Raw genomic sequence first — 113092 nt, forward strand, 5'->3', positions numbered from 1 at the left:
TCGGAGAAATCGCGCGCCCCTTAAAACAGCAAAAAGCCCGCTCCCTTTCGGGAGCGGGCCATGTTTCCTGCGAGAGGTCCGAAGCTTACTTCGGCAGATCGCGATGGAAGAGCAGCTCGGCGCGGAACAGGAAGCCCGCGACCGCCGCGCCGACCAGCGGAGCGGCGATGAAGAGCCAAAGCTGGCTCAGAGCCGCGCCATTGCCGCGGATGGCGTCGATCAGCGCCGGGCCGAGGCTGCGCGCCGGGTTGACCGAGGTGCCGGTGATCCCGATGCCCACCAGATGGATCGCCACCAGCACGACGCCGATGGCCAGACCCGCGATCGCGCCATGCGAAGCGCGATGGGTCGAGCCGAGGATCACCACGAGGAAGATGAAGGTCGCGACGGCTTCGAAGATGAAGGCCGAAACCATGTTGTAGCCGCCCGGGCCGCCCCAGCCGTTGGTGGCGAAGCCGCCCGTATAGCCGCCGTCCTTACCCTGCACGATGAGGTAGAGCACGAAGGCCGCCGCGATGGCGCCCAAGCATTGCGCGATCACATATTGAATGAACTCGGCCACGGAGAGGCGGCCGGCGATCAGGGCGCCGAAGCTCACGGCCGGGTTGATGTGGCAGCCCGAGATGGCGCCGATGCCGTAAGCCGCGCCGATCAGGGCGAAGCCGAAGGCGAGGGCGACGCCCGGCAGACCGATGCCCGCCTGACCCAGCCCGGAGAAGCCCGTGCCGATGATCGCCGCGCCGCAGGCGAGGAAGACGAGCGTGAAGGTGCCGATGAACTCGGCGAGAGATTTTTGCATATCCGCAAACCTTAAAGATGGCGCCCTCATCAAGGTTCTGTGAAGGCTTGGTCTTCAGCGGCGCGGAGTATCGCCGAATCGGCCCGGCGCAGGAAGCTTGAAAATGCCGCCTCGCCCGCCGCCTCCGAGGCGCGGGACAAGCGGAGTTCGCGCATGCTTATGAAAATACGTTTTAAATCAGGAGGTTATTTTTAAAAGGCCGGAAACGGCTCCTCCGGCGGCTGCGCGCCTGCTTCGGAAGAGCGTCTCCGCCTGAGGAGAGGCGGCTAAGGGCGCGTCGCGCCGGGCGCGAGTCTCCGGGGCGGGCGGATGAGGAAAAGCCCCGAAGTCGAAGACTCCGGGGCGAATCACGTCTCGTTTCGGGGCGGCCCGAATCGGGCCTCAGCCGCGACGGCGGCCGAAGGCGCGTTTGGGCGTCGCGTCTTGATCGTTCTCGCCGCTGAGGGCGGGGTCTCCTCCGGCCTCTTCGAATTCGGGGCCGCCGAGCCCGCCCCAGAGCTGTTCGGTGGAGAGCAGCGTGACGGGCGGCGCGCCCGCGGGGCGATAGGCGAGATCCTCTTCAAGGGCCTCTTCGATCTGAGGAGCCCAGCGCAGAGCCGCCGCCATGGCCTCCAGCCCGACCATCGCCGCGGCGGTCAAAGGCATGCTGGCGCGGGCGCGCAGAATGCCCGCCACCAAAGCGCCGTTCAGGGCGAACATGGCCTCATGCCGCTTGAGCCCGTGGCTCGCCATGACGGCGTGCGCGTTGCGGCGCAGGCGCGGTCCGGCGTTGAGCGGCCAGAAGCGCGGCCAATGGGCGGGATCGGGCGGCAGAGGCGGAAAAGGCTTCGCCCCGACCGAAGCCACCACCCGCCGCAAAGCATGCACCGGATCCGGCGCCGCCGCGGGCGGCATGCCCATGCCCTGAATCATCGCCTGACGCAGATAACCCGAGAGGGTGGCCGGCGATTCGGTCTCGTCGTAAAACAGCGCGTTCGCCTTCTGGCTCAGCACCGGCCCCTGAACGGGCAATTCGCGCTCGCAGGCGATGAGGGCGGCCTCGCCCGTTAAGACGCCGAGCGCCGCCACGACCGAGGGCCAATGCGTGTCCCCCGCGTCGTCTCGGCAGGCCTTGACCGCCATATCCGCCACGGCGGCGCTCGCCGCTCGCCAGGCCTCCGCCCTTTCGCTCATGAATTCTGCTCCGTCCCGCTCGCGTTTTTCTGCGAATCCTCGGACGGAGTTTGGGGCGAGAAAGGCGGATAAATGTCTAACGCGGGCGCCGGACGTCGTATTTTTAATTTCGGCCGTCTCGCCGCCCCGCGCCCGGATTCCCGCGCTTGCGGTCAGAAGGGGATTTCGTCGTCGAGGCCGCCGCCGCCCGAACGTCCGCCGCCCGAACCGCTCCCCGAGCCGCCGCGTCCGCCTTCGCGGACTCCGCCGCCGCCCGAGCCTCCGCCGTAGCCGCCGAAGTCGTCGCCGCCCGAACCGCCGCCATAGCCGCCGAAATCGTCGCCGCCCGAGCCGCCGCCCGAAGCGCCGCGTCCGCCGCCGCCGCCGGGGGCTCCGTCGAGCATGGTCAGAGTGGAGTTGAAGCCGTCCAGAACGACCTCGGTGCTATAGCGCTCGGCGCCGGATTGATCCTGCCATTTGCGGGTGCGCAGCTGGCCCTCGACGTAGACCTTGCTGCCCTTGCGCAGATATTGCGCGGCCACCCGCGCCAGCCCCTCCGAGAAGATCACCACGCGATGCCATTCGGTGCGTTCGCGTTTTTCGCCGGTGGCCCGGTCGTTCCAGCTTTCGGAGGTGGCGAGGCGCAGATTGGCGATCTGCTTGCCGTTTTGAGTCTGGCGCACCTCCGGATCGGCGCCGAGATTGCCGATGAGGATGACTTTATTGACGCTGCCGGCCATGGTGCCTGTTCTTTCGTGCTGGAAATGTTCTTGAAGAAAACATAGCCGCCCCCGCGCGCGGAAGCCAGAAGAAAGGCGTCCGGACGCGCAGCCGGAGCCCCGGAGCTTGCGGCGGCAAGCCGCGCCCGGCGCGACCATTTCATTCCCGCGCCCCCTAGACCCGCCCTCCGCTTCTGGTTATGAACGCGAAAGGAAGCGGGCCGCCGTCTCCGCGCGCGAGCGCATGCGCAAGCCGTGGAGCTACGGGGGAGGGACCCGAGGCCGATTGGATGGGCCAAGGAAGGGAGCCGGCTGAATATGGCGAACGTTCATGGGGCGAAAGCGCATGAGGGGGCGGAGCCCACCCGGCGCGACGTCATCTATGTGGCTACGGTGGCGACGGGCGTCGTCGGCGCCGCGGCCGTGGCTTGGCCGGTCGTAGATCAGATGAATCCCGCCGCCTCGGTGCTGGCGCTCGCCTCGATCGAGGTGGACGTGGGCTCCGTCGAGCCGGGTCAGCAGATCACCGTGAAATGGCGCGGCAAGCCGGTGTTCATCCGCCGCCGCACCGAAGAGGAGATCGCCGCCGCGCGCGAAACGCCGGTGGCCGATCTGCCCGACGGTCTGGCGCGCAATGAGAATCTGCCGCCCGATTCTCCCGCCAACGACGTGAACCGCTCTCTGGGCGGCCGCGAGGAATGGCTGGTGATGCTCGGCGTCTGCACCCATCTGGGCTGCGTGCCGCTGGGCGAGGCGGGCGATTTCGGCGGGTGGTTCTGCCCCTGCCACGGCTCGCATTACGACACCGCCGGACGCATCCGCAAAGGTCCCGCTCCCCGCAATCTCGACGTGCCGCCCGCGATTTTCGTGAGCGACACCGTGATCAAGCTCGGCTGAGGGGGACGGCGAGATGGGAACGATTCCGCAAGAGCATTATAAAGCCGCGCCCGGTTCGGCCGCCGGCTGGTTCGAGCAGCGCCTGCCGATCATCGGCTTCGCGCGCGACTTCATGGCCTTTCCGACGCCCAAGAATCTGAACTGGGCTTGGATCTTCGGCGTGGCGCTGGTGGTGATGCTGGTCAACCAGATCGTCACGGGCGTGGTCCTCGCCATGCATTACACGCCGCATGTCGACAAGGCCTTCGCCTCCATCGAGCACATCATGCGCGACGTGAACGGCGGATGGCTGCTCCGTTACGCCCATGCGAACGGCGCCTCCTTCTTCTTCATCGCGGTCTACGCCCATATCTTCCGCGGGCTTTACTACGGGTCTTATAAGGCCCCCCGCGAATTGGTGTGGATCATCGGCGTGGTGATCTACCTCATCATGATGGCCACGGCCTTCATGGGCTACGTGCTGCCTTGGGGCCAGATGAGCTTCTGGGGCGCCACCGTGATCACCAACATCGTCGGCGCGATTCCGGTGGTGGGCGATTACGCGCGCACGCTGCTCTGGGGCGGCTTCTCGGTCGACAACCCGACCCTCAACCGCTTCTTCGCGCTGCATTACCTGCTGCCCTTCGTGCTGGCCGGCCTGATCGTGCTGCATATCTGGGCCTTCCACCATGTCGGCAACGGCAACCCGACCGGCGTCGAGGTCCGCAAGGACAGCCTTGAGAACGTCAAGAAGGACACCGTTCCCTTCCACCCCTATTACACGGTGAAGGATCTCTTCGCGGTCATGGTCTTCCTGACCGTCTTCGCGGCCTTCGTCTTCTTCGCGCCGAACTACCTCGGCCACCCCGACAACTACATCGAAGCCAATCCGCTGGTCACGCCCGCGCATATCGTGCCGGAATGGTACTTCCTGCCCTTCTACGCTATCCTGCGCGCGATCCCCTCTCAGGTCGGCGGCGTGCTGGCCATGTTCGGCGCCATCGCGGTTCTGGCCTTCATTCCTTGGCTCGACACCTCGCGGGTGCGCTCCACGCGCTATCGTCCGATCTACCGCTGGTTCTTCTGGATCCTCGCGCTGGACTTCTTCCTGCTGATGTGGGTCGGCGGCAAACCGGCCGAACCGCCCTATATCCTGATCGGCCAATTCGCGACCGCCTATTGGTTCATCCACTTCCTCATCGTCATGCCGGTCGTCGGGATGATCGAGAAGGCGAAGCCCTTGCCCGAGTCCATCGAGGCGGATTTCGCGGCCAAGCATCCGCCGACCCATCAGCCGGAAGCTCCGGCCGCGGCCGCCGTCGGCGGCTCCAGCCACAGCCACTAAGCGCCAGAGGGACAGGACCATGACGAAATCGTCGATCTCCATGGCGGCTCTGGGCCTCGCGCTCGGTCTGGGCGCCGCCTCCTCCGCCTTCGCCGCCGGCGGCGGCGGAGAGATGAAAGACCATAGCTTCTCCTTCGAGGGGGCTCTGGGCCATTATGATCAGGCCGAACTCCAGCGCGGCTTCCAAGTCTACGATACGGTCTGCAAGGCCTGCCACGGCCTGCAATATCTGCCGATCCGCGACATCATGGCCTATGAGCGCCAGACCGGCCTCGGCAACGCCGAGGGCCCGCGCTTCTCGCGCGGTCAGGCTCAGGCCATGGCGGCGCATTACGAAGTGCCGGATCCTGAAGGCGAGCCGGGCGATCTGCGCACGGCGCTGCTCTCGGACAACTTCCCGGCGGTGACCTCGGCGGGAGCGCCCGATCTGACGCTCATGGCCAAGGCCCGCGTGGGCGGCCCGCTCTACATCTACTCGCTCCTCACCAGCTACACCGGCGAGGAGATCGAGCAGGCGGGCTCCATCCTTTATGAGAACCACGCCTTCGAGAGCGGCGCCCTGAGCATGGCCCCGCCGCTGTCGGACGATCTGGTCGAATACGCCGACGAGAGCGTGCCGCGCACGGTCGAGCAATACGCCAACGACGTGGCGGTCTTCCTCGCCTGGGCGGCCGAGCCCGACATGGTCGCCCGCAAGAGCGCGGGCCTGCGGAACGTGATCTTCCTCGCCTTCTTCAGCCTCCTGCTCTGGCTGACCAATAAGAAGCTCTGGAAGAAGATCAAACACCCGGAGGCGTGACGTCCGCCTTCGGGCGGAGCGCACGCCGCGCTTTCGGTTCGCCGGGAGCGGTCGGAATTCTGGAACAGGGGGGCGCGGGAGGCTGAAAAGCCGTCCCGGGCCTCTTTGGTTTGATGGGGAGGCGGAATGTCCGTCAACAGCTTCGGCCGCTTTCTGCGCGTGACGACTTGGGGCGAAAGCCATGGCCCGGCCCTCGGCGCGGTGGTGGACGGCTGTCCGCCCGGCCTGCCGCTGAGCGAGGCCGATCTTCAGCCTTGGCTCGACAAGCGCAAGCCCGGCACCAGCAAATACGTGACTCAGCGCCGCGAGGAGGATCAGGTCGACATCCTCTCCGGCGTCTTCGAGGGAAGAACCACCGGAACGCCGATCAGCCTGATGATCCGCAACGGGGATCAGCGCTCGAAGGATTACGGCGAGATCGCCGCGAGCTTCCGGCCCGGCCATGCCGATTACGCTTATTTCGCCAAATACGGAATCCGCGATTATCGCGGCGGCGGGCGCAGCTCGGCCCGCGAGACGGCGGCCCGCGTGGCGGCGGGCGGGGTGGCGCGCGTCATCCTCGCGGCTCTGGCGCCTCAGGTGCGGATTCGCGGGGCCATGGTCGCCATGGGCGCCGACGAAGTGGACCGCGCCGCTTGGGATTGGGCTGAGACCGAGCGCAATCCCTTCTGGTCTCCGGACGCCGCCGCCGCCGCGCGTTGGGCGACCAAGCTGGAGGCTCTGCGCAAATCCGGCGATTCCATCGGCGCCGTGCTGGAGGTCGTCGCGGAGGGCGTTCCGGCGGGCTGGGGCGCCCCGATCTACGGCAAGCTGGATCAGGATCTCGCTTCGGCGCTGATGTCGATCAATGCGGTGAAGGGCGTCGAGATCGGCGCGGGCTTCGCCGCCGCCGCGCTGACGGGCTCCGAAAACGCCGATGAAATGCGCATGGGGAACGAAGGCCCCGTCTTCCTCTCGAACAAAGCCGGGGGAATCCTCGGCGGAATCAGCACCGGACAAGAGGTGGTCGCGCGCTTCGCGGTCAAGCCGACCTCCTCGATCCTCACGCCCCGGCGCACCATCGACAAGGCCGGAAACGAGGTGGAGCTGATCACCAAAGGCCGTCATGATCCCTGCGTGGGAATCCGGGCCGTGCCGGTGGGCGAGGCCATGATGGCCCTGACTCTGGCCGATCATCTTCTGCTCCATCGCGGACAGGTCGGCGAAAACGGCGGAGGGCGGATCGGATGAGTAGGCGGACGGGGGCGGCTGCGGCTTTGGCGGCGGTTTTGGCGGGGGGGCCTCTGGCGGCCCATCCGCATGTCTTCGCGGACGCCCAGACGGAGCTTCTCCTCGACGATCAGCGCCGTCTGACGGGCGTGCGGCTGCATCTGGTCTTCGATGAGATCTACACCGCCTATATGGCCGAGGCTCTGGAGCTGGACGCCGACAAAGACGGCGTCTGGACCGACGAGGAGCAGATCTTCGCCGCCGAGCAGAATCTCAACGGCCTCGACATGTGGAATTGGTATGTGCATGTCCGTCCGGCGGGGGGCGGCGGGAAGCTGGCTCTGAAGCCCGCCGAAGAGGCCCACGCCATGCAGATCGGCGACCGCTTCGCGCTCTCCTACGTCGCGCCTCTGGCCGAGCCCGCCGCTCTGGAGGGCGAGGGCGTCGAGCTGCGGATCTACGATCCTTATTTCTACGCCTCCATCAAGCTGCTCGACGCCGAGGACGGCGCGACTCTCGAACCCGAAGCGGTCGAGGGCTGCTTGCTGACCCGCGCCCCCGCCCATGTCGACCGCGCTTTGCAAAAGCGCCTGCTGGAGTTCGCCGCCGAGGAGACTCCCGAGATCGAGGGCGTGGAGGAGCCGGGCTTCGTCTTCGCCGACCGGATCGGCCTCTCATGCGGATGAGGGCGCTCTGCGCTCTGGGCGCGTCGGGCGCGCTGATTCTCGCGCCTGCGGCGGCATCGGCCTTCGGCTGGAGCGACGCCGCCTTTTGGCTTCAGCAGCGCCAGCAGGAGGCCCATCGGAGCCTCACGGCGGGGCTGCGGCTGATGCGCGAGGATCCTTGGGGCGGCCGCGCGGCGCTGGTCGGCGCGAGTTTTCTCTATGGCGTGCTGCATGCGCTCGGGCCGGGACATGGCAAAGCCTTGGTCGCGGCCTACGCCGTCGCCGCCCGCGCCCCGGCCCGACGCGCGGCGGGGCTGGCGCTGACGGCGGCTTTGGCTCAGGCGGTCTTCGCGGTGGTTCTGGTCTATGGGCTGCTGCTGATCCTCGACCGGGGCGGGCGAAGGGCCGTCGGGCTGGCGGAGGGAGTCTTCACGCCGCTCTCCGCCGCCCTGATGATCGGCCTCGGGCTTTGGCTGGCTTGGCGGGGCCTCGGAATCTGGCGGAGCCGCCCCCTCGCCGCGCCTCTCTCCGTTCCCGCCTCCGCGCCGGTTTTTCAGCTGGCCTCGCCGGGCGGCGGCGCGGCTTCGGGACGGGCGCTCGCTCTGGCTTTCGCGCCGGAGGCTCCCCATATGGCGGCTCAGGCCCTTCCCGCCCCCTCCGCCGCTCATGAGCATGGCCCGCAGTGCGGTTGCGCCCATGGGCCGGATCCCGCCGCTCTGGCCGCCGCCGATTCCTGGCGGGCGCGTCTGGCGGTGGTCGCGGCGACGGCCGTCCGGCCCTGCACGGGGGCGCTGATGCTCCTGACCGCCGCCTGGGCCATGGGCTGGCCCTGGACGGGCGTCCTCGCGGCTTTGGCCATGGGCCTCGGCGTCGGGGCCGCGACGGGCGGCGTGGCGCTCGGCTTCGCGGGGGCGCTCGGACTGGCCGAGAGGCTCGGCGCCGGACGCGCCGCCGGAGCCCGCCGCTGGGCGGGCGGACTCGCGGTCGCCTTCGGGCTGGCTCTGGCGCTGATGGGCGGGCTTTCGCTCGCCGCCGCCCTGACGGCGCCGCCTTCGGGGCCCGCCCTGCTGGGCGCGGCCCGCCAAACGACTTGATCGTCCGCCGGATCTGGCTCAAACTTCCGGAGATGAGGGAGAATGCGAAAACCGATGAAGACTGAAGCCGCTCGTTCGCCGGATGGCGTCCGCATCTACGCGCCCGAGGATTTCGAGGGCATGCGCCGCGCCGGACGCGTCGTCGCCGAGGTTCTCGACATGATCGAGGATCATGTGCGCCCCGGCGCGACCACCGCCGCTCTCGACAAGCTCTGTCAGGATTTCGTCGAAGCCTCCGGCGCGACCTCGGCCACCATCGGCTATCGCGGCTATCAGCATGCGAGCTGCATTTCGATCAATCATGTGGTCTGCCACGGCATCCCCGGCGAGCGGGCGCTCAAGGACGGCGACATCCTCAACATCGACGTGACGGTGATCGTCGACGGCTGGTATGGCGATTCCTCGCGCATGTACGTCGCGGGCGAGCCGAGCGTGAAGGCGAAGCGCCTGATCGAAACCACCTATCACGGGCTCATGCTCGGCATCGAGGCCGTGAAGCCCGGCGGGCATTTCGGCGACATCGGCGCGGCCATCCAGCATTACGCCGAGGGACGGCGCTGCTCGGTGGTGCGCGAATTCTGCGGCCATGGGCTGGGGCGGGTCTTCCATGATTCCCCCAACGTGCTCCATTACGGCCGACAGGGCGGACGCGAGGCGATCCATTCCGGGATGTTCTTCACCATCGAGCCCATGCTCAACCTCGGCCGCCCCGAGACCAAGATCCTCGCCGACGGCTGGACCGCCGTCACGCGCGACATGTCGCTCTCGGCGCAATACGAGCATAGCGTCGGGGTGACGGATCAGGGCGTGGAGATCTTCACCCTCTCCCCCGCCGGGCGATTCGCGCCCCCATGGCTGCGCTGAACGCATGACGGGAGCGGGGGGGCGAAGGGGCGCGCCGAAAAGCTCAGGGAAAGGGGCGGGGCAAGAGCCTGACGAACCTTCCCTTTTCGGCTTCGCCGACGCCGCGCCCGCCCGATCCGTCGCGCCCGCCTCCGCTTCCGCCCCCGCCCGCAGAAAAAAGGCCGGGGCCGCCGAAGCCTCCCCCGAGGAATCGGCGGAGGAGCCTCTTGAAGACGAAGCTCCGCAACGCTCGACGAAATCCTCGGAGATCCCGCTCCACGCCGGACATCGCGACCGGCTGCGCGCCCGCTTTCTGAAAGGCGGGCTGGATGCGGTGCATGATTATGAATTGCTTGAGCTTTTGCTCTTTCGCGCCATTCCCCGCCGCGACGTGAAGCCTCTGGCCAAGGCTCTGCTCGGGCGCTTCCACGACGTGGAGGGCGTCCTCTCGGCGGAGCCCGCCCGTCTGCGCGAGGTGGCGGGCTTAGGTGATTCGGCCATCGTCGAATTCAAGATCGTGGAGGCCGCCGCGCATCGTCTGGCGCAGGCGAAAGTCCTCAATCGCCCCGCTTTCAAGCAATGGTCGGAGATCGTGGCCTATTGCCGCACCCGCATGGCGCATCTGCCTGTCGAGGAGGTGCGGCTCCTGTTTCTCGATAAGAAAAACACCCTTATGGCCGACGAAGCCCGCAACCGGGGAACGGTGGATCATGCGCCGGTCTATCCCCGGGAGGTGGCCAAACGCGCGGTGGAGTTGCGGGCTTCGGGCGTGGTCATGGCCCATAATCACCCGACAGGCGATCCCACCCCCTCCGCCGCAGACGTCCGGACGACGAAAGACGTAAAAAAAGCGCTTGAAGCGGTCGGAGTTCAACTGATCGATCATCTTATTGTGGGAAAAAAGGCGGAGGTCAGCCTGAGGGCGCGGGATTTGCTTTAAAAGCCGGAAATCTTCGGCTTGGTACGGAGTAAAGCGCGCCCTTTGGATGGGCTTGACGGGTCGGAAAGACTTCGCCACAAGGGCGGAGGGACGGGAGCCAAACGAAGTCAAGGACTTCGGATTAAAATAGGCACAGTGATGCAGAAAAGAGTCATCTTCTCTATGACCTGCGGCTCTCTTGGGATGGCCGGCGGCGCGACGGCGGCTTTGACGCTGGCGTGCCTCCTGACCGCTCCGGCGCAGGCGGACCCGCTGCTTTGGTCCAAGACGGTTTCGCTGACCGCCGCCGAAGCCGCGAGCTTCGCGCCTCCGCCGCGCGATGCGGCGAATTTCGAGGCCCGCATGGTCGAGGAGGTGATGGCCGCCGCCAATCAGGCGCGCGCTCAGCAGGGCCTCGGACCGCTCAGCCGCGACGCGGCGCTCGATTCCATCGCGGCGGGCTATAGCCGCAAAATGCTGGCGGAAAGCTTTTTCGGCCATGTCTCCCCGGACGGCTCGACCCTGAAAAGCCGTCTTGGCGGACATATGCAGCGCCTCGGCCGCGCCGCTGAAAATCTCTGGACCGCCCGCGGCAAGATCGACTGGCGTCCCTCGGGCGTCTCGCAGCAGACCGTCGACAACTGGCTCGACAGCCCCGGCCATCGGCGCAATCTGCTGGAGGGCGAATTCACCACCGCAGGCGTGGGCGTGGCCCAGCGCGGCGAAACGATCTACGTCACCATGCTTTACGGCGCCTCCGGCGGCGGCGTGGCGGGCGAGACGCTCATGGCGGCGGCTCCGGCGCCCGCGCCGGTCGCTCCGGCGGGCTTCGGCTCCTCCATGGAGGCCTCGGCCCTCAGCGCGATCAACGCCGTGCGGGCCCGCAACGGCCTCGCGGCGCTTCGGGTGGATCAGCGCCTCGCCGGCTTCGCCCGCGACCGCAGCCGCGAAATGGGCCGCGCCGGGCATATGAACGCCGACGGCGGCCTTCTGGGCCGCGCCAGCGCCGCCACCGGCGCGCGCCGCGTGGCCGCCACGGTCTGGAAGGGCGACAACGTCGCCTGGTCCGCCGAGAACCTCGCGCAGACCATGCTCGACACCTGGGCCCGCGAGCCCAGCAACATGCAGGCTCTGCTGGACGGCTCTTACGCCAGCGTCGGGCTGGGGGTCGAGGTGGTCGAGGGCGGCGTGCGCCTCGCCGCGATCTTCACCGACGCCGTGGGCGACTTCTCCGGCGCGCCCGCCACGGGCTTCGCCGCGGCCGCTCCGGCCTACGCCCCGGTTCAGGTCGCTCAGGCGCCGGTCGCGCCGGTTTACGAGGCGGCCTTCAACGGCTTCTCCGAATTGCAGACCGGCTCCATCGGCGGCTTGGCCGTTCCGACGCAGCAGACGGCTTCTCTGCCGGTCTACGAGCGGGGAGACGCGGGCGTCGGCGGAAGCCGCGGCTTCGTCGCGGCGCCGGTCTACGACCCGGCTCCGGTCCTGCTGGCCCGGGCCCCGACCTATGATCCCGCGCCCACGCATCTCGCTCAGGCGCCTTTGAGCTCTCCGGCTCCGCGTCCGGCGCCGCTCTACGACCCGGCTCCGGTCCTGCTGGCTCAGGCGACGCCCTCCGTCACGACCACGACGACCCGCGTCGTCACGCCGGTCTACGACGGCTCGGCGGTGCAGATCGCCGTCGAGCGGCGGCTTGAGGCTCCGGTGGCGGGCGGACGCAGCGGCTGGGTGACGCGCAGCGTCACCACCGTCGTGGCCGGCGAGCAAGTCGGCGGACGGCTGCTCAGCTTCCTGAACTGACCAAAAGAGCGAGGGCGCTTCAGGGCGCTTCTCCCTCCGCGCGAGCCTGATCCGGGCGCAGGGCCGAATTGCGGTCTTGCGCCCGACGCGCGTTCAATGCCATGACGCGGCCCATTCTTCATAGAACAAGGGTCGCAGCGCCATGACCGAGCCTTCGCCTCAGGGGACGCCTTTCGAACGCAGGCGCGCCCTCGCCATCCACATCTTCACGGCCACGGGAACGGTCTGGGGCTTCATGGCGCTTCTGGCGGCCTCGGAGCGGGATTGGCGGGCGATGTTCCTCTGGCTGGCCCTCGCGCTCTTCGTGGACGGCGTGGACGGGTCGCTCGCCCGGCGCTACGACGTGAAGCGCTTCGCGCCCCGCTTCTCGGGCGAGGCCATCGACTGCCTCGTGGATTACTTCACCTACGCCATCATTCCGGTCTTCGCGCTGATGCAGACCGATTATCTCGCGCCGGGCTGGAACGCCGTCGCCGCCGCCATGATCCTGCTCACCAGCGCCTTTTATATGGCCGATCAGGAGATGAAGACCGAAGACGGATGGTTTCAGGGCTTTCCGATGGTCTGGAATCTGGTGGTCTTCTACATCTTCCTTCTGGATCCGCCCGCATGGGCGAATTTCATCGTCATCGCCTTCCTGAGCGTCTTCACCTTCTCGCGCTATATGTTCGTGCATCTGTTCCGGGTGAAGATGCTGCGCTCGGCGACGCTGAGCCTCATGGCGGTCTGGTCGGTTCTGGCGCTTTACGCCATCTGGGAGAACATGGATCCGGCGCCTTGGGCGATTTGGGTTCTCTGCCTGATCGGGGTTTATTTTCTGGGGCTCGGCTATTTCCGCGTGAAGCCTAAAGGCGCGGCGCGCTGAGCCATGGAGACTCGGCGCGAGGCTTGGGGCGGTCCATGGCGCGAGGAGGGCGGCTTCAGGCTGCGTCTCGCCATAGGCGCGCTGACGGCTCTGGCGGGCGCCGCCCTCGGAGCTTTGACGGGCGTGGCGGCGGAATCCGGGCCCGAGGACTTGCGGAGATTGGCGCTGGTCTGCGGTTTGGCGGGCTTCGCCTCTGGAATCGCGCTCTCCGGCGGCTTTGGGCGCGAGGGGCAGCGGGGCTGGCTGCGCGCGCTTTTGAGCTTTCCGCTGGCGATTCTTTTCGGCGCTCAATTCGTCGGCGTGGGATTCGCGGGCCTGCTCGGCCTCGGATTTTACGGGGGCCTGCCGGGTCTGAGCGGAGGCTTGCCGTTGGCGCTTGGGATGTTCTCCGTGGCGCTGATCTTCGGTCCGGCCTCCGCATGGCCTTTGCTCAAAGGCTTGGGCGCGGAGGGCGCGGCCATCGCTTTGGGGATCTGGCTGATCCTTCAGATTCTGGCGATCCGCGCGCGGAGAAGCCTCGGGCCTCCCGCGCGCGGCTCAGGATTCAGTGTCGGAAATGCCGCATTCCCGAAAAGGCCATGGCGAGACCGGCCTCGTCCGCCGCCGCGATCACCTCGGCGTCCTTGATCGAGCCGCCGGGCTGAATCGCCGCCGTGGCGCCCGCCGCCGCCGCCGTCAACAACCCGTCGGGGAAGGGGAAGAAGGCGTCCGAAGCCACCACCGAGCCCCGGGTCGGCGATTCGCTCAGGCCCAGAACCTCGGCCATGTCCTCGGCCTTGCGGGCGGCGATGCGGGTGGAGTCCACGCGGCTCATCTGGCCCGCGCCCACGCCCACCGTGGCCTCGTTCCTGGCGTAGACGATGGCGTTGGACTTCACATGCTTCGCCACGCGCCAGGCGAAGAGCATGTCGCGCAATTCGGCTTCGGTCGGGGCGCGCTTGGTGACGATCTTCAGATCCGAGAGCAGCAAGCGGCCTGAATCGCGATTCTGACGCAGGAAGCCCCCCGCGATGGGCTTATAGACCCAGCCCGGCGCGGTCGGGTCGGGCAGGCTCCCGGCGATGAGCAGGCGCAGGTTCTTCTTGGCCGCGAAGACGGCGCGGGCCTCCGCATCGGCCTCGGGGGCGATGACGACCTCGGTGAAGATCCGCGTGATGGCCTCGGCGGCGGCGCGGTCGAGGGGGCGGTTCACCGCCACCACCCCGCCGAAAGCCGAAGTCCGGTCGCAGTCATGGGCGCGTTCATAGGCCTCGACGAGGCTGCCGCCCAAGGCCACGCCGCAGGGATTGGCGTGTTTGACGATCACGCAGGCCGGAGCGCCTCCGGCGAATTCCGCGACCAGCTCATAAGCGGCGTCGGCGTCGTTGAGGTTGTTATAGGAGAGTTCCTTCCCCTGAATCAGCTTGGCCCGCGCCGCGCCGGGGCGCGCGTCGGCGGTGAGGTAAAGCGCCGCCCGCTGATGCGGATTCTCGCCATAGCGCAGGCTCTGCGCCAGACGCCCGCCCAAGGCCGCGAAGCGCGGGGCCGGATCTTCGGGCCGAGCCGTCTCGGCTTCGAGCCAACCGGCGATGGCCGCGTCATAGCTCGCGGTGCGGGCGAAGGCTTTGGCGGCCAGACGTCGCCGCAGAACCGTCGAGGTGCCGCCCAAAGCCTCCAGATCGGCGAGGATGGCGGCGTAGTCTTCGGGCTCCACGGCCACGGCGACATGCGCATGGTTCTTGGCCGCGCCGCGGATCATCGCGGGGCCGCCCACGTCGATGTTCTCGACGCAATCCTCGAAGTCCGCGCCGCGCTCAAGGGTGGCCTCGAAGGGGTAGAGGTTCACCGCCAGCAGGTCGATGGGGCCGATCTCATGAGCCGCCATGCTGGCCTCGTGATCGGCGTTCCCGCGCAGAGCCAGCAGGCCGCCATGGACCTTGGGATGCAGCGTCTTGACGCGGCCGTCCATCATTTCGGGGAAGCCCGTGACCTCCGAGACGTCCCGCACGGAGAGTCCGGCGGCGGCGAGCGCCTTGGCCGTGCCGCCCGTCGAGAGGATTTCGACGCCTTGGGCGACGAGGGCGCGGGCGAAGTCCTCCAGCCCGGTCTTGTCGGAAACGGAGATCAGCGCGCGACGCAAAGGCGCGACGGAATCGGTCATGGAAGGCCCCCCGGCGAGAATGAATCCGGGGGCTTGAACCATGGCGAGGCGCTTTTGGCTAGGGGGCGCGGCGCCGCGCCCGGGCTTTTTCGCGCGGTTTCAGCCGCCGAACTCACCCTCTGAAGGGCGGCGGCGGCAAAGCCAGAGCCTCCTCCGAGGGATCCGTCGCCCAGCGCATGTCCACCGGAGCGAAGTCGCGCGGCGAGGCGCCGCCCTCCAGAGCGCGCCGGAAGCTCCATTTCACCTGAGAGGAGGGCCCGCGCGCTTCGGCGTAGACCGCGAGCTGGCGCGTCGGACGGGGCGCGGCGGCGCGTCCGATATAAACGCTGTCCTCGATCTCCAGCCGCCCGCCGAGCTGGCGCATCACCCAAGCGTCGCCGCCCGGCAGAGCCAGCAGCGCGAAGCGCCGCTCCGGATCGAGCTCCGTCTCCACATCGGGATGCAGATGGAAGCGGATCACGAAGGGGATCTTCTCGCGGCGAGAGACGTGGCGGGAATCGTCGGGACGCAAAAGCGTGTCCTCGCCGCGCAGATCGTCGCCGTTCGCCCCGAGGAAAAGCCGCCGATAATAGAGATAGCCGAAGCGGTCCAGATAGCCGTCATGGCCCCCCAGCGCCCATGAACCCTCGGATTCGTCGCGGCGCTCGTTCTCCATGCGGTTGGGGCCGGAGAGGATCAGCCGATGCGGCTCGTTCTCGCCGGGCGAGAAGGTCACGGGAGAAGCCTCGTCGAGGCAGAGCGTGGAATGGGCCGCCGCGCCGCGACAGGCGATCTCCCATTGGGGGTCCATATGGGAGCCGGCGCCGCAATTCACCACCATCCGCCGACGCCCCACGCCGATCTCGACGGAGAGCGTCCCGCCATGGGCCTCGCCGGAGGAGGGGCCGCGCGGCGGCGCGCCGGTGTCGAAGAGGATGACCGTGCGTCCGCGCGAGAGCCTCTGAAAGCCGCTTTCGATGGCGCGGGGCGGGGCGGGAGAGTTCACGCCCGAAGCCGCCAGCACCCGCTCGACGCGGCCGTCGGTCTCCTCGCGGGCGCCGTTGAACAGCCCGAGGCCGCCGTCCGCCTGACGATAGAGCCGCAGAATGGGCGTCATGCGCTGGATGGCGTCCACGAGGGCGGGGGGAATCTCGCGGCGGGCGGTCAGCAGATTGGCGCGCAGCTGAACCAGCTTCTCCAGCAGATCCAGCGCCTCGCCGGGATTGCGCGAGACCGGGCCGCCGTCCGGGAGCAGGGCGTGATCCAGCGCCTCCTCCAGATGGGCGAGCCCGTCGGCGTAAAGCTCGCCGTGGCTCTCCAGCCCGAGCCCCGCCGTGGCCAGACCTATGGCCGCCCGCGCCCGGCGCGCGGGAATCCTTTCGTCGCGGAGGGCCCGCCGCAGAAAACGCGCCTGAGCCGCCAGACTCCGGAAGACCGCGCTGCGATAGACCATTTCCGCGTTTTCGGTGAGGAGCGCGCCATGCAGAATCCAGGCGGCCACCCGGTCGCCCAAGACGGCGGGCCGCCAGCCCACCGCGTCCCAGGATCCCGCCTCCCGCAGCCAGCTCTCGACGAGCCGCCGCGCCGCCGCGCGGGCCGGTCCGCCGTCCACGGCGCGGAAGTTGTTGAGCCAGCCGAAGCCGTGCATGGCCTCGGCCCAAAGCTCGCTCGGCGGGGATTGCGCCCAAGGATCGGCGTCGAGGGCCTTCACGGAATGGCCTTCGGCGTGGAAGATTCCCTCAGCCATGCGCTCGGCGCGTTCGGGCCATCCGGCGAGGATCGGCTCGAAGCGATGGAGGAAATGATCCGGCAGAGGGCCGCTGTCGGCCAGACGCCGCGCGGAGACTCCGCGCCACCAGCCGCGCGCGTCGTCGAAGCTGCGGGTGAGGCGGCGCGTCACGGCTCCGGGAGTCCGCGCGCCCTTGTTCTTCGGGCTGTTCATGCGCCTGCGCTCCCCCCCATGCCGCCCCTCGCCTGATGGTTAAAGCCTTGGAAGATTTAGGCCAGAGCGCCGGGATTGTCACGCGGGGAATGGCTCTCCTCAGGCGGGCGCCTTGCGCAGCAGGCTCGCGTGGAAGCCGTCCATCCCCCCGGTCTCCGGCCAGAGGTCGGGCCGCGTGGAGAGCGCGCCGGAGGCGTCGAGAAGCTCCGGCGGGACCGCTCCGGCGGGCGGCGCCTCGCGGCGCAGCTCCGGGCGGGCCTTGAGCAGAGCCGTGACGCGCTGCGCCCCCTCCTCGGGCCAGAGCGAGCAGACCGCGTAGACCATCGCGCCCCCCGGCTTGAGCCAATCGGCGGCGCGGCGGAGCAGGCGATCCTGAATCAGCGAGAGGCCCTTCTCCGGCCCGCCCGACTTCGCGCCCCGCAGGTGCGGGAGATCCGGATGGCGGCGGATGGTGCCGCTGGCCGAGCAAGGCGCGTCGAGCAGGATGGCGTCGTAGCGCGATTCGGGGCGCCATTCGAGGGCGTCCGCCGCGACGATCTCCGCCTTGAGCCCGGTGCGGGCGAGGTTCTCGCTCAGGCGCTCTAAGCGGGAGTCCGAGACGTCCAGAGCCGTGACCTCGGCGCCCGCCGCCGCGAGCTGAAGCGTCTTGCCGCCCGGCGCCGCGCAGAGATCCAGAACCCGCAGGCCCTTCACGTCGCCGAGCATCCGCGCAGGAAAGGCGGCGGCGGCGTCCTGAGCCCACCAAGCGCCCTCGGCGAAGCCCGGCAGAGCCGTCACGGCGCCCTGAGGCTGAAGCCGCAGAGAAGCTCCGCCCGGCGTCAGGCGCGCGCCGAGCTTCTCGGCCCAAAGCGCCGCTTCGGCGGGATCGCGCGGCGTGAGATCCAGAGGCGCCCCGGCCCGATGGGCCGCGAGGATCGCCAGAGTCCCGGCCTCGCCGAAATTCCCCTTCAGCCGCTTGAGCAGCCAGTCCGGGGCGTTGAGTTCGGGATCCAGCTCGCCGAAGGCCTCCGGCCCGACCTCGGAGATCCGCCGCAGGACCGCGTTGACCAAAGGCGCGAGCCGCCGCGCCGAGCCGCCTTTGGCCAGACGCACCGCGCAATCCACGGCGGCGTGGGGCGCGCCCTTCAGAACCAGAAGCTCCGCCGCGCCGCAGAGCAGAATCGCGCCCGCGCGGCCTTCGGGCGGCTTGGGCAGGAAGCTCGCGAGGGCGAATTGCAGCCGTCCGAATTCGCGCAGGGCGGCGTAGGTCAGGGCGCGGGCGAATCCGGCGTCGCGCGGCGGCAGGCCCTCGGCGCGGGCCCAAAGCTCGTCGAGGCGGCGGCCGTCGGCCAGCACGCCCTCAAGGATCTCCACGGCGGCGGCGCGGGCCGCCAGACCCGCCTGAAATTCGACGTCGGTTTTCGTCATAGGAAGGCGTCCAGACCTGTGAAGCTGGCGATGAAGGGCCAGCCCGCCAGACCATGCGCGCCCAGCGTCGCGAAATAGGCCACGGCGCCGAGGCGGCGCTCCTGAGGCGTCAGCAGACGCACGGCGGCTTCGTCGGCTTCGGATTCGAAGCGGATCAGCGCCATGATCTGCAGGCTCGCGAAGATGCTGATGACGAAAAGCCCCTTGATCGCCGCCAGAATCACCAGAAGTCCGCCGCTGGCGATCAGGATGCTCCGCGCCAGACCCGGCGGCGCCCATCCGGCCAGCATGGCCCGCAGCACATGCGAGCCGTCCAGAGGCCAGAGCGGCAGCAGGTTCACCGCGTTGAGCATGCCGATGGTCAAAACGGCGTAGCTGAGGAGCCAGCTTTCCTGACTCCCGACCGGGACCATCTCCCGCGCGAGCAGGCAGAGGACGAGAAGGACCAGACTAAAGCCCGGCCCCATCAGCGCGATGTACAGCCGCTCGACCTGACTGCGCGTCGGGGCGCCGGACCAGGCCACCGCGCCGAGAAAGGGGATGAAGCGCCAGCGCACGCGCTTATGCCCCGCCTGCCGGAAGGCCAGCACATGCCCATATTCATGCCAGCCGAGGGCGAACATGAACAGAAGGGCCAGAATCCAGCTTCCCGTCAACATCGTGACGACGGCGAAGAACAGGACGGCGAGGATGAGGTCGTTGCGGGTTTCTTGGCGCATAAGGGCCGCTCATAGCGCCTTTTCACGCAAGGCGCCATGGGGAGCATGGGGGGGAGCATGGGGGAGCGCGCGACGCGGCGGCGGAAGCTCCAGCGGCGCGTCGAGCCGCGGAGGCGCGGCCGCCGTCGGGCGAGGGGCTTGCGGCGGAGCGGCGGAGCGCGGCCGAGGCCGGATTCCGGCGCGGAAGGCCTTGAAGAAGCTTTTCAGCGTCCACCAGCCCAGCCGCAGACTCCCCCGGAGCAGATCCCGCGCCACGAGCAGGATCTGGAAGATCCCCGCGATCACCGCGAAAATGGCGCTGGCGACCTTCCATGCGCCCCGCACGACGATCTTCGTCCCCCGCAAGGCGCCTTTGCCCAGCACCCGCATCACCGGCGCCGAATCGGCCTTGAGCGCCCGCGCCGCGCGGGCGGCGTCGGCGACGTCGTCGGCGCTGTCGCTGATCTTGAGGACTTGCCGCGTCGCGCGCCAGCCCCCGGCGTCGTAGACGGTCTTCAGGTCGCCCATCGGGCGGGTCAGGCGGGTCAGCCCCTGCGCGCGGACCAATTCGCCCGCCTCCTCGGCGCGGCCCGTCCGGCGCAGACGGTTGAGGTCCACCGCCTCGCCCACCGCGCCCCGCAGCTCGCGCGCCAGAGGCCCCGAGAGCAGGCCCGAGCGCGCCGCCGACTTCGCCACCGAGACCCCGGTCTTGGCGGGCGCCGTGGCCCCGAGGCTGACGAGCATCCCCGCCTCCAGAGCCAGACCCACCGCCGCCAGACCCACGATCAGATCATTGGGGTTTTCTTTCGGGAGTTCGCGCGCCAGATCCCGCAGGTCGCCGACCACCGAGAAATCCGAGACCACCGCGCAGCCGATCCCCGCCGCGCCGTCTCCCGAACCGAGGATGAAGCCGCGTCCGCAATCATAGGCCGTGCGGCGGGCCTGAGCGAAGCCGGTGGTTTCGGCGGCGAGGCGGTCGAGCTGGCGCTGAGGCAGCGCGATCCCGGCCAGATCCGCCGCCTCCTTGAGCAGAACCGCGTCGTCGATCTCTCCGGCGGCGAGGGCCGCGTCCATGTCGAGCGTCAGCTTTTCGGGCGTGGCCTCGGCCTGAAAGGCCTCCATCAGCCCCTGACGCAGCAGATGCTCAGGCGAGCGCTCCGAGAGCAGGATGGGCGCCCCCCAGTTCACCAGACTCAGGGCGACGAGGAATTGTCCGCTCCGCCAGAGGAGGGCGGGGAGCAGGCGCGAGGTCCGCGCGGCGGCTGAGGGGGTCGTCTGACGCGTCATCAGGCTCACATGGCGCCCGCCTCGACGGGGCGCAAGATCGCGCCGCAGACGGAGGGCGTCGAAAAAAAGCCGCAGCGAAAGCTGCGGCTTGTAAGTCTTTCGGCCTTTCCGGAGATGATGGGACGAATCCCGAAGCGGCGGCGGGCCGCTTGTCTGCGTCTCCTGAGGGGCGCAGACCTCCGGATGGTGAAGAATCGGAAAGGATTCGTCAAGGCATTCCTGCCTTTCCTTACGCGGAAGAGAGGTATTTCACGGCTTCGTCACGTCTCATCAGATGCAGAAGAATGCGCAGAGCCCGGCCCCGTTCCGAGGCGAGATCCGGCGTACGCGTCATGATCAGCCGGGCGTCGTCGCGGGCGATGGCGAGCAGCTCGTCATGGGCCTCCGAATCGGCGTAGCGGAAGGCCGGAAGCCCCGCCTGCTTCACCCCGAGCAGATCCCCCGCGCCGCGCAGCTTCAGGTCGGTTTCGGCGATGAGGAAGCCGTCCTCGCTTTCGCGCATGGTCTCCAGCCGCTTGCGCGCCGTCTCGCCGAGCGCCCCCGGCGCATGGAGCAGCAGACAGGCCGAGCTCTCCGCGCCGCGTCCGACGCGCCCCCGCAATTGGTGCAGCTGCGCGAGGCCGAAGCGCTCCGCCTGCTCGATCACCATGACGCTGGCTTCGGGCACGTCCACCCCGACCTCGACCACGGTGGTGGCGACGAGGATCTGCGTCTCGCCGCGCTGAAAGCGGGACATGGCCTCGTCCTTCTCGGCGCCCGACATGCGCCCATGGACCAGCCCCACGCGCTCCGCCCCGAAGAGCCCCGCCAAAGCCCGATGACGCGCCTCGGCGGCGGGCAGATCGGAGGCGGCGGATTCCTCCACCAGAGGGCAGATCCAATAGGCCCGCCGCCCCGAAGCCAAAGCCCGCCCGAGGCCGTCGGTCACTTCGTCGTAGCGCGCCATGGAGATCAGCCGCGTGACGATGGGCTTGCGGCCCGGCGGCTTCTCGTCGAGCACGGAGAAATCCATGTCGCCATGGGACATCAGCGCGAGGCTGCGCGGAATGGGCGTGGCGGTCATGGTGAGGATGTCGACGCCATGGCCTTTGGCGGCCAGCTCCATGCGCTGGTTCACGCCGAAACGATGTTGTTCGTCCACCACCGCGAGGCGCAGATCCTTGAAGCCCACCTCGCCCTGAAACAGCGCATGGGTGCCCACGAGCAGATGAATCTCGCCCGCCGCCAGCTCTTCGAGCAATTTCGCGCGGGCCTTGCCCTTGTCGCGCCCGGTGAGGACCTCCAGCCGCAGGCCCGCCTTGGCCGCCAAGGGCGCGAGCCTCTCGGCGTGCTGGCGCGCGAGGATCTCGGTGGGGGCCATGAGCGCGGCTTGTCCGCCGGATTCCACCGCGATGAGCATCGCCATCAGCGCCACGAGGGTCTTGCCCGCGCCGACGTCGCCTTGCAGCAGCCGCAGCATGCGGTTCTCTGAAGCCATATCGGCCTCGATCTCGGCGATGGCGCGGGTCTGGGCTCCGGTCGGGCCGAAGGGCAGAGCCGCCCAGACTTTCGCCCTCAGGCTGCCGTCGCCCGGATTGGAATAGCCCCGCCGCTTCTGTCGCATCTGCGCCCGCATCAGCGCGAGGGCCAGTTGATGCGAGAGCATTTCATCATAGGCGAGGCGTCGCCGGGCGGGGGAGAGCGGATCGAGATCGGCGCGGCTTTTGGGCTGATGCAGGCTTGTGACCGCCTCCAGCCAGCCGGGCCAGTTCTCGCGGGCTTTGAGCGGGCCGTCGAGCCATTCCGGCAGGTCGGGCGCTTGGGCGAGGGCCTTGGCCACGGCGTTGGCGATGGTGCGCGGCGCGAGGCCCCCCGCCGTGGGATAAGTCGGTTCGAAGGCCGGAAGCTTCTCCGCCTCTTCGGGCGGGAGCATATGCTCCGGGTGGATGATTTGAATCGTTCCGTCGAAATCCTCGCGCTTGCCGGAGATGATCCGCGTCGCGGCGACGGGAAGCTGCTTCTGGATATGCTGCGGATTGGGATGGAAGAAGACGAGGCTCACCGGAGTCCCCGCCATATCCTCCGTCTCGACGCGCCAGGGCATGTTTTGCCGGACGGGATTGCGGTGACGCAGGATCTTCAGCTCCAGCGTCATGACCGCGCCGGGAAGGGAGGCGCCCGCGTCGGGCGCAAGGCGGCGATCCACGCCGCCGGTCGGCAGAATCCCCAGCATGTCGCCGACGCTGCGCGCGCCGAGCTTTTCGAGTCCGGCGGCGGTCTTGGGGCCGACGCCCTCAAGGCTTTGAGGTTCGGCGAAGAGCGGATAGAGGATTTCAGGGCGCATGATCTTGAGAATCTAAGGAATTCGGCGGGCTTGCAAGATCTTCCGGCGGCGTGAGCCCGAGGCGCTTCGCCGCCGCCCGTCCCGCCGCCGCTCCGGTGGCGAAGCAGGCTTGCAGCAGATAGCCGCCCGTCGGCGCCTCCCAATCGAGCATTTCGCCCGCGAAGAAGACTCCCGGCAGACGGCGCGTTTCGAAATCCGGCGTCAGCTCCGACCAGCGCAGGCCCCCCGCGCTGGAGATGGCGCGCTCCAGAGGAAAAGCCGCGCCAAGGGTCAAAGGGACGTCTTTGATCCGCGCCGCCAAAGCTTTTGGATTGTTGGCGGGGTCTTCGCCCTCGAAAGGCCCCGCCAGACGCGCCAGAGCGCGCGCCACGGGCGCGAGCCCTCCGGCTTTCTCCAGATGGGTCGAGAGCGAGCGTTTGCCGCGCGGCGCCGCGAGGCGCTCCGCCAAAGCCCCCAGACTCAGATCCGGGCGCAAGTCGAGGCGGATCTCCGCCGTCTCGCGCAGAGCCAGCTCCGCGCGGATGGCCGGGCCGAGCGCGTAGATCGCGCCGCCTTCGATCCCGCGACGGTCGATCATGGCCTCGCCCATGACCCGCGCCGCGCCGCAGGCTATGGCGACGCGCTTCAGAGGCGTCCCGGCGAAGCGGGCGGCGAAATCCTCCGGCCAAGCGACGTGGAAGCCGCTGTTGGCGGCGCTGAAAGGCGTGATCGCCGCGCCTTTGGCGGCCAGAAGCTCGGTCCATGCGCCGTCCGGGCCGAGATGGGGCCAGCTCGCGCCGCCAAGCGCCAGAACCGCCGCCTCCGCCGCGATCTCCTCCGGTCCCTCGGGAGTCTCGAAGAGCCATGCGCCTTCGGGCGTCCAGCCGGTCCAGCGGCGGCGGAGACGCAGCTCCACGCCGAGATCTCCGAGCCGCTTCAGCCAGGCCCGCAGCAAAGGCGAAGCCTTCATTTCTTCGGGGAAGACCCGCCCGCTGCTGCCGACGAACAGCTTTTGTCCCAGACCTTCGGCCCATTCGGTCAGAGCCTCGGGCGGGAAGGCCCGCACCGCCGGGGCCAGAGCCTTCGCCGCCGCGCCGTAGCGGCTGAGGAAGCGCTCCTCAGGATCGGTGTGGGTGAGGTTCAGACCGCCGCGCCCCGCGATGAGCAGCTTGCGTCCCGGACTCGCCATGCGCTCGGCGACGAGGACGCGGGCTCCGGCGCGGGCGAGGATCTCGGCGGCCATGAGTCCGGCGGGTCCGGCGCCGATCACGAGGGCGAGGGGAGCGGAGGAGGTCATGCGCGGGCGGGGCCTTCACAAAGATCGGGAGGCCTTGGGGATAAGCCGCGCCGGACGGAAAAGCCAGAGCGCAAAGAGCCTCCCCCGATCCGGCGGATCAGGGGAGGCTCCAAAGAAAAGCGGCGGAGTTTCAGAGGCGGATCAATCCGCGATCTGCCAGGTTCCGGTCACGGTGACGCTGATGCTCTGCTCGCCGCCCGCGATGGGGGTCGGCGGCGCGGCCATCGGCGCGGCGGCGGCGCGGGCGAAGGCCACCACCGGGAAGCTCGGGCCGGAGACCTGTTCGCTCAGGCCGTTGAGCTTGCCGAGCGTCACGCCGAGGGTCTCGGCGTATTCCTGCGCCTTGGCGCGGGCGTTGAGCGCGGCCTCGCGGCGGGCGGCCTTGAGCAGCTCGTCGCGGTTCTCGATGTCGAAATTCACGCCCGCCGACTGATTGGCGCCCGCGCCGACCAGAGCGTCGAGGGTGGGGCCGACCTTGGAGAGATCCGTCAGACGGACGTTGACCGTGTTGGTCGCCTCATAGCCGCGCAGCACCTGACGTCCGCCGCCGCCCTGACCCTCCTGCACCCATTCATAGCGGGGGCCGAGGCTGAAATTGGAGGTCTGGACGTTCTTATCCTCGATTCCGGCGGCTTTGAGCGCCTCGAAGACGGCGGTCATGCGGGTCGCGTTCTGCGCGACGGCCTCCTGAGCGCTCTCGGCCTGCACCTGAACGCCGACCGAGACGGTCGCGAGATCGGGGGCCGCCGTGGCCGAGCCCTCGCCCGAAACCGAGATCAGGCGGTCGTCGGCGAAAGCCGCGGGGGCGGCCAGAAGGCCCGAGAAGGCCAGAGCGGCGGCCAGAGCGGCGGGGCGGAAAACGAAACGCGACATGAAAAGCTCCCTTGGAAGGATGGACGTCCTGCGGCGCATATAGGCCGTCCATCATGGCGGAAAAAGAGCCTTCCGGGCGCGGATTGGGGCGAAAACGTGGAATTTCGCCCCGCGTTCGGAACCGCGTTCAAAAAAGCGGCGGATCACGCGACGGGCGGGGCGCCTTCTCCGGTCATGCGCGCGAGGGTCGCGTCCCTCCAGAAGACCTGATGCAGGACCACCATGAGGATATGGCCGAAGATCAGCGCGAAGAGCGTCCAGCCGAGCGGGCCGTGGAGCAGGTCGCCGATCGACCGCAGGGCCTCGTTGGGGGCCGGGCCTTGCGGCAGGATCTCGAAGCCGAAGGCGTTCAGCGGCGCGCGGGCCATGGCGTGAAAGCGCAGGACGGCGATGCTCGGGACGAGGATCATCAGGGCGTAAAGCGCCAGATGTCCGAGCCAGGCCGCCCGCCCGAGAACGGAGTCCTCATGCGGCGGACGGCGGCGGGCGTTGAGCAGGCCCCAGGAGCCTCGCAGAAGCGCGCAGCCGAGGATCAGGACGCCCACCTGATGATGAGTCCGCCACATGGCGCGGGCGGCGGCCTGAGCCTCGCCGCCGCTCTCCCAGAAGAAGACGCGCAGCAGCACGCTGGTCAATTGCCAGACGAAAAGCCCGACCATCCCCCAATGCAGGAATTTGCTGATCAGGCCGTAGGCGGCGGGCGAATCCGTCAGGCGAAGAGCGGAGGATTTGGCGGCGGGCATGGGCGGGCGGACTCCGGAAGCGAGGCGGGGGAGCGAGGCGGGACAGGCGGACTCAGGCTTGGCTGGCCTTCTGCGGGAGAGAGGCGGGTCTGGCTGGGCTGGGATCCGGCGCGGCGAGATTGGCCCGCTCCGCCCGCCGAGGCAAGGGAGCCCGCGCGCCGATCCGCTCGCTTTCGCGTGAGGGCGCCTTCATGCGCGGCCTTCATGCGCGGAGGGCGCGCCCGTTCCGGACGCGCCCTCTGCGGAGCTTCTTGGAGGAGGGCGCGGCGCCTCACATCAGATCGCGCACCTGCAGGATGGCCGGGCCGATGATCACGATGAACAGCACCGGCAGGAAGAAGACGATCATCGGAACGGTCAGCTTGGCGGGCAGGGCCGCCGCTTTGCGCTCGGCGAAGGACATGCGCTCGGCGCGGCTTTCCTCCGAGAGCACGCGCAGGGCCTGTCCGACGGGCGTGCCGTATTTCTCGGCCTGCACCAGAGCGCCCATCAGCGCCTTGACCGGCTGAAGGCCCGTGCGGTTGGCGAAATTCTCATAGGCGAGGCCGCGGTCCCCGAGGAAGGAGAGCTCGGCGGTCAGCAGGCCGATCTCCTCGCTCAGCGCCTTGGATTGCGGCGAGATCTCATGCATGACCTTGTGGAAGGCCTTTTCGATGGACATGCCGGACTCCACGCAGATGACCATGAGGTCCAGCGCGTCCGGATAGGCGCGGAGCATCTCCTTCTGACGCTTCTGCGTCAGATTGCTGAGAAAGACCGTCGGCGCGTAATAGCCCGCCGCCGCCGCCACCAGCATCGCCGCCGAGGTCCGGAACAGGTCGAAGTCGCCCGCCCGGAACATCCACATGTAGACCAGCGCCATGGAGGCCGCCACGATGGGCAGCATGGCGCAGAAGAACACGTAGACGATGGCCGCGTTGCGGTTGCGGAAGCCCGCCCGCGCCAGTTTCTGACGCAGGCCGGTGTCGTTGATCATCTCCTGAAGGCGGAATTTCTCCACCGTGTTCCGCATGGCGCGGATCTTCTTATCCGCGGTCGGACCCTGCTGCCGGCCGGCGACCGAGTCCATGCGATGGAGGCCGCGCAGGCTCTCGCGGCGCCTGCGGACCGCTTCGAGCCGTTCGGTCAGGGAGCTCGCTTCGGAGCTCTTCATGCCGATCAGCGCGTAGAGGGCTCCGCCCACCGCGAAGCCGGCGAGCAGCGGCGCGATGAAAGGCGTGAGCGTAAGGATCAGATCGGGGTTCATGAGGAATCTCCCAGACGGGCCTTCAGATCGGAGGGGCCTTAGATGTCGATGGCGATCATCTGCTGCATGACGAAGACGCCCAGCCCCATCCAGAAGAGGCCGATGCCGAGCAGGATGTTGCCGAGCTCCTCGGTGAAGAGCAGTCCGATGTAGTCCGGCGACATGAAGTAAAGCACCAGACCCAGCAGGAAGGGCAGAGAGCCGATGATGCTCGCCGAGGCCTTGGCCTCGGAGGAGAGGGCCTTGATCTTGTTCTTCAGCTTCTTGCGGTCGCGCAGAACCGTGCTGAGGTTGGTCAGGGCCTCGGCGAGGTTGCCGCCCGTCTGCTTCTGGATGATCAGCACGATGGAGAAGAAGTTGACCTCGGCCAGCGGCAGACGGTCGTACATGCGCTTGAGCCCGTCCTCCATCGAGACGCCCACCGTGAAGCTGTCGACGAGGCGCTGGAATTCGCCGGCGACCGGCTCCTGCATCTCGCGGCCGATGAGCTTGAGCCCGTCGTTCACCGGCAGGCCGGTGCGCACGCCGCGCACCAGAACGTCGATGGCGTTGGGGAACTCCTCGATGAATTTCTTCTCGCGCTTGCCGATCTTGCGCTTGAGCCACCAGCGCGGCAGGAAATAGAGCGTCACCGGCAGCGAGAGCAGGGCCACCATCGGCGAGACCTTCACCGCCAGAATCAGCGCCGCCACCACGAAGAGCGCGATCCCGAGGAAGACGCTCATATAGCTGAAGACGGTCTGATGGACGCCCGCGCGCTCCAGCAGGAGGCCGAGATTATTCGGGCTGGTCTGGGTCAGGCGGCGGCGTTCGCTTTTCTTGACCTGATCCTGAATGCTTTTTTTGCGGTCGGCGGCGGTGGAGGCCGCCATCGAGGTCGCGGCGCCTTTGCGCGCCATGGCGCCGGTCAGGCGCCGGCGGGAGAACTTGCCGCCGCCGTCGGCGGGCAGGCCCACCAGAGCCGTCAGAAGCCCGGCCACCGCGATGAAGGTGGTCGCGCCCGTCAGATAGACCACATGCTGCGACGGCAGATGCGCGACGATAGTGCTGAAGACGTCCATGGGAGGCCCTTTCCTGAAGCCGGCCCGATCCGATCCTGTGGGGGATCATAGGGCGACGAAGCCTCATAAATCCTTGCGCGACGCCGCCCCCGGCTCTGGAATCCGCGAAGGAATCCGCAGCGAGGGGGCGGCGCGCCGTTCGTCAGCTCAAATCCTCGTCCATGCTGGTCAGGGCGCCCTGAAGCTCCACCTCGCGGTTATAGCTCTGAGCGCGCTCCCAGAAGGCGGGCTGACCCACGCCGGTCGAGAGATGCTTGCCCACCAGCTTGCCCTGAGCGTTCTCGCCCGTGACCTTGAAGCGCACGAGATCCTGCGTGATGATCGTCTCGCCCTCCATGCCGAGCACCTCGGTGATGTGGGTGATGCGGCGCGAGCCGTCGCGCAGGCGCTGGGCCTGCACGATGACGTTCACCGCCGAACAGACCATCTCGCGGATCGTCTTCGAGGGCAGCGAGAAGCCGCCCATGGTGATCATCGATTCGAGGCGGCTCAGACATTCGCGCGGGCTGTTCGCGTGGAGCGTGCCCATCGAGCCGTCATGGCCGGTGTTCATGGCCTGGAGGAGATCGAAGGCCTCCGGGCCGCGCACCTCGCCGACGATGATGCGTTCGGGGCGCATACGCAGACAGTTCTTCACAAGGTCGCGCATGGTGACCTCGCCCTTGCCTTCGAGGTTCGAGGGCCTCGTCTCCAGACGCACCACATGGGGCTGCTGGAGCTGAAGCTCCGCCGAGTCTTCGCAGGTGATGATGCGCTCGTCGTCGGCCGAGAAGCCCGAAAGACAGTTCAGCAGAGTCGTTTTACCGGAGCCCGTGCCGCCCGAGATCAGGATGTTGCAGCGCGAGGCCGAAGCGATCTCCAAAACCTTCGCGCCTTCCGGCGTGATGGCGCCGAAGCGGACCAGATCGGCCATCTTCAGCTTGTCTTTCTTGAACTTACGAATCGTCAGCGTGGGGCCGTCGATGGCGAGCGGCGGCGCGATCACGTTGACGCGCGAGCCGTCCAGAAGGCGCGCGTCGCAGATGGGGCTCGATTCGTCGACGCGGCGGCCGACCTTCGACACGATCCGCTGACAAATCTCCAGAAGCTGGCGATTGTCGCGGAAGCGGATGTTGGTCAGCTCGATCTTGCCCTTGGTTTCGATATAGACCTGATCGGCGCCGTTCACCATGATGTCGGCGATGTCGTCGCGTTCGAGCAGAGGCTCCAGAGGGCCGTAGCCGAGCACGTCGTCGCAGATGTCGTCCACGAGGCGGCGCTGCTCGGCCACGCTGAGGACGAAGCCCTTCACCGCCACGATCTCGTTGATGATCGTCGAGATCTCGTTTTCGGCGTCCTCGCGCGAGAGCGCGACCACGCGCGACAGATCCATCGCGTCGATCAGGGCCGAGAAGATGTCGGTCTTGAGCGAGTAATATTCCTGCGTATGGATCGGATCGCCGCGCGAGCGCTCGGTGGAGGCGGCTTTCGCCTCCTCGTCGGCGGGCGTGGCGGCCTTGGCCTTATTGGCGCGCGCCTTGGCGCGCAGCGCGCCGAAGCCGCCGGGACTGGGAGTCGTGTCCGAGGCGAGCGAGACGCCGGTCGCCTTGCCGACGGGCACGACCTCGCCGCTCTCCTCCGCCGCATGGGCGGAGGGATCGGGCCGGGGATCGGACGCGCCGGGACGCGGAGCCCCGGGGCCCCCGGGCCCTCCCGGGCCCCCAAGGCCGCCCGGACGCGGCGGAGGGCCGGAAGGGCCCCCGAAGCCCGGAGGCGGGCGCGAGCGCGAGAGATCGACGTTGAGCGCGTCGGTGGGCTTGGGCTTGATCCTCGGGCCGAGGCCGCCCAAACCGCCCGCGCCCGCCGGACCCGGCGGCGGCGGCGCCTTCATGCCGGGACGCGGAGGCGGAGGAGGCGGAGAACGGCGCGGAGGGGGCGGGGGGGCGCCCGTAGGAAGCCCAAGGCCGCCGAAGCCGGCGGGCGCCTCGCCCTGAGGGCGGCGTCCGAAGATTTTGGGGGGCGTCGGGTTGCTCATGTCTCGTCACTCTCGGGGCTGACGGAAGCGGGCTGAGCCCGTCCTGATCGCGGCTCCGCGCCGGGCGCGGAGCCGTCTCGAGCGGTCACTTGCGGTCGTCGTCTTCGTCGTCTTCGTCGTCTTCGGGCTCTTCGTCCTTGCGGCGGGCGCGGAGCTTGTCCATGAAGCCCTTGACCGCGCTTAAAGGATTCAAGCCGCCTTTCTTGGCGCCGCCGACCGGGCCCCCGCCGGAGGAGCTGCCGGAGCGCAGAATCCGCCGCCCGTTGCGGGTGGTGGAGAAGAAGCTGTCCGAGAAGGCGTCCAGATCGGTGGTGACCTTGTGGCGCGGGGCGCTGTCGAAGAGCATCTGCCCGCCGTTGGAGGCCGCGCCGAAGATCGCCGCGTCATAGGGCAGCACGAGGTCGGGATGGGCGCCGAGCACGCTGACGTAGTCCTTCAGCGGAATCTCGGGGCGCTTCTCCACGCCGACCTGATTGAGCACGATGCGCGGCGGCGGATCGTTCGGGCGCCGCGCCTTGAGCGAATCGTAAAGGCCCTTGACGTTGCGCAGCGAAGCGAGGTCCGGCGCGCCGACCAGCACGATGTCGTCGGCCAGCAGCAGCGCCTGACGCACCCAGGGCGTCCAGCCGTGCGGGGCGTCGATCACCACATAGTCGCCGCTCTTGCGCAGAACGTCGAGCAGGGAGGTGATCGAGGCCTCGTCGATCTCGACCTTCACGTCCAGAGAGCTGGGCGCCGCGAGGATGCGCAGATGCTGGTTCTCCTCGATCAGCAGGCGCTTGAGCTTCACGTCGTCGAGCTTGTCGCCGTCGGCGAGGGCGTCGAGGATGCTGCGCGTGGGATCCTGATTGAAGTCGAGCCCGGCGGTGCCGAATTCGATGTCCAGATCGAGGATGATCGTCTCCTTCTGACGCCGCCGCGCGATGGCCGCGGCCACGTTATGCGCCAGAGTGCTGGAGCCCACGCCGCCTTTGGAGCCCACGAAGGCGAGGATCTTGCCCATGGGCGCGGTGGCGGGTCCGGCGTAGATCGCCGAAATCGCGTCGATCACCTGCATCGGCGAGGAGGGGGTGACGATGTATTCGTCCACGCCCTGACGCTTCAGCTCGCGATAGAGCGTCACGTCGTTGGAGGGCGCGGCCACCACCACCTTGGTCGAGGCGTCGCAGACCTCGGCGAGCATCTCCAGCTCGCTGAAGATGCCGAAGCCGCCCTCCGAGCTTTCGACGATCAGCAGATTGGGCGTGCTGGCGTCGCTGTAGGATTTGGCCGCCCGCGCCACGCCGCCCATCGAGACGGCGAGGCTGGTTTTGACCATGCGGCGGTCGGCGGCGGCGCCGCGCAGAGCGTCTGCGAAGCTCTCCGTCTCGCAATAGGCTTCGATGCTGACGCGAGGGATCACGCCCTCGATCGGCGCGAAGGCCTCTTCGGAGGTCTCGGCCGGACGGGAGGCGGATTTAGCTGTGGCGGAGCGGGCCATGAAAGTCTTCTCCTGAAGCGACCGTTAATTGCCGATCATCGAGGGGGCGCCGGTCTGGCCGCGGGCGCTTTGCGTCGTCTCGCCCTTGCGCCAGTCGTCGAGCACGCGCTCTTCGCGGGCCCAGTCCGGCGCGGTCATGGGCTGGGGCCCGGTCAGATCGGAGGGATAGGCGACTTGCGCCGCGATGTTCACCGAGGTCGCGCAGCCGAAGCTGGAGGGAGGGCGGTTCGTGCGGTCGAGGCGGATGTCCTCGGAATCCGGCGGACAATGCGCGGTCGCGCCGAGCGGGTAGGTCTCCCAGGGCTGGAGGGCCTGCTCCGGCCCGTTGGGGACGGAGCCGCCGACGCAGCCGGCGAGGAGGAGGGCGAGCGCGCTTGCGAGCGCCGCGGGTTTCAGGCGTTCAGACATCACGCTCTCCGTCAGTTCATGATGAAGCCGAGCGGCGCGCGCAGGGCGGCGCGGGCGGCGGCTGGGTCGTAGGGCCCGGCGCCGTAAGTCGCCTGAACGCGTCCGAGCAGATAAAGATCGGCGTCGCTCGGCGGCGCGTAGCCGTCGGTGGGCAGGGCGAAGGCTTCGGGAGCGTTGGGGCGCACCAGATAGGGCGTCACGAGGATCACCAGCTCCGTCTCAGAGCGTTTGAAGTCGCTGGAGGAGAAGAGGCGGCCGATGATCGGCAGGCTTTTGATGCCCGGCAATCCGGCGTGGTCGCCCGCGTCGCGCTGCTGAATCAGGCCCGCGATGGCGATGGCGCCGCCCGAGGGCGCTTCGATGACCGTGTTGGCGCGCCGGATGGCCATGCCGGGGATGGTCACGGAGCCGACGATCAGGGCGCCCTCGTTGGTCAGCTCGCTGACTTCGGTGGCGATCTTCAGGCTGATGCGGCCGTTGTCCAGCACCACGGGGGTGAAGTCCAGAGCCACGCCGAATTTGCGGTAGTCGTAGCCGACGTTCCCGCGCTCGTCGAGGGAGACGGGATAGGGGAATTCGCCGCCCGCGAAGAAGCTGGCGCTCTCGCCCGAAACGGCGGTCAGGTTCGGCTCGGCCAGAAGCCGCGCCACGCCATGGCGCTCGAAGGCGCGCACGAGGCTGGAGAGGGTGAAGTCCGCCACGGTCGCGCTGAGGCTCGCGGCGAGGCCGCCGCCCACCAGGCTGTTGACGTTGAAGGGATTCTCCAGGGTGATGCTCTGGGCGGGGCCGCCGATTCCGCCGCTGCCGCCCAGATTCACGCCGAACTGCTTGACCACTTCGCGGCGCATCTCGGCCACGCGCACCTTGAGCGTGACCTGATTCTCGCCGGCCACGGCCATGCGGTCGATGAGCTCCACGTCGTCGCTGGAGATCTGGACGCCGCCGGCCGCGTTGACCGCCGCGACGCCCTGACGGACGAAGCGCCGGATCTCCTGAGCCTCGCGCAGGCTGGAGGCCTGTCCGCGCAGGATCACCTGCCCGAGCATGGATTCCAGCCGCAGATTCGAGCCGGGGAAATTGGCGCGCAGCGAGGCCTCCAGCGTGCGCAGATCGGCCTCGACGCGCAGCTCCAGATTCAGGATCTGGGCGCCCTCGTCGTCGAAGACGAAGATGTTGGTCTGGCCGACCTTCAGCCCGTAGAGCAGAATCTGCCGGTTGGTGCGCAGCGTGGCCGAGGCGATGCCGGGATCCGCCACCACCACCTCGCGCGCCGGAGCCGGAAGCTTGAGCAGCGCCGTCTTCGAGACGTGAACCACGCCGCCCTGAGAGGCCGCGCCTTCGCCGCCGATCTCGATCAGGGAGGGGCCGTAGACCCCATCCTGAACCATGTCGGCGCCGTAGCCGGTCATGCGCGAGAAAAGTTCGGCGCCGGGGCGGGTCTCGGCCCGGTCGAGGTAGTAGTCGGGCGCGACGAGCGAACCCGTCTCCAGAGCCCCGGCCGGCTGGGCCGGGCCCGACTGGAAAGCGGACTGGCCGGGATCCCAGACCGGGCCGCTCAGGCCGGAGGAGAAGCCCACCGGCGCGGAGGAGCCTTTGAAGGCGTCGGCCAGAGCGGGCGCGCAGGCCAGAGCGCAGGCGGAGAGGACGGCCGCCGGACTCAGGCGGAGGATGCGGACGCGAAGCGTCATTTCGAGGTCTCCTCGGTCGCGGGGGAGGCGGCGGGCATGGTCGGCACGGCGGCGGCGGCGCCGCTGCGCACCACGAGCAGGCGCGGCGGCGGAAGCGCGAGGGGCGCGGCGGCGGGAGCGGGCGACGCCGCGGACGCCTCCTCCTTGGGCGGCGCGGCGCCGAAGCGGGCGCGCATGGCCTCCTGAGTCTGACGGCGCACCTCTTCGAACTGAGCGCGCTTCTCCTCGGCCTCGGCGATGAGGCGCGCGGCCTCCTGACGCAGGTCGAGATGGGTGCTCGGCATGATCTTGTCGACGTCGCCGCCGAAAGCCGTGCTCAGCTCTTCGAAGCTGAGCAGGCTCAGGGTGATGAAGCCGCGCGACTGCTGGGCGATCTGACGCGCCAGAGCCATCAGCTCCGCCTGATCGGGGGTCACCTCGATGGTGGCGGTGGCGCCGACCACCGAAGGCTGACGCACGCCCTCGCCGAGGACCTGGTCGATGGCGAGGATGCGCACATGGCGCATGATGGTGTCGGTGCGGTTCTCGGAGATCTGGCGGTTCACCACGCCGGTCTCTTCGTTCACCATGTCGATGGTGAAGGCGCGGGTCAGCAGAATGTCCACGTAGTCGCCCGGCAGAATGAAGCCGCCGGCGCCCGTCACGTCGGAGATGGGAAGGCTGATCGCGCGCATGCCTTCGCGCACGATGCCCGACATCAGGCCGCCGCCCTGAAGATCGAGGATCTTCGACTGGGTCAGCGGCTCGCCTTGCGTCAGGCGGGTGCGGGTGACTTTGGCGGTCACTTCGTCCAGAGCCTGAGGCCGCGCGCTGCGGGTCACGAAGGAGCCGGCCAAAGCGTCGGTGGGCCAAGGCTGCCAGCGGACGTCGCCGGGACGCAGGGTCTCGCCGATGCGCACGTCGCGCGACACGACCAGCACGTCTTCGGTCCGGGGGACCGGCGGAGCCTCCGGCGTCGCGGGGCCCGCCATGACGGGTTGCCGCGGCAGGGCCGCTCTGCTGTCCATCGCGCTCCGCACCAGCCACATCGTCGCCATGGCCGCCAGACAGGCGCAGAGTAAAATGAAAATCCTGACGCCACGCACGCTGCGTCTCCTCTTGCTGACGAGAGGCCTGTGTGGCCCGCCGCATGACTTCGCCGGTTATTGGAGTCCGAATCCGGACTTCCGATCGGTCCAAGGACTATGCGCGTCTTGTCCTAAAATTGTTTTAGGAGGCGCCGCGAAGGGATGGTTTCGCGCAAGAGGGTTGGAATTCCGGCGCGAATCAGGGAAAACGACGGCGGAGGTTCTTTTCTGGACCTCGTCCGAGCATCGCCGTCGTCTTCGGCGCTCCCCTCCTTCCGCGCGGGCCTCCGGCCGGGCGCAAAGGGAGAGCGTCCGCGGCGCGGCCTCAATTCGGACGGATTTCGCCGCGATCTCCGGTCGTTCATGGACCGGAACAACCTAATGAGGTCACCCTGTGAGGATCGTCGCCCTGTTCGTCGTCGGCGCCGCCTTTGTCGCGACGGCCGCCGCCACAACCGCGGTCGCCCAGGACGCCAGGACGCGTCTGATGGAGTCGCGCTTCTGGAGCGCCTTCAAAATGCAGCCGGCCGAAGGCTCGGTCTGCTGGGCCGCCACCACGCCCACCCAGTCCAACTACTCCCAGAATCCGGGAACGGTCGGCGAGACCTTCCTGATGGCCTCCTATCGGCCGCGCGCCGGAGTCTCGGGCGAGATCAGCATCATCTCGGGCGTGCCCTTCGACGAATCGCGTCCCGTGACGGTGCAGATCGGCCGTTCGAGCTTCACCCTCTTCGCCGTGGGCGACGGCGCTTGGGTCGAAGGCGAACAGGAGGAGCGCCGCCTCTTCAGCGCCATGCGCGGCGGCGCCTCCGCCATCGTGACCGCGGGCGTGACGGGCGGCTCGCGGGTCGAGCACACCTTCTCTCTGGCGGGCTTCACGGCCGCCTCCAACGCGGCGCAGGCCGCCTGCCGCTGAAGGCTTCCCGCCTCCCGGCGCATGGGTGGGCGCCGGAGGACGCGGAAGCGGAAGGATCGCGGAGCGGCGGCGCGCGAAAAGGGCGTCGCCGCTGATTCGCTCTTGAAACGGGCCTTAAACGGGCCTCAGGCGCGCCGGAGTCCGGAGAGGCTTCCGGAGAAGCTCCCGGCGGGGCGGATCGCGCCCACGACCTCCGAACGGCTGTTGCGAATCGGCGGCTCACGGAGGGATTCCGTCAGAGCTTCGGCGCCCTTCGTCGCGCCGAGCGCGGTCAGGATCGCCGCCAGAGCCGATTCCGCCGCCCGATTCGCGCCGTCGTCGATCTTCAGCGCCAGACCTACGCCGCGTCCCGGCAGAATCGCCGTGAAGACGCCGTCCGCCCCGACCTTCACCACAGCCTCCTCCGGCAGAGCCTCGGTCAGCCGCGTGCAGGCCCGGCCCTCGCCCGCGATGAGGAAGGGATGGGCCTTCATCGCCCGCCTCAGACGCAGCTGGGCGGCGTCATGGGAATCGCCGTCTCCGGCGGCGGCGAATCCGGCCATGGCCCGGGCCACTCCCGCCAGAGAAGCCGTGAAGTTCGGCGCCGCGCAGCCGTCCACGCCATAGGCGGGAACCGCGTCCTGACCCGTGGCCTCGGCGAAGGCCGCGCCCACGGCGCGCTGAGTCGGGGCTTCGGGATCGAGGTAATCCGCCGGAGCCGCCTTCAGATGGCGCGTGAGGGTCAGGAAGCCGCCATGCTTGCCCGAGCAATTATGATGCAGTCGGCAAGGCTTCTCGCCGGTTCCGCGCAGACGCTCGGCTTCGGCCTTGTCGCTCGGATCCTGCGGGCCGCAGCCGAGATCGGATTCGCCGAGGCCCAGACGCTCCAGCCATGCGGAGACCCGCCGCACATGCTCATGCGAGCCCTCATGCGAGGCGCAGGAGAGCGCCAGATGCTCCGAAGTCAGGCCATAGGCTTCGGCGGCGCCTGAGGAGACGAGCGGAATCGCCTGAATCATCTTCACCGCCGAGCGCGGGAAGATCCGGCGCTCGACGTCGCCGAGGGCGAAGATCAGCTCTCCGTCCGGCCCGGCCACGGCGACCGCGCCGCGATGGAGGTTCTCCGTGATCTCGCCGCCTTTGCGGTCGCGGCGGGTGGTTTCGACGAGGATGGGGTTGACGGAATCGGACATATGGAGGCGCCTCCCTGAAAGTCGCGCGCGATGTTTTGCGCAAGGAGCGCAGGCGCGCTATATTAAGCCTTCAGACGGCGGGGGCCAGAGGCTCCGCGCCCTTTTCGTCTTTCGCATTCCGGAGATTCCGCCCATGACGCCCGCTCAGGCCGTCGCCCTTCCCTCGACCGCGCCGCAAGCCGAGGCTCTGGCGCCTGATTTCCGCGTCGCGCCGCGCAAGGTCTCGGATTCGGCGAACAACCTCATCGGCATGACCCGCGAGCGCATGCTTGAGGCCCTGATGGCCTTCGGCATGGACGTCAAAGCCGCCAAAATGCGCCGCGCGCAGATCTGGTCCTGGCTTTATCAGCGCGGGGCCCGGAATTTCGACGAGATGACCAATCTCGGCAAGGGCCTGCGGACGGAGCTCGCTCAGGCCTTCCAGATCGCGCGCCCCGAGATCACCACGCGTCAGATCAGCTCCGACGGGACGCGCAAATATCTCCTGCGCATCGAGGGCGGCCATGAGGTCGAGGCGGTTTACATCCCCGAAGAGGATCGCGGCACGCTTTGCGTCTCTTCTCAGGTGGGCTGCACCCTGACCTGCACCTTCTGCCACACCGGCACGCAGAAGCTGGTCCGCAACCTCACCCCGGCGGAGATCGTGGGTCAGGCTCTGGTCTGCCGCGACGATCTTGAAGAATGGCCGCGCCCCGGCGAGAAGATCGACGACCGTCGCCGCATCACGAACATCGTGCTGATGGGCATGGGCGAGCCGCTTTACAACCTCGACGCCGTGCGCGACGCCATGGCCATCGTCATGGACGGCGAGGGCTTCAGCCTCAGCCGCCGCCGCGTGACGCTCTCGACCTCGGGCGTGGCCCCGGAGATCTTGCGCGCGGGCGAAGAAATCGGGTGCTTGCTGGCGATCTCGCTGCATGCGACGACGGATGAAGTCCGCGATAAGCTGGTTCCGATCAATAAGAAATGGAACATCGAGACTCTGCTGAACGCGGTGCGGGCCTATCCGCGCCTCTCGAACTCCGAGCGCGTGACCTTTGAGTATGTCATGCTCAAGGACGTGAACGATTCCGACGCCGACGCCCGACGGCTGGTGCGGCTGATCGCGGGGATCCCCGCCAAGATCAACCTCATTCCCTTCAACCCTTGGCCGGGCACGATCTACGAATGCTCCAGCTGGGAGCGGATCGAATCCTTCGCCGAGATCGTCAATCGCGCGGGCTACGCAAGCCCGATCCGCACGCCGCGCGGCCGCGACATCCTCGCCGCCTGCGGACAGCTGAAGTCGGCCACCGAGCGGGCGCGCAATCCGCGCCGGGCGGGGGCCGCTCCGGAGGCCGCCCAAGAGGCCGAAGCCTCCTGAGCGGCGGAGGGCTTGAGAGCGCTTTCCAGCGAAGCTGACCAAGCTTCGCGTCGCGAAAGCGCGATGAAATAAAGACTTGGAGCGTTTGAACGACCCAATTGGGTCGGAAAGCGCTCTAAGCCGGCTTCGAGTCGAAGACCACGAGATCCACGCCGCCGGTGGCGAAATTCGGAATGTCGCCGGCGGCGGCTTGTCCGTCCGGCGTGGCGAGGCCCGCCTGCAAGGCGGCCAGCGAGTCGAATTCCAGCACGGCCACCTTATAGACGTCCTGCGCTCCGGCGACGGCGGTCACGGGGCCGTCGCTGACCGTATAGCCGCGCAGGCCGGGGATCTTGCGGGCGAGAGGCGCGTGAGTCGCCGTATAATAGGCGTCGAACGCGGCCTTATCCTTAGGCGTCTTATAGAAAGCGACCAGACGAGCCATAGGGTTTCCTCCTGATTTATCTTCATTGAAGCTCTCCGGAATGGTGAGGGGGCGGCTCCGAAGGGTCAAGCGCTCCCGGCCCCGACCAAGGTCCGCCGCAGACCAAAGCATGAGGCGCCGCCGAAGCCTTGAGCCTTGGCGGCGCTTTGGGGTTCAGCGGTTGTCGAGCTGCGCCCGCACGGCCTTCAGCCCCTCCGGCGAGATGCGGTAGGGGCCGCCGTTCCGCGAGGCGATCAGCCTGCGGCGGCGCAGTTTCCGAAACACCGCCAGCGTGCAGTCGGCGAGGGTCCAGCCTTCGCGCGTGACGCATTCCGCCGCGAAGACGCGGCCTTTCTCTTGTTCATGGCGGATGACGCCGCCTTGCGCGAGCGCATGGAGCGTCCGTTGTTCGAGCTTTGAGATATTCATGGAGAGGTCCGGGATTCGGCATGCCGAAATTCTCCGAAGCGCGAGGCTCCGGAGGCGAATCAGGCCGACGGCGCGAAAGACGCGGCGTCAGCGGCGGATCGCAATCCCCGACATCTATGCTCCTCTGGCGCGGCGGGCCCCGATGGGGCGGCCGTGAGGATGAAAGAAGGCGCGAAGGATGATCCTCCGCGCCTTCGGGGTCAAGTCCGGATCTGCCGGAGCCTCTTAGCCGGGGCCTTTGCGGGCGGCGGCGATGAGCTGCTTCACGCCGTCGAGGGCGCCTTCGGCGGCGTATCCGGCGTCTTCGCCCCAGGCGCCGTCGAGGGCGCCGCGCGGGACTTCGTTCTCTTGCAGCACCTGCCCGACGCCGCCGCCGAGCGCGTCTTCAAGCCGCCAAGTGATGCTGATCACGTCGCCGCCGGAGCCGGGCTTCTTCTCGACCTGTCCCGCGAGGACCATGGCGCCGGGGGTGCCCTCGGGGACGATGCGCTCGCCCGCGCTGATGAGCAATTGGCGCAAAGCCGCGCTCAGGCTGCGGTCGCCGTCGCCGGGGGCGCCGAAGACGCCCCGGAAGGCGATGGGCGCGTTGGCCGTCGAGGCGATGGGCGTCGGCGCGCCGAAGCCTCCGCCCGCGGAAGGCGCCGGAGCCGGGGGAGGGGGCGCGGCGGGCGCCGGAGTCGGAGGCGCATAGGTCGGGGCGGGCGCGGGGGGCGGCGCCGGCTGCGCGACGGGCTGGGGTTGGGGCTGGAGGATCGGCGGCGCGGCCGGTTCGGGCCGGACCGCGACGAGGGCCGTCGGCGGGCGCGTGGCCGGGGACGGCGCGGAGACGGGAGGCGCCCCGACCGGCCCGAGCGAGAATCCGCCGCTCTGCGCCAGAACCGGAGCCGCAGGCGGCCGGGCGGGCGTCGGCGCAGGCGCCGCGAAGCTCGGGGCGACGGCGGCGGGCGGCGGCGGCGGACGGGAGACCGGCGCGGCGGGCGCAGGCGTCGGAAGGGAGGGCGCGAAGACGAGAGGCGCGGAGGCGGGCGCGGACGCCGGGCCTGAAGCGGGGCCCGGGCCGAAGGAGACGGCGCCGCTGCGGATCGGGGCGGGGGCGGGCGTCGGGGCGATTCCGCCCGAAACGCCGCCCGAGAGTCCGCGCGCCAGACGCTCGGCGCTGCGGCGGCCCACGGCGACCAGAGATTCGTCGCTCAAAGCGGACCAAGGGTCGATTCCCGGCTGAGCGACGAAGGCCTGACGCTCGAAGGCCTGATCCAGCGTGCGCCCGACGGAATCCATCAGCCGCCATTCCAGCAGCAGCGCGCCGCCTTCCAGAAAGGCGCGGCATTCCAGCCGATAGCTCTGGGGCGCGGCGGAGAAGGCCGCCTGATCCACCCGCAGCCCCAAGGCCGAGGACATCGCCTCGCGGATGACGTAGCCGCGATCCTGCGGCGCGCCCTCGACGGGCAGCACCGCGATATGGCGTCCGGCGGGCGTGACGAGCAATTCCGCTCCGAGCGGCGGGGCGCTGAGCTGCGGCGTCGCCACGATGGAGGGCGGCTTGACGAGCGTCGCCGGGCCTCCGGCGAAGGGATGGACCGGCGCCTCGGGAATGGCGGAGCGGCCCCGGAAGAGCGATTGCGTGAATTCGCATCCGGTCAGCGTGGTCGCGGTCAGCAGCGCCAGCGCCAGAGGGCGAAGACGGACAGGGCGCGAAGCGGAAGACGAAGGACGGTTCATGGCGGCGCCTATCCTCGAAAATGCGGTCGGAGCGCCGCGAAGATAGGCTCAAGAGCGTTAACCGGTCGTTGACCGGACTTGCGCGGATTTTCATCCGAAAACCGCGCGGAGCGCGCCAAGATCCGCCCCCGGCGAAGGATTCCGCCGCCGGAGCGGCCTCGGAGCCTCGCCTTCAGGCGGGGTTCAGCGCGATGGCCGACAGCTGGCGCCCATAATCGGGCTCGCCCCAATGGAGCGCGCGGCGATTGCTGAAATAGGTCATGGCCCCGCCGTAGGTGCAGAGCCCGAGCGCCTGCGCCTGCCCGACTCCCGCCCTCTTCAGCCGCGCGAGGACGTAGCCCGGCAGATCGAAGCGCCAGCGTTCGGGATCGGCGTGGTCTTCGGCGAAGAAGGCCGCCGCCTCCGCCCCGCTTTCGAGAAACTGGGCGCGGAACTCCCCGGAGACCTGATAATTGCGCTGCGAGATGCAAGGCCCCACCACGGCGCGGATGCGTCCCCGCTCGGCGCCGAGCTCGGCCATGGCCTCCACCGTCGCCTCCAGCACGCCGCCGAGCGCGCCTTTCCAGCCCGCATGCGCCGCCCCCACCACCCGCGCCTGACGATCGGCGAAGAGGATGGGCGCGCAATCGGCGGTCAGGATTCCCAAGGCGATCCCCGGAACGCGCGTGACGAGGGCGTCGGCCTCCGGCGCCTGATCGGGCGCCCAAGGCGCCTCGACGACCACGGCGGCCGCGCTGTGGATCTGAAAGGCGGAGACGAGGGCTTCGGGCGGCGCGTTCAGGGCTTGGGCGACCCGGGCGCGGTTTTCGGCCACTTGTTCGGGGCGGTCGGCCTTGGCGCCGCGTCCGCATTGCAGAGAAGCGTAGATTCCTGAGGAGACGCCGCCCTCTCGCCCGAAGAAGCCATGGCGGATCTCGGGGCGCTCCAAAGGGGCGGCGCGCTGGAAGGGCGGATGAAGCATAGGACGCTCCTCTTGCGGCGAATCGTCTTTCTCTAGACCTTCCGTCGGGAGGGCGTCCAGCCTCGCAGGGGCGCTGAGGGCTCAGGAGGGGTCCGAAAGGCGGAGGAGGCCCCCGAAACGCAGAAAATCCGTTTCTTTTTCGCCGCGAATCTGTAATTTTCTTTCAAAGATCAGGTCCAAACCGCTCTGGAGGGCGGCGGAGCCCAAGAAAATCACAAGAGGCGTCCCGATCCGCGCGGATCGGGCGCGAACGGAGCCGATATGCCGGGCGTCAAACTCGATCCCATCGACCGCAAGATTCTCGCCGAGCTTCAGGCCGACGGGCGCATGACCAACGTCGACCTCTCCCAGCGCGTGGGGATCTCCGCGCCGCCTTGTCTCCGGCGCATGAGGGCGCTGGAGGAGGAGGGGCTGATCCGCGGCTATCACGCCGACGTGGACGAGCGCGCTCTCGGCTTCGACGTGATGGTCTTCGCGATGATCGGGCTGAAAAGCCAGGCGGAGGAGGATCTCGAAGCCTTCGAGGCGTTGGCGCAAAGCTGGCCGCTCGTGCGCGACTGCCATATGCTCAACGGCGAGATCGACTTCATCCTGCGCTGCGTGGCGCCCAATCTCTCGACCTTCCAGAAATTCCTGACCGATCATCTGACCTCGGCGCCCAACGTGGCGAGCGTCAAGACGCGCCTCGTGATCCGCACCGCCAAGCGCGAGCCCGGCGTGCCTTTCGAGCTGCTCGATCAGACCACCTCCGTCTGACGAAGAGGGTCGGGGAGCCCACGAGGCCCCACGAAGCCCCCCCCGGGGCCCCCGAACCGCGCGCCGCCGCGAGGCCGGGGGCCTCCCGTCCTCAGGCGAGATGCTTGCGGAACCAATCCAGCGTGCGGGACCACGCCAATTCGGCCGCCGCCTCGTCGTAACGGGGCGTGGAGTCGTTATGGAAGCCGTGGTTCGTCCCCGGATAGACGTAGCCCTCGTAGATCTTGCCCTCCGCCTTGAGCGCCGCCTCATAGGCGGGCCATCCGGCGTTAACGTTGGGGTCGGTCTCGGCGAAATGCAGCAGGAGCGGGGCCTTGATCTTCGGGACGTCCGCCGCCGGCGCCTGACGCCCGTAAAAGGGAACCGCCGCCGCCAGTTCGGGATAGGCGACCGCCGCCGCGTTGGAGACTCCGCCGCCATAGCAGAAGCCCGTGATTCCGATCTTATCGGTGGTCAGGTCGCTGGCGAGCAGGAATTCAACGGCGGCGAAGAAGTCGTTCATCAGCTTGGCCGGATCGACCTGCTGCTGAAGCTCGCGGCCTTTGTCGTCATTGCCGGGATAGCCGCCGACGGAGGTCAGGCCGTCGGGGGCGAGGGCGACGAATCCGGCCTTGGCGAGGCGCCGGGCCACATCCTCGATATAGGGATTGAGGCCGCGATTCTCATGGACCACCACCACGCCCGGAACCGGCCCCGTCGCGCCGGTCGGGCGCACGAGATAGCCCCGGACTTCGCCATGTCCGTTCGGCGAGGGATAGCTGATATATTCGGGCAGGATCGCGGGATCGGTGAACTCGACCTGCTGGGCGAGGGCGTAATCCGGCGAGAGGCTGCTCAATAAAGCGGCGGCGGTGAGGCCGCCGAGGGCGAATTTCCCCGCGCGGTCGAGGAACTCGCGCTTGGTGATGCGGCCATGGACGTAGAAATCATAGAGTTCGAGCAGTTCGGGCGGGAAGTCCTGAGCCGTGAGGCGGGTCGCGGCGGCTTGGGGGACCGGAGCTGTCATGAGGCGTCGTCTCCCTGATCTCTGATCTGAGCGGACAGCCTACAGGCGGGCGCGGCCCGGCGCCCTTCAAGAAAAGGAGAGCGGAGGATTCCGCGCATCCCGTCCGATCGTTCCCGACTGGTTCCTTGGTGGACATTCGCGCCGGTTCCCCCGATAGTGCGGACCGGACGACAGGAGCAGCGATCATGGCAGAGTTGACCGGCGCGAGCGCCGATTTAAGCGCTTTTTTGGACGATCAAAAATTTGGCTGCGTGATGGCGGATCCTCCCTGGAGGTTCACCAACCGGACGGGCAAGGTGGCGCCGGAGCATAAGCGGCTCGCCCGCTATCCGACCATGGAGCTGGACGAGATCTGCGCTCTGCCCATCGCCAAGCATCTTGAGGCGCGGGCTCATTGCTATCTTTGGGTGCCGAACGCCCTTCTGCCCGACGGCCTTCAAGTTCTGAAGGCTTGGGGCTTCGAATATAAATCCCACATCGTTTGGGAGAAGATCCGCAAGGACGGCGGTCCCGACGGGCGCGGCGTCGGGTTTTATTTCCGGAACGTCACGGAGATCCTCTTGTTCGGCGTGCGGGGCAAAGACGTGCGCACGCTCGCCCCGGGCCGCTCTCAGGTGAATTTCATCTCGGCCGAGGAGCCCGGAGCCGAGGAAGGCCGCGTCGGGCCTGACGGCGATCTTGTGAAGACCCGGAAGCGCGAGCATAGCCGGAAGCCCGATGAGCAATATCAAATCATCGAAAGCTGCTCTTGGGGGCCCTATCTTGAGCTCTTCGGCCGCGGGCGGCGGGAAGGCTGGACCGTCTGGGGCAATCAGGCCGACGATGATTATAAGCCCACGTGGAAGACCTATTCGCATAACTCGGCGACCGATAACCTCACGACTCCCGCCGAATGAGCTTGGTCCGAGCGGTCGGGGCTTCCCGGCCGCTCGTCCGGAGTTTTGAGCGAGGGCGGGGAGAACCGGCGCCCCTCCGCCCTCGGCTGAGGCCGATCTATTCGAGGATCGCCGACGAGGGCAGGCCGATCAGCAAAAGCGGACATGGATTGCCGACGCCCCGATTGACGCGCTCCACCAATTTGCTCCAATGCGTCGTGGCTTGGCCGAATTTATCCTGCACGAATTGTCGGGCGAAGGCTTGGGGATAGGGCGTTTGACGCTCGACGAAATACTGCACGGCCTCGCGTTGACGGGCGGTGCGCTCCTTCATCTTGAACAGCTTGACCATTTGGTCTTCGTCGAGGACGCCGTGCTTCTTGAGGCATCGCTCCACCATATCGGTCATGCCGGCCTGAAGGCTGGAGCCGCGCGTGATGATGACGCCGATGCTGATGGCGCTCTGCGCGTGAAGCCGCTGGAAATTCTCAAGGTCGCGGTCGAAGAACGGATCCTTGTTGTTCCATTCGATTTCAAGAGCGATGCGGCCGGCCCCGGCCTGACGGACATGGTCGATTTCGTGGCTCTGGGAGACGGTTTCGTCGCCGTCGACGCTCAAAGTGAACCGAAAATTATGTTTCGGCCACCCCGCTTCGTAAAGGTGCTTGCGCAGGCGCTGCGTGGATTGGGCCTCGCCGCCCCCGGATCCGATCAGCTCCTCGACGGGGATGGACAGCTCTAGAAGAGCTTCCTCCAGTTCATGGACTTGGTCCGGAAAATCGACGCTGAAGATGGCGCCTGCGTGATTGCGGATCGCGATATCGAAACCGCGGTCGCGAAGCTTGTCGAACATGCCGGATTCCTCATTGCGCGGCGGGAGGATAGCAGCCGGATCCGCCCGGATCCAGCTGGAAGGGGGGGCATGGAGGGCTTGGATCCCGCGGTCGCCGAGGATTGCCCCGCGCCTCCCGACCCCCTAAGCAGGGCGGAGAATTTTCTCCTGCCTTACGGATGCGCGATGCTGACAGGAATGATCCGCACTCAAGTCGATCAGATTTGGAACGCCTTCTGGTCGGGAGGCGTCTCTAATCCGCTCTCCGTCATCGAGCAGCTGACCTTTCTGATGTTCGTCAAGCGTCTGGACGATCTCCAGACGGTCGAGGAGAGCAAGGCCGAAGCTCTGGGCCGCCCTCTGGAGCGGCGGATCTTCCCGGAAGGCGCCGATCCCAAAAACGAGCCTTATGAGAATCTCCGCTGGTCGCGCTTCAAGAATTTCGAGGCCCGCGAGATGATGCGCGTCGTGGACGAGCATGTCTTTCCCTTCCTGCGGGCTCTGGGCGAAGAAGGCTCCTCCTACGGGCGGCATATGAAGGACGCGCGGCTGGGCTTCTCCAACGCGAATCTGCTGGCCAAGGTCGTGCAGATGCTCGACGAGCTGCCGATGGAGGGCCGCGACGTCAAAGGCGACGTCTATGAATATATGCTCGGCAAGATCGCCAGCGCGGGGCAAAATGGGCAATTCCGCACGCCGCGCCACATCATTCAGCTGATGGTCCGCCTGACGAAGCCCACCCCCGCAGACATGATCTGCGATCCTGCGGCGGGCAGCTGCGGCTTTCTGATGGAGGCGGGGGAATATCTGCGCGAGGCCCATCCCGAGATGCTGCGCAATCCCGAACAGCGGCGCCATTTCCATGAGGCCATGTTCCACGGCTTCGACTTCGACGCCACCATGCTGCGCATCGGGGCGATGAACATGATTCTGCACGGCGTCGAGAACGCCGAGGTGGCTTATCGCGACAGCCTCGCCGAACCGCAGGACTCCGACGCCGGGCGTTATTCTCTGATTTTGGCGAATCCGCCTTTCGCGGGCTCGCTGGATTATGAGACGACGGCCAAGGATCTGCAGAAGCTCGTCAAGACGAAGAAGACCGAGCTTCTCTTCGTGGCGCTGTTCCTGCGGCTGCTGCGGATGGGCGGCAGGGCTGCGGCCATCGTGCCGGACGGCGTTTTGTTCGGCTCCTCCAAGGCGCATAAGGATTTGCGCCGCGCCCTGACCGAGCATCATAAGCTGGAGGCGGTGATCAAGCTGCCTTCGGGCGTCTTCCGGCCCTATGCGGGAGTCTCCTGCGCGATTTTGCTCTTCACGAAGACGGGCGTGGGCGGCACGGATCAGGTGTGGTTCTACGACATGGCGGCGGACGGCTTCAGCCTCGACGACAAGCGCGCGCCGCTGCTGGACCCGGAGAAGCTGGGGCCTTCTCCGCGGACGCCTCTGAGCGAGGAGGAGCGGGCGAAGAACGATCTGCCGGATATTCTGGCGCGCTGGGGGGATCTGGCTGCGGAGGCGGCGCGTCCGCGGACGGCGCGGAGCTTCATGGTTCCTCTGGCGGAGATCGTGGCGACGGGGAGTTGGGACTTATCTTTGAACCGCTATCGCGAGATCGAGCAGGCGGAGGTCGCGCACGCCTCTCCCGCCGAGATCATCGCCGAGCTTCGCGTATTGGAGGCCGAAATCTCCGAGGGCTTGGAAAAGCTTGAGGAGATGCTGAAGTGAAATGGCCTGTCGTCGCTTTGGGGGAGGTGGTGGAGATCAACCCTGCGGGGCCTCGCGCGGGCGAGATGAGCGAGGAGGAGTTGGCGGATTTCGTGCCCATGGCGTCCGTGTCGGAAACTGGAGCTATGTCCGTTCATGAGCGTCGTTCCTATGCGGAGGTGCGCAAGGGCTTCACCATTTTCAGGAATGGGGATGTTCTCCTCGCCAAGATCACCCCTTGTTATGAAAACAACAAGATCGCCAAGGCGGTCGTGACGACGGCTTATGCTTTCGGCTCCACTGAGTTTCACGTCTTGCGGCCGCACGCCTCAAAACTTGATGCGGATTATCTGACCTATTTTCTGCGGCAGGATCATATCCGCGCCGCTGGCGAGCGCCGCATGACGGGCAGTGGGGGGCAGCGCCGAGTTCCCAAGGCTTTTCTGGAGGACTTGGAAATCCCCCTTGCGCCCCTTTCCGAGCAGAAGCGGATCGCGGGGATTTTGGATCAGGCGGACGCTTTGCGTCGTCTGCGCGCCCGCGCTCTCGACAGGCTCAACGCCCTCGGACAAGCCATTTTTCAGGAAATGTTCGGGGAGGCGTTGGCCCGAGATTTCATTGCGTTCGGCGATGTCGTTGAGGAGTTCCGCTATGGAACCTCGAATAAATCTGGAAATACAGGTTTGCCGACACTTCGCATCCCAAATGTGATTGGTGGCGGCATTGATACAACTGAGATCAAGACGGTTGATATAAATGACGCCGAATTGAAGCGGCTGCGCTTAAGAGATGGGGACATGCTTTTTGTACGTACAAATGGGAATCTTGAACATGTCGGGAGGTGCGCTGTGTTTACAAAAAATGCAGTTTCAGAGTTTGATCAGAAAGATGATTGGATATTTGCCTCTTACCTAATTCGTGTTCGTCTTTTATATTGCGCTAATTCTATGTTCGCAGCGATCTATTTTGCTTCGAGGGCTGGACGCGCCGCAATTCGTGAGCGTTCTAAAACCTCTGCGGGTCAATTCAATATAAACACCGAAGGATTAGCCTCGCTTCCCTTTCCTAACATACCGCGGGCGCAGCAAGATCGCTTCGCCAATGCGCTCGCTTCCCTTGAACACACTAGATCACCTCTGAAAATTTCGGCTGCAAAGATGGCTGAAAATTTCTCCTCCCTTCAGCATCGGGCTTTTCGGGGCGAGCTCTGATTCCGAAATCCCCCGTCGGCGCCGCAGAGCCCTCTTGCAAGCTCCGCCTGCGGCCGCAAGAATGTTCGCGGGCGAGGAGCGCCCTCGACGCCTCCGCCCTTCTCAGCCTTCCAGCCTCAGGAGCGGCGCGTGAGCCAGTTCGCTTTTCTCTCCGCCGATTTCCCCGACCTCCTGAGCCACGCCGCCAAAGCCGAGGCCCTCGCGCTTTCGGATCCGCGCGGCGCCTGTTTCTGGGCGCGCCTGACGCTGGAGACCGCCCTCAAATGGCTCTATCGCAGCGAGCCCGCCCTGAGCCATCCCTATGGCCGGGAATTGGCCGTCCTCATCGCCGAGCCGAGCCTGACCAAACTCGCCGGGGTCGCCGTCGTGGCCAAGGCGCGCTATGTCAAGGATCAGGGCAACCGCGCCGCTCATGACGGCTCGCGCCCCCCCGACGCGCAGGACGCCGCAACCGCGCTCCGCGAGCTGTTCCATATCTGTTATTGGCTCGCCCATACCTACGCCGTGAAGCTCCGCCCCGATCCGGCTCAGGTCTTCGATCCGGCGAAGCTGGAGAAATCCCTCACCATCTCCGCCTCGACCGTCGCCCAGATCCTCAAGCTGCGCGAGGAGCATGATCAGGCCGCCCGAAAGCTGGAGGAGGCCGAGAAGGCCCGCCGCGCCTCCGAAGAGGGCCGCAAGGCGCTGGAGGCGGAGCTCGCGGCGCTGCGCGCGCAGATCGCCGAATTCCGCCAGCTCAACACGAAGGCCGCCGACGTCCATGATTATAACGAGGCGGCCACCCGCGACGCCTTCATAGATCTGCTTCTGGCCGAAGCCGGATGGGCGCTGGATCAGCCGCGCGACCGCGAATTTCCGGTCAGGGACATGCCGAACGCCTCGGGCGCGGGCTTCGTCGATTACGTCCTCTGGGGCGCCGACGGCAAGCCTCTGGCGGTCGTCGAGGCCAAGCGCACGAAAAAAGACGCCCGCGTCGGACAGAGACAGGCCAAGCTCTACGCCGACGCTCTGGAGAAGGCTTACGGGCGCCGTCCGCTGATCTTCTACACCAACGGACATGAGCATTGGTTCTGGGACGACGCGCTTTATCCGCCGCGCGCCGTCTCGGGCTTCCTCAAGCGCGACGAGATGGAGCTGCTGATTCAGCGCCGCGCCTCGCGCAAGCCTCTGGCCGAAACCTCCGTCGATCCGCAGATCGCCGGGCGTTATTATCAGGCCCGCGCCATCCACCGCGTCGGAGAGGCTTTCGAGAAGGACCGTCGCCGCAAGGCTCTGCTCGTCATGGCGACGGGCTCGGGCAAGACGCGGACCGTCATCGCGCTGATCGACCAGTTGATGCGGGCGAATTGGGTCCGGCGGGCGCTGTTCCTCGCCGACCGGGTGGCGCTGGTGCGTCAGGCGCATAACGCCTTCAAGACGCATCTGCCTTCGGCGCCGGCGGCCAATCTGCTCGACGGCCATGATCCGGCGAAGAACGATCAGAAGAGCGCGCGCGTCCTCTTCTCGACCTATCCGACGATGATGGGCCGCATCGAGGAGATGGACGAGAGCCGAAAACGCTTCGGGCCGGGACATTTCGACCTTATCGTGATCGACGAGGCCCATAGGTCGATCTATCGGAAATATCGGGCGATCTTCGAATATTTCGACGGGCTTCTGGTCGGCCTGACCGCCACGCCCCGCGACGAGATCGACCGCGACACCTATGGGCTCTTCGAGCTTGAGCGCGGCGTCCCGACGGACGCCTATGACCTCGAAGACGCGGTGAAGGACGGCTATCTCGTTCCGCCGAAAGGGATCTCCGTGCCGCTGAAGTTCCAGCGCGAAGGGGTCGCCTATGATCAGCTCTCCGAGGAGGAGAAAGCCGAATGGGACGCCCTCGACTGGGATGAGGAGGGCGTCGTGCCTGACCGCGTGGAGGCGGGCGAACTCAACAGCTGGCTGTTCAACAAAGACACCGTGGATAAAGTCCTGCTCCAGCTGATGACGGAGGGGATCAAAGTCGACGGCGGCGACAAGCTCGGCAAGACCATCGTCTTCGCGAAGAACAGCCGCCACGCGCATTTCATCGTCGAGCGCTTCGACGCCAATTATCCGCATCTGAAGGGCGAATTCGCGCAGGTGGTCGATTACTCCATCCCCTACGCCCAGAGTCTGATCGATGATTTCTCGGACTCCGAGAAAACGCCGCAGATCACGGTTTCCGTGGATATGCTCGACACCGGAATCGACGCGCCGGACGTGGTGAACCTCGTGTTCTTCAAAGCGGTCCGCTCGAAGACGAAATTCTGGCAGATGGTCGGGCGCGGAACGCGTCTGCGCCCCGGCCTCTTCGGCCCCGGAGAAGATAAAACCGAATTCCTCATTTTCGACTATTGCCAGAATCTCGAATTCTTCCGCGCCGAGCCGCAAAGGATCGCGTCTTCCGCCGCGCCTTCCGTCAAAGAGCGGCTGTTCCGGAGCCGCCTCGATCTGCTCGGCGCGCTGGAGACGGCGGAGACGGAGCCCAGCCTCGCCGAGGAGATCCGGACGCGGCTTTTCGATGAAACGGCGGGGATCAACCCCGAAAATTTCGTCGCTCGCCCTCATCGGCGCCTGATTGAGCGCTATCAGGACCGGGGGGCGTGGAGGAGGCTCGACGCCGAGGCCCGGAGCGCCCTCGCGCGGGATCTGGCGGGCTTGCCGACCTCCTTCCGCGACGAGAGCCCGCCCGCCAAAGCTTTTGATCTGCTGATCCTCACAGCCCAGCTCGCCCTTTTGCGCGAGGATCCGGCTCTGGCGCGGCTGCAGCTCCGCATTCAGGGCTTCGCCGCGACTCTGGAGACGCTCGCCAATGTGCCCCTCGTCGCCAAAGAGCTGACGCTGATTCAGGAGATCCAAAACGCGCCTTATTGGGAGAGCGTCACGCCGAGCCTGCTGGAGGAGGCCCGGCGGCGCCTGCGCAAGCTGGCGGAGCTGATCGAGCCTCAGGCCCGCAAGATCGTCGTCACCGATTTCGAGGATGAGATCGGCGCGGGCGCGACGGTCGATCTGCCTCAGCTCGGGAGCGGGATCGACAAGGCCAAATTCAAAACGAAGGTCCGGAGCTTCCTCGACGCGCATCAGGACCACATCACGATTCTGAAGGTCCGCAGAGGCGAGCAACTGACCGCTCAGGATCTCGCCGAACTGGAGCGCATTCTGATCGAGAACGGCGCCGCCGACGCGGGGACCATCGCCAAGATCAAGGCGGAGGGCGGCGTCGGGCGTTTTTTCCGATCGCTCGTCAAACTGGACCGCGCGGCGGCGAAGGCGGCCTTCAGCGACTTCGCCGCGAAGCGCCAGTTGACGGCGACTCAGCTTGAGTTTTTGGATCTGACGATCGACAGCCTGACGGAGAACGGCGTGGTCGATCCGGGGGCTTTTTACGCCAGCCCCTTCACGGATCTGGACGATCAGGGCGTCAGCGGCGTCTTCGACAAAGAGGCCGCTCAGGAAGTCATCTCCATCGTGCGGCGGTTGAACGAAGCCGTGGCGGCGTGAGCGGATGAGGGCTCGGATCCGACAGACGCGATTCTCCGGAGGGGATCGCGCAAAAGCGCGTTGATGTTCCAGAGCCCTCTGTTCAGGGCGCGCATTGCGGGGAAGGGCCGCTGAAAATCCCTCGCCGGAGGCGGGGGGTCTGGAGCGATTCTAATACATAAATAAAAACAGTGTTTTATTGAGATATGTGGCGGGCCGAAGCCGAAGAAACCGAGAACTACACCTACGCTATACCCCCCCTAAGTGACTAATGAAATGCGGTCCCGGCGCTTGTGCGCCGGGGCTTTGTCACTGGCCGCCCTCCGGCTCACTACAACGAAATGTGGAAGCGCGTTCCCTCCGGGCCGACGCGGCTGCCGCCGCGACCCTGCCCGAAAGCCACAAAGGGCGTTGCCCTCGCGCCAGCAAGGTAAGTGGAACCGTCCGGGGCGGTATCCCCGGCCTTCCGCGCCCCGAGGGGCTTGTGCAGGCCGGGTGATCCCCCTCCACCCCGGCCGCCCTTGCTCGTTGCTACCCCAGTCTCGGCGACGGCCAGAAGGTCAGGCGCGGCGTTCCGCTTCGCTGACCTTCAGACCCGAGGATCAGAGACATGACCAACGTATCCGACAGCAGCCCCCGCATCTATGTTGCCTGCCTTGCAGCTTACAATAGCGGCTTTCTGCATGAAGTTTGGATCGACGCGGATCAGGACGCCGACCAGATCAGGGACGAGATTGCCGCGATGCTTGCCCGTTCCCCTGTCGAGGACGCAGAGGAATACGCCATTCACGACTATGAGGGTTTCGAGGGCGTCAGCATCTCCGAATATGCTGGCATCGACAGCGTGGCGCGGATGGCCGCTTTCATCGCAGAGCATGGCGCACTCGGCGCGGGCCTGCTGGAGCAGTTCGGCGGCGACACGGACCAAGCCGAAACCACCTTGCAGGACTGCTATCATGGTCAGTTCGCCAGCCTCGCCGATTACATCGAGGAATTGACCACAGAGAGCGTCACCATCCCCGAGGCGCTGCATTACTACGTCGATTGGGCGGCGATGGCGCGCGACGCTGAAATGAGCGGCGATCTTTTCACTATCGAGACCGCGCACGGCGAGGTGCATGTGTTTTCCAGTAGGTGAAAGCCGCATCGCCTTCCCCGCCCGATTGCGGGCGGGCGTCTCGCGGAGTCATTGAAATAGTGTTGAGCGAAGAATAACCAACAATGATCGTGTTTGCCGCTCAAGGTATCGGCCTTGAGCGGGTTCTATTACTTCCCCAAATCCTTGACCCTCTCCAGTCCGGGCGTTGCTCTGCGCGCCTCGGTTTTGGGAGGTGACGCCATGCTGTTAAGCATCGACTGGCGGTCGTCGGCGGCATACAGGCACGCGAAGCACATACCGGCCGCCGGTTTCGCTCGGGAATATCTTCGCCGAAATGACGAGTATCGTCATGATTTCCAGACCATCGCACTGACCGGACAACCCGGCAGCCGCGAGCTTGAAGCGTTCGCGCAACGCTGGGGGTGCGATTTCCCAAACGACCCCAACGTGCCGCATGATAGGCAACCGCAGTTCTGGAATCCGAGCCTGCAACCGCAGGCCGTGATGCTGTCGCCGGTCGATCACAAGGACGACGACACCGAACCGATATTGACGTTGGCGCATCTTGACGGCCTCGACCTGCGCCGCGCTGCCGATGGCTGGCACGGCATCTGGCAGGTGGATAGCGTCGCGCATCAATTCTGGCTGCCCGAGGCGGTGCCCGACGCTGCCGCGTTTTATGCCGTCATGCTGCCGATGGATTCGTTTCTGGAGCTACGCACGCACGCGGCACGCCGCTTCTGGCGATCCCTCAACGGCCGCGCGCCCGGTCCCGACTTTCGGGCGATCCCCGCCCAGCTACGGCAGTGGCATATCCTGTCCCTGCGCGCGCTCGACGCCCGGTTGCGCGGCGAAAGCTATCGCACCATTGCCGAAGTGCTGCTCGGCTTTTATGGCTCAAAGGAGGATTTCGAGAACGACCCTTGCAAGAACAAGGCCCGACGCCTGGTCGCGCATGGGATCAAGATGATGCGCGGCGGATATCGCCTGCTGCTCCACTATCCGATAAAGATCGGAACGAATAGATAATGATGCAATGCCAAGCGCTTCAGCTAAACACGACGGTCGTGTAGCAGGCGCTCAATTGGAAAGTCGGCACCTCGATTTCCGACACTCATAAAACGCGGCACGTTTAGAAGCTCTACCCCACAGCTTGCTCCGCAGGCAAACTATCAGCAAGTCGCTCCGCAAGTGCCACAGCAACCGCTTGGAATGTCGAAACATAACTATAAAATATCTCGGGTCCAGCGGAACTTCCTGCATTCAATGAGTGCGCAATATCGTTCCTCATCTCCATGAAATCATTTACTGAAGTAAGGAAACGACTGTGAACCTTTCCTTTATCTTCTTCCCCAAAATGATCTTTCATTTTCTCGTGGTCACATATCTTTAAGCATACGTCTGAAAGATCACATATAGAGAAAACAGCATTAATTTCTGATGGTCGCATGTTGTTCTCATTATGAATCAGAGAATCGTAAATATCCTGCGAAACGTCACCTCCTAAAAAGGCCCATACTGAATCAAATTTAGCCCGAGATTCTGCCGATATGTGCTCTAGGGAAAGTGGCGTTCCTCCGGTGTCTATTTTCGCGCGAGCCAAATTCTCAAGCGTCCGCTTCCAAGCGGTTGCTGTCAACTTCTTAGGAAGCTTCTTTGGATCACTGGTGCGAGAAACAACGTCCCTAGCAAATTGCCGGCCCAACTGCCGAACAAATTCCTCAAAGGTGGCAGCTAGAAGCAGGGTAGCCGAATTCACCGACGCGACGCGGGCCTTTGCGGAGGAACCGCTACTGTGCGCAGCCTGAACGAGATTTGACAATGCAGCCAAATCAGACAGAAAGTCTTCTGCTATGAGATCATATGAGGTCGCCACGGCTTCCTCACGCAGGATGATGAAGAATATCTTGAAGTAGCTCTATCCTATCCCTAACCGATTCAGCAGTATTGCCACGACCAACAAGTATTTCATATTTATCGTCATCAGCGATAGCTGACTGTATCCTGCCTGCAATTGCAGCTTTCTCCGACTTAATCAAATCCCTCTTTGCCCACAGTCGATTGATCGCTACCATTGCAGCATCATAAACCGCAGCAGATACGCGCTCCCGACCATCGGTTCTGGACGCAACAGAGAACGGCCTTCCATCAAAAATTTCATAAAGGAACTTGAATTGCTCTTTGTATTCCTCTCGGGCGATTGCGGCTTCTTCAGGAGTCATGCGAACCTCCATTGCGCGGTCAAGCATGGATTTCATTGACCCTCGAATGTTGGCATCGTCTTTCAGTGCAAAGTAACGAAGGACAAGTTCGCAATCCTTCATCGTGCTATATAGACTATTCTTTTGTCGTTCTGGATTGATATAATAGTCCTCCGGGTCTTTCTCCGTATAAGGAGGAATGCCAAATACATCAGTAAATAGACTGTATCGACTTAGTTCAATAATTGCCTCATTTAGAGGGCCAGGATTTTGAGCGTTCCTTAGCTCTTGCGCGTTGAGTTTCATACCCCCGGTGTTGAGCCTGTCAAAAACTAAGCGCCTGATATCTGTGAGGCCGAGTGACCCCTGCCCGGAAATTTCAGATTCACTCTCCATCAGGAGAACGATGGCAGAAATACTTGCTCGGTCTAAGGTTCTTTTTACCCGAGGTGGAGCCTTCGGATAGCGAATTCCGTTAAGTGGAGAAAGGACTTTCAATCCTGAAAGAGCAAATGACCCCGAGAAAAATTCTCGGATAGTATTTAATCGTTGCTGCCCATCCATAACCTCATACCGGGCCGCATCGCTTTCGTAAAAAAACACCGGAGGTATTGGAATGTTGAGAAGAAGGGACTCTATAAGCCTTGATTTCTGTGCGGTCGTCCATCGAAGCCGCCGTTGATATTCTGGGTGAAGGTTGATTGCTTCCCGCCTATCAATCATATCCCTGATCTGTGGAAGCAGAAAATTATTGGTCTGATAAACAACGCGAAATGCGTTCTTTGCCAAGAAGTCATCAGGGTCGCGGGAGTCGATTGCAACCGGAGCGTCATCCGGTTCTTCTGTCTCGCCGAGATCAACATCAACGCTCATGTTCAGGCCCTTGCAAGCTATTTTTTTCTTGTCTAGACGATCTTTTTCAGGCCCGTCTAGCGTGTTGTGCTCCCACATAGCCGAAACGCCGCCTCATGGTAAGCGTAGGCCCTCGTTTCTTGCAGCCGAAGCCGTCCGCGGCGGCACGTATTGGCGTCATGCTCAGGGGCTGTTGCCTGCCGCCTGCTCCAGAATCTTCCGATAGCCCTCACGCGACAGCCATTGCGCGCGTTGGAGATGGCTTTGCCAGCAACGGCGGGTGCGAAGTTCATCGGCGACCGGATCACGGTGCAGCACGATCTGCGCGACTTCCTTCCAGTCCGCGCGCTCGGCCTTCGCGTCGAGAAGGCGCAGATAGGTCACGTAATGCCGTTCGTCATAGACGGTTATCGTGTCGCCGGTTGGCGCTTCGTCATCCACATCGGGATCGAGTTCGACGGGAACCCGCATAGTCATTCCCCGTATCCGAGAGAGCTTTGTCTGCGGTGCGCCCCCGCAAACGATTCTCTCTGACTCTTGGTGATCGGGGAGTTCGAAACCGTCACGAAACGGCCCCATGGCCTTTAGCTCGGAAAGCCTGTTGTATACGCCACAGGCTCCCCGACCATAAGGTCAAGGAGTTGGTGCCGTTCTGGCCAGCACCAGCCATTCGTGAGGGGTTTCGACGCCCCAGAGCAGCGCGTCTGCTCCGCTGCGATTCTTCACTGAACCGCGTGGGAATGTCTCTGGCTTTTCAGCGGAACAGGCAATGAGCCGCTGAAATCCCTCACCTATTGGCCCCGCGACGCTCGGTAGGGGGTGCCGCCAGCGCATAGGCGCAAATGCGGCACGCTACGCGCCGCCGATCCCTCGCCATGGTTCGCCACAGTCCGCTGCCGCCCCCGGCAGCCCAATTCCGACTGGAGGTGTTCCATGCCCAACCCGCTTGCGGGCCTGCCGCCGCGCCTGCTGCGCACCAAAGAAGCCGCGCGCTTCCTCGGCATATCCATCAGAACCCTTGAGAAGCATCGCACCTACGGCACCGGGCCGACCTATCGCAAGGTCGGCGGTCGCGTCCTCTACACCGTCCGCGATCTGGAAGACTGGAGCGCGGCAGGCGAGCGCAAATCCACCCGCGACAAGACCGCCGGCACTGTCTTTCCGGCGCGTCCGCTCACGCCCGAAGAACGGGGCGAATGCTAGATGCTGCGCGAGGACGACCACGATCCCGCGCAGCCGACCGAGGACAGTGAGCGCAGCCGTCTAGACCCTTTCGTGGTCGCAACGGGCGATGCGCCGCCGCGCGACCAGCGCGATTTGATGGAACGGCCGTTTTTCTCGCTGGCGAAGACTCCGCGCACCAAGCCGATTCTCTACAAGGCCGCCGACATAGAGGTGCAGGTGTTCGGGATGCCCGAGCACGGGATGGCGACCATTTGGGACGCCGATGTGCTGATATGGGCGGCCTTGCAGATCGTTGCGGGCGAGAACAACGGCCTCACCACGTCGCGCTTTGTCCGGTTTACGCCTTACCATCTGTTGCGCGCCATCGGGCGGCCGACCGGCAATCACCAATACCGGCTTCTGAAAGCCGCGCTGGCGCGGCTGCAATCGACCGTCATCGCCACGACGATCCGCAACGGCCCGCATTGGCGTCGCCGGCAATTCTCATGGATCAACGAATGGGAGGAAATGACAATGCGCGCCGGCCGCGTCGAGGGCATGGAGTTCGTCCTGCCCGAATGGTTCTACAACAGCGTCATCGACCGTTCGCTGGTCCTGACCATCGACCCGGCCTATTTCCGGCTGACTGGCGGCATCGAGCGATGGCTTTACCGCGTCGCCAGAAAGCACGCCGGGCACCAGCGCCACGGTTGGATTTTCGAGGTCGCGCACCTTCATCAGAAGTCCGGCAGTCTCGCGCGGCCGTCCGACTTCGCGCTCGACCTGCGCCGGATCGCGGCCCGCCAGCAGCTCCCCGGCTACCTGCTCCAGATCGAGCGGGAAGACGGCCGCGGGCTGCTCCGCATCCGCCCCGAAAACCTGTCAACAGGCACTGTTGATAACCCTGTTAATGCCATCGGCAGATCAGGCGCACGGGGTATCGGCACATCAGGCGCATCACTATCGGCACATCAGGCGCACGAACCGCAGCTAACGCTTTGGCCTGAAAAGCGGAAGCCGACCGCTAACTTATCTAACAGAGAATCTAACTCTTTTTCTTTGACGCGCGCGCACGGGAAGCGTGGTGCCGGTTCTGCCCGAAGGGGCGAGCCATGACGGCCGCGTGCGACGCGCTGCGCCCGCGCAGCCCCCGGCACATCACCGGAGACGAACAATGACCCGTCGCGCTCACCGCAGCGCGTACGGCCGTCCGCTGCCGGACGGGCCTGCGCCCTTCACCACATTGGTCGAGCTGACCTTCGAGAAACACAAGGTCGAGCACTGGATACGCTTCGGCCGCAAGAGCTACGAGCAGATCATCGACCGCCGCCGCAGCGTCGTCGGCTTCGCGCCGGGCAGCGTCTTCGCCTTCGTGCGATGGGCGAAGGGCGAGCACGGCACTGTCGTTTCGCGCATCGACATTGTGCGGGCCATAGGCAGGGGCGAGCCGTTCCAGACATTGCCCTTCGTCCGGCCGGGCGGCGAAATCCTCTTGCGCCTCGATAGCTGGCCCAAGGTGCAGCGCGGGCTTGCCGCCATCGACGCCGTGGAATCACTCGGCCTCGATCCGGCCGATGCCTCGCCGGATCATTGGCGGCACATCCACAACCGTTTGACCGCCAATCTGGAGCCGCACGCCTACACCCCCGAGCGACATGCCGCATGGCTGCATCGCCGGAGGATCGACCCATGACGAGCCGCCGCATCCTCACGGTGACGGCGCTGGCGGTGCTCGGCATCGCCGCTGCAAGCGCGGTCAAGACGCCGACGAAACTCATATGGAACACCACGGCCAGCGCGCCGGTCGGGTTCTACACCGTCGAGTCGGCCGACCGGATCGACGTGCCCGAGCTGGTCGCCATCACGCCGCCCGAACCGCTCACCGCCTTCATGGTCGAGCGCGGCTATATCGCACGAGGCGTCCCGCTCTTGAAGCGCGTCCTGGGCCTGCCCGGACAGCGGGTTTGCCGCACCGGTCGCACGATCACGGTGGACGAGATCGAGATGGGCGAGGCGCTGGAGCGCGACAGCCTCGGCCGCGATCTGCCCGTCTGGCAGGGCTGCCGTGTCATCGGCGACGACCAGCTTTTCCTCATGAATTGGGAAGTCCGCGACAGCCTCGACGGCCGGTATTTCGGACCCATCCCCGCAGCTTCCGTCATCGGCCGAGCGGTCCCGCTCTGGACCGATTAGGAAGGCGTCGGCCGCTACGAGTGGCGCGCGCCGACGCACTGAAACCACCCCCCGAGAACCAACCGCAGGAGATTCCCATGGCAGAGATAGGCACCTTCGCCCGCACCGAAACCGGCTATGCGGGGGAGCTTCATTCGTTCGGCATCCACGAAAAGCTGTTCATCGTCCCGGCCAAGCCGAGCGACGTGAAAAACGCGCTCGATTATCGCGTGCGCCTCGATAGCGAGGACGGCCCGGACGCCGGCCCCGCATGGAAAGACTCCAGCAAGAACGCTGGCGAGTTCGTGTCGATGCGATTGGAGGGGCCAATCTTCCCGTTCCCGATCCGCGCCAAACTGTTCCAGTCCAACGACGATCCTTCGGTCTGGACCTTGCGTTGGAAGCACGCCTCGAAGATCGAGGATGAGGAATGACGGTCGCGCGCGTCCGGCCCGCCATTCGGTCAAAGATCGGCATCCCTTTGTTCGCGGAAAAGCCGTCTCATCCCTTCGTCCCGCTCGGCGACCAGACGGCCGGCGCGCGCAGCGAAGGTCAGGGGCGGCCATCGGCCGGCGCTTGCGCCTTGCCCTTGACCGCAGCGAACACGCTGGCAGGCTGGCGGCGAAGCGGAGACAGGACTGCATGGCATTATGCCGTCCTGATACTGGCCGGCGCGCTTTCCGTCTGCGTCGGATCGGGCGTCGCGGTCGCGCAATCCGCGCCCGTCGAGCGCCCGGCCGCCGCCCATCCCTATGCGGCCCACATCGCCGAGGCGTCGCAGCGTTTCGGCATCCCCGAGCACTGGATTCGCGCCGTGCTGCGCGCCGAAAGCGCGGGCGACGTGCGCGCGGTCTCAACGGCCGGTGCGATGGGATTGATGCAGGTGATGCCCGACACATGGGCGGGCCTGCGCGTCCGTTATGGCCTCGGCCGCGATCCCTACGACCCACGCGACAACATCCTCGCCGGCACCGCCTATCTGCGCGAGATGTTCGACCGCTACGGCAATGTCGGCGCGATGCTCGCGGCTTACAACGCCGGCCCCGGTCGCTATGACGAGCATCGTGCGACGGGCCGCCCGCTGCCCGCCGAAACCCGCGCCTATGTCGCCGCGCTCGCCCCGATCCTTGGCGGCGCGGCTCCATCGGATGCGCCGTCGCAACCACCGGCACCGCCGCCCGATTGGCGCGAGGCACCGCTGTTCGTCATGCGCCCGGCCGACACGCAAGTTGTCGCCGCGCCGCCGTCCGAGGCGCAATCCGGCGAAGCCCGCGCGACCGTTCCGGCGCGCGATCCCGCCAATGCGGAGCCGCAGGACGGCAGCATTTTCGTGGCAAGCGCCAGCGACGGCGGAAGGCCATGAGGCTGGCGTTCCCGCGCTCAGCGGCGCTCATTCCGTTGTCCAGTCATGCAGGTTTTTGCCCGGCTGGATTCCCGGCAGGAGGGGCAGAAAAGGCAGAAAGGGCGGAGGGCAAGATTAAAGAAGACGGCACCATATGGAGCCGCTTCTGGAAATTGTTGTTGTCTGCACACTGGTTAGGTGGCTGGTTCCGGCACCATGGTTTTGAGGGGCCGCGTGCCGCGATTTCGCGCAAAGCCATGGCTTCGCAGGGTTTCGAGCGGCACCATAGGCCCATATCGGCCTGTTTTCGGCGGCTTTGGCTGGCGTCAAGCTGTTGTCCATCACGCAGGAAATGGGCGACGACCCCATGCACGTCATGATGCGGCAGATCATGGCGCTATTCGATGAATATCAGTCGAAGGAGAACGGCAAGCACGTCATGCGGGCCTTGAAGGAGAATGCGCGGCAAGGCTTCTGGAACGGCTCCCTTCCTCCCATCGGCTACCGTGTTGTCGATGCCGAGCAGCGCGGCGCGAAGAAGAAGAAGAAGAAGAAGAAGAAGAAGAAGAAGAAGAAGAAGAAGAAGAAGAAGAAGAAGCTGGAGATCGACCCACTCCATGCCGATACCGTGCGGCTGATCTTCCGCCTTGCATCGGAAGGAGACGGCAATTCCGGCCCGATGGGCGTCAAGAGCATCGTCAATCACCTGAACAAGCACCGCATGTTCACCCGCAACGGCGGGCGTTGGGGCATCGGCCAGCTTCACCGTGTCCTAACCCGGCTTACCTATATCGGCGAGCATCGCTTCAATCGCCGCTCCAACAAGGGTGTGGTGAAGCCCGAGGACGAAATCGTCACCGTCCCGGTGCCGCCGCTGATCGACCTTGAGATATTCGAGGCCGTTCAGAATCGCTTGAAGGTCAACAATCCGAAGGTGACGCCGCCGCGCGTCGTCAGCGGCCCGAACCTGCTGACCGGCATTTGCTATTGCGGCAATTGCGGAGGCGCGATGACGCTGCGCACGGGCAAGAACGGCCGCTATCGCTATTATGCCTGCTCGATCCGGGCGCGGCAGGGCGAAACCGGCTGCAAGGGCCGCGCGATCCCCATGGACAAGCTCGACCGCATGGTTGTGACGCATATCGAGGAAAGGCTACTCGACCCCGAGCGGATCGAAGACGTTCTCGCCTCGCTTCTGGATCGCCGGCAGGAAGGCGTCGAGCGGCGCAGCCAGCATATCGCCGAGTTGAACCATCGCGCGGCCGAGGCCGACAACCGCCTCAAGCGCCTCTACGATGCCATTGAAGCCGGTTCGCTCGATCCGGCCGAATCCGCCCTTGGCGAGCGCATCGCGGGACTCACGGCGCTTCGGGATCAGGCGCGGGCCGACGCCGCGCGGACCGAAGCCATGCTCGCAAGCTCCACCCACCAGCGCCTCACCGGGGCGGCCGTGCGGGAACTGGCGAGCGAAGCACGAAGCAGGCTCCGGCTCGGAATGGGCGGCTATCGGCGGGAGCACGTCCGGGCCTTTGCACAGCGTGTCGAGGTCGCAGACGACGCAATTCGCATCATGGGATCGAAAACGGAGCTGCTGAAGACGCTTATTGCTGGCCAAGGGCGGCAATCGGCGGCGATTGGCGTGCCCAGAGGCGGTCTGAAATGGCGGAGAGGGTGTCCGCCATACTGGTATTCGCTCATGTTCGCGGCAATTCCATATCATACTGTTTTCAATGTGATAAATCATCCGTATTTTTCATAATGGTTCTTGTTCGTTCTCTATCGTTCGTCTAAAACCGCGTTCAAGTGTGGGAACGAATGTGGGAACGCAATGCCTCTCTCCGCTCGAAAAGTCGAAACGGCGCAGCCCGGAAAATATGGCGACGGACAGGGCCTGACGCTCTTCGTCAAACCCAGCGGCGCCCGCTCTTGGGTGCTGCGCTATCAACTCGCCGGAAGGCGCCGGGATCTCGGCTTGGGGGCTTGGCCGGAGATCACGCTGGCCCGCGCCCGCGAAAAGGCTCTGGAGGCCCGCCGCATGATCGCCGAAGGGCGCGATCCTCTCGCCGAACGCGCCAAGGCTCGCCGCCTGACTTTCGCCGCCGCCGCAAAGGCTCTGATCGAAAGCAAGCGCTCCGGCTGGAAGAACGCCAAACACGCCGAACAATGGTCTTCGACGCTGGAAGCCTACGCCTTCCCGATCCTCGAAGCTTTCGACGTGCGGCGGGTCGAGACGGCGGAGGTTCTGGAGATCCTGCGCCCGATCTGGACGGAAAAGCCGGAGACCGCAAGCCGTCTGCGCCAGAGGATCGAGGCGGTTCTCGACTACGCCGCCGCCATGGGCGCGCGCGAAGGCCTCAACCCGGCGCGCTGGAAAGGGCATCTGGATCATCTTCTTCCCAAAGCCTCGAAGGTGAAGGAGGCGGGGCATCATGCAGCGCTGTCCTTCAGGGAGATCGCCGCTTTCATGGCGGATCTGCGCCAGCGCGAAGGGGTGTCGGCTCGGGCGCTGGAGTTCGTGATCCTGACCGCCGCCCGCTCGGGTGAAGTGAGGGGGATGCGTTGGGGCGAAGTGAATTTGGAGGAGAAGCTCTGGATCGTCCCGCCTGAGCGCATGAAGGCGAGCAAAGAGCATCGCGTTCCTCTGACAGCGGCGGCCTTGGCGGCGATGGGCGAGCCGGGCGCGGCTGACGCCTTGATTTTCGGAAGCCAGACGAAGCTCGGCGCGCCTCTGAGCGATATGAGCCTGAGCGCGGTGCTGAAGCGGATGGGACGCGAGGAGATCACGGTTCACGGCTTCCGCTCGACCTTCCGCGATTGGGCGGGCGAGACGACCGCCTTTCCGCGTGAAACAATCGAGGCCGCTCTGGCGCATCGCCTCAAGGACAAGGCGGAGGCGGCTTACGCACGCGGCGATCTTTTGGCGAAAAGGCGCGATCTCATGGAGGCTTGGGAACGCCATATGTTCGCCAGTTAATTGCCTACCCAAACGCGCGCATAAGGACGAACCTGCACGGCGATTCACGGATTTTAACTATGATTCGGAGCCGCGTTTATGGCCAAGGACATACGCAGCACGCTGCGCAACGCGCCGCCTCAAGCCCTCAAGGTCTATTTCGAGAGCGTGGCGCCGGAGATCGCCGCAACGCTTGACGGCGAAGCCCTCTCGCGTGCGGCACTTGAGCAATTGATGGAGAAGATCGATCAAGCGCCGGAGGAACTGGCGGCGCTGATCTACAGCGATTGCGATCTGATCGAACAGATGCGCGACGCCAAGGGCCTGAATTGCATGCGTGGTCTTTATCTTCTTGATCAGGAGACGCAGGCCTTCTTTAACGAGCAAGAGGATCCGCGCGGCTGCGCTCTGCACCTGATCGCACGGAGCCGAAAGGCCTTCGAGACGGCGCATGCGATTTTCTATGCTGAACGCCTTTATCACGGCAAAGACTGGAGCGGTTTCCTGCTCTCAGGCGTCGCTACTTCTCGGGAGTGGATCACGGATAAAGCTCTTCAGGAGCGTTTCCGCCTGCGCGTCGAAAAAATCCTGAGGGCGCGACGCGACGGACGCCGCCGCTGCAAGGTCGAATGGTTCGCCCGGCTCCGCAAAGAAGAGGAAGCGCTTCAGATTACGATCCATCAGGAGGATTTCGCGCGCCGGGAAACCGCTTTCGATGAGAAGGACGAACTCACCTCACAGACGCGCCGCCCTGTCGTCGAGGCCTGCATCGTCTTCAATCCTGCGACGGGCGATCTCGAAGTTTGCGCCAAAGGCGGAAGAGACCTTCGTGAAGAGATCAGCCGGGCTTTCTGCGACGTTCTGGGGCCTGAGGTGGGGCGCGCTTCCCGTCTTCCCCGCAGATTGAATCTAGATCGCCTCATGACGATGACGCATTTCCCTCTGAAGGCGGAGGACGGCGTTGAACGCGTGTCGCTGGAGGCGCTCTCTTTCATCATGTCAGACGCTGAAGCGATGAAAACGACGCTGGAAGGGCGAGCCGAACCTGTGGAGGGCGCTTTCCACAGGCACCTGAAAAATCTGCTTGGCGGCGATCCGGAGGAGCGGATTTCTCAGGTGCGGGCGGCGAACCTGCGCCTTGTTCTTCGACCCTCAGAGGAAGGGGCCAGAGCGCGTGAGCCAGTGCTGAAGTTAAAAACGCCCAATCTCACCAACCTGCGCGATTTGCGCGAGGAAGAGCAGGAATTGGCGCGGGAACTGATGGAGCGTTGGGGCCTCTATGCTCAATCGGGCTAATCCAAGGCGCGGCGCTCTGCGCATCCTGCTCCGTCTGCTGGAAGGCGAGGCCTCCCGCTTTCCACGAAGAAGCGGGGCTGCGGCTGATGATTTCGAGAATCTGATTCAGGCGGGCTTCCTGACGGAGGATAACCTCGTTTATTCGACGATTTGCGACGAATGCGGGGAAGGCGAAGCCGCCTTGGTTGAGGTCAGGAATGGGCGAACTGGAATCCTCTGCGGGATCGAGGGCTTCGTCGAACGCGATCCGGAGAGCCTCGCCGCCTTCCGTTTGGAACGCGACGGTTTCGCGCGGGCGCTGCGAGAGGCTCTGACCGAAGGGGAGGAGGGCGGGGCTTCTTTCTCGAAAATTTCGGATCATCTTTGGCGTTTGGGCGGATTCTCGCGGGGCGGCGCTTCGGGAACGGCCTTTTTGGCTTTGCGGCTGAAAACTCCTGATGACTTCGTGTTCTTGGATCAGGCGATCACCTCACGGCCTCGCCCCTCCGTCGGCGCCGTGTTCACGCTCCAGAGAGAGGCTTCGCCCGGCTTGAGACTGTCTCTGGGTTATCGGCTGATCCCTTGCGCAGAAGCCCTCCAGTTGACTGAAGACGGCCTTCGTCTGCGCATCGCCGCTTTGGCGGAGGCCTTCCCGGAGATTGCGAGGTTCTCTTCGGAGCTTCGGGATCGGGGGCGCCCCGGAAAATCGGTGGAAACGGGGCGCGTGATCCGCCATTTGCAGGAGCAAGGTTCTTGGCCGAAAGGGACGAACGCTTGCATTCGTGCAATTCAAGAGGCTTGGAGCGAGGTGAATCCCGCATCTGAAATTCCTGCGATCTCAACGCTTAAAGATCACCTCAGGAAACTCGCCTCCATAGCCTGATCTCAGGCGGACGGAAAAGAGGGCGGAAAACCATTTTCCGTCTCCTTTTTCCGTCCGCCTGCTTCGTCGTCCCATGCGCTGGCATTCAACCAAGCGTGAGGACGCCATGACGAACGAATTCAACCTGAAATCTGACCAATCCCTTGCGCCCCTTGCGGTTTCCCCCGCCGAGGCGGCGCGTCTGGCGGGCGTGGGGCGCACCACGCTTTACGCCGCCCTTTCGGCGCGGCGGTTGCGGAGCTTCAAGCTCGGCAAGCGCCGCCTGATCTCCATGGCCGCCCTGCGGGAGTGGCTGGAGGCCTGCGAGGCCGCCCAGATCGAGGAGCCGCGCCATGTCGAGGGCTGAGGCTTTGACTAAGGCGCTCGGGGGGCGTTGGTCGGGCGGATCGGGCCTCGCCTGCTGTCCCGCCCATGAGGACCGCTCGCCCAGTCTCTCCCTTCGCGAAGCCGGAGACGGGCGGCTTTTGCTGAATTGCTTCGCCGGGTGCGATTTCGCGGCGGTGCTGGCGGCGCTCAAAGCGCAAGGTTTGATCTCGGGCGAAGTCCGCCCCGATCCCGAAGCGCAGACCCGGCGCCGCGAAGAGGAGGCCCGGAGGCGGGAGGAGCGGAGCCGCTGCGGCGATTGGGCGGCGCGGATCTGGGCGGAGAGCTTGCCGATCTCCGAAACTCAGGCTGAGGCCTATCTCCGCAAGCGCGGCGTCCTCGGACCATTGTCGCGCAATCTGCGCCATCATTCCCGCCTGAAGCATCCCTCCGGCTGCTTCGCGCCCGCTCTGCTGGCGCGGATCGAGGGCGCAGAGGGCTTCGCCTTGCATCGGACTTGGCTCGATCCTCAGGGCGCGCCCGCGAAGATCGGAGCCTCGCCGCAAAAGGCGATGCTGGGTCCGGCGCGGGGCGGCGCCGTGCGGCTGCGCGAGGGCGGATCCGGGTTGCTCGCTGTGGCTGAGGGGATCGAGACGGCGCTGGCCCTCGGGCGGGCGCTGGAGCCGGAGGCCGCTCTCTGGGCGGCGCTTTCGACTTCGGGGATGAAGGGCCTGCGCCTCCCTCATCAAGCGGGGGCGCTGCTGATCGGTCTTGACGGGGACGCGCCCGGAAGGGCGGCGGGCGCGGCTTTGGCGCATCGCGCGGTGGGTTTGGGCTGGCGGGTGCGGCTGGCTGATCCGGGCGAAGGGCGGGATTTCGCCGATCTGGCGGCCTTGGCGGATGGAGGCGGGCATGGCTGAGGATCTGATCCGCGCCGCTCTGGAGGAGGCGCAGAGCTTCAGGCCCGCCCGTCCCGACGGGCTGCTGAATCCGGAGGCGTGGCCTTATCGTCTCACGGAGGCGGGCGTTCAGAAGCGCCAGAAGGTCGGGGACGAACTGCAATGGCGCCTCTTCGCACCTCCTCTGGAGGTGCTGGCCGATCTGCGCGACGGCGAAGGGCGCGGCTGGTCCCGGCTGGTCGGTTTCAGGGATCGCGACGGGCGGCGCCATGAGATCCCGCTCGCCATGGCGGAGATCGGCGCCGGACGCGGGGCGGAACTGCTCGCCCTGCTGGCCTCGGGCGGGTATGAGACGCCGATCCAGTCCACCGCGCGCTCCGATCTGCTGAACTGCATCATGCAGGCTCGTCCCGCCGCGCGGCTGCGCAAGGTCGAGCGCCTCGGCTGGCATGGCGGAGCCTATGTCTTGCCGGATCAGGTGATCGGGGCGCCGCAGGGCGAGCGGATCGCCTTCCAGCCGCCCGGAGATTTCGAGCACGCCTTCCGGGCGGCGGGGTCTTTGGAGGGCTGGCGCGAGGAGATCGCCGCGCCTTGCGCCGGAAATTCTCGGCTGGCGCTCTCGCTCTGCATGGGCTTCGCCGCGCCGCTGCTGGCGCTTCTGGAGGAGGAGGGCGGCGGGGTCCATCTGCGCGGAGGCTCCTCGCTCGGCAAGACGACCGCGCTCAACGTGGCGGCGAGCCTCTGGGGCGGCGGCGAGCCGGGCTATGTCCGCTCATGGCGCGCGACCTCCAACGCTTTGGAGGGCGTGGCGCTCGCCCATAACGACGGACTGCTCTGCCTTGACGAACTCGGAGAATGCGACCCCCGCGCGGCGGGCGAGGCGGCCTATATGCTGGGCAACGGTATCGGCAAGGGCCGGGCCTCGCGCTCGGGATCGGCGCGGGCCGTGGCGCGCTGGCGGCTGCTCTTCCTCTCGACCGGAGAGCTTTCGCTTTCCGACAAGATCGCGGAGGCGGGCGCGGGCAAGCGGGCGCGGGCGGGTCAGGAGCTGCGCTTTCTGGACCTCCCTGCGGATGCGGGGGCGGGCCTCGGGATCTTCGAGCGCTTGCCGGAGGGCCGGGCGCCGGGGGATTTCTCCAAGGCGCTGAAGGAGGCCGCGCGGCGTCATCGCGGATGGGCCGGGCCTGCTTTCGTCTTGTGGATCGCCTCGCGCCGGGAGGAGGTGCGGGAGGCGGCGAAGGCCTTCATGGCCGAATTCCTGCGGCGCGCGACCTCTGAGAAAACGGCGGGTCAAGCTGGCCGGGCGGCGCGGCGCTTCGCTCTGATCGGGGCTGCGGGCGAGCTGGCGCGGGAGGCGGGGATCTTGCCTTGGCCTTCGGGCGAGGCGCTCCGGGCGGCGGATCTCTGCCTTCGGGTCTGGCTGGAGGAGCGCGGCGGGGATGGATCCGCCGAAGCGCGGGCGGCGGTCGAGCAGGTGCGGAGCTTCCTCGAAGCCCATGGCGCGAGCCGCTTTCAATCGGCGGAGGTTTCGGGCGAGCGGGTGATCGAGCGTCTGGGCTTCTGGCGTCCGGGACCGGAGGGCGCCCGCGAATATCTGGTTCCCGCCTCCAGCTTCAAGCGGGTCTTAGCGGCGGGCCATGATCCGAAGCTCATGCTTCAAGCCCTCAAGGCGGCGGGGATCCTCCGGACGGAGGGCGAGGCTCTGGCGGCGCAATCGATTTACATCGGCGCGGAGGGGCAAAGCATGCGCGTCCATGTGCTGCGGCTGAGAGAGGAGGGGCCGGATCATGGCTGAAAATCTCAAGGCGCGGCTGCTTGCGGCCTTTGGTGAAAAGCCGCGTGAGGCGCGTGAGAAAGGTGAGACGCCGCCCAAGGCGCTGATCTCTCAGGAAAAGGCGCTCACGTTTCCGCCCGGCGCCGTCTCACATTCTCACATTTTCGGCGGGAAGCCGGATCCGGGGGTTTGTGAGGATAAATCTCAGAAAAATCAACCATCTGCTGATGATCTCACGTTTCTCACGTTCTCACGCGAGGCGGCGGCCCTGCGCCGGATCCTTGATGATGAAGCTTTCTGCGCCTTCGAGGAGCGGGCGGCGATCCTCGAATATGAGGCGGGCCTTTCCCGCGCGGAGGCGGAGCGGCGCGCCGCTGAGGAGTGGCTCCCCCCATAGGGGGGCGGATTAAGGATGGGGCGGAGGCGGCGAAGACCGCGCCTCCCCGTCGCGCGCGCGGCTGCAGGTTTCGAGGAAAAATCCGGAAGGGGCTTTCCACCGATCAACCCGGTTTGCGCCTGATGATTTCGAGAAACTTGGAGGCCCCCATGGGCGGATGGAATTCAGGCGGCGGACGCGATGCGCCGCGTGAGGATCATTTTTTGCGGCTGGATCTCTCCCGGCTGAAGGCTCTGGGCTTTCTCAGGCCTCATTGGCGTCAAAGCCTGATCTGGACGCGCGGAGGTCGCAAAGAGGGGGATATCGTCATAGAGAGTTATCCGGATCATCTGATGCTGATCTACCGGACGCGGCGCAACGGGGGCGAATGGCGGAGCGTCTGCGAGCGGGTTTCGCTCGCCTTCACAGAGCCGCATTACGGCGGGCGGCGGATCTGGATGCTCTGTCCCGGCTGCGGGGCGCGCAAACGCACGCTCTGGGGATCGGAGCGCTTCCTTTGTCGCGCCTGTCATGGGGGCGTGACCTATGAGAGCCAGTATGCCGACCGGATGGAGCGGAAGCTGACGCGGATCCAGAGCCTCCGGCGCAAGCTGGGCGGCGAAATCAGCCTCGCATGGCCCTTCCCCGAGCGCCCGAAACGCATGCGCCTCGCGACCTATGAGCGGATGAAGGAGGAGGAGGCCCGCCTCCGCGAAGAGCTGGACCGCCTCACCATCGAAAAATTCGGATGGAGCCTCTGAAAGCCCCCGCCTCAGGCCGCGAGCCTCTTCAGCATGGCCTCCGGATCGGCGTCGATCAGGCGGAGCAAGGCCCGCGCCGGGCCTTGAGGAACGCGGCGCCCCTGCTCCCAATTCTCCAGCGTGCGCCGGGAGACGCCGATCCGCTCCGCGAATTCCCGCTGGGTCAACCCGGTTGCGGCGCGGATGCGCGCCACGTCGAAGGCGGCGGGGATATGCGCCTTGAGATCCGGAACCTTCTTCCCGCCCAGATGCGCCTCGACTTCAGTGAGGCCGCGCATCACGCTCTCGAAAACTTCACCCATCGGAGCCTCCATAGGTCAGGCCGATCCGCGAAGCGGCGGCGCTTAAGGCGTTCTGCTCGGCTTTGGTCAGAGCCGCTTTCGCGTTCTTGGCGTAAATCGTGATGAGGAAAACCGGGAGATCCGGCGAGCGGAAAAAATGGATCGTGCGATATCCGCCGCTTTTCCCGCCGTCCGGTCGAGGGATCCGCGCCTTGAACAGGCCGCCGCCAAGCGCGACGCCCAAGGCCGGATCCGCCGCGAAAAGCCCGACGATCCGCGCGCGCTCCTCCTCGGAAACGCCCGCCGCCTTGGCGGCGCGGATGAATTCCCCCGTTTCGACGACGGTATGCAGCGCGACTCCAACCATGCCTCATTCTACGCCATTGGCGGAGTTCAGAGCAAGCCGCCAGAATCAGAAAACGGAATCATGAGATGGGGGCGAAACGCCCATCCTCCAGCGCATGAGCTTGAGCGAAGCCCACGAGCGCCTTGAGCGTCTCTTGCACCTTCTCCGCTTTGACGCGCTGGAAATGCGCTGTGATCGTCTCCGCCTTGAGCGGTTCGGGGGCGGCCTGCAAGACGGCCCGAACCGCCTTCATCTGCTCCAGCATCTCCGCAGGCCAAGGCGTCTTTTTCGCCGCTCCGCCCGTCTGAGGCCTCACAAGATCCATTTCTCCGGTTTTGCGGGCGGCGTCTCCGCCGGAGGGATTCTGATATTTCGGCCTCAGCCAAAGGACTTGGCCGCGCGCCTCTTCATCGGCGCGGGCGTGGTTCAAGGCCACAAGGCGCTTGAGGATCTCCGGCTCCGCCAGATCCGCAGGCCAGCCATAGGCGGCGGCGGTCGCGGCGTCGATTTCATCATGAATCTGACGCAAAATCCCGATCAGGCCCTGATCGTAAATGGTTTTCGCCTTGCCCTCGATCAGCTCTCCGGCGCGCAGGGCGGCGAGCACATTATACATCTCCGTCAGCGTCAGCTTAGGATGCAGCTTCTGCCGAGCCTTCCGATGAGCGTCCAATTGCTCGCCAAGCTCGGCGAGGCGCGCCCGATGGTTTTCAGCGAGCGGCGGGAAGGGGAAGGGATCGAAACATTGGGATTTTGTGTAAACGGGTCGATCCTCCAATGTTCCGCCCGTCTTGAGCGCCCAGAGGACATGAATGCGGCTGGAGAGAATCGCCAGATGCTCCGCGCTGTCGAGCGCGATGGCGATCAATCTGTTGTCAGGCAAAATCTGCGCGTCGAGGAATTGAAAAACCCGGTGCTTCGCCGTCTCCACTGTGGCGATATAGCGGGGCAGACCTCGAAGCGCGGTCCGCATTTCTCTGCGAGGCCCGCCGAAAGCCCACCAGTTTTCGCGAATGCCTTTATCGCGATTCGCATCCCGCTCCGGCTTCACATGATCCAGAATATGCTGATAGACCTCGGGAAATTTGATCTGAACCTCTTTCGCCGTGAGGCCGAATAGATCGATCACCATGACGCCGCGCGAAAGTCGCGTGAAATCCATGCCGTTCAGATAGGGGCGGATATGGGCCTCAAGTCCTGGAACTCGCCCAAGACCCAAGGATTTTGCGGCGTTGGGCGTGACGATGAAGCCCGCGCCATGCAGCTTGACGCCCGGCGAAGAGAGAGCCTCATTCGCACACAAAAGAAGGATGTTGGTCAGATCCGCCCCGATCTGAAGATTGGCGAAGATCTTGCCACGCTGCTCGGCGAGCGTCACCGCGATTCCGCTGTCTTCGACCTCCGTCTCGCCTTCAGACATGACAGTCAGCAAAAGCCCATCCCGGCTTCCCCGCTCGGCGGCGGTCATGGAGATGCGCACGGCGGCGCCCCCTGTCGAATCCACCCAAGGATGATCCGGAATCGCATAGATCAGCGTTAAAGGCCGCTTCTGGTCGTTCAGGAAAGGCTCCAGAACGCGGCGGTTGAAGGTCTGGCGCAGGCTGTTGGTGGCGACGAAGCCGAAACGCGCGATCAATCCGGCCTGCGCGAGCTGCGCCGCTTTGTTCCACCAGAACATGACGAAATCGGCGGATCCCGGCATATCCGGCCAAGCCTTGCGCAGGGCCTCCGTATAGCCGTCGCCCAGAGCCTCGCGCATCCGGCTCGCCCCGATGAAAGGCGGGTTGCCGATCACCACATCCGCTTTCGGCCATGAGGCGGCGCGCGGGGCCTTGTAATCCAGCACCGGAACCCGCGCGGCGGGATCGGGAATCTCGGCGCCCGTGCTCGGATTGAGGATCAGGCTCACGCCGTCCCAACGGGTGACGGGCTGGCCCTTGTCGTCAAGGCGCGGGACGGGCTTTCCGGTCGAGGCCAGAACGGCGTCGCGGGTTTCGACGTTGCGGAAATCCCGGAGGATCGGCTCCGAAGGCTTGGCGTCCTTGAAAAGCCGGAAATGCTGCTGAAGCGAGCCGATCCAGAGCACAAGCTCCGCGACCGCCGCCGCCCATGGATTGACCTCCAGACCAAGGAATTGCTCGGGGCTGACCGTCTCGCCGGAGAGGCCGAAATCCGCATCCCGCAATTGCGCCCGCAATTCGTTCACTTCGCCTTCGAGGCGCTTCATCTCCTCCAGCGCCACATAAAGGAAGTTGCCGGAGCCGCAGGCGGGATCCAGCACCTTCAGAGCGCAAAGGCGCTTGTGGAAATCCTGAACGACCTTGCGGGCCTCCTCGATCTCGTCCTTCTCCGCCAGAGCGAGGGCGGCGCCCTTGGCGGTCATCCAATCTTCGCGCAAAGGATCGATGAGGACGGGACGCACAAGCCGCTCGACATAGGGCCGGGGCGTGTAATGGGCGCCGAGCTTATGGCGCTCCTTGGCGGCGAGGGCGCGCTCCAGAAGGGTTCCGAAAATCGCAGGCTCGACCTGGCTCCAATCGGCCTCCGCCGCCCCGATCAGCAAGCCGAGCTGTTCGGAGCGCAAGGGAAGAGCCTGCGTCTCCTTGAAGAGAAAGCCGTTGAAGCGGCTGACCTGCTTGCGAAGACTGGTCGAGAAGCCGCCTCCGTCCATCTTCTGCCAAAGCTCCGTGACGAGAGGCGGGAAGCTCTCAGGCACTCCGCGCGCGGCGCGCAGCAGCTCCTTGAAGCTGTCCTTCGGCAAAAGCTTCACGTCTTCGGCGAACATCGTGAAGAGGCAACGCATCAGGAAGCGCGCCACGACCTCGGAAGGATGGCCGTCCTTCTCCAGACTCACGGCGAGAAGGGAGAGATGCGTGGCGATCTCCCGCGTCACGCGGGCGGCTTCGCGGCTGCGGTCCAGAGAGAGGGGATCCGTCCAGATCGCCAGAAGGCGGGCGCGGATCTCGGGATTGAGCAGATCCTCCAGCTTGATGCGATAGCTTTGAGGATCGGGGAAAGGCGCGTAGTTCTTCCCGATCAGAGAGAAATCCGCGTAAACGTCGATGATATGCCCGATATCGACTGCGATGATGAAGGGCGGCCAGCCGTGATTCTTGGGCAAGGCCTTCGCATATTTCTCGGCTTGGGCGCGGGCCTTCCACATGGCCGCGTCGAAGCTTGAGGAGGTGCGCGCCACTTTGCCGGACTTGGGGCCGGACTTCGGAGCGAGCAAGGGCAGTTGAGGGAGATCGGCGGGCTTCTCAGGTTTGGCGCTTTGCTTCGCCTCCAAGACGAAGCAGCCGCGCTTATAGAGGTCTATGAAGCCCGAAGAGGTGGCGCCGCCCGCGTGATGGAAGGTCACCCGCTTTTCAAAGACGTAATCATCTTTAAGGCCGTTGGCGGGATCATGGGGCGGCGCGCCCAGAAGCGCGGCGAGTTCGATCAGGAAGCTCTGATAATTCGCCCGTTCGCTGGCGCTTGAAGCCGCCCAACGCTTGATGAACTTCGCCGCCTGCGCATTCTCGTCGTCAACGGACACTTACAGACTCCCCCGCATGCAACGCCCCCGCCCTCGTCTCCCATATTTCGGCGGCGCCGTCTCTAGTCTTTGGGGCGCAGGGCCTGAGAAGGCGCGGAGGCTCCATCATGAGCGTTGCGGAGGGGCTGCGAATCTAGGGGAGGAGCGAGAAAAACCGCCCAACAATCCCCCGCAGAATGTGGGAATATATGTGGGAATGATTTTTCTCAAATCTATTTTTCCCAATAAAAACAATAACTTATTGGAATATATGGCGGAGAGGGTGGGATTCGAACCCACGATACCCTTGCGGGTATTCCGGTTTTCGAGACCGGCGCGATCGACCACTCCGCCACCTCTCCGCGGGGTCGAGCCTATCAAGGCCGCGCTCCAATGCCAGATCCGCGCGCCGATTGCAAGCGCCTTCCAGCCTCCGAAGCTCGCAGGCCGTCGCGGCGAGAGGAACCTGAGGCCGAGGCCCCGCAGGATCTGGCGCGCCGACGAGAAACAGCCTACCACCACAGCCGACGGCGTCGGCCAAAGCCGCGCCGACGAGCGCAGGCGGTCCCACAGGCGGGGACTTCAGGAGGCGAGCCATGTTCTTCAAAAGCGACAACACCGCAGGCGCCGCGCCCGAGATCCTCGCGGCTCTGGCCGAGGCGAACCAAGGCCATGACCTCAGCTATGGCGAGGACGCCCTCACCGCCCGTCTGGAGGCGCGGCTCGCAGAGATCTTCGAGCGCCCTTGCGCCGTCTTTCCGGTGGTCACGGGCACGGCGGCCAACAGCCTCGCCTTCTCCGCCATGACGCCCCCTTGGGGCCTGACCTACGCCCATGAGACCGCGCATGTGATCATGGACGAATGCGGCGCTCCTGAAGCCTTCGCCGGAGGCGGCAGGCTCGCGCCTCTGCCGGGGCCGCAAGGCAAGATCGATCCGGAGGCCCTCGCGCGGGCCTTGCTGGCCGCTCAAAGCCATGGCGTCCATCAGAACCGTCCGGCGGGGCTGACCCTCTCCAACCTCACGGAATGGGGCGGGCTCTGGCGGCCCGGGGAGATCGCCGAGGTCGCCCGCATCGCCCATGAAGGCGGACTCAAGGTCCATCTCGACGGCGCGCGTTTCGCCAATGCTCTGGCCGCGCTGAACGTCTCGCCCGCCGAAGCCTCATGGAGGGCGGGCGTCGATCTGCTCTCCTTCGGCGCCACGAAAAACGGCTGTCTGGCGGCGGAGGCTCTGGTGGTCTTCGATCCGGCTCTAGCCGAGAACATGGCCTATCGGCGCAAAAGGGCGGGTCATCTGCTCTCGAAGCAGCGCTTCGTCTCGGCGCAGATGCTGGCTTGGCTGGAGGGCGGGCTTTGGCTGCGTCTGGCGGCGCGGGCCAACGCCATGGCGGCGCTGCTGGCCGAGGGGCTGAGGGCTCTGCCGGAGACGCAGGTTCTCGGCGAGGTCCGGGGCAATATGATCTTCGTCACGCTGCCGCGCGCGACTCATGAGCGGCTTCAGGCGGCGGGCGCGCGCTATTACCTCTGGGCCGAAGAGGCGCCGGATTCGCCCGAGGTCACGATTCGGCTGGTGGCCTCCTTCGCCGCTCAAGAGGCGGAGGTCGCGGCCTTCCTCGCGGCGGCGCGGGGCTAGAGCCTTCTCCAGCGAAGCGGCGATCCTCAAAGAGGTCAGGGCGTTTCGGGCTTGATTCCGACCAGCCGGGCGAGTCTCTGAAGCAAGGGCCTGATCCGCAGGAAAACCGCGTAAAGCCCGCGCATGATCCAAGAGAGCGGCGGGGCGTTCATCGCCCGGCCCAGCCATGCGAGCCGCGGCAGGCGCTCCATCAGCCCGGCGAAGGCCGGGACGCCTTCGAGGATCTCGCCTTGTTCGTCCCGGACATGCAGGCGGCTGAGGGCCTTATCTTTCTCCAGCCCTTTCAGATCCTCTTCGGAGGCGAATTGAAGATTGATCCAATCGATCTCCTCGCCGCCCGCCTGAGCGCGATAAAACCGCACCTCGGTGGTGCAGATGGGACAGGCGCCGTCGTAATACACCGTCAGGCGCCGTTCCGCCCCCTCTCCGACCGTCGATTCAACCATGATCTCCTCCCCGGCGCCTCTGGTCTTGAAGGCCCGCCTCAGTCTTCCCGAGCCGCAGGCCCCTCGCCAGCGCGATTTATCTTGAATTTGAGCCATCTCCCCACGGATCACCCTTTCAGGAAAGCGGAGAGGGTCTGAGCGATCTCGTCCTTATGGCTGGCGAGCAATCCATGCGGCCCGCCTTTGATTTCATGCAGCTCCGCGCCCTTGATCCCCTTGGCGGCGGCGCGGCCGGAGATCTCGATGGGCACGATCTGATCGTCGTCGCCATGAATCACGAGGGTCGGAACCTTGAAGGCCGCGAGATCGGGCCGGAAATCGGTCGTCCCGAAGGCTTTGACGCATTCCACCGTGCCGCGCAGACCCGCCTGCATGGCCATGTTGAAGGTCCAGCGCAGAACCTCCTCGCTGACCGAGGTCTTGCCGAAGCCGTAGAAGGCTTTCGCGAATTCGGCGAAGAATTTCGGACGGTCGGCCCGGATTCCGGCGATCATCCCCTCGAAGACCTCCTGCGGGACGCCTTCGGGGCGATCCTCGGTCTTGAGCAGGCCGGGCGCCACCGAGCCGATCAGCACGGCCTTGTCGACGCCCCGCCCCTTATGCCGCGACATATAGCGGGCGATCTCGCCGCCGCCCATGGAGAAGCCGACGAGCGTGGCGTGCTTCTCGGAATCGGTCGCCTCCAGCACCGCCGCGAGGTCGTCTGAAAACGTGTCGTAGTCATAGCCGGACCAAGGCTGATCCGAGCGCCCGAAGCCGCGCCGATCATAAGCGACGACCTTATGGCCCGCCTCCGCGAGGGTCAGGGCCAGATCGTCCCAGGTGTCCGAAGAGAGCGGCCAACCATGGATCAGCACGACCGGGCGGCCCTCGCCCCAGGTCTTAACGTAAAGCTTCGCGCCGTCCCTGGCCTTCACGCGCGCCATATTCAGACCCTCCCAGAAATTTTCTTTCCGCGAAGATACACGAAATCCTCGCTGAAAGGCAGGGGGTTTCAGGGAGAGCGGCGCGGAAGACTCCTCTTAAAGTAGAAGGGCGCCCTCCTTGGAGGACGCCCCTGAATTTCCAAGGAGATGACGCCCCCTCAGCCCGCCAGTTCGGCCAATTTGGCTTTGACCGCCGCGAAGGCCTCGGGCGCGAGGGCCGCGTCTTCGCCGCCGCCCTGAGCCGCGTCGGGACGTCCGCCGCCGCCCTTGCCGCCGAGCGCCGCCACCGCCGCGCGCACCAGATCCACCGCCGAGATCTTCGCGGTCAGATCCTGCGTCACGCCGACGGCCACGGTGGGCTTTCCGCCCTCCTCGGCGATGAGCGCCACCACGCCGGAGCCGAGCTGCGCCTTTTGCTCGTCGAGGATGCTGCGCAGCTCCTTGCCCGAGACGCCCGAGAGCAGCCGCGTCGCCAGCTTCACCCCGGCGATTTCTTCAGCCTCCGGCGCGGAGCCGCCGCCCGAACCCGCGAGGGCGAGCTTCTTCTTGAGATCGGCGGCTTCGGCCTGAAGGGCCTTGCGCTCTTCGAGCAGCGCCTCCAGCCGCTCGACGAGCTGGCCCGGCTGAGCCTTGAGCAGGGCCGCCGCCGCCTTGAGGCGCCGGTCCTGAACCTCCAGATGCTCCAGAGCCGCCGCGCCGCTCAGGGCCTCGACGCGGCGCACGCCCGCCGCCGTCGCGCCCTCGGAGACGATCTTGAAGGCGCCGATCTCGCCCGCCCGGCCCACATGCACGCCGCCGCACAGCTCGATGGAGTAGATCCCGCCGCCCGCCTTGCGCCCGACCGAAACCACGCGCACTTCGTCGCCGTATTTCTCGCCGAAGAGCGCGCGGGCGCCCTCGGCCACGGCCTCGTCGGGAGTCATGACGCGGGTGGTCACGACGTCGTTCTGGCGGATATAGGCGTTCACCGCCTGCTCCACGGCCGTGAGGTCGTCGGTGGTCATGGCCTTGGGATGCGAGAAGTCGAAGCGGAAGCGGTCGGCCGCCACGAGCGAGCCCTTTTGCGCCACATGATCCCCGAGCTGCTCGCGGAGGGCCTCATGGAGGAAATGGGTCGCGGTGTGATTGGAGCGGATCTTGCCGCGCCGTTCGTGATCCAGCTCAAGCCGCGCGGCCTGTCCGACGCGGATTTCGCCGGAGGCCACTTCGCCGAGATGGGCGAAGACGCCGCCCGCCTTCTTCGCCACGCCCGAGATCTTCAGCTTGCCGCCCTCGGTGGAGAGGACGCCGTGATCGGCCTCCTGACCGCCCATTTCGGCGTAAAAGGGCGTTTGGTTCAGCACCACGCTTCCGGTCTCGCCCGCCTTGAGGCTCGCGACCTGAGCGCCCTTGGCGTCGAGCAGCGCGAGGATCTGGCCTTCGGCGATCTCGGTCTCATAGCCGAGGAACTCCGTCGCGCCGTGCTGGTCCTTGAGGTCGAACCAGACCGATTCGTCGGCGGCCTCGCCCGAGCCCGCCCAAGCCGCGCGGGCTTTGGTCTTCTGCTCGGCCATGGCGGATTCGAAGCCCTTCAGATCGACGCTGCGGCCCTTCTCGCGGAGGGCGTCTTGAGTCAGATCGAGGGGGAAGCCGTAAGTGTCGTAAAGCTTGAAGGCCGCCTCGCCGGAAAGGGGCTGGCCCTCGCCGAGCTTCGCCAATTCGTCGTCGAGCAGGCGCAGGCCGCGGTCCAGAGTCTTCTGGAAGCGCTGCTCCTCCAGCTTGAGCGTCTCCTCGATCAGCGGTTTGGCGCGGATGAGTTCGGGGAAGTGGTCGCCCATCTGACGCGTCAGAGCGGGCACCAGACGCCACATCACCGGATCCTGCGCGCCCAGCATATGGGCGTGGCGCATGGCGCGGCGCATGATCCGGCGCAGCACGTAGCCGCGCCCTTCGTTGGAGGGCGTCACGCCGTCGGCGATGAGGAAGCTCGTCGCGCGCAGATGGTCCGCGATGACGCGATGGTGGAATTTGCCCTGTCCGTCGGGATCGCCGCCGGTGGCCTCGGCGCTGGCGAGGATCAGGCTGCGCATAAGGTCGGTGTCGTAATTGTCGTGCTTGCCCTGAAGCACGGCGCCCACGCGCTCCAGACCCATGCCGGTGTCGATGGAGGGGCTGGGCAGGTTCAGCCGCGAGCCGTCGGCCTGCTGCTCGAACTGCATGAACACGAGATTCCAGATCTCGATGAAGCGATCGCCGTCCTCGTCGGGCGAGCCCGGAGGGCCGCCGGGGATATGCGGGCCATGGTCGAAGAAGATCTCCGAGCAGGGGCCGCAAGGCCCGGTCGGGCCCATCGACCAGAAGTTGTCCGAAGTGGCGATGCGGATGATGCGCTCGTCGGGCAGGCCCGCGACCTTCTTCCAGAGATCGGCCGCCGCGTCGTCGTCGTGATAGACCGTGACGAGGAGCTTATCCTTGGGCAGGCCGAATTCCTTGGTGACCAATTCCCAAGCCAGCGGAATCGCCCGCTCCTTGAAGTAGTCGCCGAAGGAGAAATTGCCGAGCATCTCGAAGAAGGTGTGATGCCGGGCGGTGTAGCCCACATTGTCGAGGTCGTTATGCTTGCCGCCCGCGCGGACGCATTTCTGGCTCGTGACGGCGCGTTCGTAGGGCAATTCCTCAAGACCCGTGAAGACGTTCTTGAATTGCACCATTCCGGCGTTGGTGAACATCAGGGTGGGGTCGTTGCGCGGCACGAGCGGGCTGGACGCGACCTCCTGATGGCCGTTCTTCACGAAGAAATCGAGAAAGCTTCGCCGAACGTCGTTGAGGCTGGCCATAGCTCAAGGCTCCATCAGGAAAGAGAACGGCGGCTTTTACCTCGCGCAGGAGGAACTGTCCAGAAAGGCGGGGCGGGGGGCCTCTTGCGCCGCCCTCCGGCGCCAGGCCGCCAGATGCGCGTTGAGGAGCCCGGCCAGATCTTTGGCGGAATAGCCCTCGTAACTGACCGGCAGGTGGTCGTCTCCCCCGGAGAGGGCCTTGTTCGCTCTTCGCAACAGGCTTTGCGGCTGCGCGCCCTCCCTATAGGCCCAGATGACCATCGCCGCCCCTTTCATGGAGTAGACGAAGAAGCCTTTTTCCGCGATGTCGGCGAAAGCGATCCGCCGCCGCCCCTTGAAGCCGTCGCTGAGCTCCATGCCCTCCGCATCGAGGCTCAGGCTGCTGCGGCCCGGAAGAAGATGCGACGCCGCCGCCGCTCCGCAGAGCAGGAAAAACGCCGCCCCGCCATATTTCAGGAGCTGCTCGGAGGGGGTCGTTTCGGGGAGCAGCAGGCCGCCCAGAGCGAAAGCGAAGCTCCCAAGCGTGAGCAGGATCGTCTTCGTCTTGTTCGCCTTCAGAAGCATCGGCGAAGCCTCAGGCGCCTCCATGATCCTCTCCCTGAAATCCCATCGCTGAGGAGGCGTTCATTCTGCGCGGCGCCCCTGAGGCGCGCAAGCCTGACGACGAAGGGCGCGGATGTCTCCGCGCCCTTTCGCAAAATCCTCCAAAGTCCGGTTCTGAAGTCTGGGCGGCCTCACACGTCGAGGTTATCCACGTTCAGCGCGTTCTCAAGGATGAACTCGCGGCGCGGCTCGACCAATTCGCCCATGAGATTGGCGAAGATGGAATCCGCCTCGTCGGCGTGGCTCACCCGGACCTTCAGCAAGGTGCGGGCGCCGGGATCGAGCGTCGTCTCCCAGAGCTGTTCGGCGTTCATCTCGCCGAGGCCCTTATAGCGTTGCAGCTGCACGCCGCGCTCGCCTTCGGCCATCACCGCGTCCAGCAGAGGGCCGGGGCCGCGCAGAGCCGTCGCCTTGTCGCGCCGGCGCAGGACCGCTTCTCCGGCGTAGGTCTCCGCGAGCTCCGCCGCCAGAGCCTGAAGCCGCCGCGCCTCCGTCGAGCGCAGCACGCCCGCGTCCAGAGCCCGCGCCTCGGAGACGCCGCGCAGCATCCGCGAGACCTTCAGCCCGCCGCCCTGCGTGACTTCGCCCGTCCAGCCTCGGGCGTGCTCCTCCTCCATGGCGTCGAGCCTTGCGGCCAGAGCCTCGGCGAGGGCGGAATCCGGCTCGCGCTCGGGGTCCAGCGCCCCGACGATGGCGGCCTGCTCCATCAGCGCCTTGGAGAATTGCGGCGGCAGGGTCGAGAGCGCCGAGCGGGCCTTGCGGGCCGTCTCGACCACCCGCGCCAGATCCGGCCCCGCGAGGGTCTCGCCATTGGCCAGCGCGAGGGTCGCGCCTTCGAGCCCGCCCGCCACGAGGTAATCCTCAAGGGCCTTCTGATCCTTCAGATAGACCTCGGATTTGCCGCGCGTCGCCTTATAGAGCGGCGGCTGGGCGATGTAGACATGGCCGCGCTCGATGAGTTCGGGCGTCTGGCGATAGAAGAAGGTCAGCAGCAAAGTGCGGATATGGGCGCCGTCGACGTCGGCGTCGGTCATGATGATGATCTTGTGATAGCGCAGCTTATCGGCGTCGAACTCCTCATGGCCGATGCCGGTGTTCAGCGCCGTGATCAGGGTGCCGATGGTCTCCGAGGAGAGCATCTTGTCGAAGCGGGCGCGCTCCACGTTGAGGATCTTGCCGCGCAGAGGCAGCACGGCTTGCGTCGCGCGGTCGCGGCCCTGTTTGGCCGAGCCGCCCGCCGAATCGCCCTCGACGATGAAGATCTCGGATTTCGCCGGATCGCGCTCCTGACATTGCGCCAGCTTGCCGGGCAGGGAGGCGATGTCCAGCCCGACCTTCTTGCGCGAGAGCTCGCGGGCTTTGCGGGCCGCTTCTCTGGCGAGCGCGGCTTCGAGGATCTTGCCGAGGATCTGCCTGGCCTCGGCGGGATGCTCCTCGAACCATTCGCCGAGCTTCTCATTGACGAGATTCTCGACGGCTGGGCGCACTTCCGACGAAACCAGCTTCTCTTTGGTCTGAGAGGAGAATTTCGGATCCGGCACCTTCACCGACAAGACGCAGGTGAAGCCCTCGCGGGAATCCTCGCCCGAAAGCGTGACCTTCTCCTTCGCCGCCACGCCCGAGGAATTGGCGTAGGCGTTGATGGTGCGCGTCAGCGCGCCGCGCAGGCCCGCCAGATGGGTGCCGCCGTCCTTCTGGGGGATGTTGTTGGTGAAGCAGAGGGTGTTTTCGTGATAGCCGTCGTTCCACCAGAGCGCGGCGTCCACGGTCACGCCGTCGCGCTCGCCGCGGATGACGATGGGGTCTTTCAGCAGAGGCGTGCGCGAGCGGTCGAGATAGCGCACGAAGGCCTCGACGCCGCCTTCGTAATGCAGCTCCATGGTCTTGGGCTCGACCGAGCGGCTGTCCTCCAGCAGAATCCGCACGCCGGAGTTCAGAAAGGCCAGCTCGCGGAGGCGATGCTCCAGCGTGCGCCAGTCGTATTCCGTCACGCCCTTGAAGGTGTCGCCGGAGGCGAAGAAGGTCACGCGGGTTCCGCGCTTGCCGTTCGCCGGGCCGACCTCGGTCAGAGACTGGACCACGTCGCCGCGTTCGAAGCGCACCTGATAGGCCTTGCCGCCGCGCCAGATCTCCAGCAGCAGCCAGTCCGAGAGCGCGTTGACAACCGAGACGCCCACGCCATGCAGGCCGCCCGAAACCTTATAGCTGTTCTGGTCGAATTTGCCGCCCGCATGGAGCTGGGTCATGATGACCTCGGCGGCGGAGACGCCTTCCTCCTTATGGACGTCCACCGGGATTCCGCGCCCGTCGTCCTCGACGGTGACGGAGCCGTCGGCGTTGAGCTGGACGCGCACATGGCTGGCGTAGCCCGCCAGAGTCTCGTCGATGGCGTTGTCCACCACCTCATAGACCATGTGGTGCAGGCCCGATCCGTCGTCCGTGTCGCCGATGTACATGCCGGGGCGTTTGCGCACCGCGTCGAGGCCGCGCAGCACCTTGATGGAATCCGCGCCGTAATCGGAGCCGTCGTCGCCGGGGCGGCTTTCGTCAGACATGTCTCGTCCTTTACAGATTGGCCGCCAGAGCCGCCCCGGCGAGGATCATCGCCCCGCCGCAGACGCGGTTCAGCCAGAGCGTCCCGCCCGGAGTCTTCAGCCTGCGCCCCGCCTCGGCGGCGAGGGCGGCGTAGGAGCAGAGGACAAGGAGCAGGACAGGCGGAATCACGGCCAGAATCAAAATCTTCTCTCCGCCGGAGAGTTTCCCAATATCAAAGAAAACCGGCAGGAGCGCCAGATAAAAAAGCGCCGGCTTAGGGTTGCCCAGCGTGACCGCCAGCCCGCTGAGGAACGTGGCGCGGAAGCCTCCGGCCTCTCCGGCCTCGCCGAGCGCCATGGCCTCGGGCGGGGCGGCGAGCATCCGCCAGCCCATCCACACGAGATAGGCGCCGCCGCCCACGCGCACAAGGGTCAGAGCGGGCGCCCAGAGCTGCGCCGCCGCCGCCAGACCGAAGAGCGCGGCCGCCGCCCAGATCATGTCGCCCGCCACCGCGCCCCAGATGAGCGGCGTCGCGCGGCGGAAGCCGTAGGAGATGGAGCGCGGCAGCAGCGCCGCGACGAAGGGCCCCGGCGCCATGGCCATGAGCAGAAGGGCGGAGGCGTAAAGCGTGACGGCGTGAAGGGTCATGACGAGACGTCCGGCGCGACGAGAAGCCCCGCGCGCAAGGGGGCGCGCCGGGAGCTGAGGCGCGGTCAGGCGATGAGGTGAAGAGGAGCGATGCGGGAGATTAGCTTCTCCGGCGCGAAAAGCGAGTCCCCCCTCTCGCCGTTGCGCGGAGGCGTGAAAAAACCCGCGTCCGGGGAGGACGCGGGGTCGAGTCTGCGCATGCCCGAAAGCGCCCTTTCGGGCGCTTTCGTCGGAGAACGTCGGAAGATCAGGCGAAGCTCAGAACTTCACCTCGCCCGTCAGAGTGAGCAGACGGCCCGGCGCCATATTGGCGAAAAGTCCGACATGGGAGCCGTCGTAGATCTTTTCGTCGAAGACGTTGTTGGCGTTGAGCCGAAGCGTGAAGTTGTCGTTCACCTCATAGGAGGCCATCAGATCCACGCGGACGTGCGAGGGCAGCTCCAGCGTGTTGGCGTCGTTGGCGAAGCGGTCGGACATATAGCTCACGCCGCCGCCCATGGTCAGCTTCGGAGTCACGTCGTAGGTGGTCCAGATGCTGGCGCTGTGCGGGGCGATGTATTTGGCCTTATTGCCGTCGTTGGCGCCGGCGCCGTCGTCCTTGATGCGGGAATCGACGTAGGTGTAGCCCGCCGAGACGCGCCAGCGGTCGGTGATCTCGCCGCGCAGGCCCAGTTCGAAGCCCTTGGCCTCGCTGTCGCCGACGAGGGCGACCAGACCCGTGGTCGAATCCGTGGCGCGCTGGTTGGTCTTCTGGGTGTAGAAGGCCGCCGCCGTGGCGCCGAGCCGACCGTCGAGGAAGTCCCATTTCACGCCCGCCTCATAGCTGCGGGTTTCCTCGGGATCGAGGTTGACGGTGTTGTTGTTGAGGCCGCCGCCCGCCGCGCCGTCGGCGCCGCCGGACTGGCCCGCCGTCTCGCCCGAGGGATTCGAGGAGGTGCCGAAAGCCACGTAGAGGCTGCCGTCCGGGGTCGGCTTATAGACGAGGCCCGCCTGATAATTCCACATCTTCGAGTGGTTTTCGAGCGCGCCGCTGGAGACCTTGTAGTCGTCGTAGCGCAGGCCGAGGTTCAGCAGCCACTGGTCGTTGAACTTCAGGGTGTCGAAGACATAGGCCGAGACGGTCTTGGTGCGGGTCGGATCGCCGTAATCGCCGCGGACGGCCTGAATCCCGAAGGGCGTCCAGGGATCGGGGTCGTAGAGGCTGGTCGGGTCGATGTTGCCCGAGGCCAGATTCGCCGATTGCAGCTTGTCGCGGGTGAATTCGAGGCCGAAAGCCAGGTCATGGGCGACGGGGCCGGTGTCCAGCTCATAAGTGAAGTCGGTGCGGTTGCCCCAGGAGACGTTGCGCCGCGCCGAGCTGCGCAGATTGCGGTCCACCAAAAGGCCGTTCGCCGCGTTCACCGTCGGGCGGGTGATGGCGTATTCGTTCGTGCCGCGATTATAGGAGAAGACGTTTTGCGCCGTCAGGCCGCTTTCGAATTCATGGCGGAGCTTGAAGGTGCCGATGGTGGTCGTCACGTCGCGGAAGTCGCGGTAGGCGGAGCCGTAGAAATTATCCCGGTCGATGTCGTCGATGGGGCGGAAGGGATCGTCCTTGGTGGCGACGCGGCCGGGTTCTCCGCGCGCGTCGCGCCAATAGGATTCGGTCTGGAAGGGGACGCCCAGATCCGGCATCTCCTCGGATTTCGAGTGGTAGAGGCTCAGCACGGCCTGAGTCGGGCCGTGCAGGCCCCAGGCCACCGAGGGCGCTATGCCGATGCGGCGCTCGTCGCGGGGGCCGCGGCCGGGGATGTCGGCGTCGTGATACAGCGCGTTGAGGCGCAGAGCCACGTCGTTCTGAGGATTATAGTAATTCGCGTCGATGGTCTGGCGCAGATAGGAATCCGCGCCCAGAGTGCTGTTGCTGTGGAGGAAGGTCTCGTCGGCGGGTTGCTTGCTGACGATGTTCAGAGAGCCGCCGGTCGAGCCGCGCCCCGTATAGGCCGAGCCGGGGCCTTTGGAGACCTCGACGGCCTCGGAGTTGAAGCTCTCATAGGCCGAACGGCCGAGGCTGCGCTGACCATCCACGAAGATGTCGGTGCTGGCTTCGAAGCCGCGGATGAAGGGGCGGTCTCCGACCGGGGTGCCGCCCTCGCCCGAGCCCAGCGTGATGCCCGGCGTGGAGCGCAGCACCTCGGCGAGCGAGGCCTGTCCGCGCTCTTCGATCTCGCGCTGGGTGATGACGGTGATGGTCTTCGGGGTGTCGAGCAGGGGCTGGGTGAAGGTCGGCGAGGCGACGCCGTCCACCTTGTATTCCTGCATGTATTGCTGCGGCGCCGGAGCCTGAGACCGGACCTCCGTTCCCGTCAGATAAATGGGTTCGAGGGGGATCGTCTGCTGCGGCTGAGGCGTCGCGGCGGGCTGGAGGACGGGTTGAACCGGAGTCGGCGCGGCGACATAGGCGGGCGTCGCGGCGGGCAGGGGCGCCCGAACCGTCGGATCGGCGAGGAGGGCGGGCTCCGGATGGAGCCCCGTCGTCTGGGCCAGCGCGGCGGGGGCCGCGATGGCGGAGGCGGCCATCAGCATCGGCAAAAGGCCGAGGGTGATGTTGCGGGATTCGCGCGAATCCGTCGGATCGGTTTGAGGCATGAAGAAGCGTTCCCCATTTGAGGCGTCGTTGCGGCGACGAATCGAAGTTTGGGGGCTGGGGCTGGAGGGCGCGCGAGGGCTCCGGAGCGGCCGGGCGTCTTGCGGCGGCCTGTGTCTGGCTGAGCCGGGCGTCGATGTCTTCACGCAAGAAGATAATCCTTTTGAGCTGCGTCAAGACAAAATCCTGCCGGACGGAACGGTCGTCGCGGATTGTGGCCCGGGGGCGTCTTTATGGCGGAAATCCGGCGGAATCCGGGCGAGGCGCCGCCCCCGGACCCGAGTTCGCCGCCCTTAACCGATCCCTAAGCCGCATGAGGTTGGATAGGCTCTGAAGATTTTCGCCCGAGACTGTCGCCCGAGACTGTCGCCCGAGACTGTTGAAAGACGGACCCCATGACCAAGTCCCGGATCGAGCCTCTGCAAGAGGCTATGGCCGAGCCCCCCGTCGAGTCCTCCGCGGAGCCCATCCTCGAAGATGAGTGGACGGAGGACGATTGGGGCGAAGAGGAGGCCGCGCCGCCCGTCGCCCGCCGCCGCGCCTCCGGGGGGCGGGGGCGCTGGCGCGCTTTCGCCCTTGGAGCCGCGGGCGGCGCCGCGCTGCTCGCGGGCTTCGCGCTGCTGGGCGGCGGAGAGGGCGGGCGCGACCGCGCGCTGAGTCCCGAGGTCGCGGCCTCCTTCGCGGCGCCTCCGCCTTTTTCTCAGAACGGCGCCGCCGCGCCCTCCGCCCGCCGTCTGACGGAGGCGCCGCCGCTGCGGCCGCCCGGAGGCGGAGAAGGATGGGAGCCGCTCGTCACCGGCGACATTCCTCCGCGCGCCGCCGCGCGCCTTCCGCCGCCTCCGGCCTTCGCGCCGCCGGGAGATTGGGAGCAGGGTTGGGCGCCCATGGAGCTGGCCGAGGATTTCGCGCCGCCTCATCTGGCGCCGCCTTTATCCTCCCGATCCGCGTCCTCCGCGCCCGCTCTCGGAGATCTGGAGCCTCAGATCGAGGCGGGGCTGGCGGAGGAGGCCCCCCCTAACGCCGCCCTCAACGCCGCCGGGCCGCCCGCCGATCCGGGAGCGCCCGAAGCCATGCGTCTGGAGACCGCGCTGCTGGCGCCTCCGGGCGCGGAGCCCGCGCCGGTCCTCGATCTCGCGGCGCCTCCTCCGCCCGCCGCCGCCCTCGCGCCGGAGCCTGAGCCTTCCGCCGCCCCCGAAGCCGAGCCGGAGGCCGCGCCGAAGGCCGAATCCGGACCCGTCGATTCGCCGGCGCCGCGGCCCAAGCCTCCGAAGCCCGAACACGCCGCCGCCCCCCTTTCCGCGCCCTCTCTGGCGCCCCCTCTCGCGCCCTCTCTGGCGTCGGAGCCCGGCGCCGATCCCGACGTCTATTCGCCGCCCTCTCCTCTGCGCGCCGCCTCGGTCGAAGCCGCGCCTTCTCCGCGCGGCGGAAGAGGCGGATGGAGCTCGCGGCTGAAGCTGGAGGGGGGCCCCGAAATCGCCTTGGCCGCCGCGCCGCCGCCGCCGCTCCATGATCCGGCGCCTGCGGGCTCCGCGCCGATTCATGATCCCGGCCTTGCGGCTTCGGCGCCGCTCCATGATCCGGAGCCGATCCGCGTCGCCGCGCGGGAGGCTCCCGAACCGACGGGATCCGAACCGCCGCCGATGATCTCCGCCGCGGTCGAGTTCGGGGGCGGGTTCGGGGAGGAGTTCGGGGCCGAGTTCGGCCCTGAGATCACTTCGGAGGCCTTCGCGGCCATGGCCCTCGCGCCGGACGCTCTGGAGACGGGCGATCTGCCTCAGGTGCGCCGGGCCCCCATCGACCGCCCCGACGACGGGCCTTTCTCGGCGCGTTCGGAGACTCCCGCCGCCGCGCCCGCGCCGCGTCGCCGAGCCGCGGAGCCGGCTCTGCCGCCCGACGCGCCGCGCGCCATGGTGGTTCTGACCGCCCTCGGGCTGCATGAGGCCGTGACTCTGCGGGCCATGCGCGAGACTCCCGACGCCGTGGCTCTGGCCTTCGCCCCCATCGGACGCCGGGTCGAGGATCGCGTGGCGAGTCTGGGGGCGGCGGGCCGCGTGGCTCTGGTCGAGGCCCCCATGGAGGCCATGACCCGCAGCTCCACGCCGGAGGAGATCACCCTCGCGACGGGCGTCGCGGCGGAGGAGAATCAGGCGCGTCTGGCGAAGGTGCTGGCGGTCGCGCCCAAGGCGGCGGGAATCTCGACCTATATGGGCGCGCGCTTCACCGCCGATCAGCAGGCTCTGGCGGGCGTCCTGCCGTTTCTGGCGGGGCGCGGGCTCTTCGTGCTGGAGAATCAGCCGACCAACCGCAGCCTTCTGCGCGATTCGGCGCGGGGGGCGGGCGTGCGCTACGCCGCCGCTCCGATGGCCCTCGACCGCGAGCGCAGCGCGACCGCCATCCGCACGGCTCTGGCGCAGCTGGAGCGCCGCGCTCTGGCCGACGGCGAGGCCGTGGGCGTCATGGCGGTCTCCAACGAGGCGCTGGACGCTCTGGCGCTCTGGACCGAAGGGCTCGCCTCCCGAGGCGTGCGGCTCGCGCCGCTCCGCGAGGCGCTGGAGTGACCGGCGGAAAAGGGAGGAAGGACTTGCCTTGCGGGGCGGGAGGGAGGAGTCTCCGCGCGCAGCCATGAAGGAGCCGCCCGCCATGACCTCCGCCCCGCCGGAACGCGATCTCTCTCTTTACCGCCCCTGCGTCGGACTGGCGCTGATCAACCGCGAAGGTCTGGTCTTCGCGGGCCGCCGCCTCGACGCCCCCGACGCCTGGCAGATGCCGCAAGGCGGCTTCGACAAAGGCGAGACGGCCCTCGAATGCGGCTTGCGCGAACTCCGCGAAGAGACCGGCGTGAAGAAATCCCGCGTCGAGCTGCTGGCCTCCACCGAAGACTGGATCTGCTACGACCTGCCGGATCATCTCATGGGCAAGGCTTGGGGCGGGAAATGGCGCGGCCAGAAACAGAAATGGCTGGCTCTGCGCTTCCTCGGCGAGGATTCCGAGGTGGACATCACGCAAAAGCCGGTCGAGTTCTCGGAATGGCGCTGGATGCGGGCCGAAGCCTTGATCGCCGACATCGTCTCCTTCAAACGCCCGGTCTATGAGGAGGCGCTGCGCCGCTTCGCGCCCTATCTCAAGCCTTCCTGAAGGAGGGTCGGAGCCGAAAGCGGGGCTGCGGCTTGACGCCGCGCGCTCCGCCCGCGAATGTCTTCGACGAAAGTCGCAGAAAAGCGGCTTCGCCCCTGTACAACGGGCGAGGCCCGGACATGATCCCCAAGCGGCGGCCTCCCTCGGCGGAGGCGCCTCGGGAGGCGTGACGGGCTCTGCGCCCGAAGGACCTCAAGAGGAAGCGCCCATGCCAGCCCCCACGCCCGAAACGGATCTCGACGCCCGCGCCTTGGCCTATCATGAGCATCCGCGCCCCGGAAAGCTGGCGATCCACGCCACCAAGCCCCTCGCCACTCAGCGCGACCTCTCCATGGCCTATAGTCCCGGCGTGGCGGCGGCCTGCCGGGCCATCGCGGCCGATCCGCTGACGGCGGCGCGCTACACCGCGCGGGGAAACCTCGTGGCGGTGATCTCCAACGGCACGGCGGTGCTGGGCCTCGGCAACATCGGGGCTTTGGCCTCCAAGCCGGTGATGGAGGGCAAGGCGGTCCTCTTCAAGAAATTCGCCGACATCGACGTCTTCGACATCGAGATGAACGCCGATGATCCGCAAAAGCTCATCGAGGCGGTGGCGGCGCTGGAGCCCACCTTCGGCGCGATCAACCTTGAGGACATCAAGGCCCCGGAATGCTTTCAGGTCGAGCGCGAACTGAAGGCCCGGATGAACATTCCCGTCTTCCACGACGATCAGCATGGCACGGCCATCGTGGTGGGCGCCGCCGTGACCAACGCCTTGGAGATCGGCGGCAAGGCCATCGAGAGCCTGAAGGTGGTCTCGACGGGCGGCGGGGCGGCGGGCATCGCCTGTCTTGAGCTGCTGGTGGCCTTGGGCGTCAAACGCGAGAACATCCGGCTCTACGACATCGGCGGGCTGGTCCATCCCGAGCGCGACGACCTCAGCCCGGAGAAAGCCCGCTTCGCCCAGCCCGGCCCCAAGCCCGAACTCGCCGAGGCGCTGAAGGGCGCGGACGTCTTCCTCGGACTCTCGGCGCCGGGGCTGCTGACGGGCGAGATGGTCAGGGACATGGCGCCTCAGCCGATGATCTTCGCTCTGGCCAATCCCACGCCGGAGATCATGCCCGACGTCGCCCGCGAGGCCCGGCCTGACGCCATGATCGCCACAGGGCGCTCCGATTTCCCGAACCAGATCAACAACGTCCTCTGCTTCCCCTTCATCTTCCGGGGCGCCCTCGACGTCGGCGCGCGCGAGATCAACGAAGAAATGAAGATGGCCGCCGTGCGGGCCATCGCGGAATTGGCCCGGGCCACCGCCGCCGCCGAACTCGCCAACGCCTATGAAGGCGAGGATCTGCGCTTCGGACCCGAAAACCTCATCCCCAAGCCCTTCGATCCTCGTCTGCTGGAGGCCGTGGCGCCCGCCGTGGCTCAGGCGGCCATGGATTCGGGCGTCGCCACGCGGCCCATCGAGGATTTCGCCGCCTATCGCGAGCATCTGGCGCGCTTCGTCTATCGTTCGGGCTTCCTGATGAAGCCGGTCTTCGCGCGGGCGCGGGGTTTGGAGAAGCGCGTGGTCTACGCCGAGGGCGAACATGAGCGCGTCCTGCGGGCGGTTCAGGCCGCCATCGAGGAGAAGCTGGCGAAGCCGATCCTCGTCGGGCGGCGCAAGGTGGTCGAGGCGCGCTGCGAGAAATTCGCGCTCAAGATCCGCCCCGACGTGCATTTCGAACTCTGCGATCCCGAGGATGATCCGCGCTATGGCGAATATTGGCGCGGCTATCACGCTCTGACCGAGCGTCAGGGCGTCTCGCCCGACGCCGCGCGTCAGATCATCCGCACCAACACCACGGCCATCGCGGCGATGATGCTCCAGCGCGGCGAGGCCGACGCCCTCGTCTGCGGATTGGCGGGCCATTACCTCTGGCATCTGAAATATCTGGAATCGGTGATCGGACGCCGCGCCAGCGCCTGCCGTCTGGCGTCTCTGACGGCGGTGATCACGCCTAAGGCCACGGTCTTCATCACCGACGCCTACGCCGCCTCCGAGCCCTCCGCCGAGGATCTGAGTCAGATCACGCTGATGGCGGCTCAGGAGATGCGGCGTTTCGGCGTGGAGCCCAAGGCGGCCTTCGTCTGCGGCTCGAATTTCGGCGCCCGCGACACCCCCGGCGCTCTGAAGCTGCGCAAGACGGTCCGCCTCCTCGACGAGATCGCGCCGGATTTCGAATATGAAGGCGAAATGCACGTCGACGCGGCCATGGATCCGACGGTGCGTCAGCGGATCTTTCCGAGCTCGCGCCTGCAGGGACCGGCCAATCTGCTGGTCTTCCCGAATCTCGACGCGGCGCATGCGGCGGTGAATCTGCTGGTCAGCATGGCCGACGGTCTGAGGGTCGGGCCTTTGCTCATGGGTCTGAACAAGCCCGCCCATATCGTCACGCCGACCACCACGGCGCGGGGCATCCTCAACGTGACGGCGCTCGCCGCCGTGGACGCCGCCTATCACGACCGCCGCGAGGAGCAGGCGGCGGAGTGAAGCTTTGGAGGCGGGGGAGGGCGGAGCCTCCCCCGTCCCGTTTTTAGGGGTGAGGCTCGGCCTCGCCATGGGCCTTGAGCCAAGCCTCAAGCTGAGCGATCTCGGCCTCCTGCGCCTTGATCACCTCTTCGGCGAGGGCGCGCAGCTCGGGATCCTTCCCATATGTCAGCAGCGTGCGGGCCATCTCCACGGCGGCCTGATGATGCGGGATCATCTGCGCGGCGAAATCGGCGTCGGCGTCGCCGAGCGAGGGCGTCCCGTGCATGTCCGCCATCATCTTCGTCATGGCCGCGCCATATTCCGCGAAGGCGGCTTCGGCGGGCGAGGCTTCGGCCGCCGCAGGGGCGGCGGCGTGGGCGCCATGGGCGGAATGATCCTGAGCCGAGGCCGGGGCGGCGCTCAGGCTCAGGCCGAGCAGCAGGGCGGGGAGAAGGGCGCGGGACATGGGGCCTCCTTGGGGCTGATTCAGGCGCGTGTGGCGGCGAAGGCGCGGGCGAGGGCGCAGAACTCCTCGACGCTGAGGGTCTCCGCCCGGCGCTGAGGATCGATCCCGACCGCCTCCAGCAGAGGCGCGGGCTCCACGCCGAGAGATTTCAGGCTCTGACGCAGCATCTTGCGGCGCTGGCCGAAGGCGGCGGCGGTCACGCGCTCCAGCGCGGAGAGATCCGCCTCCGCGAGGGGCTTTTCGCGCGGCCGGATCCGCACCACCGAGCTGGTGACCTTCGGCGGCGGAAAAAAGGCGTGAGGCGAGATGTCGAAGACGATCTCGGCCTCCGTCCGCCAGCCCGCGAGAACTCCGAGCCGCCCATAGCCGGAATCTCCCGGCCCGGCGACGATGCGCTCGGCGACCTCCTTCTGGAACATCAGCGTGAGCGAGGACCAGAAAGGCGGCCATTGCGGCGCCGTCAGCCAGCGCACGAGCAATTCCGTGCCGATGTTATAGGGCAGATTGGCCACGATCTTCACGGGCGCCGTCAGATAGGGCGCCGGATCGAATTTCAGCGCGTCGCCGTCCACGACCTCCAGACGCCCCGGCGCGGCGGCCTGAATCTCCGCGAGGGCGGGCAAAGCGCGTTCGTCGCGCTCCACGGCCACCACCTTGCGCGCGCCCGCCAGCAGCAGAGCCCGCGTCAGGCCGCCGGGGCCGGGGCCGATCTCCAGCACGTCGCAGCCGGTCAGATCTCCCGCCGCCCGCGCGACGCGTCCGGTGAGGTTCAGGTCGAAGAGGAAATTCTGCCCCAAAGCCTTCTTCGCCGCCAGTTCATGGCGTCCGACCACCTCGCGGAGCGGCGGCAGAGCATGCAGGGCCTCGGCGTGGGCGGCGAAGTCGGGGGTCTCGGTCACCATTCCTCCAGAGCGTCCACGGCGGCCTTGCCGCGCCGGGCCATGATGAGCGCGCCCTCCAGAGCGTCGGCCTTGGGCTCGACGACGCGGGCGAGCAGCGCCTCCGGCAGCATGGGCTTCAGGCGCCGCGCGATGGAGCCGTGCAGGACCACGCTCGGCGCGCCCCAGTCCAGAGCGATCCGCGTCAGCCGCGCGCATTCCTCCACCGAACGCGCCACCACGCCGCGGGCGGGAGCGTCGCCCTCCTCGGCGAGATCGAAGATGAGCCGCGCGTAGCGGCCGAATTCGCCGGGCGTGGCGGTGGCGGCCCAGAATCCCATGTCGCGGGGATCGCCGCCGAAATCCTTCAGCAGGGCCTCCGCCAGACGGCCGCCCTCGACGTCGCCGTCGGCGGCGCGCATGGTCAGATGCACGGCGCGGCGGCCCATGTCGGCGCCTGATCCGAAATCGTCGCAGGCGAAGCCCCAGCCGCCCGCCTCGCGATAGCGGCCCCGCGCGAAGACGCCGCCCACGCAGCCCGTGCCGAAGATCACCAGCCCGCCCTCTTCGCCGCCATGGGCGCCGAGACAGGCGGCGTGTCCGTCGGTGCCGAGCACCGTGCGGGCGAAGGGCAGGCCCCGCGCCCGGAGCCGCTCGCGGGCGCCGCGCATGGGCGCCCCTGAAAGCCCGAGCCCCGCCGCCACGTCGCGGATCGCCTCGGGCGGCAGGCCTGCGCGCTCGACGCAGAGCCGCGCCGCCTCCAGAATCGAGGCGTGGGAGGCGGAGCCGTCTCCGGTGGCGATGGCGCCCATGCCCGCCTCGGCTTCGGAGAGCTTGCGGCCCGCGGAATCCGTGAGCCGCGCCCGGCTGCCCGTGCCGCCGCCGTCGAGGCCGAAATAGAGCGTTTCGCCCATGGTGGTGTCTCTCCCGAAAAGTCTTTTCGCGCAGGAGTAACCGGGCGCGGGGCGGCGTCAAGCGGATTCAAAGCGCTCTGAGGCTCTCCGGCGCCTCAGGCCGGGGGCCTCAGGCCGGGGCCTGCGGGGCGGGCAGCGCGACGACCACCCGCGCGCCCGGCCCGGCGTCCTCGATGCGCGAGGAGCCGCCATGCGACTCGGCCACCGCCCGCACGAAGGCCAGTCCGAGCCCCACGCCCTCCTCGGCGCGGCTCGGGTCCAGCCGCGAGAAGCGCGAGAACACCGCCTCGCGTTTGTCGGGCGGCACGCCGGGGCCGCGGTCGGAGACCGAGATCTCGGCGCGGTCGCCGCGCCGGGCCAGCTTGAGCGTCACCTCAGGCGCCCGCCCGGAGCTCTCCGGGGGGCGGCCGTAATGCAGGGCGTTCTCGATGAGGTTGGCGACGGCCTGTCCGATCAGCGCCCGCTCGCCCCGCACCCGCAGATCCGGCGCGATGTCGAGCTTCAGAGCGAATCCGGCCTCCTCCAAGACGGGCTCGTAAAGCTCGGCGGCGTCGGCGACGGCCTGGCTCAGGTCGATTTCAGGATGCTCGGCGCTGACGCCGCGCTGAGTCTTCAGCCGCGCGATGGAGAGGATCGCCCGGAAGACCGCCAGAAGCCGGTCGGCCTCCTGCACGCATTCCTCCAGAGCGGCGCGCAGATCCGGCTCGGCGGCGGAAGGCGCCTGCAAGGCCCTTTCGGCTCGCGCCCTGAGCCGCGTCAGAGGGGTGCGCAGATCATGGGCCACGTCGTCGGTGACCTCGCGCATGGCCTCCACCAGCCGCTCGATGCGGTCGAGCATCTGATTCAGCGTGATGGTGAGGCGCTCCAGCTCGTCGTCATAGCCGACCAGCGGCAGACGGCGCTTGAGGTCGCCGGTCATGATGTCCTGAGCGGCGCGGCGGGCGCGCTCGACGCGGCGCATCATGCGCTGAGCCGCGACGGCGCCCCCCACCAGCCCGAGGGCCGTGGTCACGCCGAGGCCGCTCAGCATCATGCGGAAGAGGGTGTCCTTCACGCGCCGGTGCTGATTGCGGTCGCGCCCCACCACCAGAGCCAGAGAGGAATCCAGCGGCGTGTAGAGCGCGATCACCTGACGGACGTGCGGGCCCCCGGCGCCGGAGGACTCCGAGGGCGGCAGCAGCGCGCGAATCCAGCCGTAATCATTGGGCTGGCCATATTGCAGAAGATCGGTCTTGAAGGCGCCGTCCGCCAGCTTGCGGGCGGGGGCTCCGTCCGCGGCGGGGCGGTAGAGCTGATAGATGGCCTCCTCGCGGGCTTCGTCGCGGGCGTGCATGATGGGCAGGATCTCCGCCAGAGCGAGGCTGAGGTTCTGCTCTCCGGCGGCTTCTCCGGCGGCGGTCTTATAGCGCCGGGCGAGGGCGTCGGATTCGGCGCTGATGGCCGCGCGCATCTCCTTCTCCAGCAGCTGGTCGGCGGCGGCGTAGGAGAAGATGAAGACGAGCGAAATCACGCTCACCACCATGGCCGTATAGCCGAGGGCGAGCCGGAAGACGTAGGAATCGAGGAATTTAAGCCTCGCCATCGGCGGTCAGCATATAGCCCGCGCCGCGCACGGTCTTCAGAAGCTGCGGCTCGAAGCCCTTGTCGATCTTGGAGCGCAGCCGCGAAATATGCACGTCGATGACGTTGGTCTGAGGATCGAAGTGATAATCCCAGACGCTTTCGAGCAGCATGCTGCGGGTGACGACCTGGCCCGAATGCCGGAGCAGCTCCTCCAGCAGCTTGAACTCGCGGGGCTGGAGGTCGATTTTGACCCCCGCGCGGACGACGCTGCGCGCGAGGAGATCCATCTCCAGATCGGCCAGACGCAGTCTGGTGACCGCCGCTTCGGGCGTCCGCCGCCGCGCCAGACCCTCGACGCGGGCCAGAAGCTCGGGGAAGGCGTAGGGTTTGACGAGATAATCCTCCGCGCCCGCCCGCAGCCCCTCCACGCGGTGATCCACCTGATCCAGCGCCGTCAGGAAGAGGGCGGGCGTGTCGCAGCCCATGGCCCGCAGCCGCTTGAGCATCTCCAGCCCGTCGAGCCCCGGCATCATGCGGTCCACGATCAGGGCGTCGTATTGGCCCTTGGAGGCGCGTTCCAGACCGTCGATTCCATCTTTGGCCCAATCGGCTTCATGGGCGCGTTCGCGCAGGCCGCCGACCAGATGCTCGGCGGCGCGGGCGTCGTCCTCGATGACCAGAATGCGCATGACGGGGCGGGTCTCCTTTGCGAAGCCCGCGCGCTTCTCCCGGAGGATTCGGGCGGAGGCTGCGGGATCTCTCCGCCCGAGATAAGCCTCCGGGGGCGCAAGCTCAAGGCCGCGCCCCCCAAGAGCCTCGCCGGCGCCGCTCAGGAGCCGCCGAGCGGCAGCGCGACGAAGAGCGCGCGCTCGTCCTCGGGCTTGGCCAGCTGGATCAGCAGCGCCTTGCGGCCTTCGGCCTGAGCCGCGCGGATGGCGTCGGCGGCCTCGGCGGCGGTGGAGATCTCCGCGTCGCCCACCCCGAGGATGCGGTCGCCGACCTCGATTCCGGCCTCTTCGGCGGCGGAGTCGGGGCGGACCTGATCCACCACCACGCCGCCGTTCTCACGGTCGTTGCGCAGAGACAGCCCGAGGCGCGCGCCTTCGCCCGTCGCGGCGGCGGGCGCCGCGGCGACCTGCTCGCCCTCTTCGCCGGGCAAGGAGCCCAGTTCGATGGAGACGCTGCGCCGCTCGCCCCCGCGGATGATCTCGACGGCCTGAGTCTGGCCGGGGCGCTGAGAGCCCACCGCCCGCGAGAGCCCCCGCGCGTCCTCGATGGGGACGCCGGCGAAGGAGACCACCACGTCCCGCACCTTCAGACCGGCCTTTTCGGCGGGGCTGGAGGGCTCGACATGGGAGACGAGCGCGCCTTTGGCGTCGGCTTCGAGGCCCAGGCCCTCCGCGAGGGTGGCGGAGAGCGGCTGAATCGCCACGCCCAGCCATCCGCGTTCGACGCGGCCGTTCTCCTTGAGCCCGTCGATCACCTCGCGGGCCATATTGGCGGAGATGGCGAAGCCGATGCCCACGTTGCCGCCCGAGGGCGAGAAGATCACCGTGTTCACGCCGATGACCTCGCCTTGCAGGTTGAAGGCGGGGCCGCCGGAGTTGCCGCGGTTGATCGGGGCGTCGATCTGGATGAAGTCGTCGTAGGAGCCGGCGCGGATGTCGCGGCCCACCGCCGAGACGATGCCCGCCGTGGCCGTGCCGCCGAGGCCGAAGGGATTGCCGATGGTCACCACCCATTGCCCCACGCGGGCCTTGGCGCTGTCGCCGAAGCGGACGAAGGGGAAATCCTCGCCCTCGACCTTCAGCAGAGCCAGATCGGTGCGCGGATCGGCGCCGACCAGCCGAGCGGGCAGCTCGCGGCCGTCCTCCAGCTGGATTTTGATCGTCGCGCCGTCTTCGATCACATGGTTGTTGGTGACGACGTAGCCGTCGGCGCTCACGAAGAAGCCCGAGCCTTGGGCGCTGCCCCGGCGGCTCTCCGGCTGAGCGCGGCGGTCGCGGTCGGCGAAGGGCGAGCCGCCGCGGCCGAAGCGGTCGAAGAATTCGCGCAGCTCCGGCGGCAGTTCGCCGAAGCGGTCGAGGCCGCCGCCTCCGCCGTCGCCGCCGCGCGCGCCGCTCTGAGCCGTGGGTCCGCGCATCTCGACGCTGATGCTCACCACGGCGGGGCTCACCGCCTCGACCACGTCGGAGAAGTCGGCGGGGGCCGCCGTCAGGGGGATGGAGGGCAGCTGCTCGGCCAGGAGGGGCAGGGGAGCGGCCCCGAGGGCCAAAGCGGCGGCGAGCGCGGAGCGGAGCGGAAGGGACTTGCGCATGATGCTTTTCCTGGAATCCTCGAAAGGGCGAAGATGGGCCTGCGGGGGGGGCCGGGCCTGCGGTCCGCCCTGAAACTCGCTGGTAAGATCGGGTCTGCGCGCCCGCATGTCGAGGGGCGCAGGCTTCTTCGGCTTCACATTTCACGTGATCTTTCGAGAGCTCGCCGCGATTGCGCCTCCCGCGCGCGCCGCGCGCCGCGACGCTTTGCGCCCATCGGCCCGGTTGTCAAGCATCGCGGGCCGCGCTATGGCTCACGGAGGACGCGCGCCCGCCGCGGGCTTTGGGATTCTGGGGCCGCAGGTTCGGGCGTTCTTGCAGAGCCTCGGCGCATCGCCGAAGCTTCGGGGAGGGAGTGACGTATGGCGCACGCGACGGGCGTCGAGCATGAGGGGCATGGCCACGCCGAAGGCCACGCTCATGACAAGCCGGGATTCTTCACCCGCTGGTTCTGCTCGACCAATCATAAAGACATTGGAATCCTGTATTTCCTCGTGGCGGCGGTCGTGGGCTTGGTCTCCGTCGCCTTCACCATGTACATGCGTCTGGAGCTGATGCAGCCCGGCGTCCAATACATGACCAACGCCGACGGCACGCCCAACGGCAACCTCTGGAACATCATGGTGACCGGCCACGGCATCCTGATGATGTTCTTCGTGGTGATTCCGGCGCTCTTCGGCGGCTTCGGCAACTACTTCATGCCGCTGATGATCGGCGCGCCGGACATGGCCTTTCCGCGCCTGAACAACCTCAGCTTCTGGCTTTACGTCTGCGGCAGCGCGCTGGCGGTTCTGGCGAGCGTCATCAGCTTGATGGACACCTCCCAGACGGGCATCGGCGTGGGCTGGGTGCTCTACGCGCCGCTTTCGACCTCAGGCTCGCCGGGCATGGCGATGGACATCGCGATCTTCGCGGTCCACGTTTCGGGCGCCTCGTCGATCTTGGGCGCCATCAACATCATCGCGACCTTCCTGAACATGCGCGCGCCGGGCATGACCCTGCATAAGACGCCGCTCTTCGCGTGGTCGATCTTCATCACGGCCTTCCTGATCCTGCTCTCGCTGCCGGTTCTGGCGGGCGCGATCACCATGCTGCTGATGGACCGCAACTTCGGCACGCATTTCTTCGATCCCGCCGGCGGCGGCGATCCGATCCTCTATCAGCATCTGCTGTGGTTCTTCGGCCATCCCGAAGTCTACATGATCATCGTTCCGGGCTTCGGCATCATCAGCCACGTCATCGCGACCTTCTCGAAGAAGCCGGTCTTCGGCTATCTCGCGATGGTCTACGCCATGGCCTCCATCGGCGTTCTGGGCTTCGTGGTCTGGGCGCACCATATGTATACGGTGGGCATGTCGGCCGACACCCAAGCCTACTTTATGATCGCCACCATGGTGATCGCGGTGCCGACGGGCGTGAAGATCTTCTCGTGGATCGCCACCATGTGGGGCGGCTCCATCGAGTTCCGCGCGCCCATGCTCTGGGCCATCGGCTTCATCTTCCTCTTCACCGTGGGCGGCGTGACCGGCGTGGTGCTGAGTCAGGCGGGCGTGGACCGCGCCATGCACGACACCTATTACGTCGTGGCGCATTTCCACTACGTGATGTCGCTGGGCGCGATCTTCTGCATCTTCGCCGGCTATTACTACTGGGTCGGCAAGGTGACCGGCCGCCAGTACATCGAGTGGCAGGGCAAGCTGCATTTCTGGATGATGTTCATCGGCGCGAACCTCACCTTCTTCCCGCAGCATTTCCTCGGGCTCGCGGGCATGCCGCGCCGCTACATCGACTATCACGAGTCCTATGCGGGCTGGAACATGGTGTCCTCCATCGGCGCCTTCATCTCCGGCGCCTCCTTCCTCTGGTTCTTCTACGTCATGTGGTCGACCGCCACGAAGGGCGAGAAGGTCGGCGCGAATTACTGGGGCCCCAGCGCCGACACGCTGGAATGGACCCTGCCTTCGCCGCCGCCGGAGCACACCTTCGAGGTGCTGCCGGTGATCGCGGACAACCCGCACCACTGACGAGACCCGCCGCCCCCGGAGCCCGCTCCGGGGGCGGTTTTCCTCAAGGGGAGACCCGGAAGCGGGAGACGGGGATGGACCTCGGGACGCCCTTGCGCGAAATGACCATCTGGCCGCACCGCTCTTTGCAGCGGCGCGGCTTTTTCGTGGTTCCGGCGATTTTCGCCGGGGCGGCTCTGGTCGCGAGCGCGATGATGTTCTTCGCCCCCGGCGCTCTGCGGAGCGGGGGGCTGCCGATCCTCGCGACGGCGCCTTTCTTTCTGCTGGTTCTGGGCGGGATCGTCTTCGCCCTGCGGCGCAACGACCGCGACCGGGCGCGGCAATATGAGCGCCTCGCGATCTACAAGGACAGGCTCCGGCTGGACCGCATGGACGCCCGCGGAAGGCTCAGCCGCTGGGAGGCGCCCTTAGGCATGGTGCGGCTGACCACCCGCGAGGAGCCGGTGCGCGGCCTTCTGCTGATCCTGCGCGCCGGAGAGGCCGAGACCGGCGTGGGCGATTTCCTCTCGCCCGCCGAGCGTCCCGCTCTGGCCGAGGAGCTGCGCGATCTGCTCGCCGAGGGGCGCCGCCGCGCCGCATGGCGGAGCTGACCCGACTTGACCGGGGCGCGGATTCCGGGCTCAAAGGGCGCGGGAGCCATAAGGAGAAGACGCATGATCACCCTCGGATACGCCGCCCAGAACGCCGAATCCCCCTTGCGTCCCTGGAGCTTCCAGCGCCGCGACCTGCGCCCCGACGACGTGGCCATTGAGATTCTGTATTGCGGCGTCTGCCATTCCGACCTCCACACCGCCCGCAACGACTGGGGCGGGACTTTGTATCCCTCGGTGCCGGGCCATGAGATCGTCGGGCGCGTGACGGCGGTCGGCGCGCAGGTCTCGGGCTTTAAACCGGGCGACATGGTCGCGGTGGGGACGCTGGTCGATTCCTGCCGGAGCTGTCCGGCCTGCGCCTCGGGCGAGGAGCAATTCTGCGTTCAGGGCGCCGTCGGCACCTATGGCGGCCGCGACCGCGCGACGGGCGAAACCACTTATGGCGGCTATTCGGCGGCCATCGTGGTGCGCGAGTCCTTCGTTCTGCCTTTGCCGGAGGGGCTGGATCCCGCCGTGGCCGGACCCATCCTCTGCGCCGGAATCACCGTCTGGTCGCCGCTCAGGCGCTGGGAGGCCGGGCCGGGGACCAAGCTCGGGGTGATCGGAATCGGCGGGCTCGGCCATATGGCGATCAAGCTCGGCGCGGCGCTCGGGGCCGAGGTGACGGCGATCACCACCTCCGCCGCCAAGGCCGAGGAGGCCGCCCGGCTCGGGGCGGCGCGGACTCTGGTCTCCAAAGACCCCGAGGCGCTCAAAGCCGCCGCCGGGAGTCTGGATCTGATCATCGACACGGTTCCGGTGAAGCATGACCTCTCGCCCTATCTGCCTTTGCTGGGGCGCGACGGGACTCTGGTGATCGTCGGCATGATCGGCCCCACCGAGCCTTTCCACACCGGCCTTTTGCTGCGGGGACGGCGGCGGATCTCCGGCTCGGCGGTGGGCGGAATCGCCGAGACCCGCGAATTGCTCGCTTTCTGCGCGGAGAAGGGCGTGGCGCCCGACGTGGAGATGATCGAGATGCAGGGAATCGAGGCGGCCTTCGCCCGCATGGAGAAAGGCGACGTCAAATATCGCTTCGTCATCGACATGGGGTCTCTGAAGCGCGAAGCGGCCTGAGGCCCCCCGCTTGAGGCTCTGACGTCGCCGCGGGGGGAATCCTGCGGCGATGTTCGCAAGAGGATTGCTTTTCGCGTCCGTTTTCGCCATGCCTGCCCCCCCGAAGCGGTTTTAAAAGGCGTCTCGCCCGCAGCGGCGGCGCGCCGGATCTGAAGGGAGGCGGCCATGGCGTCGGATTCGCAAGAACCTCAGCGCGACCTCCGGGAAGAGGAGGAGGTCGAGTCCCACGGCCTGACCGAGGAGACCGTCGAGGCGGTCATCGAGGCCCTCGCCGCCGATGACGACGCGGCGGTGGGCGAGATCCTCGGCGAGGAGCGGCCCGAGGACGTGGCCGATCTTCTGGAGCAGCTCAAGCCCGACGACCGCCGCCGCGCCATCCGCGCGCTGGAGCCCGAACTCGCCGGCCCCGTGCTCACCGAGCTGGACGAAGGCGCCCGCGACGACGCTCTGGAGGCCATGGAGCCCGAAGCCATCGCCCGCGCCGTGGGCGAGCTGGAGAGCGACGACGCGGCTTATCTGCTCGAAGATCTCGACGAGGAGCGTCAGCAGGAGATCCTTCAGGCCCTCGACGCGGGCGACCGCCTCGCCATCGAGCAGACCCTCGTCTATCCCGAGGATTCCGCCGGACGCATGATGCAGAAGGCGCTGGTGGCGGCGCCGCTCTGGTGGACGGTCGGAAGCCTGCTGGATTATCTGCGCCGCGCCAAGGACGTGCCTGAGGATTTTTACGCCGTGGTGGTGGTGGACCCGGCGCATAAGCCGGTGGGTCTTGCGCCGCTCGGGCGGCTCGTGACCCATCTGCGCGACGAGCGTCTGCAAGACGTCATGCAGACGGAGTTCCACAGCTTCAAAACCTCCGACAGCGCCAAGGACGTCGCTTACGCCTTCAATAAATACCACCTTGTCACCGCCCCCGTGACGGACGAGGCCGGGCGGCTCGTCGGCGCGATCATGATCGACGACGCCGTGGCCACCATGGAGGAGGAGGCGGAGGAGGATCTGCTGCGCCTCGGCGGCGTGGGCGACGAAGAAATCTCCGACTCCACCCGCGAGACCCTGCGTCAGCGCCTGCCCTGGCTGGGCGTCAATCTGCCGACGGCCTTTCTGGCGGCGGCGGTGATCGCGCTGTTCGAGGACACCATCGGCAAGCTGACCGTCCTTGCGGCGCTGATGCCCATCGTGGCCTCGATGGGCGGCAACGCGGCCACGCAGACGCTGACCGTGACCGTGCGCGCCCTCTCGGCCAAGGAGCTGACCCGCACCAACGCCAAACGCATCATCCGCCGCGAATTGCTGGTGGGAATCTGCAACGGCCTGATCTTCGCGATTCTCGTGGGGACGGTCGCGGCGCTCTGGCAGAGCAATCTGAAGCTCGGCTTCGTGATCGCGGCGGCGATGATGGCCAATTTCCTCACGGCGGCCATGGCGGGGATTCTCATCCCCATGCTGCTGGACCGCATGAAGGTGGATCCGGCGGTGGCCTCGGGCGTCTTCGTGACGACCCTCACCGACGTGGTGGGCTTCTTCGCCTTCCTCGGGCTGGCCACGGCCTTTCTCTTGTGAAGCTCAGCCGATGAGCCGCCTCCAGAGGCTTTTCCCCTCGGAAGGCGGCTCCTCGACGGGCCTTCCTTCGAGGATGCGGGCGAAGCGCTCGAAGAACTGCGCCGCCATCCTGCGCGCGAAACCCTCGACCAGACCCAGCCCGATCTTCGCCAGACGCCCCGTCACTTCGGCGCGCAGCGCGTAATCCAGCCTCGCGCCGTCGTCTTCGGGCGAAATGGAGACGTCCGCCGCGCCCTCGGCGTGGCCCGCCGCGCCTCCGACGCCCTTGCCCACCAAGGTGTAGCTCTGGGGCGGATCGAGATTCTCCAGCGAGAGCTCGCCCGTGAAGCTGGCCGACAAAGGCCCGATCCTCTGAACCACCACGGCCTGAAACCGCGTGGGGCCGAGCCGCTCGAAGCTTTCGCAGCCCGGCAGACAGGCTTTGAGGATCTCCGGATCGTTCAGCGCCTCCCAGACTTTGTGCGGCGAGGCTTGGATCCGGCGCGAATCTTCGATGCGCATGAGGCGGGAGGCTCCTTTGAAGTTCAGGGACGCGACGCCCGATCATATGCGGCCCGCGAGGGCGGCGCGCAAGCCGCGCTTGACGGCCTCGCGGCGAGGCTTCAGGCTCTGCGCCGCGGTTTCATCTGGAGGAGGGCGGCATGGCGCAGCCGGGATTTCTGGGGCGGGTTCTGGCGGCGGGCGCAAAGGCGGCGAGGGCCAATCTGCCGCTGATTCTGCTCTGCGCGCTGGTCTTCGCGCTCGCTCAGCATCTGATCATCCGCATGCAGGTCTCCACGCTCACGGAGACGGCCGAGGCGCTGAGGAGCGCCGGAGCAAGGGAGGAGATCATGATCTTCCCCTCGGGCGGAGGCGCTTTGACGATGCTGCTGCAGGCCGTGGTCTATCTCTTCCTTTACGTGGCTTTGCTCTTCGGCTCCCACGCCGCGATTCTCTACGGCGGCGAGCCGCGCCCCGGATTCGGCCATTTCGCCCATGCGCCGGGTCGGCTGGGGAGTTTCTTCTGGCGGATGATCGTGGTCGGCTTCCGGATCTTCCTCGTCCTGCTTCCGCTCTCCTTCGCCTTCGGGCTGATTCTCAGCCTCTTCATCAATAACCCGAATGCGGTTTTAGGCCTGCTGCCGATCCTGGGCTTCGCGGCCATAGTCGCGCTTCTGATCATTTCGGCGCGTTATGGTCTGGCGCTTCCGGCGGCGGTGGCCGACGACGCGGATCTCAGCGTCGCGGCGGCGGTGGAGCGCTCGCGGCCTCGTCTGAAGGACATGGTTCTGGCGATGCTGGTCGTCGGCGTGGGCTTCTTCCTGCTGCAATTCCTGCTGGGGATGCTCTTCGGCGCCTTAGTGTCGGGACTGGCCGGGCTTCCGGCTCCGCAGAGGCCGGATGCGGCCTTTTTCGAGGCGGCCGCGGAGAATCTGCGCGCCTTGCGGGCGCAGCCGCTGTTCTGGGTCTATGTCTTCGTCAACGGCGCGCTTGGGCTGATCGGCGCGGTGTATTACGCCGCCGTGCTCTCGGTGGGCTATCGCGACGCCGCCGAGGAGGGCTTGGCCCGTCCCCGGACCTGAGCGCGCGGAAAGCCTGAACGCGCAGAAAGAAGGAGCGCCCGCATGTCTCAGAAACCCGTGGTCTTCGTCACCGGCGGCGGCCGGGGGATCGGCGCGGCGGTGGTCCGGCTCGCGGCGGGGAGGGGCTGGGCGGTCGCCTTCAGCTATCGCGAGGATTCCGCAGCCGCCGAGGCCCTCGCGGCGGAGATCCGGGCGGAGGGCGGCGAAGTTCTGGCGCTGCGGGGCGACGTCGCCGATCCCGGCTTTCCCGCTCCGGCGCTCGACCGCATCGCCGCCGAACTGGGGCCGGTCACGATGCTGGTCAACAACGCCGGGATCACCGGGCGCATCGGGAATTTCGCCGATATGCCCATGGAGGTCATGCGCCGCACCTTCGAGGTCAACGTCTTCGGATTGATGGGCCTGACTCAAGAGGTAGTCCGGCGCTGGCGGGCGGCGGGGATCGAGGGGCGGATCGTCAATCTCTCCTCGACCGCCGCGACCAGCGGCGCGCCGGGCGACTACGTCCATTACGCCGCGAGCAAAGCCGCCGTGGACGCCTTCACTCTGGGGCTGGCCAAGGAATTGGGGCCGCTCGGCGTCAGGGTCAACGCGGTCTCGCCGACCGTGACCCGCACCCGCATCCACGCCGACGGCGGCAAGCCCGAACGCGTCGAGGCGGCGGCTGGGCGCATCCCCTTAGGCCGCGTCGGCGAGCCGGAGGAGAGCGCCGAGGCCGTGATCTGGCTGCTTTCCGAGGAGGCGCGCTTCGTCTCCGGCTCGATTCTGAAGGTTTCGGGTGGCGGCTGATTAGCCGATCAGCTTCGCCCGCAGCTTCTCCGCGATTCCGGCCAGTTCCTCGGCGGGGGGCTGCGGGGGCAGATGAAAGGCCTCCGGCCCCTCGCGGAGATAGATCTCCGAACTGACGTCATGCTGATGCAGCATCGGCACGAGATGGGCGTGAGCATGCGGCACATGAATGCCGGTGAAGACCATCCCCACGCGCTCGACGCCGGTGATCTCCTTGAGGCTCCGCCCGACGGCCTGGCTCACGGCGAAGACCCGCGCGCCCAAGGGCTCCGGGATCTCCTCGAACCAGACGTGATGGTCTTTCGGAATGACCAAGGCATGGCCGGGCCGGATGGGATGAATGTCGAGGAAGGCGAGGATCTCCTCGTCTTCATAGATCTTATGGCAAGGGATCTCTCCCTTGACGATCCGGCAGAACAGGCAATTTTCAGCCATGGCTTCCCCCCTGAAGCAGCCTTAACCTAACAGCCGACGGCAGGTCTTCAGCCCCGCGATGAGGGCGTCCACCTCTTCGGGGCTGCTGTACATGCCGAAGGAGGCGCGGCACGTCGCCGTGACTCCGAAGCGCTTCATCAGCGGCTGAGCGCAATGATGCCCCGCCCGCACCGCGATGCCGGATTGGTCCAGAATCGTCGACATGTCATGCGGATGCGCCCCCTCCATAGTCATGGAGAAGATCGCGCCCTTATCGGCGGCGTCGCCCTGCACTTCGATCCAGTTCAAAGCGCTGAGCTTCTCGCGGGCCAGATCGCGGATGCGCGCCTCATGGGCGGAGATCTCCGCCATGCCGACGCCTTCCAGATAGCGGATCGCCTCGGCCAGCCCGATGATCGGCATGATCGGCGGCGTGCCCGCCTCGAAGCGCAAAGGCGGATCGGCGTAGGTCACGTTCTCCAGAGTCACCTCGCGGATCATGTCGCCGCCGCCCTTGAAGGGCCGCATCTCGGCGAGGCGCTCCTGTTTGCCGTAAAGCGCGCCAGAGGCCGAAGGCCCGTAAAGCTTATGCCCGGTGATCGCGTAGAAATCGCAGCCGATCTCCGCGACGTTCACCGGACCATGCACCGCCGCTTGGCTGCCGTCGAAGAGGATCGGAACGCCCTTGGCGTGGGCGATCTCGGTCGCGCGTCTGGCGTCGACCTTGGTTCCGAGCACGTTGGACATATGGGTCAGCGCCACGAGCTTCGTCTTGGGGCCTATGGCGGCTTCGAGCTGATCATAACGCAGCTCGCCCGAGTCGGTCACGTCCACCCAGCGCAGGACCGCCCCCTGCCGCTCGCGCAGGAAATGCCAAGGCACGATGTTGGCGTGATGCTCCATCACGCTGAGCAGGATCTCGTCGCCGGGCTGGATGCGCGGCGCCGCCCAGCCGTAGGAGACGAGGTTGATCGATTCCGTCGAGCCGGTGGTGAAGACGACCTCATCCTCATGGGCCGCTCCGAGGAAACGCGCGATCACCGCCCGCGCGCCTTCGTATTTCTCGGTGGCGAGGTTCGAGAGATAATGGAGCCCGCGATGGACGTTGGCGTATTCATGGGCGTAGCCCTCGGCCATGGCCTCGATGACGCGGCGGGGCTTTTGGGCGCTGGCGCCGCTGTCGAGGTAGACCAGAGGCCGCCCGTGGATCTTCAGATCGAGGGCCGGGAAGTCGCGTCGGATCGCGGCGAGGTCGTAAGCCATGAGGGGCCTCTTCAGAAAAGAGAAGACTCAGGCGGGGGCCGCCTGCAGCATGGAGAGCATCAGCATGCCCAGCAGCAGCGCGGCCGAGGCCACCGCCGCCATGGTCGCCGCGAGGCTGCGATAGGCTTGGGCTTCAGCCACATAGGCCGCCAGCAGCGCGAAATTCGCCACGAAGGCGAACATGGCCACCAGAGGGATCGGAATCAGGCTGAGCGGCGTCAGCAGCGCGGAGATCAGCGTCCACCAAGCCGCCACCGAACGCCCTTGCTCGGGCGTGGCCGCGCCTCCGGTGAGGCGTCCCGCCAGATTGATCAGGCCGGAGACCAGCCCATATTGCAGCAGAGTCGCCAGAACGAGGCCGAAGTAAAACCCGCTCTTGCCGAGCTGCGTCAATAAAGCCTGAGTCTCCGGAGAGGAGGCGAAGAGAAGCCGGAAGACCAGAGCGTTGATCAGGCCGCCTGCGGCGACCATCAGCCAACGCTCGTTCGGTCCCCAATTCTCCGCCAAACCGCGCCGCATGGAGCGGCGCGGGGCGAGGAAAGCCTCGCGCAGCCGCGCGAGGAAAGGATCCGTCTCAGGCCGCACGCCCCCGGGCCTCCATCCAGCGCGCGACCTGCGCCCGCATGACGTCCTGAAGGGCTTCGTCCTCGATCTCAAGGATGGCGTCGTCGATGAAGGCCGCGGTGAGCAGAGCCTCCGCCTCGGCGTGAGGCACGCCGCGCGCTTTGAGATAAAACAAGGCGTCGGCGTCCAGAGCGCCGGAGGTCGAGCCATGCGAGCATTTCACGTCGTCGGCGTAGATCTCCAGCTCCGGCTTGGCGTTGAACTCGGCGCGCTCGCCGAGCAGAAGCGACTGGCTCATCTGATAGCCGTCGGTCTTCTGCGCGATCTGCGCGACGTAGATCTTGCCCTGAAACACCACATGCGATTCCCCCGCCAGAGCCGATTTGACGATCTGGCGGCTTTCGCAATGGGGCGCGTCATGATGGATGAAGAGGGTGGTGTCGCTGATCGACTTGCGGTCGCCCAAGACGCCCTGAGCCACATGCGCCCAGCCCTTTTCGCCGCTGAGGCGCAGATAGGTCTCGTTGCGGGTCATGCGGCCGTCGGAGCTGAGGGTGAAGCCCTTATAAATCGCCTCCGCCCCGAGATCGGCGAAGACATGGGCCACGCCCGCGCGCGCCTCCGGCTGCTCGGTCTGGAGCCGCAGATGATGGAGCTGCGCGCCTTTGGCGAGCCGCGCCTCAATCACCACGCCGCCCGCCAGAACGCCCGATTCAAGGAGCGTCAGCTTGGCGCCCTCGGGGAGATCGACGGCGATGCGGCTTTGCGTGGCGCCGTCGGCGGAGAGATGGCGCAGATGGAGGATTCCGCCGTCCTGACCCTCGGCGACCCGAACCGCGAGGCCCGTGCGCGCCACCGCCGTGTTCCAGGCCGCCAAAGGACGCGGCGCGCGGAATTGGCCTTGAGCCTCAAGCTCGCCGTAGAACTCCAGCGCCCAGGGGGCCTTGTCGATCAGACGCAGATCGAGGCTCTCCGCGCTCGCAGCCGGAAGATGCGGGACGCCCTCGGCGAACTCCACGACCACCGGATCAAAGGCGGCGAAGGGATCCTCCTGCTCGGCCTTGCGCAGAGGCTGGGCCTCCAGCAGAGGAGCCGGGCGGGCGTAGCGCCAATATTCGTCGCGAGGCTTGGGGGCTCCGCCCAGCTCCAAGAAGCGGGCGAAGGCTTTCTCGCGCGCCGGAGCCAAAGCCGCCGCTCCGGCGATCTGGGATTCCTCATGAGCGGCGCGCCAAGGCGCCAGCTCCTCCACGGGCTTTTGCACGGCGCTCATCTCAGGCCGCCTTTCCGAGAATGCCCGCATAGCCCTCGTTCTCGACCTGCAAGGCCAGCTCCGGCCCGCCGGTCTTCACGATGCGGCCGTCCGCGAGGATATGCACCACGTCCGGCTTGATGTGGTCGAGCAGGCGCTGATAATGGGTGATGACGAGGAAGGCCCGGTCCGGCGAGCGCAAAGCGTTCACGCCCGAGGCCACCAGCTTCATGGCGTCCACGTCGAGGCCGGAATCAGTCTCGTCCATCAGGCAGAAGCGCGGCTGAAGAACCGCCATCTGCAAGATTTCATTACGCTTCTTCTCGCCGCCCGAAAATCCGACGTTCACGCCGCGCTTGAGCATGTCGGCGGAGATCTCCAGCTTGGCGGCTTCGCCGCGCACCAGCTTGAGGATCTCGGCCGCCGAAAGCTCGGGCTCGCCGCGGGCCTTGCGCTGGGCGTTGAGAGCCGTGCGCAGGAAGGTCATGTTGCCGACGCCGGGAATCTCGACCGGATATTGAAAGGCGAGGAACAGCCCCGCCGCCGCGCGGGCGTCCGGGTCCATATCCAGCAGATCTTCGCCGTCGAGGGTCGCGGAGCCTGCGGTCACTTCATAGCCGTCGCGCCCGGCGAGGATATAAGAGAGCGTCGATTTGCCCGAGCCGTTCGGCCCCATGATGGCGTGGACCTCGCCCGCCGGAACCTCCAGCGAGAGGCCCTTCAGGATGACCCGCTCCGGCTCTTCCTCAAGGCGCGCATGGAGGTTGTCGATCTTCAGCATGTCATTCCCCGTCCCAATAATCGATCCAGTCGCCCCGCCTTCCGGCGACCTTGAAAGGCGCGCTGGCGTAGCCTCCGCCGGCCCCGTGCCGATGCGCGGCGATGAACTTGCCGCTATCGGGATATTCCAGAATCTCCGCGTCATGCGAGGTGGAGATCATGAGATAGGCGAGGGGCCCCGCGCCTGTGTTGATGAGTTGATGCGCCGTCTCTGCGCCGCCCGCCGGGGCCGCGCAGAGATCGCCCGCCTTCACGGGATATTCCGCCGCTCCATAGCGATAAACGCCCTCGCCTTCGAGGATCACGAAGAGCTCCTCGTTGACATGGTGGTTATGAAAAGGAAAGCCCCGCTTGCCCGGCGGCACGACCGCATAGCCGCAGCCGATCTGCTTCGCGCCGATGAGCGGCCCGAGCCGGGCGCGCTCGATGTCGAATTTCTCGCCATGGCGCTCACGGCTGCGGGGGGCCTCGGCGGCGCAGACCACCGGGCCGCGCGCCGGAGACTTCTGCTCCGTCGTCATCCCACGCTGCCTTCGAGGCTGATGGCGACCAGCTTCTGCGCCTCCACGGCGAACTCCATGGGCAGGGCCTGAAGCACCTCTTTGCAGAAGCCGTTGACCACCAGAGCCACGGCCTCCTCTTCGGACATGCCGCGCTGCTGGCAATAGAAGAGCTGGTCCTCGGCGATCTTGGAGGTGGTGGCCTCATGCTCGGCGCGCGAGGAATTGTTGCGGATCTCGATATAGGGCACCGTGTGGGCGCCGCATTGATCGCCGATCAGCAGGCTGTCGCATTGGGTGTAATTGCGCGAATGGGTCGCCTTGGGATGGACGCTGACCTGTCCGCGATAGGTGTTCTGGGCGCGGCCCGCCGAAATGCCCTTCGAGACGATCCGCGAGCGGGTGTTCTTGCCCAGATGGATCATCTTGGTGCCGGTGTCGGCCTGCTGCATGTTGTTGGCGATGGCGATGGAGTAGAATTCGCCTTGGGAGTTCTCGCCGCGCAGGATGCAGGAGGGATATTTCCACGTGATCGCGGAACCCGTCTCCACCTGAGTCCACATGACTTTCGCGTTTTTGCCGCGGCAATCGGCGCGCTTGGTCACGAAATTATAGACTCCGCCCTTGCCTTCCTCGTCGCCGGGGAACCAGTTCTGCACGGTCGAATATTTCACCTCGGCGTCGTCGAGGATCACGATCTCGACCACGGCGGCGTGCAGCTGGGTCTCGTCGCGCATGGGGGCGGTGCAGCCCTCCAGATAGCTCACATAAGAGCCCTTGTCGGCGATGATGAGCGTGCGCTCGAATTGGCCGGTCTTCTCCGCGTTGATGCGGAAATAGGTCGAGAGCTCCATGGGGCAGCGCACCCCCGGCGGCACATAGACGAAGGAGCCGTCCGAGAACACGGCGCTGTTCAGCGTGGCGTAGAAGTTGTCCGAGACCGGAACCACCGAGCCGAGATATTGCTTCACCAGCTCCGGATAATCGCGGATGGCCTCGGATATGGGGCAGAAGATCACCCCGACCTTGGCGAGCTCGTCCTTGAAGGTGGTGGCCACCGACACCGAGTCGATCACCGCGTCCACGGCCACCCGGCGTCCGGAGGAGGCGCCTTCCTCGCGGCCCTCGGCGGGAGTCTCGCCCGCGCCCTCGACGCCCGCGAGGATCGCCTGCTCGCGCAAAGGCACGCCGAGCTTCTCATACATGCGCAGCAGCTCGGGATCGACCTCGTCGAGGCTTTTCGGGCGCTGTTTGAAGCTCTTAGGCTGAGCGTAGTAATATTGATCCTGAAAATCGATCTTCGGATAGCTCAGCATGGCCCAAGTCGGCTCGCGCAGCTGAAGCCAGCGCCGGAAAGCCGCCAGACGCCATTCCAGCATCCATTCCGGCTCGCCCTTCTTGGAGGAGATGAGCCGCACGATGTCTTCGTTCAGACCTTTGGGGGCGTATTCGGTCTCGATGTCGGTTTCGAAGCCGTATTTATATTTCCCCGCCATGGACTGGACGGTTTCGATGGTCTCACGGTCCACGCCCTCGCGCAGGGCGATCTCTTGAGGCTCGACGCTCATATCAGCTTCCTTTGCGGCTTCAGGCCGCCGCTTGCGGGGTGGGACGGCGCTTATGCAGGCCAGTCCAGATCTCGATGAATCGATCGACTTCGGCGTCCGTGGTGGTCGGGCCGAGGCTGACGCGGATCGCGCCTTGCGCCAGAGCCTCAGGAACGCCCAGAGCCTTCAGCACATGGCTGGCCGCCACCTTGCCCGAGGAGCAGGCCGAGCCCGAACTCACCGCGACTCCCGCCAGATCCAGCTGCATCATATGGGTGTCGGAGCGCCAGCCCGGAAGGGCGAAGGCCGAGGTGTTGGGCAGACGCGGGCCCTGCGCCGCGAAGATCGCGGCCTCGGGCGCTTCGGCCTTGAGCGCGGCCTCCCAGCGGTCGCGGCGGTCGCGGACCTGCGCCCAGACTCCCGCTTCGAGATCGCGTTTCGCGGCTTCGGCGGCGGCGCCCATGCCCGCGATCCCGATCAGGTTTTCGGTGCCGGAGCGGCGGCGCGATTCCTGTCCGCCGCCCTTGAGCAGCGGCTCGATCTCCACGCCTTCGCGCAGGATCAGCGCGCCGCAGCCCTTGGGGCCGCCGAATTTCGAGGAGGAGAGGACCGCCGCCCGGAAAGGCGCGGCGTCGAAGCGCCAAGCGATCTTGCCCATGGCCTGAGAGGCGTCGAGGAAGACCTGAGCCCCCGCTCGCGCGGCGGCTTCGGCCTGCTCAAGGCGGATGGCTCCGGTCTCGCCCTCGGCGGCGGCGAAGGCGAGGAGGCGGCCTTCCGCCCGGGCCTGATCCTCGGAGATTTCAGGATCGCGCCAAGCCATCGCGCAGGAATGCAGATCCGGCGGCCCCCAAGCCTTCAGCCCGCCCGGCGGATTCGCCAGCATCATGGCCGCAGCCTCGGTGGCCCCGCTGGTGAAGACCACCTCGGAGGGCTTGCAGCCGGCCAGAGCCGCCAGCCGCTCGCGGGCGGTTTCGAGGATGGCGCGCGCGGCGCGGCCCTCGGCGTGGACGGAGGAGGGATTCCCCGCCGTCTCCATGGCCGCGAGCATCGCGCTCTTCGCTTCGGGGCGAAGAGGCGCGGCGGCGTTCCAATCCAGATAAAGGCGCGGAAGGCGGCTCAAGCCTGTCCCTCCTCCATGAGCAGGGCGGCGAAATCGGGCATGGCGGGGCATCCGGCCACGCGCTCGCCCACCACGTCGGCGAGGGAGGTCTGGCTCAGGAAGACGTGGACATGGCTCGACAGCCGCTCCCAGAGGTTATGCGTCAGACAATGGGTCTTTTTGCCGCTTTTATCCATGGTGCAGCCTTCGCCCATGGCGCCGCTGCATTGGGTGGCGCGCAGGCTCTCCTCGACGGCGGTCATGACCTCG

Annotated in this window: 100 protein-coding genes and 1 tRNA gene (1 of these 101 running past the window's edge); 45 read left to right on the forward strand and 56 right to left on the reverse strand. The window is 66.6% G+C overall.

The genetic code is table 11. The features are described 5' to 3' along the window. Positions 1–85 precede the first annotated feature (85 nt). The 3 genes from B161_RS0102185 to ssb all read right to left on the reverse strand — a co-directional run bounded on the left by B161_RS0102185 (position 86) and on the right by ssb (position 2691). Complete coding sequence (locus tag B161_RS0102185) at positions 86–799, reverse strand: aquaporin (protein ID WP_018631716.1); 714 nt, start codon at positions 797–799, stop codon at positions 86–88. 381 nt (positions 800–1180) lie between these two features. Then, on the reverse strand, positions 1181–1972 hold the full coding sequence (locus B161_RS0102190) for a hypothetical protein (protein WP_018631717.1): 792 nt from the start codon (positions 1970–1972) through the stop codon (positions 1181–1183). A 152-nt stretch (positions 1973–2124) separates the two neighbouring features. Beyond that, positions 2125–2691, reverse strand: a complete 567-nt coding sequence (gene ssb / locus B161_RS0102195) for a single-stranded DNA-binding protein (RefSeq protein ID WP_018631718.1) — start codon at positions 2689–2691, stop codon at positions 2125–2127. 297 nt (positions 2692–2988) lie between these two features. Here ssb and petA point away from each other — a divergent pair, with 297 nt between their 5' ends. From petA to B161_RS0102250, 11 genes are all read left to right on the forward strand, one after another. Beyond that, positions 2989–3567, forward strand: coding sequence for a ubiquinol-cytochrome c reductase iron-sulfur subunit (gene petA, locus B161_RS0102200; protein WP_018631719.1), 579 nt, complete (start codon positions 2989–2991; stop codon positions 3565–3567). A gap of 13 nt (positions 3568–3580) precedes the next feature. Continuing rightward, on the forward strand, positions 3581–4891 hold the full coding sequence (locus B161_RS0102205) for a cytochrome b (RefSeq protein WP_018631720.1): 1311 nt from the start codon (positions 3581–3583) through the stop codon (positions 4889–4891). A gap of 19 nt (positions 4892–4910) precedes the next feature. After that, positions 4911–5690, forward strand: coding sequence for a cytochrome c1 (locus B161_RS0102210; RefSeq protein ID WP_018631721.1), 780 nt, complete (start codon positions 4911–4913; stop codon positions 5688–5690). 126 nt (positions 5691–5816) lie between these two features. Beyond that, a complete protein-coding gene (aroC, locus tag B161_RS0102215) occupies positions 5817–6920 on the forward strand; it encodes a chorismate synthase (protein ID WP_018631722.1) in 1104 nt (367 codons plus the stop codon). Beyond that, positions 6917–7585: a DUF1007 family protein gene (locus tag B161_RS18485; RefSeq protein ID WP_083922818.1), complete on the forward strand. Its 669-nt coding sequence runs from the start codon at positions 6917–6919 to the stop codon at positions 7583–7585. The genes aroC and B161_RS18485 overlap by 4 nt, the downstream gene beginning before the upstream one ends. Beyond that, complete coding sequence (locus B161_RS16285) at positions 7576–8658, forward strand: nickel/cobalt transporter (protein WP_018631724.1); 1083 nt, start codon at positions 7576–7578, stop codon at positions 8656–8658. The genes B161_RS18485 and B161_RS16285 overlap by 10 nt, the downstream gene beginning before the upstream one ends. Positions 8659–8712: 54 nt before the next feature. Next, the gene (gene map, locus B161_RS0102230) at positions 8713–9522 is read left to right on the forward strand and encodes a type I methionyl aminopeptidase (protein WP_018631725.1); all 810 of its coding nucleotides are present in this window, start codon (positions 8713–8715) and stop codon (positions 9520–9522) included. 4 nt (positions 9523–9526) lie between these two features. Continuing rightward, positions 9527–10441: a RadC family protein gene (gene radC, locus B161_RS0102235; RefSeq protein ID WP_018631726.1), complete on the forward strand. Its 915-nt coding sequence runs from the start codon at positions 9527–9529 to the stop codon at positions 10439–10441. Positions 10442–10603: 162 nt separating this feature from the next. After that, positions 10604–12217: a CAP domain-containing protein gene (locus B161_RS18490; protein WP_169338261.1), complete on the forward strand. Its 1614-nt coding sequence runs from the start codon at positions 10604–10606 to the stop codon at positions 12215–12217. Between the two features lie 142 nt (positions 12218–12359). Then, positions 12360–13082, forward strand: coding sequence for a CDP-alcohol phosphatidyltransferase family protein (locus B161_RS16295; protein WP_018631728.1), 723 nt, complete (start codon positions 12360–12362; stop codon positions 13080–13082). A gap of 3 nt (positions 13083–13085) precedes the next feature. Next, positions 13086–13709, forward strand: a complete 624-nt coding sequence (locus B161_RS0102250) for a hypothetical protein (protein ID WP_018631729.1) — start codon at positions 13086–13088, stop codon at positions 13707–13709. On the opposite strand, the gene purH is transcribed toward B161_RS0102250, so the two are convergent. The 16 genes from purH to cpaB form a co-directional block, all read right to left on the reverse strand. Next, positions 13627–15222 (reverse strand): bifunctional phosphoribosylaminoimidazolecarboxamide formyltransferase/IMP cyclohydrolase, encoded by a 1596-nt coding sequence (gene purH, locus B161_RS0102255; protein ID WP_026310133.1) that lies wholly within the window; start codon positions 15220–15222, stop codon positions 13627–13629. The two genes, B161_RS0102250 and purH, sit on opposite strands and share 83 nt — an antisense overlap. A gap of 112 nt (positions 15223–15334) precedes the next feature. Beyond that, a complete protein-coding gene (locus tag B161_RS16300; protein ID WP_018631731.1) occupies positions 15335–17143 on the reverse strand; it encodes a heparinase II/III family protein in 1809 nt (602 codons plus the stop codon). Positions 17144–17242: 99 nt separating this feature from the next. Then, positions 17243–18550: an RsmB/NOP family class I SAM-dependent RNA methyltransferase gene (locus B161_RS16305; protein ID WP_018631732.1), complete on the reverse strand. Its 1308-nt coding sequence runs from the start codon at positions 18548–18550 to the stop codon at positions 17243–17245. Continuing rightward, a complete protein-coding gene (locus tag B161_RS18495) occupies positions 18547–19269 on the reverse strand; it encodes a metalloprotease (RefSeq protein WP_018631733.1) in 723 nt (240 codons plus the stop codon). Before B161_RS18495 ends, B161_RS16305 begins: the two co-directional genes overlap by 4 nt. A gap of 9 nt (positions 19270–19278) precedes the next feature. After that, on the reverse strand, positions 19279–20544 hold the full coding sequence (locus tag B161_RS0102275; RefSeq protein WP_026310134.1) for a hypothetical protein: 1266 nt from the start codon (positions 20542–20544) through the stop codon (positions 19279–19281). 220 nt (positions 20545–20764) lie between these two features. Further along, positions 20765–22858: an ATP-dependent DNA helicase RecG gene (recG, locus tag B161_RS0102280; protein ID WP_018631734.1), complete on the reverse strand. Its 2094-nt coding sequence runs from the start codon at positions 22856–22858 to the stop codon at positions 20765–20767. Next, positions 22848–24134 (reverse strand): BaiN/RdsA family NAD(P)/FAD-dependent oxidoreductase, encoded by a 1287-nt coding sequence (locus B161_RS0102285; RefSeq protein WP_018631735.1) that lies wholly within the window; start codon positions 24132–24134, stop codon positions 22848–22850. Before B161_RS0102285 ends, recG begins: the two co-directional genes overlap by 11 nt. Before the next feature lie 141 nt (positions 24135–24275). After that, positions 24276–25007 carry an SIMPL domain-containing protein gene (locus B161_RS0102290; protein WP_018631736.1) on the reverse strand — a complete coding sequence of 244 codons (732 nt, stop codon included), beginning with the start codon at positions 25005–25007 and terminating at the stop codon, positions 24276–24278. Between the two features lie 143 nt (positions 25008–25150). Next, a complete protein-coding gene (locus tag B161_RS0102295) occupies positions 25151–25750 on the reverse strand; it encodes a cytochrome b (protein ID WP_018631737.1) in 600 nt (199 codons plus the stop codon). 271 nt (positions 25751–26021) lie between these two features. Next, entirely contained in the window at positions 26022–26996 is a 975-nt protein-coding gene (locus B161_RS0102300; RefSeq protein ID WP_018631739.1) for a type II secretion system F family protein, read from the reverse strand. A 38-nt stretch (positions 26997–27034) separates the two neighbouring features. Further along, positions 27035–28057: a type II secretion system F family protein gene (locus B161_RS0102305; RefSeq protein ID WP_018631740.1), complete on the reverse strand. Its 1023-nt coding sequence runs from the start codon at positions 28055–28057 to the stop codon at positions 27035–27037. 142 nt (positions 28058–28199) lie between these two features. Continuing rightward, on the reverse strand, positions 28200–30071 hold the full coding sequence (locus tag B161_RS16315; RefSeq protein WP_018631742.1) for a CpaF family protein: 1872 nt from the start codon (positions 30069–30071) through the stop codon (positions 28200–28202). 85 nt (positions 30072–30156) lie between these two features. Next, positions 30157–31551 carry an AAA family ATPase gene (locus B161_RS16320; protein WP_018631743.1) on the reverse strand — a complete coding sequence of 465 codons (1395 nt, stop codon included), beginning with the start codon at positions 31549–31551 and terminating at the stop codon, positions 30157–30159. A 24-nt stretch (positions 31552–31575) separates the two neighbouring features. Continuing rightward, positions 31576–31959 (reverse strand): CpaD family pilus assembly lipoprotein, encoded by a 384-nt coding sequence (locus B161_RS0102320; protein WP_018631744.1) that lies wholly within the window; start codon positions 31957–31959, stop codon positions 31576–31578. Between the two features lie 11 nt (positions 31960–31970). After that, positions 31971–33647, reverse strand: a complete 1677-nt coding sequence (locus tag B161_RS16325) for a type II and III secretion system protein family protein (RefSeq protein WP_018631745.1) — start codon at positions 33645–33647, stop codon at positions 31971–31973. Continuing rightward, positions 33644–34732, reverse strand: a complete 1089-nt coding sequence (gene cpaB, locus B161_RS18500; RefSeq protein WP_157755503.1) for a Flp pilus assembly protein CpaB — start codon at positions 34730–34732, stop codon at positions 33644–33646. Before cpaB ends, B161_RS16325 begins: the two co-directional genes overlap by 4 nt. 469 nt (positions 34733–35201) lie before the next feature. Between cpaB and B161_RS0102335 the strand changes: the two genes are divergently transcribed. Next, on the forward strand, positions 35202–35630 hold the full coding sequence (locus B161_RS0102335) for an invasion associated locus B family protein (protein ID WP_157755504.1): 429 nt from the start codon (positions 35202–35204) through the stop codon (positions 35628–35630). A gap of 125 nt (positions 35631–35755) precedes the next feature. Here B161_RS0102335 and B161_RS0102340 read toward each other — a convergent pair whose 3' ends face one another. After that, positions 35756–36802 (reverse strand): asparaginase, encoded by a 1047-nt coding sequence (locus B161_RS0102340; protein ID WP_018631748.1) that lies wholly within the window; start codon positions 36800–36802, stop codon positions 35756–35758. A gap of 133 nt (positions 36803–36935) precedes the next feature. Between B161_RS0102340 and rlmN the strand changes: the two genes are divergently transcribed. After that, on the forward strand, positions 36936–38165 hold the full coding sequence (gene rlmN, locus B161_RS0102345) for a 23S rRNA (adenine(2503)-C(2))-methyltransferase RlmN (RefSeq protein WP_018631749.1): 1230 nt from the start codon (positions 36936–36938) through the stop codon (positions 38163–38165). 115 nt (positions 38166–38280) lie between these two features. Here the strand turns inward: rlmN and B161_RS0102350 are convergent, their stop codons facing one another. The 4 genes from B161_RS0102350 to pgeF form a co-directional block, all read right to left on the reverse strand. Next, the gene (locus tag B161_RS0102350; protein WP_018631750.1) at positions 38281–38589 is read right to left on the reverse strand and encodes an EthD family reductase; all 309 of its coding nucleotides are present in this window, start codon (positions 38587–38589) and stop codon (positions 38281–38283) included. Between the two features lie 153 nt (positions 38590–38742). After that, positions 38743–38997, reverse strand: coding sequence for a YjhX family toxin (locus B161_RS0102355; protein ID WP_018631751.1), 255 nt, complete (start codon positions 38995–38997; stop codon positions 38743–38745). A gap of 225 nt (positions 38998–39222) precedes the next feature. Next, positions 39223–40716: a hypothetical protein gene (locus B161_RS19480; protein WP_040788903.1), complete on the reverse strand. Its 1494-nt coding sequence runs from the start codon at positions 40714–40716 to the stop codon at positions 39223–39225. A gap of 172 nt (positions 40717–40888) precedes the next feature. After that, complete coding sequence (pgeF, locus tag B161_RS0102365; RefSeq protein ID WP_018631752.1) at positions 40889–41677, reverse strand: peptidoglycan editing factor PgeF; 789 nt, start codon at positions 41675–41677, stop codon at positions 40889–40891. Between the two features lie 261 nt (positions 41678–41938). Here pgeF and B161_RS0102375 point away from each other — a divergent pair, with 261 nt between their 5' ends. Next, positions 41939–42433, forward strand: coding sequence for an Lrp/AsnC family transcriptional regulator (locus B161_RS0102375; RefSeq protein WP_018631754.1), 495 nt, complete (start codon positions 41939–41941; stop codon positions 42431–42433). A 91-nt stretch (positions 42434–42524) separates the two neighbouring features. Here B161_RS0102375 and yghX read toward each other — a convergent pair whose 3' ends face one another. After that, on the reverse strand, positions 42525–43439 hold the full coding sequence (yghX, locus tag B161_RS0102380; RefSeq protein WP_018631755.1) for a YghX family hydrolase: 915 nt from the start codon (positions 43437–43439) through the stop codon (positions 42525–42527). A 185-nt stretch (positions 43440–43624) separates the two neighbouring features. Between yghX and B161_RS0102385 the strand changes: the two genes are divergently transcribed. Then, on the forward strand, positions 43625–44335 hold the full coding sequence (locus tag B161_RS0102385; RefSeq protein WP_018631756.1) for an MT-A70 family methyltransferase: 711 nt from the start codon (positions 43625–43627) through the stop codon (positions 44333–44335). 97 nt (positions 44336–44432) lie between these two features. On the opposite strand, the gene B161_RS0102390 is transcribed toward B161_RS0102385, so the two are convergent. Further along, positions 44433–45167, reverse strand: a complete 735-nt coding sequence (locus B161_RS0102390; protein WP_018631757.1) for a BglII/BstYI family type II restriction endonuclease — start codon at positions 45165–45167, stop codon at positions 44433–44435. Positions 45168–45332: 165 nt separating this feature from the next. Here B161_RS0102390 and B161_RS0102395 point away from each other — a divergent pair, with 165 nt between their 5' ends. From B161_RS0102395 to B161_RS0102415, 5 genes are all read left to right on the forward strand, one after another. Continuing rightward, positions 45333–46871: a type I restriction-modification system subunit M gene (locus B161_RS0102395; RefSeq protein ID WP_026310137.1), complete on the forward strand. Its 1539-nt coding sequence runs from the start codon at positions 45333–45335 to the stop codon at positions 46869–46871. Next, positions 46868–48061: a restriction endonuclease subunit S gene (locus tag B161_RS16340; RefSeq protein WP_018631759.1), complete on the forward strand. Its 1194-nt coding sequence runs from the start codon at positions 46868–46870 to the stop codon at positions 48059–48061. The genes B161_RS0102395 and B161_RS16340 overlap by 4 nt, the downstream gene beginning before the upstream one ends. A gap of 129 nt (positions 48062–48190) precedes the next feature. Further along, positions 48191–51583: a DEAD/DEAH box helicase family protein gene (locus B161_RS0102405; RefSeq protein WP_018631760.1), complete on the forward strand. Its 3393-nt coding sequence runs from the start codon at positions 48191–48193 to the stop codon at positions 51581–51583. 589 nt (positions 51584–52172) lie between these two features. Further along, positions 52173–52700 (forward strand): antirestriction protein ArdA, encoded by a 528-nt coding sequence (locus B161_RS0102410; RefSeq protein WP_018631761.1) that lies wholly within the window; start codon positions 52173–52175, stop codon positions 52698–52700. 201 nt (positions 52701–52901) lie between these two features. Beyond that, a complete protein-coding gene (locus B161_RS0102415; RefSeq protein ID WP_018631762.1) occupies positions 52902–53690 on the forward strand; it encodes a DNA -binding domain-containing protein in 789 nt (262 codons plus the stop codon). 112 nt (positions 53691–53802) lie between these two features. On the opposite strand, the gene B161_RS19485 is transcribed toward B161_RS0102415, so the two are convergent. The 3 genes from B161_RS19485 to B161_RS0102420 all read right to left on the reverse strand — a co-directional run bounded on the left by B161_RS19485 (position 53803) and on the right by B161_RS0102420 (position 56185). Next, positions 53803–54537 (reverse strand): HEPN domain-containing protein, encoded by a 735-nt coding sequence (locus tag B161_RS19485; RefSeq protein ID WP_157755505.1) that lies wholly within the window; start codon positions 54535–54537, stop codon positions 53803–53805. Between the two features lie 7 nt (positions 54538–54544). Beyond that, positions 54545–55813: a DUF262 domain-containing protein gene (locus tag B161_RS19100; protein WP_083922824.1), complete on the reverse strand. Its 1269-nt coding sequence runs from the start codon at positions 55811–55813 to the stop codon at positions 54545–54547. A gap of 84 nt (positions 55814–55897) precedes the next feature. Then, complete coding sequence (locus tag B161_RS0102420) at positions 55898–56185, reverse strand: DNA -binding domain-containing protein (protein WP_018631763.1); 288 nt, start codon at positions 56183–56185, stop codon at positions 55898–55900. A gap of 462 nt (positions 56186–56647) precedes the next feature. On the opposite strand from B161_RS0102420, the gene B161_RS0102425 reads away from it, so the two are divergent. From B161_RS0102425 to B161_RS18505, 15 genes are all read left to right on the forward strand, one after another. Continuing rightward, the gene (locus B161_RS0102425) at positions 56648–56917 is read left to right on the forward strand and encodes a helix-turn-helix transcriptional regulator (protein WP_018631764.1); all 270 of its coding nucleotides are present in this window, start codon (positions 56648–56650) and stop codon (positions 56915–56917) included. After that, complete coding sequence (locus B161_RS0102430; protein WP_018631765.1) at positions 56918–57994, forward strand: replication initiator protein A; 1077 nt, start codon at positions 56918–56920, stop codon at positions 57992–57994. 58 nt (positions 57995–58052) lie between these two features. Further along, positions 58053–58571: a DUF2840 domain-containing protein gene (locus tag B161_RS0102435; protein WP_018631766.1), complete on the forward strand. Its 519-nt coding sequence runs from the start codon at positions 58053–58055 to the stop codon at positions 58569–58571. Beyond that, complete coding sequence (locus tag B161_RS16345) at positions 58568–59071, forward strand: S26 family signal peptidase (protein ID WP_018631767.1); 504 nt, start codon at positions 58568–58570, stop codon at positions 59069–59071. The genes B161_RS0102435 and B161_RS16345 overlap by 4 nt, the downstream gene beginning before the upstream one ends. A gap of 77 nt (positions 59072–59148) precedes the next feature. Further along, positions 59149–59484 carry a DUF736 domain-containing protein gene (locus tag B161_RS0102445; RefSeq protein ID WP_018631768.1) on the forward strand — a complete coding sequence of 112 codons (336 nt, stop codon included), beginning with the start codon at positions 59149–59151 and terminating at the stop codon, positions 59482–59484. Next, positions 59481–60413: a lytic transglycosylase domain-containing protein gene (locus B161_RS0102450; protein WP_018631769.1), complete on the forward strand. Its 933-nt coding sequence runs from the start codon at positions 59481–59483 to the stop codon at positions 60411–60413. The genes B161_RS0102445 and B161_RS0102450 overlap by 4 nt, the downstream gene beginning before the upstream one ends. Before the next feature lie 313 nt (positions 60414–60726). After that, the gene (locus tag B161_RS16350) at positions 60727–62151 is read left to right on the forward strand and encodes a recombinase family protein (protein ID WP_205619212.1); all 1425 of its coding nucleotides are present in this window, start codon (positions 60727–60729) and stop codon (positions 62149–62151) included. Positions 62152–62220: 69 nt separating this feature from the next. Continuing rightward, positions 62221–63366 carry a tyrosine-type recombinase/integrase gene (locus B161_RS0102460; RefSeq protein ID WP_018631771.1) on the forward strand — a complete coding sequence of 382 codons (1146 nt, stop codon included), beginning with the start codon at positions 62221–62223 and terminating at the stop codon, positions 63364–63366. 78 nt (positions 63367–63444) lie between these two features. Then, positions 63445–64641 (forward strand): hypothetical protein, encoded by a 1197-nt coding sequence (locus B161_RS0102465; RefSeq protein ID WP_018631772.1) that lies wholly within the window; start codon positions 63445–63447, stop codon positions 64639–64641. After that, entirely contained in the window at positions 64625–65503 is an 879-nt protein-coding gene (locus B161_RS0102470; RefSeq protein ID WP_018631773.1) for a hypothetical protein, read from the forward strand. The genes B161_RS0102465 and B161_RS0102470 overlap by 17 nt, the downstream gene beginning before the upstream one ends. Before the next feature lie 106 nt (positions 65504–65609). After that, positions 65610–65849: a helix-turn-helix domain-containing protein gene (locus B161_RS0102475; protein WP_018631774.1), complete on the forward strand. Its 240-nt coding sequence runs from the start codon at positions 65610–65612 to the stop codon at positions 65847–65849. Beyond that, on the forward strand, positions 65836–66726 hold the full coding sequence (locus B161_RS0102480) for a DUF7146 domain-containing protein (RefSeq protein WP_018631775.1): 891 nt from the start codon (positions 65836–65838) through the stop codon (positions 66724–66726). Before B161_RS0102475 ends, B161_RS0102480 begins: the two co-directional genes overlap by 14 nt. Further along, complete coding sequence (locus B161_RS16355; RefSeq protein ID WP_169338262.1) at positions 66719–68500, forward strand: DUF927 domain-containing protein; 1782 nt, start codon at positions 66719–66721, stop codon at positions 68498–68500. The genes B161_RS0102480 and B161_RS16355 overlap by 8 nt, the downstream gene beginning before the upstream one ends. Beyond that, positions 68493–68876: a hypothetical protein gene (locus B161_RS0102490; RefSeq protein ID WP_018631777.1), complete on the forward strand. Its 384-nt coding sequence runs from the start codon at positions 68493–68495 to the stop codon at positions 68874–68876. The genes B161_RS16355 and B161_RS0102490 overlap by 8 nt, the downstream gene beginning before the upstream one ends. A 332-nt stretch (positions 68877–69208) precedes the next feature. Further along, the gene (locus B161_RS18505) at positions 69209–69616 is read left to right on the forward strand and encodes a hypothetical protein (RefSeq protein WP_157755507.1); all 408 of its coding nucleotides are present in this window, start codon (positions 69209–69211) and stop codon (positions 69614–69616) included. Between the two features lie 11 nt (positions 69617–69627). Here the strand turns inward: B161_RS18505 and B161_RS0102500 are convergent, their stop codons facing one another. The 4 genes from B161_RS0102500 to B161_RS0102515 form a co-directional block, all read right to left on the reverse strand. Continuing rightward, positions 69628–69918, reverse strand: coding sequence for a helix-turn-helix domain-containing protein (locus B161_RS0102500; RefSeq protein ID WP_018631779.1), 291 nt, complete (start codon positions 69916–69918; stop codon positions 69628–69630). Next, entirely contained in the window at positions 69911–70264 is a 354-nt protein-coding gene (locus B161_RS0102505) for a type II toxin-antitoxin system RelE/ParE family toxin (protein WP_018631780.1), read from the reverse strand. Before B161_RS0102505 ends, B161_RS0102500 begins: the two co-directional genes overlap by 8 nt. Before the next feature lie 58 nt (positions 70265–70322). Continuing rightward, on the reverse strand, positions 70323–73781 hold the full coding sequence (locus B161_RS0102510; protein WP_018631781.1) for a class I SAM-dependent DNA methyltransferase: 3459 nt from the start codon (positions 73779–73781) through the stop codon (positions 70323–70325). 251 nt (positions 73782–74032) lie between these two features. Further along, positions 74033–74122: transfer RNA gene (locus tag B161_RS0102515), tRNA-Ser, on the reverse strand. A gap of 234 nt (positions 74123–74356) precedes the next feature. Here B161_RS0102515 and B161_RS0102520 point away from each other — a divergent pair. After that, positions 74357–75394 carry a threonine aldolase family protein gene (locus tag B161_RS0102520; RefSeq protein ID WP_018631782.1) on the forward strand — a complete coding sequence of 346 codons (1038 nt, stop codon included), beginning with the start codon at positions 74357–74359 and terminating at the stop codon, positions 75392–75394. Positions 75395–75429: 35 nt separating this feature from the next. Here the strand turns inward: B161_RS0102520 and B161_RS16365 are convergent, their stop codons facing one another. The 7 genes from B161_RS16365 to B161_RS0102555 all read right to left on the reverse strand — a co-directional run bounded on the left by B161_RS16365 (position 75430) and on the right by B161_RS0102555 (position 85996). Continuing rightward, positions 75430–75840 carry a thiol-disulfide oxidoreductase DCC family protein gene (locus B161_RS16365; RefSeq protein ID WP_157755508.1) on the reverse strand — a complete coding sequence of 137 codons (411 nt, stop codon included), beginning with the start codon at positions 75838–75840 and terminating at the stop codon, positions 75430–75432. 107 nt (positions 75841–75947) lie between these two features. Beyond that, entirely contained in the window at positions 75948–76766 is an 819-nt protein-coding gene (locus tag B161_RS0102530; protein WP_018631784.1) for an alpha/beta fold hydrolase, read from the reverse strand. 158 nt (positions 76767–76924) lie between these two features. Next, on the reverse strand, positions 76925–79582 hold the full coding sequence (gene alaS, locus B161_RS0102535; RefSeq protein ID WP_018631785.1) for an alanine--tRNA ligase: 2658 nt from the start codon (positions 79580–79582) through the stop codon (positions 76925–76927). Positions 79583–79618: 36 nt separating this feature from the next. After that, positions 79619–80170, reverse strand: coding sequence for a hypothetical protein (locus B161_RS0102540; RefSeq protein ID WP_018631786.1), 552 nt, complete (start codon positions 80168–80170; stop codon positions 79619–79621). 146 nt (positions 80171–80316) lie between these two features. Further along, positions 80317–82740: a DNA topoisomerase (ATP-hydrolyzing) subunit B gene (gene gyrB, locus B161_RS0102545; RefSeq protein ID WP_018631787.1), complete on the reverse strand. Its 2424-nt coding sequence runs from the start codon at positions 82738–82740 to the stop codon at positions 80317–80319. A 10-nt stretch (positions 82741–82750) separates the two neighbouring features. Beyond that, positions 82751–83368 carry a LysE family translocator gene (locus B161_RS0102550; protein ID WP_018631788.1) on the reverse strand — a complete coding sequence of 206 codons (618 nt, stop codon included), beginning with the start codon at positions 83366–83368 and terminating at the stop codon, positions 82751–82753. A gap of 258 nt (positions 83369–83626) precedes the next feature. Continuing rightward, complete coding sequence (locus B161_RS0102555) at positions 83627–85996, reverse strand: TonB-dependent receptor (RefSeq protein ID WP_018631789.1); 2370 nt, start codon at positions 85994–85996, stop codon at positions 83627–83629. Positions 85997–86389: 393 nt separating this feature from the next. Here B161_RS0102555 and B161_RS20145 point away from each other — a divergent pair, with 393 nt between their 5' ends. The 3 genes from B161_RS20145 to B161_RS0102570 all read left to right on the forward strand — a co-directional run bounded on the left by B161_RS20145 (position 86390) and on the right by B161_RS0102570 (position 91644). Continuing rightward, positions 86390–88552: a divergent polysaccharide deacetylase family protein gene (locus B161_RS20145; RefSeq protein WP_018631790.1), complete on the forward strand. Its 2163-nt coding sequence runs from the start codon at positions 86390–86392 to the stop codon at positions 88550–88552. 82 nt (positions 88553–88634) lie between these two features. After that, positions 88635–89129, forward strand: a complete 495-nt coding sequence (locus B161_RS0102565) for an RNA pyrophosphohydrolase (RefSeq protein WP_040789128.1) — start codon at positions 88635–88637, stop codon at positions 89127–89129. A 208-nt stretch (positions 89130–89337) separates the two neighbouring features. After that, the gene (locus tag B161_RS0102570) at positions 89338–91644 is read left to right on the forward strand and encodes an NADP-dependent malic enzyme (RefSeq protein ID WP_018631792.1); all 2307 of its coding nucleotides are present in this window, start codon (positions 89338–89340) and stop codon (positions 91642–91644) included. A 43-nt stretch (positions 91645–91687) separates the two neighbouring features. Here B161_RS0102570 and copM read toward each other — a convergent pair whose 3' ends face one another. The 6 genes from copM to B161_RS16385 form a co-directional block, all read right to left on the reverse strand. Beyond that, positions 91688–92089 carry a CopM family metallochaperone gene (copM, locus tag B161_RS0102575; protein WP_018631793.1) on the reverse strand — a complete coding sequence of 134 codons (402 nt, stop codon included), beginning with the start codon at positions 92087–92089 and terminating at the stop codon, positions 91688–91690. A 20-nt stretch (positions 92090–92109) separates the two neighbouring features. After that, complete coding sequence (rsmA, locus tag B161_RS0102580; protein ID WP_018631794.1) at positions 92110–92991, reverse strand: 16S rRNA (adenine(1518)-N(6)/adenine(1519)-N(6))-dimethyltransferase RsmA; 882 nt, start codon at positions 92989–92991, stop codon at positions 92110–92112. Next, on the reverse strand, positions 92985–93881 hold the full coding sequence (locus tag B161_RS16375) for a BadF/BadG/BcrA/BcrD ATPase family protein (RefSeq protein ID WP_018631795.1): 897 nt from the start codon (positions 93879–93881) through the stop codon (positions 92985–92987). The genes rsmA and B161_RS16375 overlap by 7 nt, the downstream gene beginning before the upstream one ends. A gap of 109 nt (positions 93882–93990) precedes the next feature. Beyond that, positions 93991–95463, reverse strand: a complete 1473-nt coding sequence (locus tag B161_RS18510; RefSeq protein ID WP_018631796.1) for a HAMP domain-containing sensor histidine kinase — start codon at positions 95461–95463, stop codon at positions 93991–93993. Next, entirely contained in the window at positions 95450–96133 is a 684-nt protein-coding gene (locus tag B161_RS0102595; RefSeq protein WP_018631797.1) for a response regulator transcription factor, read from the reverse strand. The genes B161_RS18510 and B161_RS0102595 overlap by 14 nt, the downstream gene beginning before the upstream one ends. Positions 96134–96273: 140 nt before the next feature. After that, complete coding sequence (locus B161_RS16385; RefSeq protein ID WP_018631798.1) at positions 96274–97761, reverse strand: Do family serine endopeptidase; 1488 nt, start codon at positions 97759–97761, stop codon at positions 96274–96276. Between the two features lie 360 nt (positions 97762–98121). On the opposite strand from B161_RS16385, the gene ctaD reads away from it, so the two are divergent. The 4 genes from ctaD to mgtE all read left to right on the forward strand — a co-directional run bounded on the left by ctaD (position 98122) and on the right by mgtE (position 103055). Further along, positions 98122–99783 carry a cytochrome c oxidase subunit I gene (gene ctaD, locus B161_RS0102605; protein WP_018631799.1) on the forward strand — a complete coding sequence of 554 codons (1662 nt, stop codon included), beginning with the start codon at positions 98122–98124 and terminating at the stop codon, positions 99781–99783. A gap of 74 nt (positions 99784–99857) precedes the next feature. Beyond that, on the forward strand, positions 99858–100373 hold the full coding sequence (locus tag B161_RS19490) for a DUF2244 domain-containing protein (RefSeq protein WP_018631800.1): 516 nt from the start codon (positions 99858–99860) through the stop codon (positions 100371–100373). Between the two features lie 63 nt (positions 100374–100436). Then, positions 100437–101492 carry an NAD(P)-dependent alcohol dehydrogenase gene (locus tag B161_RS0102615; protein ID WP_018631801.1) on the forward strand — a complete coding sequence of 352 codons (1056 nt, stop codon included), beginning with the start codon at positions 100437–100439 and terminating at the stop codon, positions 101490–101492. Between the two features lie 165 nt (positions 101493–101657). Further along, positions 101658–103055, forward strand: coding sequence for a magnesium transporter (gene mgtE, locus B161_RS0102620; RefSeq protein ID WP_018631802.1), 1398 nt, complete (start codon positions 101658–101660; stop codon positions 103053–103055). A 3-nt stretch (positions 103056–103058) separates the two neighbouring features. Here the strand turns inward: mgtE and B161_RS0102625 are convergent, their stop codons facing one another. Then, the gene (locus tag B161_RS0102625) at positions 103059–103556 is read right to left on the reverse strand and encodes a CoxG family protein (protein ID WP_018631803.1); all 498 of its coding nucleotides are present in this window, start codon (positions 103554–103556) and stop codon (positions 103059–103061) included. Positions 103557–103696: 140 nt separating this feature from the next. Here B161_RS0102625 and B161_RS0102630 point away from each other — a divergent pair, with 140 nt between their 5' ends. Then, entirely contained in the window at positions 103697–104617 is a 921-nt protein-coding gene (locus B161_RS0102630; protein ID WP_018631804.1) for a hypothetical protein, read from the forward strand. 42 nt (positions 104618–104659) lie between these two features. Beyond that, positions 104660–105406, forward strand: a complete 747-nt coding sequence (locus tag B161_RS0102635; protein WP_018631805.1) for an SDR family NAD(P)-dependent oxidoreductase — start codon at positions 104660–104662, stop codon at positions 105404–105406. Here B161_RS0102635 and B161_RS0102640 read toward each other — a convergent pair whose 3' ends face one another. The 9 genes in view from B161_RS0102640 to B161_RS0102680 are tightly spaced (at most 27 nt apart) and all read right to left on the reverse strand, a layout consistent with a single transcriptional unit that may run on beyond the window. Beyond that, a complete protein-coding gene (locus tag B161_RS0102640) occupies positions 105407–105841 on the reverse strand; it encodes an HIT family protein (RefSeq protein ID WP_018631806.1) in 435 nt (144 codons plus the stop codon). A gap of 21 nt (positions 105842–105862) precedes the next feature. Beyond that, a complete protein-coding gene (locus B161_RS0102645; RefSeq protein ID WP_018631807.1) occupies positions 105863–107083 on the reverse strand; it encodes an aminotransferase class V-fold PLP-dependent enzyme in 1221 nt (406 codons plus the stop codon). A 27-nt stretch (positions 107084–107110) separates the two neighbouring features. Beyond that, a complete protein-coding gene (locus tag B161_RS0102650) occupies positions 107111–107668 on the reverse strand; it encodes a YIP1 family protein (protein WP_018631808.1) in 558 nt (185 codons plus the stop codon). Continuing rightward, a complete protein-coding gene (locus B161_RS0102655; protein ID WP_018631809.1) occupies positions 107658–108917 on the reverse strand; it encodes a SufB/SufD family protein in 1260 nt (419 codons plus the stop codon). Before B161_RS0102655 ends, B161_RS0102650 begins: the two co-directional genes overlap by 11 nt. Position 108918: 1 nt before the next feature. Next, positions 108919–109677, reverse strand: coding sequence for a Fe-S cluster assembly ATPase SufC (gene sufC / locus B161_RS0102660; RefSeq protein WP_018631810.1), 759 nt, complete (start codon positions 109675–109677; stop codon positions 108919–108921). Between the two features lies 1 nt (position 109678). After that, positions 109679–110197, reverse strand: coding sequence for a cupin domain-containing protein (locus tag B161_RS16390; protein WP_018631811.1), 519 nt, complete (start codon positions 110195–110197; stop codon positions 109679–109681). Beyond that, positions 110194–111744: a Fe-S cluster assembly protein SufB gene (gene sufB, locus B161_RS0102670; RefSeq protein ID WP_018631812.1), complete on the reverse strand. Its 1551-nt coding sequence runs from the start codon at positions 111742–111744 to the stop codon at positions 110194–110196. The genes B161_RS16390 and sufB overlap by 4 nt, the downstream gene beginning before the upstream one ends. Positions 111745–111763: 19 nt before the next feature. Continuing rightward, positions 111764–112843 carry a cysteine desulfurase family protein gene (locus tag B161_RS0102675; protein WP_018631813.1) on the reverse strand — a complete coding sequence of 360 codons (1080 nt, stop codon included), beginning with the start codon at positions 112841–112843 and terminating at the stop codon, positions 111764–111766. Next, positions 112840–113092 carry the 3' portion of an Rrf2 family transcriptional regulator gene (locus B161_RS0102680; protein WP_018631814.1) on the reverse strand. 230 nt of this gene lie beyond the right edge of the window, so 253 of the gene's 483 nt are visible here — the last part of the coding sequence; its start codon lies off the right edge, out of view — the gene reads right to left on this strand; it ends in the stop codon at positions 112840–112842. The genes B161_RS0102675 and B161_RS0102680 overlap by 4 nt, the downstream gene beginning before the upstream one ends.

Origin of the sequence: Neomegalonema perideroedes DSM 15528, assembly GCF_000374145.1 — a bacterium.
In the GTDB taxonomy this organism is placed as follows: Bacteria; Pseudomonadota; Alphaproteobacteria; order Rhodobacterales; family Rhodobacteraceae; genus Neomegalonema; species Neomegalonema perideroedes.

Excerpts from the sequence above, each read along its gene's own strand:
- B161_RS0102335 (WP_157755504.1), top strand. The coding sequence starts at position 35,202 with ATGGAGTCGCGCTTCTGGAGCGCCTTCAAAATGCAGCCGGCCGAAGGC.
- B161_RS18510 (WP_018631796.1), bottom strand. The coding sequence starts at position 95,463 with ATGGCGAGGCTTAAATTCCTCGATTCCTACGTCTTCCGGCTCGCCCTC.
- B161_RS16305 (WP_018631732.1), bottom strand. The coding sequence starts at position 18,550 with ATGACGAAAACCGACGTCGAATTTCAGGCGGGTCTGGCGGCCCGCGCC.
- B161_RS0102340 (WP_018631748.1), bottom strand. The coding sequence starts at position 36,802 with ATGTCCGATTCCGTCAACCCCATCCTCGTCGAAACCACCCGCCGCGAC.
- B161_RS0102430 (WP_018631765.1), top strand. The coding sequence starts at position 56,918 with ATGCTGCGCGAGGACGACCACGATCCCGCGCAGCCGACCGAGGACAGT.
- aroC (WP_018631722.1), top strand. The coding sequence starts at position 5,817 with ATGTCCGTCAACAGCTTCGGCCGCTTTCTGCGCGTGACGACTTGGGGC.
- B161_RS0102645 (WP_018631807.1), bottom strand. The coding sequence starts at position 107,083 with ATGGCTTACGACCTCGCCGCGATCCGACGCGACTTCCCGGCCCTCGAT.
- radC (WP_018631726.1), top strand. The coding sequence starts at position 9,527 with ATGACGGGAGCGGGGGGGCGAAGGGGCGCGCCGAAAAGCTCAGGGAAA.
- B161_RS0102425 (WP_018631764.1), top strand. The coding sequence starts at position 56,648 with ATGCCCAACCCGCTTGCGGGCCTGCCGCCGCGCCTGCTGCGCACCAAA.
- rsmA (WP_018631794.1), bottom strand. The coding sequence starts at position 92,991 with ATGGTGACCGAGACCCCCGACTTCGCCGCCCACGCCGAGGCCCTGCAT.
- petA (WP_018631719.1), top strand. The coding sequence starts at position 2,989 with ATGGCGAACGTTCATGGGGCGAAAGCGCATGAGGGGGCGGAGCCCACC.
- gyrB (WP_018631787.1), bottom strand. The coding sequence starts at position 82,740 with ATGTCTGACGAAAGCCGCCCCGGCGACGACGGCTCCGATTACGGCGCG.
- B161_RS0102460 (WP_018631771.1), top strand. The coding sequence starts at position 62,221 with ATGCCTCTCTCCGCTCGAAAAGTCGAAACGGCGCAGCCCGGAAAATAT.
- B161_RS0102500 (WP_018631779.1), bottom strand. The coding sequence starts at position 69,918 with ATGGGTGAAGTTTTCGAGAGCGTGATGCGCGGCCTCACTGAAGTCGAG.
- B161_RS20145 (WP_018631790.1), top strand. The coding sequence starts at position 86,390 with ATGACCAAGTCCCGGATCGAGCCTCTGCAAGAGGCTATGGCCGAGCCC.
- ssb (WP_018631718.1), bottom strand. The coding sequence starts at position 2,691 with ATGGCCGGCAGCGTCAATAAAGTCATCCTCATCGGCAATCTCGGCGCC.
- B161_RS16325 (WP_018631745.1), bottom strand. The coding sequence starts at position 33,647 with ATGACGCTTCGCGTCCGCATCCTCCGCCTGAGTCCGGCGGCCGTCCTC.
- B161_RS0102185 (WP_018631716.1), bottom strand. The coding sequence starts at position 799 with ATGCAAAAATCTCTCGCCGAGTTCATCGGCACCTTCACGCTCGTCTTC.
- B161_RS0102465 (WP_018631772.1), top strand. The coding sequence starts at position 63,445 with ATGGCCAAGGACATACGCAGCACGCTGCGCAACGCGCCGCCTCAAGCC.
- B161_RS0102420 (WP_018631763.1), bottom strand. The coding sequence starts at position 56,185 with ATGCGGGTTCCCGTCGAACTCGATCCCGATGTGGATGACGAAGCGCCA.
- B161_RS16375 (WP_018631795.1), bottom strand. The coding sequence starts at position 93,881 with ATGGGCGAAACGCTCTATTTCGGCCTCGACGGCGGCGGCACGGGCAGC.
- B161_RS0102480 (WP_018631775.1), top strand. The coding sequence starts at position 65,836 with ATGTCGAGGGCTGAGGCTTTGACTAAGGCGCTCGGGGGGCGTTGGTCG.
- B161_RS0102540 (WP_018631786.1), bottom strand. The coding sequence starts at position 80,170 with ATGGAGGCGCCTGAGGCTTCGCCGATGCTTCTGAAGGCGAACAAGACG.
- B161_RS0102445 (WP_018631768.1), top strand. The coding sequence starts at position 59,149 with ATGGCAGAGATAGGCACCTTCGCCCGCACCGAAACCGGCTATGCGGGG.
- B161_RS0102655 (WP_018631809.1), bottom strand. The coding sequence starts at position 108,917 with ATGAGCGCCGTGCAAAAGCCCGTGGAGGAGCTGGCGCCTTGGCGCGCC.
- B161_RS0102615 (WP_018631801.1), top strand. The coding sequence starts at position 100,437 with ATGATCACCCTCGGATACGCCGCCCAGAACGCCGAATCCCCCTTGCGT.
- B161_RS0102505 (WP_018631780.1), bottom strand. The coding sequence starts at position 70,264 with ATGGTTGGAGTCGCGCTGCATACCGTCGTCGAAACGGGGGAATTCATC.
- B161_RS0102625 (WP_018631803.1), bottom strand. The coding sequence starts at position 103,556 with ATGCGCATCGAAGATTCGCGCCGGATCCAAGCCTCGCCGCACAAAGTC.
- B161_RS0102205 (WP_018631720.1), top strand. The coding sequence starts at position 3,581 with ATGGGAACGATTCCGCAAGAGCATTATAAAGCCGCGCCCGGTTCGGCC.
- B161_RS0102475 (WP_018631774.1), top strand. The coding sequence starts at position 65,610 with ATGACGAACGAATTCAACCTGAAATCTGACCAATCCCTTGCGCCCCTT.
- B161_RS0102490 (WP_018631777.1), top strand. The coding sequence starts at position 68,493 with ATGGCTGAAAATCTCAAGGCGCGGCTGCTTGCGGCCTTTGGTGAAAAG.
- B161_RS0102565 (WP_040789128.1), top strand. The coding sequence starts at position 88,635 with ATGACCTCCGCCCCGCCGGAACGCGATCTCTCTCTTTACCGCCCCTGC.
- B161_RS16285 (WP_018631724.1), top strand. The coding sequence starts at position 7,576 with ATGCGGATGAGGGCGCTCTGCGCTCTGGGCGCGTCGGGCGCGCTGATT.
- rlmN (WP_018631749.1), top strand. The coding sequence starts at position 36,936 with ATGACGCCCGCTCAGGCCGTCGCCCTTCCCTCGACCGCGCCGCAAGCC.
- recG (WP_018631734.1), bottom strand. The coding sequence starts at position 22,858 with ATGCGCCCTGAAATCCTCTATCCGCTCTTCGCCGAACCTCAAAGCCTT.
- B161_RS0102570 (WP_018631792.1), top strand. The coding sequence starts at position 89,338 with ATGCCAGCCCCCACGCCCGAAACGGATCTCGACGCCCGCGCCTTGGCC.
- B161_RS0102435 (WP_018631766.1), top strand. The coding sequence starts at position 58,053 with ATGACCCGTCGCGCTCACCGCAGCGCGTACGGCCGTCCGCTGCCGGAC.
- B161_RS18495 (WP_018631733.1), bottom strand. The coding sequence starts at position 19,269 with ATGCGCCAAGAAACCCGCAACGACCTCATCCTCGCCGTCCTGTTCTTC.
- B161_RS0102550 (WP_018631788.1), bottom strand. The coding sequence starts at position 83,368 with ATGACCCTTCACGCCGTCACGCTTTACGCCTCCGCCCTTCTGCTCATG.
- ctaD (WP_018631799.1), top strand. The coding sequence starts at position 98,122 with ATGGCGCACGCGACGGGCGTCGAGCATGAGGGGCATGGCCACGCCGAA.
- B161_RS0102520 (WP_018631782.1), top strand. The coding sequence starts at position 74,357 with ATGTTCTTCAAAAGCGACAACACCGCAGGCGCCGCGCCCGAGATCCTC.
- pgeF (WP_018631752.1), bottom strand. The coding sequence starts at position 41,677 with ATGCTTCATCCGCCCTTCCAGCGCGCCGCCCCTTTGGAGCGCCCCGAG.
- B161_RS0102415 (WP_018631762.1), top strand. The coding sequence starts at position 52,902 with ATGCTGTTAAGCATCGACTGGCGGTCGTCGGCGGCATACAGGCACGCG.
- yghX (WP_018631755.1), bottom strand. The coding sequence starts at position 43,439 with ATGACAGCTCCGGTCCCCCAAGCCGCCGCGACCCGCCTCACGGCTCAG.
- B161_RS0102530 (WP_018631784.1), bottom strand. The coding sequence starts at position 76,766 with ATGGCGCGCGTGAAGGCCAGGGACGGCGCGAAGCTTTACGTTAAGACC.
- B161_RS0102290 (WP_018631736.1), bottom strand. The coding sequence starts at position 25,007 with ATGTCGCGTTTCGTTTTCCGCCCCGCCGCTCTGGCCGCCGCTCTGGCC.
- B161_RS16390 (WP_018631811.1), bottom strand. The coding sequence starts at position 110,197 with ATGACGACGGAGCAGAAGTCTCCGGCGCGCGGCCCGGTGGTCTGCGCC.
- B161_RS16345 (WP_018631767.1), top strand. The coding sequence starts at position 58,568 with ATGACGAGCCGCCGCATCCTCACGGTGACGGCGCTGGCGGTGCTCGGC.
- B161_RS16320 (WP_018631743.1), bottom strand. The coding sequence starts at position 31,551 with ATGGCCCGCTCCGCCACAGCTAAATCCGCCTCCCGTCCGGCCGAGACC.
- B161_RS18485 (WP_083922818.1), top strand. The coding sequence starts at position 6,917 with ATGAGTAGGCGGACGGGGGCGGCTGCGGCTTTGGCGGCGGTTTTGGCG.
- B161_RS0102375 (WP_018631754.1), top strand. The coding sequence starts at position 41,939 with ATGCCGGGCGTCAAACTCGATCCCATCGACCGCAAGATTCTCGCCGAG.
- B161_RS0102285 (WP_018631735.1), bottom strand. The coding sequence starts at position 24,134 with ATGACCTCCTCCGCTCCCCTCGCCCTCGTGATCGGCGCCGGACCCGCC.
- B161_RS0102190 (WP_018631717.1), bottom strand. The coding sequence starts at position 1,972 with ATGAGCGAAAGGGCGGAGGCCTGGCGAGCGGCGAGCGCCGCCGTGGCG.
- B161_RS16365 (WP_157755508.1), bottom strand. The coding sequence starts at position 75,840 with ATGGTTGAATCGACGGTCGGAGAGGGGGCGGAACGGCGCCTGACGGTG.
- B161_RS0102450 (WP_018631769.1), top strand. The coding sequence starts at position 59,481 with ATGACGGTCGCGCGCGTCCGGCCCGCCATTCGGTCAAAGATCGGCATC.
- purH (WP_026310133.1), bottom strand. The coding sequence starts at position 15,222 with ATGACCGATTCCGTCGCGCCTTTGCGTCGCGCGCTGATCTCCGTTTCC.
- B161_RS0102300 (WP_018631739.1), bottom strand. The coding sequence starts at position 26,996 with ATGAACCCCGATCTGATCCTTACGCTCACGCCTTTCATCGCGCCGCTG.
- B161_RS0102395 (WP_026310137.1), top strand. The coding sequence starts at position 45,333 with ATGCTGACAGGAATGATCCGCACTCAAGTCGATCAGATTTGGAACGCC.
- B161_RS0102355 (WP_018631751.1), bottom strand. The coding sequence starts at position 38,997 with ATGAATATCTCAAAGCTCGAACAACGGACGCTCCATGCGCTCGCGCAA.
- B161_RS0102555 (WP_018631789.1), bottom strand. The coding sequence starts at position 85,996 with ATGCCTCAAACCGATCCGACGGATTCGCGCGAATCCCGCAACATCACC.
- B161_RS19100 (WP_083922824.1), bottom strand. The coding sequence starts at position 55,813 with ATGTGGGAGCACAACACGCTAGACGGGCCTGAAAAAGATCGTCTAGAC.
- sufB (WP_018631812.1), bottom strand. The coding sequence starts at position 111,744 with ATGAGCGTCGAGCCTCAAGAGATCGCCCTGCGCGAGGGCGTGGACCGT.
- B161_RS0102635 (WP_018631805.1), top strand. The coding sequence starts at position 104,660 with ATGTCTCAGAAACCCGTGGTCTTCGTCACCGGCGGCGGCCGGGGGATC.
- mgtE (WP_018631802.1), top strand. The coding sequence starts at position 101,658 with ATGGCGTCGGATTCGCAAGAACCTCAGCGCGACCTCCGGGAAGAGGAG.
- B161_RS18505 (WP_157755507.1), top strand. The coding sequence starts at position 69,209 with ATGCTGATCTACCGGACGCGGCGCAACGGGGGCGAATGGCGGAGCGTC.
- B161_RS0102470 (WP_018631773.1), top strand. The coding sequence starts at position 64,625 with ATGCTCAATCGGGCTAATCCAAGGCGCGGCGCTCTGCGCATCCTGCTC.
- B161_RS0102410 (WP_018631761.1), top strand. The coding sequence starts at position 52,173 with ATGACCAACGTATCCGACAGCAGCCCCCGCATCTATGTTGCCTGCCTT.
- B161_RS0102210 (WP_018631721.1), top strand. The coding sequence starts at position 4,911 with ATGACGAAATCGTCGATCTCCATGGCGGCTCTGGGCCTCGCGCTCGGT.
- B161_RS0102250 (WP_018631729.1), top strand. The coding sequence starts at position 13,086 with ATGGAGACTCGGCGCGAGGCTTGGGGCGGTCCATGGCGCGAGGAGGGC.
- B161_RS0102595 (WP_018631797.1), bottom strand. The coding sequence starts at position 96,133 with ATGCGCATTCTGGTCATCGAGGACGACGCCCGCGCCGCCGAGCATCTG.
- B161_RS0102640 (WP_018631806.1), bottom strand. The coding sequence starts at position 105,841 with ATGGCTGAAAATTGCCTGTTCTGCCGGATCGTCAAGGGAGAGATCCCT.
- B161_RS16300 (WP_018631731.1), bottom strand. The coding sequence starts at position 17,143 with ATGAACAGCCCGAAGAACAAGGGCGCGCGGACTCCCGGAGCCGTGACG.
- B161_RS16295 (WP_018631728.1), top strand. The coding sequence starts at position 12,360 with ATGACCGAGCCTTCGCCTCAGGGGACGCCTTTCGAACGCAGGCGCGCC.
- B161_RS0102350 (WP_018631750.1), bottom strand. The coding sequence starts at position 38,589 with ATGGCTCGTCTGGTCGCTTTCTATAAGACGCCTAAGGATAAGGCCGCG.
- alaS (WP_018631785.1), bottom strand. The coding sequence starts at position 79,582 with ATGGCCAGCCTCAACGACGTTCGGCGAAGCTTTCTCGATTTCTTCGTG.
- B161_RS0102320 (WP_018631744.1), bottom strand. The coding sequence starts at position 31,959 with ATGTCTGAACGCCTGAAACCCGCGGCGCTCGCAAGCGCGCTCGCCCTC.
- map (WP_018631725.1), top strand. The coding sequence starts at position 8,713 with ATGAAGACTGAAGCCGCTCGTTCGCCGGATGGCGTCCGCATCTACGCG.
- B161_RS19490 (WP_018631800.1), top strand. The coding sequence starts at position 99,858 with ATGGACCTCGGGACGCCCTTGCGCGAAATGACCATCTGGCCGCACCGC.
- B161_RS18490 (WP_169338261.1), top strand. The coding sequence starts at position 10,604 with ATGACCTGCGGCTCTCTTGGGATGGCCGGCGGCGCGACGGCGGCTTTG.
- copM (WP_018631793.1), bottom strand. The coding sequence starts at position 92,089 with ATGTCCCGCGCCCTTCTCCCCGCCCTGCTGCTCGGCCTGAGCCTGAGC.
- B161_RS0102385 (WP_018631756.1), top strand. The coding sequence starts at position 43,625 with ATGGCAGAGTTGACCGGCGCGAGCGCCGATTTAAGCGCTTTTTTGGAC.
- B161_RS0102295 (WP_018631737.1), bottom strand. The coding sequence starts at position 25,750 with ATGCCCGCCGCCAAATCCTCCGCTCTTCGCCTGACGGATTCGCCCGCC.
- B161_RS0102630 (WP_018631804.1), top strand. The coding sequence starts at position 103,697 with ATGGCGCAGCCGGGATTTCTGGGGCGGGTTCTGGCGGCGGGCGCAAAG.
- B161_RS0102390 (WP_018631757.1), bottom strand. The coding sequence starts at position 45,167 with ATGTTCGACAAGCTTCGCGACCGCGGTTTCGATATCGCGATCCGCAAT.
- B161_RS19480 (WP_040788903.1), bottom strand. The coding sequence starts at position 40,716 with ATGAACCGTCCTTCGTCTTCCGCTTCGCGCCCTGTCCGTCTTCGCCCT.
- sufC (WP_018631810.1), bottom strand. The coding sequence starts at position 109,677 with ATGCTGAAGATCGACAACCTCCATGCGCGCCTTGAGGAAGAGCCGGAG.
- B161_RS16315 (WP_018631742.1), bottom strand. The coding sequence starts at position 30,071 with ATGAGCAACCCGACGCCCCCCAAAATCTTCGGACGCCGCCCTCAGGGC.
- B161_RS0102305 (WP_018631740.1), bottom strand. The coding sequence starts at position 28,057 with ATGGACGTCTTCAGCACTATCGTCGCGCATCTGCCGTCGCAGCATGTG.
- B161_RS16355 (WP_169338262.1), top strand. The coding sequence starts at position 66,719 with ATGGCTGAGGATCTGATCCGCGCCGCTCTGGAGGAGGCGCAGAGCTTC.
- B161_RS16385 (WP_018631798.1), bottom strand. The coding sequence starts at position 97,761 with ATGCGCAAGTCCCTTCCGCTCCGCTCCGCGCTCGCCGCCGCTTTGGCC.